Origin of the sequence: Paucibacter sp. B51 (assembly GCF_027863535.1) — a bacterium.
GTDB lineage: Bacteria > Pseudomonadota > Gammaproteobacteria > Burkholderiales > Burkholderiaceae_C > Paucibacter_A > Paucibacter_A aquatilis.
In genome coordinates this window covers 171,649-286,375 of the sequence record NZ_JAPIVN010000002.1, presented here as the reverse complement: position 1 = coordinate 286,375, position 114,727 = coordinate 171,649, and the positions used below count along the sequence as shown (strand labels likewise).

Sequence of the window (114,727 nt, the reverse complement as noted above, 5' to 3'; positions counted from 1 at the left end):
AGGAGCTGGTGGAGAGCAAGCTGGCCATCAACGCCGGCCTGTTTGGCCTGGGGCAGGCGGCGCCCGGCGGCATCTCGGCCATGGCCATACCGGCCGCGCAGGCCGACAGCGAGAAGGTGGAGAAGCTGCTGCTCGATCTGGTCGAAGGCCGGGCCGGCAAGCCCTTTGAGGAGAGCGAGTTGCAGCGCGTGCGCGAGGTGGCGCTGAACTCCTACCGCCAGCAGATGAAGAAGCCTGAGGCCTTGATCCAGCAGATCTCCGGCCTGCTGGGTGCCGGCGATTGGCGCCTGCTGTTCCAGCTGATGGAAGACCTGCCGCGTGTGACCCTGGCCGATGTGGAGCGAGTGCGTAAGGCCTATCTGCTGCCGGCCAACCGCACTCTGGGCCGCTTTGTGCCGTCCAAGGAGGTCACCCGGGTGGAGATCCCGGCGGCCCCGCCGCTCGATCAACGTCTGGCCGAGCTCAAGGGCCCGCCCAAGCTGGAGGATGGCGAGCGCTTCGATCCCACGCCCGAGCATCTGGCCGAGCGCACGCGGCGCACCGTGCTGCCCAGCGGCATCGAGCTGCAGACCCTGGCCAAGCGCACCCGTGGCAACACCGTCCATCTGCAGCTGCAGCTGCGCTGGGGCGAGCGCGAGCCGACCTTTGCCCGGCGCGGCACCGGCTGGGTCGGTGAGCTGATGTTCGAAGGCAGCCAGGGCCTGGACAAGCAGGCGCTGCAGGACCGACTGATCCGCCTCAAGGCCGGCCTGTCCATCGGAGGTGCCGACCAGGGCGCCACCATCAACCTCACGGCTGAGAAGGACAGCCTGCTCGAAGCCCTGGCCATCGTGGCCGATCTGCTGCAGCGGCCGCTGCTGCCGGCCGATGCCTTCGAACGCGTGGTCAAGCGCCATATCGCTGCGTTGGAGGGCTCACGCCTGGAGCTGGAAACCCTGCGTCAGGAAGCCACCCGCGAGCACTACAACTTTGCCCTTGGCGTGGTGCAGGGCCATCCGGACTACCAGCTCAGCGTCAACCAGCGCCTGGCCGAGGTGAAGGCGATTCGCCTCGAGGATGTGCGCAGCTTCCACACCGACTACTGGTCGGCCAACGAGGCGCGCGTCACCGCCGTCGGTGCCCTGCCCGAGGGCCTGGATGCGGCGGTCGAGCGGCTTTTCGGCAGCTGGAAGAAGCCGTCAGCCGCGCGCTTTGTGCGTTATGAAGGGAAGCATGTGGACATCCCCGCGGCCCGCTTTGACGTCAAGGCCAAGGACAAGGCCAATGCGATTTTGCGCATGCGACTGGAGTTTCCGCTCAATGAGCTGGACCCTGACTACTTCCCTCTGATGCTGGCCACCCAGGTCTTCGGCGCCGGTGGCATGGAAAGCCGGCTGGCGGCGCGCGTTCGCCAGCAGGAAGGTCTGAGCTACGGCATCGGCGCCTCGCTGGGCGTGCCGCGCTGGGGCAATGACGCCACCCTGTCCATCGGCGGCAGCTTCGCACCGCAGAACCGCGACAAGGTGCTGGCCCTGGTGGACGAAGAGCTGGCCCGCATGGCGAGCGAAGGCATCAGCGAGGCCGAGCTGGCACGCGCCAAGCAGAATGTGCTGGAGGCGCGCCTGCAGGGCCGCAGCGACGACGGCCAGCTGACCGCCTCACTGGGCCATCTGGCCGAGCGTGGCGAGGGCTGGGCCGCCGTGGCCCAACGCGAGGCGCAGATCCGCGCCGTCACGCTGGAGCAGGCCAATGCCGCCTGGGCGCGCCACATCCGCCGCGAGCGCTTTGTGGTGTCCACGGCCGGAGACTTTTGACGGGCTCAGAACCAGGGCACCATTCGTTCGGGATAGTCGCGCGGCAGGATGTGGCCGCCGGGGAAACGCAGGTGCTGTTTGGCGGCGCCGGGCATCGCGTCGAACAGGGCCTGGTTCTGCGCGGCGCTGGCGTACTCGTCATCCTCGGCGCTGAGCAGCCAGAGCTTCTTCTTGCCCGCGAGCCCCGGGAGAAAGCGCTGCGGTGACACGGCGGCCACCTTGTCGTCCAGATGCGGCGGCACGATGGCGGCCACTGCGGTAACGCGTGGCTCCAGGCTGCTCAGGATCAGCGCCATCTGCCCGCCCATGCTGTAGCCGGTGAGTTGCACCCGGCTGGCGTCGATCTGCGGCTGCGGCAGCAGCCAGTCCAGCAGCAGGCGGTAGTCCTTGATGCTGTCGATGATCATCTGCTCATAGGGCTCGCGCTTGCCCCACAGGTCCATATCGCGCATCAGGTCGAGCACGCTGTAGTCGAGGTTCTTGCGCTCGCCATGGCGGCGTGCGTCCAGGGCCAGCACGGCATAGCCTTGTTTCAAGGCCAGCTCGGTGACGAGGTGGGTGTGCTCCAGGGTTTCGCCGCCCTTGTAGCTTGCTTGCCACCAGCGCATATGGCTGCGCCCCAGCCCATGCATGGCGACCAGCAGGGGAAACGGCGCCTTGGCCTGGGCCGGATCGCTGGGGTACTGGATACGGCCGTTGACCGCCGCGCCGTCGAAGCTGATGAAGCGAATCTCCTGCGCGAGCGGGCCCAGGGCGCGCAGCTGCGGCGTGATCGGCACGGCGCCGGCATGGGCGTAGCGCGCGGCCAGGTCCTGGGCGCTGGGCTGGTAGGGGCGCAGGGCAAACAGCTGCCACCACAGCAGTCCGAGCAAGAGGGTCAGCCCCAGCAGGGCCAGACCGCCTCTTGCGAGACGGCGTGGCCATTGGCGGCCGGGCCGTGGATGTGGAGTTGGGAGGCCGGGCAAACCCGGGCGCATGGGGTGGCTGTGGCTGTTCATGGGCGCAGATTAGCCAGCCGCTTGTGAGTTGGATGTGAAGTGCCCGCCTGCTGCAGCACGTCACTGTGCCCGCTGCCGCCGCCCGGCGCGCTGCCGGGCGGGGGATTGCACACGAGTTCACAAGGACTTCAGATACTCCAGCAGCGCTCGCTTCTGTGCCTCGTCCAGCGTGGTGCCGAAGAGGTGGCCGCTGTTGCTGTTGCCGGGCAGGCGGGTGTCGAAGCGCGACGGGCCTCGGGCGGTGTCGAAGCCCACGCGTTGCGGATCGAACTCGCGGCTGCCGACCTGGAACTGGCGTGGCCGCTGCTCCACCGGCTGTAGCAGATCCCAGAGCGTCGGCACCGAGCCGTTGTGCAGATAGGGCGCGGTGGCCCAGATGCCGTTGAGCGGCCGGGCCTTGTAGATGGCATTCGGGGTCGGCGTCGGGCTGGCTTCCGCGGCGGCCGCCTGGGCTGCAGCTGGCTGGGCCTTGGGGTTGAGGACCTGTTGCAGCAGCTCGGCGCTGGGGCGCGGGGTGGCCGGGCGGGCGTTGCGCTGGGCGGCGCTGCCGCGCAACTCGTCCTGCAGCTGGGCCTCGTACTGGCTGATCAGCGCGGCCAGGGTCGCATCCAGATCGCCGAACAGCACCCCGGTCGCCGCCTGCACTGTCAGCGCGCCACCGCCGGCCTCGGCGCCGTAGCGCTGAAAGCTCGGAAAGGCCAGCGTGCCCTGCAGCGGCCCGGTCTTGGCCATGCGCATGGCAGCGGCCGTGGCCATGGCCGGATCGGTGCCGACATCGCGCATCTGTGCCGTGATGCGGCGGAAGGGGTCTTTGCGATCGATCACCGCATGGCAGCTGATGCATTGGTTCTGGTAGATCTGCTGGCCGCGCTGTACCAGGCTGGCGTCCAGCGGACCCAGCGCTTTCTCGTACCACTGTGGGGACCAGAGGCTGCGCACCCAGCCTTCGAGCTGGCCCAGCTGGCGGATGTCCACATGGTTGGGGTAGCGGCAGCCGTCCTTGCCGCAGTCGTTCACGCCGAGGCCGCCGAACACGCCCAGCACCTCGCCCACATTGCGGGTCAGCTCACCCAGGCCGAAGGGGCCGTTGGGGGCGGAGCCGTTCCACTGCACCTTGTCATGCTGGGGTGTGTCCCAGATGAAGGGGTAGGACACGGGGGCATCGGGCGCCTGGGCATTGCCGGGCTGCTGCAGGGCCACGACCAGCACCTCGTTGAAGATATTGCCGAAGGCGTCCAGCCGCGCGTGGCCTGCCGGGAAGCTGGGGGTGTTCAGTGTCAGGCGCTGGCGGCTGTCCTTGGCTTGTTGGCCCAGCGCAAGGCGCAGGGCCTGTTTCTGGGTCTCACTGGCGCCGGGGCCCAGCACGGCTTTGGCAAAGCGCTCGAACTTGGCCGTATCGGCCCAGGTGGCCTCCAGGGCGGCGACCAGCTCACGGAAGAAGAGGTTGAAATCGGCCATGGACGGGCCGCCGTCGATGCGCAGGCCGACGCCGCGCAGATTGACCTGGCTGGTGTGGCAGGCGGCACAAGTCAGGCCCAGCCAGGCCTGGGTTTGCGGCCCTTGGGTCTGGGCAAAGCCTACGGGCAGGCCGTCGTGGTTCCAGCGGCCCGGCCCGGGCTTGGCGGGCAGATAGCCCAGGCGCTCGATATTGGCGTTGCTGCGAAAGGGCTGGCTGTTGCCGGCTTGCTCCAGGGCCAGAAACCAGGTGTAGGGCACGATGCGCGAACCCTGGGTGCTGAACCAGAAGGCCATTTGCGTGGCCTCGTCCCAGCCCTGATCCAGATTGAGCACCTGCTCCGGGCCGACGGCATCGGGCACCGGCGTGCCGTCGGACATCGGCGTGATGGGGGCGCACGCGATCAGCGCAAGCATCAGGGACAGGGTCAGCGGGAGCGCCAGAGGCCGGACCCGGCGTGCTTTCGTGGAGACTTTCATGTGTCGTGCTTTCCTCATGCCCCAATCGCTGCAGCAGGGGCCGGAGCGCAAACCTGGGGCATGGACAGGTGTGCGGCGGCCGTGCGGAATCAGTCGAACATGGACGTCAGCATTTGCGCATTGCTGAGGCCGCCCGGGTTGCCCAGGGTCGAGTCCGAGGCCAGGCACCAGCAGCTCAGATGCGCGAGCGCATTGACCAGGGTGGCCGAGAGCTCCAGTTGGGTGAAGGTGTTGTAGCGCGGGAAGTTGCCGCCGCTTTCCAGCTCCAGCGCGGCACGCACGTCGAAGGGCAGGGCCTTCCACCAGCTGCTGACGAAATCGTTGTAGACCCAGAGCAGCTCGACGCTGTCCTGCGCCGGCACGTCGAACCAGTCATTGGCCAGCACCGGCAGGCGCTGGCGGAACAGGATGGCGCCGCCGGCCTGGCGCGCCGCAAACAGGCCCGCCTGCAACTGGGCAAAGGCCTGGCGCGCAAAGACCTGGTTGTGGCGGTACAGCCGTGCCGCCCCTTGCCCCGGCTGCTGCGCGCTGTAGGGCAGATAGCCCAGGCCGGGCTGGAAGGGCTGCAGGCCGAACAGCGGCGGCAGGTCGTCCGACAGCACGATGTCACCGCTCGCGGGGTCACGGCTGATGGCCTGGTCGGTGTTGACGCAGACGATCAGCCGCCGCAGCCCGCGCGCCAGCAAGGCATTCAGGCCCAGGTTCTCCAGGCTGCCGCCATCGGCGAAACGGTAGTGCAGGGTGTCTTGCTCGGCCCGCTCTGCCACCGGCCAGTAGGGGTAGCGAGGCACCAGGCCGGAGAGCACGGGGTACTGCTCCTCCAGCATCTGGGCAAAGGCGGCACTGCTGCAGCCGGCGATGTCGTTGAGCGCAAAAGGCCGCGCGGGCCTGCCACTGCTGACCCAGCCGCCTCCGTTCGCCTCGCCCAGGTAGCGGCCGCCCATGGCAAAGGCGTCCAGCAGGCCGCCGCCGATGGCGCCCTGCTGGCTGGGTTGGGCCGGGAAGTTGTGGCGCACGCCGAGCTGGAAGTTGCACTCGAAGGGGATGAGGTCGGCATCCGGCCCGTCATTGCTGAAGAGGGCCGTGTTGAAGATGGCAAAGGGCCGCGCCCGCTCCACGCACAGAAAACTGCCGGGCTTGAGACCGGGGTTGTGCGCCAGGATGCCGTTCTGGCCCTGCAGATAGCGCCGGGTCCACGTGAAGTAACGTGGGTCATGGCCGCTGGCATCGGGCTGCCACAGGCCGTAGGGCTTGAACACCTGCTCGCCGATCAGGCCCTGCCAGAGCTCGTCGTTGGCATAGCCATGGCGCTCCTTCAGCGTCAGGATGGCGTCGAGGTCGCGCCACAAGCCCAGCCGGGTCGGTACCTCGCCGAGGTTGTGGGGTGGCAGGTGGTCCAGCCGGTGGGGGCCGATCAGCAAGCTCAGCTGGCTGGGGTCCAGCACGGGCTGGCCGAGAAAATCATCGTCGCTGATGTGCTCGGGCAGGTAGGTGAACAGGCTGTTGGCCCAGCTGCCGCCCGAGACCGAGGAGATCACGAAGAGCTCATCGAGCTTGCCCAGCCAGCGCAGCGCCCGCAGCTGGCCCATGGCGCAACTCAGGGCCCGGCTGCCACCACCCGAGAGGCACAGCCCGACGGCGCCCGGTCCGGCTTGAGGCAGGCCTTCAAGCTCGTCACCGGGATGCTGTCTGTCCGCAGGATTGGGGATGGGCGCCGTGCCCAGCGTTTGCGAGCCACGCGCCAAGACGGTGATACCCGCCACCAAGCGATTGCTGTCCATGGTCTGCACTCCCTGTGCGGCAAGGGGGCGGTATGGGCTCTCGCCTTGCCTGACCGTGAACTTAGGCGGCGCGCCAGCGTTTGTCCATCTGGCAGAACTTACAGCCAGACAGCCCGGGGTGACTGCGTGTAAGCGTGGCGCTGTCGTCCCGCAAACCCCTGCGCTGCTGCCCTCCTGGGCTTGCCTTCAAGGCCGCTGCGTGGCGCGCCGCCGCAGCCATCTTGCGATCAGCGTTCCCAGGCCGGCCAGGGCCAGGCCCAGCAGGCTGCTGGTGATCAGGGCCACGCTGAGCATGGAGTCGCCGCTGCCCGGAGCGCGCGGCAGCAGCTCGAGGATCAGCACGCTGGTCGGCCACATGCCGGCCGCCAGCAGCCATGCCGCCAGCGGGTGCAGGCCGCGGCGCAGCAGCCAGCTGGGGGCCATCAAGCAGGCCAGGGCCAGGACGGTCAGGATGAGAACGACCATGGAGTTGGCTGCAGGTGCGGAACGCTCAGTTCATCGGGCGCGCGGCGGTCACCGACCGTTCCGACTTACAAAGCGGTCCCGCGCTTGGCTGTACTGTGGCTCCAGCACAGCGACATTGATCGCGCGTGCGAGCTGAGCTTCGGCCTTGTCACGTTCCACTTCGGGCAGCAGCGCGAGATAGCGGAACCAGGCCCAGAGAAAGAGCCGCGCACCGAGCAGAATCAGCGGCAGGATCAGCATCACACAGGCAATGATCACTGCAAGCAGTGTCAGGAGATTGTCGTCCCGGCGGGCCGGCAGCCAGCTATCTAGCCTGCGCGCCACCAGGACCAAGGGGCTGATGGCGAGCAGCAGCGCCGACGGAAACAAGAGCCAGGCCACCAGCCGATGACGAATCCGGCACCAGCCCCGGCTTTGCGAGCACTGCAGGCGTGCGTGCTCCAAGGCGTCAAGCAATTCCCGGTTGTCCGGCTCGGCGCTCAGTGCCGCCTCCAGGCAGGCGACCGCACGGTTGAAGCGGCCGTACTGCAAAAGAATGCCGGCGCGCCGGACGGCTGGGTGTGACTTCATCCGAGGTTGGTGGTCTTTGCAATGTCAAGGCCTAAGGATAGATCAGCCGACCCGCTCAAGACATGGTGTGCTCAGTTCGTGTGCAAGTGTCGAGGGCTGATGGTTCGCTCGGCGCGCCCATCAGGCTGACGGTGGTCCAGCCCGAGGCGTGCTGCAGCTCCAGCCTCAGGCCATGGCGCTCGGCCAGGCGGCGCACGATGGACAGGCCCAAGCCCAGGCCGGCGCTGCCTTCGCCCTTGAGGCCGGGCTGGCGGCCGGCCGCGTCGGCACCCAGCAAGGCCTCGGGCGGCGCGGCGCTGGCATTGGCAATGCTCAGGTGCTGCGCATCAGCGCTGATGCGGATCTGCGGCGTTTGCCGGTGGGCCAGGGCGTTGCCGAGCAGATTGGCCAGCAGCAGCTGGGTCAGGGCCGGCGGCCAGCGGCGGGTGAGGGCGGGCGGCACCTCAAGCTCCAACTCGATGCCTTGCTGATCCAGCAAGGGGGCGTGGGCCAGCACCAGCTGTTCGATCTGGGGCAGCAGGGCCAGCGGCTCGGCCTGACCCAAGACCTGGCTCGGGCTCGGGCTCGGGCTGGCTTCGCGGGACAGGGCCAGCAGCAACTCCACCGTTTGCTGCAGCTGCCAGAGCGCGGCGCGCATGGAGTTGAGCGTGGCGCTCTGCGCAGGCGGCAAGCCCTGGCCGGCCAGGCGCTCGCAGGCCAGGCTCAGCACGGCCAGCGGTGTGCGCAGTTCGTGGCTGGCATCGCGGCTGAAGGCCTGTTCGCGGGCGATGAACTCGCGCGTGCGCTGGTTCAGCTGGGCCAGATGGGCTGCCAGCAGGCCGACCTCATCGTCGCCATAACGCGCCGCCAGATCGGTGGGCAGCTGTTCTGGCTGGCTCTGCGCCACGGTCTGCGCCAACCGGGCCAGGGGCGCACTGGTGCGCCGCGCCAGCCACCAGCCCAGGCCCAGGGCTAGCAGGGCCAGGCCGCCGCCCCAGGCGCCCAGCCAGACCAGCAGCTGCCGGCGCATGGGCCGCACGATCAGCTGGCCGCTGACCTCGGCGACCAAGAGGGCGCCCTGCTCGGGCAAGGGCCAGAGGTGGTAGTGGCGGCCTTGCTCGCCGCTGAGCTCGCGGGACCGGGGCTCGCGCAGGCGCGCCCGCGCCAGGTCTTCGGGCAGGGCCTGGCCAGGCCGGTACAGGCGGATGAAGTCCTGCGCCGGCTCGCGCCAGCCCTGGCCGGCACGAAGACTGATGTCTTGGGCTTGGGCTTCCTGGCGCAGGGCGCTGTCGAAGAACTGGTCTTCGACGGTGTAGACAAAGGCCATGGCAAAGAGGCCGAACAGCGCGCTGACCAGCACGGTGTAGCCGGTAAAGGCCAGCATCAGGCGCTGCCGCAGGCGGGCGCGGTAGCCGCTGGTGTGGAGGCTCAGGCTCATGCGGGAAGGTCCAGGCGCAGGCCGACGCTGTGCACGGTCTTGACCAGGCCCTGCGCCGGCCCCAGGGCCTGGCGCAGGGTGTAGAGGTGGCTGCGCAGGGCGTCGGATTCGGGCGGCTCGTCGGCCCAGAGGGTGTGCTGCAGCTCGCTGCGGCTGAGCGTGCGCGGGTGAGCCTCGGCCAGGGCCAGCAGCAGGCGGTAGGCCTGGCGGGGCAGGGTCGGCAAGACCTGACCCTCGATGCGCACTTCGGCGCTGCGCCGGTCGATCTGCAGCGGCCCGCGTTCCAGCAGCGGGCTGCGGCCCAGCTCGCCGCGCCGGGACAGGGCCTGGCAGCGCCAGAGCAGTTCCTCGCCGGCAAAAGGCTTGAGCAGGTAATCGTCGGCGCCGGCGGCGAAACCCTGGCCCTTGTCAGCCAGGCTGTCGCGCGCGGTCAGCATCAGCACCGGGATGTGGCGATCGGCCTGCTCGCGCAGGCGCTGGCAGACCTGCAGCCCGTCGAGGCCGGGCAGGCCCAGGTCCAGCAGCAGCACATCGGGCGGTTGCTCCAGAGCCAGCTGCAGGCCCAGGCGGCCGTCGCTGGCTTCCTCGACCCGCCAGCCGGCCGCTTGCAGCAGCAAGGCGATCTGGGCGCGCAGCGGCGCGTGGTCTTCGACCACGAGGATGCGCAGAGGCTGGCTGGGCGTCGTCGTCATGGGGCCTTGCTGCTCGATCAGGGTTGGTGGTGAATGACGGTGGCCAGTGATTGCTTCGCTTCCTGGATGCTCAGGCCCAGGCGCTCATGCTTGAAGTGCGGCTCGGCCAGGCGCATCAGCGAGAGCGCCTGTCGGCGCGTTGCATCATCGCCGGCATTCTTGAACTGGTAGACGCCCAGCATGGCGATCAGCTCCATTTTGTAGGCCTTGGCATCGGCGGCCAACTGCGCTTGCACGGCGGCCTGCTCGCCCTCCAGCCAGCGCTGGGCCAGGCTCATGGTGGCTTCGTCGCGGAAGGGCTGGCGAGCCTTGGGCTCCTGGCCCAGGGCGCGCAGCACGGCCTCGGTCATGGCGGTGGTGGAGAAGGGGTTCTGGCCGGTGATCAGGCGGCCGTCCACCACCACCTTGGGCATCATCAGCGAGGCTTCGTCCCAGCGCGCGCCCTGGGCCTTGAGCTTGTCTTCCAGCAGCCAGGGGAACTGGGCCGCCCATTTCTTGCCGAAGGCGGCTTCTTCCTCATTGCTGAAACCGGTCAGGCGGCGGCCGGCGATCAGGGGCTGGCCATCGGCGCGCCGCACTTCGGCCAGGGCGGCCGGGCCGTGGCAGACGGCGGCGATGACACCGCCCTGGGCATCCATCTCGCGCAGCAGCGTCTGCAGGCCGGGGTCTTTGGGCAGGTCAAACATGGCGCCCTTGCCACCCATGACCATCACGGCGCGGTAGTCGCTGGCCTTCAGTTCGGCCGTGCTGCGGGTGTGCTTCAAGGCGGCCAGGGCTTGCGGGTCGGCGGCCAGGCGGCTGTTGTAGTCGTCGGCCGGGTCGTAGCGGTCGGCCTCGACGGCGCCGCCCTTGGGGCTGGCGACCTCGACGTTCAAGCCGTTGGCACGCAGCAGCAGCCAGGCTTGGGCGAACTCGTCCATCTCAAAGCCGGGCCGGGTCTTGCCTTGGTCGCGGCCTTCACCGCTGATGACGATCAGGATCTTGCTGCTCGCGGGCGTGGCCAGGGCCGGGCTCCAGCTGGCGGCTGCCAGCAGGGCTGTGAGGGCGGTGAGTGCCGTGCTGAGACGGCGCAGGAAACGGGGTGCTTTCATTCGGGGATCTCCAGAGCTTCAGGGTGAACCCAGTCTAGAAATCCCCGTGTGAAGCCGATGTCAAGCCATGCCCTGATGCCTCAGCAAGGCATCGATCTGCGGCTCGCGGCCGCGGAAGGCCTTGAAGCTGTCCATGGCCGGCCGTGAGCCGCCGACTTCCAGGATGTTCTTCAGATAGCGGCGGCCGGTGTCGGCGTTGAACACGCCTTCCACCTCGAAGGCGCTCCAGGCATCGGCGCTGAGCAGTTCCGCCCATTTGTAGCTGTAGTAGCCGGCCGAGTAGCCGCCCGCGAAGATGTGCGAGAAGCTGTGCTGGCTGCGGTTGAAGTCGGGCGACTTCATCACCGCCACTTCGCTGCGCACCTCGTTGAGTACGGACTGGATCTGCGCCGCGCTGCCGGTCTCGGCATGCAGGCGCATGTCGAACAGGGCGAACTCGATCTGGCGGAGGGTCTGCATGCCGCTCTGGAAGTTCTTGGCCTCCAGCATCTTGTCGAAGAGCTCGCGCGGCAGGGGCTCGCCGCTGTCCACATGGGCGGTCAGCTGCTGCAGCACCTCCCATTCCCAGCAGAAGTTCTCCATGAACTGACTGGGCAACTCGACGGCATCCCACTCGACACCGGAGATGCCGGAGACGCCCAGCTCGTCCACCTGGGTCAGCAGGTGGTGCAGGCCGTGGCCGAACTCGTGGAACAGGGTGGTGACGTCGTCATGCGTCAGCAAGGCCGGCTTGTCACCGACGGGCTGGGTGAAGTTGCAGACCAGCTGGGCCACCGGTGTTTGCTGCGTGCCCTCGGGTCGGGCCCAGCGGCTGCGCACCTCGTCCATCCAGGCGCCGGGGCGCTTGCCTGGGCGGGCGTAGAGGTCGAGGTAGAACTGGCCGACCAGGGCGCCATTCCGCTCCAAACGGTAGAACTTGACGGACTCGTGCCAGACCTCGGCGGCCTGCTCATGGATCGTCACCTGGAACAGGCGCTCGATGATGCTGAACAGGCCGGCCAGCACGCGCGGCACCGGGAAGTACTGGCGCACGGCTTCGTCGCTGAAGGCGTAGCGGGCTTCCTTGAGCTTTTCGGAGGCGTAGGCCGTGTCCCAGGCCTGCAGCTCGGCCAGGCCCAGCTCGCGGGCGGCGAACTCGCGCAGCTCGGCCAGGTCTTTTTCGGCAAAGGGGCGGGCGCGGCGGGCCAGGTCACGCAGGAAATCGAGCACCTGTTGCGGCGAATCGGCCATCTTGGCGGCCAGCGAAGCTTCCGCGAAATTGGCAAAACCCAGCAGCGCGGCTTCTTCCTGGCGCAGCTGCAAGAGCTCTTGCATGACGGCGCTGTTGTCCTGCTCGGGCTTGTCGCCCAGCTCGCTGGCGCGCGTGACGTAGGCGGTGTAGAGCCGTTGGCGCAGGCCGCGGTGGCTGTCGTACTGCATGACCGGCAGGTAACTGGGGAAATGCAGGGTGAGCTTGAAACCTTCCTTGCCTTCGGCCTCGGCGGCGGCCCGGGCGGCTTGCACAGCGTCGGCCGGCACGCCGCCCATCTCGTCGGCGCTGGCGTAGTAGGCATAGCCGTCGGTGGCGTCCAGCACATGCTCGGAGAAGGTCTGAGCCAGCTCGGCGCTGCGTTCCTGGATGGCGGCGAAGCGGGTCTTGGCCTCGCCCTGCAGCTCGGCGCCGGAGAGCACGAAATCACGCAGCCAGAGCTTGAGCGCCTGCTGGCGCGCCGGCTTCAGCGTGGCTGCGGCCGGGCTGGCGGCGATGGCCTTGTACTTGGCGTAGAGGCGCTCGTCCGATCCTTGGCGGGTGAAGAACTCGGTGACGGCCGGCAGAGCGGCGTTGTAGGCCTCGCGCAGCTCGGGCGTGTTGGCCACGGCATTGAGGTGGCCGACGGCGCCCCAGGCGGCGCCCAGACGCTCGGTGGCCACGCCGAGGCTGGCGGACAAGGCCTCGTAGTCGGCCGGCGTGGCTTCCGATGTGGCCAGGGTCAGGGCTGCATCGGCTTCTTTCAGCAACTGCTCGACCGCCGGGGCGATGTGCTCGGGGCGGATGCTGGCAAAGGCCGGCAGGGCGGCGGTGGACAGCAGCGGATTGCTCATACGGCGCCTGCGGCTTGGGCGGCAGCGGCGGCGCGCTCGGCCGACTCGAGGGTGTTGACCAGCAGCATGGTGATGGTCATGGGGCCGACGCCACCGGGCACCGGGGTGATCCAGCCGGCCACGTCCTTGACGCCCGCGAAATCGACGTCGCCGCAGAGCTTGCCTTCGTCGTTGCGGTTCATGCCCACATCGATGACCACGGCGCCGGGCTTGACCATGTCGGCGGTCAGCACATTGCGCTTGCCCACGGCGGCCACGACGATGTCGGCCTGGCGGGTGTGCTGGGCAAGATCGGCGGTGCCGCTGTGGCAGACCGTCACGGTGGCATTGGCCTGCAGCAGCATCATGGCCATGGGCTTGCCGACGATGTTGGAGCGGCCGATCACCACGGCATGCTTGCCGCGCAGGTCCTTCATGCCGATGCTTTCAAGCATCTTCATGCAGCCGTAGGGCGTGCAGGCCTTGAAGCCGGTCTCGCCCACCATCAGCGCACCGGCGCTCTCGATCGCGAAGCCGTCCACGTCCTTGGCGGGCGAGATGGCCTCGATGACCTTGTGATCGTCGATGTGCTTGGGCAGGGGCAGCTGCACCAGGATGCCGTGGATGGCGGGGTCCTTGTTCAGGGCCTCGACGCGGGCCAGCAGTTCGGCCTCGCTCATGCTTGCGTCGTACTTTTCCAGCACCGAGTGCAGGCCGGCGTCGGCGCAGGCCTTGACCTTGTTGCGCACATAGACCTGGGAAGCCGGGTTGTCGCCCACCAGCACCACGGCCAGGCCCGGCTTCAAGCCCTGGGCCGTCAGCGCCGCGGCGCGTTGCGCCACTTCGGCGCGGACTTGTTGGGACAGGGCGTTGCCGTCGATCAGTTGGGCGGTCATGTTTGTGCTTCCAGAAATGCAACGAGGCCGCATTCAGCGGCCTCGTCAGGGTGAGTCGATATCAGGCCTTGGCCGGTGCGCCCAGGGCGATCTTGAGCAGATCGGCCACGGTGTTGGCGTTCAGCTTTTCCATGATGTTGGCGCGGTGCGCTTCCACCGTCTTGATGCTGATGCCCAGGTCATCGGCGATCTGCTTGTTCAGGCGGCCGGCAACGATGCGCTCCAGCACTTGCGACTCGCGCGTGGTCAGGCGCGAGAGCAGGGCGTCGCGGCTGGCGGCTTCCTGGTGGGTGGAGAAGGCGTTGCGGGCTTGGTCCAGCATGCGCTCGACCAGGGCGACCAGTTCGTCTTCCTTGAAGGGCTTTTCGATGAAGTCCATCGCGCCCTTCTTCATGGTCTGCACCGCCATCGGCACATCGCCGTGGCCGGTGATGAAGACCACGGGCAGGGGGCTGTGGCGCTCGATCAGGCGATCTTGCAGCTCCAGGCCGCTCATGCCTTCCATGCGGATGTCAGCGATCAGACAAGCGACTTCGCGCGGGTCGTAGCGGCTGAGGAAGGACTCGGCGGAGTCGAAGCACTTGACCCGGTAGTCCTTGCCTTCGAGCAGCCATTGCAGCGAGTCGCGTACGGCCTCGTCATCATCGACGACGTAGACATTGCCCTTCTTCGGAATCAGACTCATGGTGTCGCTTGTTTGTTGTTCACTGCGGACCCCTCGGGGGATCCTGTCGTCGGCCCGAGCGATCCTGTGGGTACAGGCGGGTCCACTCGGGAGATGTCTACCGGGATGCTGAAGGCGAACCTGCAGCCCACAACAGTCTCCCCATTGTATAAGTTCTCAGCACGAATCCGGCCCTGGTGGGACTCCACGATAGACCGGCATAACCCTAGGCCGATGCCCAATCCGTCGGCCTTGGTGGAGAAGAAAGCCTCGTACATCCGGGAGATCACCTCCTCGGGCATGCCCGGGCCCATGTCGGTGACGCTGAAGTCGATATGGCCCCCGAGTTCGGGGGTGTGCTTGGGCACCACGCGCAGTTCGATGTGGCGGCGCGACACCGGCAGGCCGGCGTTGTCGATGGCCTCGGCCGCGTTCTTGAGCAGGTTCATCAAGACCTGCTCGATCAGGATGGGGTCCACCATCAGGGTCGGCAGGCGCTGCGCGATGTAGGTGTGGATGGCCACATTGCGGCGGCGCAGCTCGATGCCAGCCAGCTCGACCGCGTCCTCGACGATGTCAAAGGCCTGGGCCGGTTCGCGCTTGGGCTCGCTGCGTTTCACGAAGTTGCGGATGCGGTGGATGATCTGCCCGGCGCGCTGCGCCTGCTTGGCGGTCTTTTCCAGCGCGGCCAGCAGGTCTTCTTTCTGGATGCTGTCGTTGCGCACCCGCGAGACCATGCCGTTGCAGTAGTTGGTGATGGCAGTCAGCGGCTGGTTCAGCTCATGGGCCACGCTGGAGGCCATTTCGCCCATGGTCATCAGGCGGCTGGTCATCTGCGCTTTTTCGGCCTGGCTGGCGGCCTGGGCTTCGGCATGGCGGCGGGTGGTGATGTCGGTGGCGATCAGCATCTGCGCCAGGCGGCCGTCGGTCCACTGTAGATAGCGCGAGCGCACGTCGAACCACATTTCCAGCGACTCTACAAACACCTCGCGCGGATCCGAGCCCATTTCGGTCAGGGCCTGGGCGGGCAGGCCGCTGTAGTCGTCCACCTCTTCGTCGGCATCCGGGCCGCTGCTGCGGCCGAGCTGGCTGCCCGAGAGCAGGGCGTGGCCGGCCGGGTCGGCACCGAACCAGAGCCGGTAGCTGCGGTTGGCGAACAAGAGCTCGCCTTGCTGCACCGAGAGCACGGACACCGCGGCGTCCAGCCCCTCCAGCACGGTGGTGAAGCGCTCGTGCGAGGCGGAGAGCTGGTCGCGCACGCGCTTGGCTTCGGTGATGTTGGTCATCGAGGTCATCCAGCCGGTCTGCTTGCCCTTGCTGTCCACCAGGGGCGAGATGTAGACGCGGCCGTCGAAGGTGGTGCCGTCCTTGCGCAGGATCTTCACTTCCACGCCGCCGGCCGGGCTGCGGCCCTGCAGCTCCTGCTGCAGCAGGCGGGCGTTTTCTTCCAGGCGGTCGGGCGGCCAGAAGGGGAAGGGTGGCTTGCGGCCGATCATTTCGGCTTCCGAGAAGCCGGTCATGGCGCAGAAGGCCGGGTTGACGTAGGAGATGCGCGACTCCATGTCCATGGCCCGCATGCCGGTCAGCATGGAGTTCTCCATGGCGCGGCGGAAATTGGTTTCGCTGGACAGGGCATTCTGGATCTGCAGGCGCCGGCGCATGTGCTTCCAGGTGCCCAGCAGCATCCAGACGGTCAGCACCGAGAGCGCCACCACCATCCAGAACAAGGTGTTGCTGATCAGGCCGATGGAGGTGCGGTAGCCCTCGCCGCGCAGCACCAGGCCGTTCATGGCCGGGGCCAGGGGCACTTCGTGCTGGATCAGGGCGCGCTTGGGGCGCTTGCCCGGCATCTGCGTGACGGTGCTGGCCACGACTTGCTCGCCGGCGTCGAGGATGGCCACCACATGGCGGGTTGCCACCTCGCTGGGCACGTAGTAGCGCAGCAGGGCTTCGATCGAGTACTCGGCGATCACCACGCCGGCAAAGCCCGTGCGGTCGATCAGGGGCACATGGATCTGGAATACGCGGGTGCCGATGTTGTCGGCAAAGGGCGGCGAGTAGCTGGGCTGGCGGCGCTCGCGCGCGGCCTGGAAGGCCAGCTCGGCCGGGTTGCTCTGGTTGGCCAGGGGCATGGAGGGGTCGTTGCCCTCGGTCGTCATCAGCGACTCGTCCTGGAAGCCGGCGCCGCTGACGCTGGCGCGCGCCTCGCGGTGCTTGCTCAGCCAGGTGATGTGGGTGATCTCGGGCCGGTCGCGGGCAAAGGCCTTGGCCTGGGCGCTGAACTCCTGCGTGTCCACCGCGCGGGTGACGATCTCGCGGGCGATGCGCAGCAGCTGTTCCTGGTTGTCATTCAGGCGCACGCGGATCTGCTGCTGGGCGATCTCGCTGTCGCGCTTGACGGCCTCGGACTCGCGCTCGATTTCCTCGTTCCGCAGGTACCAGAAGGCCAGGATGATGGCGGTCAGGAAGAGCAGGACCGAGATCAGCGGGCCCAGGGTGGCGAAGCGGTCCTGCCGCGAGGGCGACTGGCTGAGCCACCAGCGCACCATCACCCGGCGCAGCGGTTGAACCATCTGGCGCGCGGCGCCTTGGAGATCGGTAAGAAAAGACATAGCGGGCGATTATCCGGGTGCGGACAAGCGCCTGAGTTTGACAACTTCATGTAACTGATTTCGCAATATAAAATGCTTTCGCACCATTTGAGAGTGGCGGAATCTTGTGCGACACTCGCCGCAAACGCACACGACGTTCAAGCCGTTGCCATGTCCGGAATTCACGCCGGGCAAGGTTTTTTAGCCTGAGGATGCGCGGGTGTCGCCAGCCAGTGGCCGGCCGCTGCCATCCCCAAGAGTCAAATCTTCGGAGACAAGCCATGTCCGCGCAGCCCCAGTCCCTTCCAGGCGCCGCCGCCACTGACACCGACACGCAGGAAACCAAGGAATGGCTGGACGCGCTGTCCGCCGTCATCGGTGAAGAAGGCGGTGAACGTGCGCATTTCCTGCTCAACACCCTGATCGAGCATGCGCGCCAGTCCGGCATCGACGTGCCGTTCTCGGCCACCACGGCCTACGTGAACACCATCCCGGCCGATCAGGAAGCGCGCTGCCCCGGCAATATCGAGATCGAAAAGCGCCTGCGCGCCTATATGCGCTGGAACGCCATGGCCATGGTCGTGCGCGCCAACCGCCTGAACCCGGCGGACGGCGGTGATCTGGGCGGCCACATCGGTTCCTTCGCTTCGTTGGCCTCGATGCTGGGCGCCGGCTTCAATCATTTCTGGCATGCCGAGAGTGAAAACCACGGCGGCGATCTGCTCTACATCCAGGGCCACAGTGCCCCCGGCATCTACGCCCGCGCCTTCCTGGAGGGCCGCCTGAATGAGGCGCAGCTGGACAACTTCCGCCAGGAAGTCGACGGCAAGGGCCTGTCCAGCTACCCGCACCCGAAGCTGATGCCCGAGTTCTGGCAGTTCCCGACCGTGTCCATGGGTCTGGGCCCCTTGATGGCCATCTACCAGGCCCGCTTCCTGAAGTACCTGCATGCCCGCGGCATCGCCAACACCGAGAACCGCAAGGTCTGGGCCTTCATGGGCGACGGCGAGATGGATGAGCCGGAAAGCCTGGGCGCCATCGGCCTGGCCGCGCGCGAAGGCCTGGACAACCTGGTCTTCGTCATCAACTGCAATCTGCAGCGCCTGGACGGCCCGGTGCGCGGCAACGGCAAGATCATCCAGGAGCTGGAAGGCGAGTTCCGCGGCAGCGGCTGGAACGTCATCAAGCTGATCTGGGGCAAGGGCTGGGACGAGCTGCTGGCGCGCGACAAGAGCGGCAAGCTCAAGCAGTTGATGATGGAAACCGTGGACGGCGACTACCAGGCCATGAAGGCCAACGACGGCGCCTACGTCCGCAAGCACTTCTTCGGCAAATACCCCGAGACCGCCAAGCTCGTGGAGCACATGAGCGACGAAGAGATCTTCGAGCTGCGCCGCGGTGGCCACCAGCCCGAGAAGGTCTTCGCCGCCTTCCACAAGGCCCACCACAACACCACGGGCCAACCGACCCTGCTGCTGGTCAAGACCGTCAAGGGCTATGGCATGGGCAAGGCCGGTGAAGGCAAGAACACCGTCCACCAGACCAAGAAGCTCAGCGACGAGGACATCAAGTACATCCGCGACCGCTTCGGCATCCCCATCCCCGACAGCGAGCTGCCCAAGCTGCCGTATTACAAGCCGGCCGACGACACGCCCGAAATGCGCTATCTGCACGAGCGCCGCAAGGCCCTGGGTGGTTACCTGCCGCAGCGCCGCGTCAAGGCCGAAGAGACCTTCAGCGTGCCCGCGCTGGATGTCTTCAAGGCCGTGCTCGAGCCCACCGCCGAAGGCCGTGAGATCTCGACCACGCAAGCCTATGTGCGCTTCCTGACCCAGCTGCTGCGCGACAAGGATCTGGGCCCGCGCGTCGTGCCCATCCTGGTCGACGAGGCGCGCACCTTCGGCATGGAAGGCCTGTTCCGCCAGATCGGCATCTACAACCCCAAGGGTCAGAACTACACCCCGGTCGACAAGGACCAGGTGATGTACTACCGCGAGGCCAAGGACGGCCAGATCCTGCAGGAAGGCATCAACGAAGCCGGCGGCATGGCCAGCTGGATTGCGGCGGCCACGAGCTACTCGACGAACAACCGGGTCATGATCCCGTTCTACGTCTACTACTCGATGTTCGGCTTCCAGCGCATCGGTGACCTGGCCTGGGCGGCCGGCGATATGCAAGCGCGCGGCTTCCTGCTGGGCGGCACCTCGGGCCGCACCACCCTGAACGGCGAAGGCCTGCAGCACGAAGACGGCCACAGCCACATCCTGGCCGGCACCATCCCCAACTGCGTCAGCTACGACCCGACCTTCGCGCACGAAGTGGCGGTGATCATGCAGCACGGCCTCAAGCGCATGGTCGAAGACCAGGAGAACGTGTTCTTCTACCTGACCCTGCTGAACGAGAACTACGCCATGCCGGGCCTCAAGGTCGGCACCGAGGCGCAGATCCTCAAGGGCATGTACCTGCTGGAAGAAGCCCAGGCCGGCACCGCGCTGACGGTCAATTTGCTCGGCTCCGGCAGCATCCTGCGCGAAAGCCAGGCGGCCAAGGTCTTGCTGGAACAGGAGTGGGGCGTGGGTGCCCATGTATGGAGCTGCCCGAGCTTCAACGAGCTGGCCCGCGACGGCCAGAACGCCGAGCGCTGGAACCTGCTGCACCCGACCGAGCTGTCCTGCGTGCCCTTCGTGACCCAGCAGCTGAGCCGCACCAGCGGCCCGGTCGTCGCCTCGACCGACTACATGAAGAACTACGCGGAACAGATCCGCGCCTTCATCCCGGCCGGCCGCAGCTTCAAGGTGCTGGGTACCGATGGTTTCGGCCGTTCGGACTTCCGCTCCAAGCTGCGTGAGCACTTCGAAATCAACCGCCACTACATCGTCGTCGCTGCGCTCAAGAGCCTGGCCGATGAAGGCAAGATCCCGGCCGCCAAGGTGGCCGAGGCGATTGCCAAGTACGGCCTCAACGTCAACAAGATCAACCCCCTGTACGCTTGATCGCACTCGCGGAGACAGACATGGCATTGGTAGAAGTGAAAGTTCCCGACATCGGGGACGTCAAGGACGTGGCGGTGATCGAGCTGCTGGTCAAGGTGGGCGACACGGTGGCCGTGGAGCAAAGCCTGATCACTGTGGAGAGCGACAAGGCCTCGATGGAGATCCCCAGCACCCACGCCGGTGTGGTGCGCGAGATCAAGGTGGCCCTGGGCGACAAGGTCAATGAAGGCAGCGTCGTGCTGCTGGTCGAGGCGGCGGGTTCGGCGGCTGTGGCTGCGCCGGCTGCTGCGCCCGTGGCAGCGCCGGCTCCGGTGGCCGCAGCGCCTGTTGCCGCGCCGGTTGCTGCTCCAGTCGCCGCCCCGGCGGCGGCCAGCCTGGTCGAGGTTTTTGTGCCCGACATCGGCGATTTCGAGTCGGTGGCGGTGATCGAGGTCTTCGTCAAGGCCGGTGACAGCATCAAGGTCGAGCAAAGCCTGATCACGGTCGAGAGCGACAAGGCCTCGATGGAGATCCCGTCCTCGCACGCCGGCGTGATCAAGGAGCTCAAGGTCAAGCTTGGCGACAAGGTGGCCAAGGGCTCGCTGCTGGCGCTGGTGGAAGTGCAGGGCGCTGCGGCTGCTCCTGCTGCTGCGCCGGCACCTGTCGCTGCGGCACCCGTGGCCGCGCCGGCCGCGGCTGCAGTGGCCCTTGCTCCTGTTGCCGCGCCGGTCGCCGCTGCAGTTCCCGCCCACGACCCGACCGCCCTCAAGGGCAAACTTCCGCACGCCTCGCCCAGCATCCGCCGCATGGCGCGTGAGCTGGGTGTGCCGCTGGACGAAGTCAAGGGCACGGGCCCGAACGGCCGCATCCAGGAGCAGGACCTGCAGGCCTTCGTCAAGGCCGTGATGGCCGGCGCAGTGCAGACCGCGGCGCAAAAGGCGGTGGCACCTGCCGCTGCCCCGGCTGCGGCAGGCGGCGCGGGCCTGGCGGGCCTGCTGCCCTGGCCCAAGGTGGACTTCGAGAAGTTCGGCGCCATCGAGCGCAAGGACCTCAGCCGCATCAAGAAAATCAGCGGCGCCAATCTGCACCGCAACTGGGTGGTCATCCCGCATGTGACCAACCACGACGATGCCGACATCACCGAGCTCGAAGCCTTCCGTGTTCAAACGAACAAGGAAAACGAGAAGAACCCGGCGGCGGTCAAGGTCACCATGCTGGCCTTCATGATCAAGGCAGCCGTGGCGGCGCTGAAGAAGTTCCCCGAGTTCAATGCCTCGCTGGAAGGCGAGGGCGACGCTCAGAAGTTGGTGCTGAAGAAGTACTTCCACATCGGCTTTGCGGCAGACACGCCCAACGGCCTGGTCGTGCCGGTGATCAAGGATGCCGACAAAAAGGGCATCTTCGAGATCAGTGCCGAGATGGGCGAGCTGGCCAAGAAGGCGCGCGACGGCAAGCTGGGCCCGGCCGAGATGAGCGGCGGCTGCTTCACCATCTCGTCCCTGGGCGGCATCGGTGGCCGTTACTTCACCCCCATCATCAATGCGCCGGAAGTGGCCATCATGGGCGTGTGCAAGAGCCAGATCGAGCCCAAGTGGGATGGCAAGGCCTTCCAGCCGCGCCTGATGCTGCCGCTGAGCTTGAGCTGGGACCACCGCGTCATCGACGGCGCGGCCGCGGCCCGCTTCAATGTCTACTTCGCTTCGCTGCTGGCGGACTTCCGCCGCATCGTGCTCTGACCGGAGAACCCTGACATGGCATTGGTTCAAGTACAAGTTCCCGACATCGGCGACTTCAAGGATGTGGCCGTCATCGAGCTGCTGGTCAAGGTCGGTGACACGGTCAAGGTCGAGCAAAGCCTGGTGACCGTGGAGTCCGACAAGGCTTCGATGGAGATCCCGTCCTCGCATGCCGGCGTGGTCAAGGAAGTGAAAGTCGCGCTGGGTGACAAGATCAACCAGGGCACGCTCTTGCTGGTGCTGGAGTCGGAAGCCGCTTCTTCGTCGGCGCCTGCTCCGGTCGCGGCTGCACCCGCAGCACCTGTGGCGGCCCCCGTGGCTGCACCCGCTCCCGCCTTCGTCCCCGCCGCCGGCAGCTACAGCGGACCGGTCGATCTGGAAGCCGATGTCTTGGTGCTGGGCGCCGGCCCCGGCGGCTACTCAGCCGCCTTCCGCGCGGCCGATCTCGGCCTGAAGGTCGTGCTGGTGGAGCGTTATGCCACCCTGGGCGGTGTCTGCTTGAATGTGGGCTGCATCCCGTCCAAGGCCTTGCTCCATGTGGCGGCGGTGATGGACGAAGTCTCGCACCTCGGCGATCTCGGCGTGGACTTCGGCGCGCCCACCGTCAACATCGACAAGCTGCGCGGCCACAAGGAAAAAGTGATCGGCAAGCTGACCGGTGGCTTGGCCCAGATGGCCAAGATGCGCAAGGTCACCACCGTGCGCGGCTACGGCAACTTCATCGACGCCTTCCATGTGGAAGTCGAAGAAACCGCCGGCGAGGCCCAGGCCAAGACCGGCGCCAAGAAGGTGGTTCGCTTCAAGCAAGCCATCATCGCGGCCGGCTCGCAGGCGGTGCGCCTGCCCTTCTTGCCGCAAGATCCGCGCATCGTCGATTCGACCGGCGCGCTGGAACTCAAGGGTACGCCCAAGAAGATGCTGATCATCGGCGGCGGCATCATCGGCCTGGAGATGGGCACGGTCTACTCGACCCTGGGCGCGCGCCTCGATGTGGTCGAGATGCTGGACGGCCTGATGCAAGGCGCCGACCGCGACCTCGTCAAGGTCTGGCAGAAGATGAATGCCAAGCGCTTCGACAACATCATGCTCAAGACCAAGACCGTCGGTGCCGAGGCCACGCCGGACGGCATCAAGGTGCAGTTTGAGGGCCTGGACGGAGTCAAGAGCGAAGGCGTTTACGACTTCGTGCTGCAGGCTGTGGGCCGCACGCCCAATGGCAAGAAGATCGCCGCTGACAAGGCCGGCGTCGCGGTGACCGACCGTGGCTTCATCAACGTCGATGTGCAGATGCGCACCAATGTGCCGCACATCTTCGCCATCGGCGATGTGGTCGGCCAGCCCATGCTGGCGCACAAGGCGGTGCACGAGGCCCATGTGGCGGCCGAAGTGGCGGCCGGTGCCATCCTCGGCGACGCGCATTTGTCCAAGAGCCAGTTCGACGCCCGCGTGATCCCGAGCGTGGCCTACACCGACCCGGAAGTGGCGTGGGTGGGTCTCACCGAAGACCAGGCCAAGGCCCAAGGCATCAAGGTCAAGAAGGGCTTGTTCCCCTGGACCGCTTCGGGCCGCGCGATCGCCAACGGCCGCGACGAAGGCTTCACCAAGCTGCTCTTCGATGAAGAGACCCACCGCATCGTCGGCGGCGGCATCGTCGGCACCCACGCCGGCGACATGATCGGCGAGATCGCCTTGGCCATCGAGATGGGCGCCGACGCGGTGGACATCGGCAAGACGATTCACCCGCACCCGACGCTGGGCGAAAGCATCGGCATGGCGGCGGAAGTGGCGCATGGTTCGTGCACGGATTTGCCGCCGGCGCGGAAGTAATCTGCGGCTGCGCTGAACTGCATATCAAAGCCCCGGACGGGAAACTGTTCGGGGCTTTTTGCTCTTTGCGCCGGGCTTTCATGCCTGCGCAGGTGTCCAGACAGCCCGTGCGCGCTTGGGATGAAACCCTGGGGACGGCACCAGAGGCCGGCACCCGAGACCTGCACCTGGCAGGCGCAAGACCGCTCCTGCTGCGCTTGGACTTGCGGCTCGATGCGGTCAGCGGCCGAAGCGCCGCCGTTCACCCGACGAGAAGAAACGAGAAGTAGTTTTCCTGTCGATGTCGAAATCTGCAACGTCGGCGGCGTCTTAGGTTTGGGGGCGGGGGCCTTGCTGCGACTCACCGCTTTGGGTGGCATGCTTCTCGGTCCGCAAGGCTTGTGACGCACTGTCAGCCCTCAGCCCTCAGTCCTGTCGTTTCTCGAAACATTTTGGAGAGTTCACCATGCAATACATGTTTTTGCTCTACAGCGCGCCCGAAGCTGAGCCCGTCTACGGCACGCCCGAGTTCCAGGCCATGATGGCCGACTTCGCCGCCTTCAGCGCAAAGGCCCAGGCCGATGGCGTTCTGCGCGGCGGCGAAGGCCTGCAAGGCATTGAAACCGCCACCTCCATCAAGCTGCGCGGTGGCAAGGTCGAAACCATGGACGGCCCTTTTGCCGAAACCCGCGAGCATCTGGGCGGTTACTACGTGCTCGATGTGCCCGACCTCGACACCGCCCTGCGCTACGCGGCGCAGATGCCGGTGGCCGCATTCGGCACCGTCGAGGTGCGGCCCTTGCTGAACTACGACCCGACCGACGCCTGATCGGTGGCTTGCGAATGAGCGCCCCCGCCCAGGCCATCGCACTCGTCCAGGCGCTGGAGCATGTGCTGCGCCACGACCGGGGGCGGCTGATGGCGGCGCTCACGCACCGGCTGGGTTCTTTCCAGCGCGCGGAAGATGCCTTGCAAGAGGCCTGCGTGTCCGCGCTGAGCCACTGGGCGCGCGACGGTCTGCCCCGGTCGCCCCAGGGCTGGCTGATCCAGGTGGCCTATCGCAAGGCGCTCGACCAGCTGCGCGCCGAGGGCCGCGACGGCGAGCGCGAGGCGGCGGTCCAACTGGTCCAGGACTTGCTCGGGCCAGACGAGCCTGAGCCCATTCCTGACGAGCGCCTGCGCCTGGTCTTCACCTGCTGCCACCCGGCGCTGGAGCTCAAGTCGCGGGTGGCGCTGACGCTGCGGACCGTGTGCGGCCTGTCCACGGGCGAGATCGCCCGCTTGTTCCTTGATCAGGAGGCCACCACCGGCCAGCGCCTGAGCCGGGCCAAGGCCAAGATCGCCCGCTCGGGCATCGCCTACGCCGTGCCCCCGCCCGAGCAGTGGGACGAGCGGTTGCAGGCCGTTCTCACCACCGTCTACCTGATCTTCACCACCGGCTACACCGCCGCGCCCGACGAGGCGCGGGATCTGTGCGCCGAGGCGCTGTTTCTGGCCCGCTTGCTCGATGCGCTGTGCCCTGAGCAGCCCGAGATCGAAGGTGCACTTGCCCTGATGCTGCTGACCGAAGCACGCCGGGCGGCGCGGGTCAACGCCAGCGGCGAAACCGTGCCGCCTGCGGAACAGGACCGTCGGCTGTGGCGACGCGAGCTCGAGGCCGAAGGTCGGCACAAGCTGGAGACGGCCTTGCGCCGCAAACGGGCGGGGCCGTTCCAGATCAAGGCGGCGATCAGTGCCTGCCAGATGCCCGAACCCGCGCCGGACTGGCCTCAGATACTGCAGCTGTACACGGCCTTGCTGCTTCTGGAGCCGACACCGGTGGTGCGCGTCAATCACGCCGTCGCGATGGCCGAGAACGGGCTGCTGGCCGCCGCGGTGGCCACACTGAACGAACTGCAGGAGCCCCTGGCAGACTTCCAGCCCTTTCATGCCGCGCGCGCCGCCGTGCTCGCCATGGCGGGCCAGTCCGAAGCCGCCCGGCGGGCGTACGACCGGGCCATCGAACTGGCGACCCTCGACAGCGACCGGCGGTTTCTGGCGGCACGGGCGGCTCGGCTGTGAACGACTCAGATAGACGCTCAGCCGGCGCGCAAGCAAATCCTTGGGTGGACGGCAAATAGTCGCCCCGGACGGGAGACTGTCCGAGGCGATCCGTTTGAACAAGATCAGGTGCGTGAACGCCTGAAGCGGGCTGTGCCAGCCAGTAAGCAGCGTCGGGCCCCCTTGTTGTGGGTGCAGGACGCCGTCAGCTGGGAAGCAGAAATCGCGCCAGCGAGTCGATGTCGCTCGCGCAGTGGCCGCCGTAAATCGGGTGCCATTCGGTCTGCCAACCCTGAGCACGCGCGCGTTCGATCAGGCGCTGGCTGCCCTCGAAATTGCCATAGCGGTCGTACAGGCCGTTGGAGACGTAGAGCTGCGGACGTGGGCTTGAAGCGGGGAGTTCTTGTTCGATCAAGGCCAGCGGCGAAACGCGCTGCCATTCCGCATCGTCCGTCACATACTGGCGCGCCAGACGGACGACGCCGAAGCCGATCTTGGGGTCGGCGCCCGTGCGCTCCAGCGCAGCCTTCAGCTGGCTCAGGGGTGCGAACGGCGAGTCCACATAGACACCGGGGCACAGCGCGGCCACCTTGGCAAAGTGCTCAGGCCGGCTCAGGCCCAGGATCAAGGCATTGAGTCCGCCCATGGATTCCCCCAGCAGCAAGCGACGCGCCGGGCGACCGTGGCGCGCTTCGATGGCGGCCATGTCGCTGTGGACCTGCTCCAGCAAGCCGCTGGCCTCGGCCTTGCCTTTGGGGGTGAGCAACCACACGGGTCCGTAGGACAGCGTCACCACGGTGGGCGGGCGTTGGCCCATCTGCTGCCAAGCGCCTTGGATCATGGCAGTCATATAGGACGGGTCGTTCCAGATGGTCTCGTCGAGCTTGCGGCCATGCAGGTGGTAGAGCCAGTCGCCATTCACGCCGCCCACATCCCGGTTGATGCAGTAGCGAAGCTGCCCTTCTTGCCCGCATTCCTGCTGTGCCGGCGTAAAGCTCACGGCCTGATCCCTCCAGGGCTGGCTCCAGCGTTGCCAGAGTAGCGCGCTGATGCTGATGAGGGCCAGCAGCAAGACGGCGGCGACAGAGAGACAGGTGCGACGAGAGCGCTTCATGGTGGTTTGGTGTTTCATGTGGGTGGTACCTGCCTGGCTGTACAGGCGGAGTGGCTGAGCGGCCGCGGATGAGACGAGAAGTACAAGCTGCCATGCGGCAGCCTCAACCGAGCTCGGGAGAGCTCCGTCAGAGACGCGGGGCCGCAGGTGAATTAGAGTCGGCTGGGCTTGGGGTGAGGCGAGGTTCTGCCGTGTCTAGCGAGGCTTGAGCCGTCGCCATGGGGCTTTGTGCGACTCTCGCCGGTGTCGGGGCGTATGCGCTGCCTTGCTGGGCGCCTGTGGGCCGGGTTCGGGCCCCGAGACGGCCGCAAGGCTGAGCACATAGCCCAGGATGGCGCTGCCGCCCATGCCCAACAGCGGCGTGGGCAGGAAGCCCGGCAGGCTCATCAACAGAAGGCCGGCCCAGAGCAGGCTGTGTTCGCGTGCGTGCCGGTGGCGCCATCCTGGCAAGACCAAGAGCAGCAGGGCGGCGAGCATCAGCCCCGTCAGCAAAGGCTGAGGGCTGTGCGACCAGGCTTGCAGCAGGACCTGATCGACGAAGGCCTGGCTGCTTGGCATCTGCCAGTGCTGGCTGCTCAAGCCCGCCGCCAGCAAGGCCAGGCAGGCCAGCAAAGCTTCAGCCTGATGAGCCGCTTGAGGCTCGCTTCTTCGCGCGCTGCGCAGCAGCAGCATGAGACCCATCAGCAACAGCCACATCGGCTCCGTTTGCGCCCAGAGCGCGGCGATGGCCAGGAGCAAGCCCAGGCTGCTGCACAGGGGGCGGCTGGCCTGTGCCTGTCCGGCCGGACGATTCGACAGCAAGAGCAGGCTGGGCACGAGCAGCCATACCAGCTGCACGCTCACAGGGCCCAATTGCAGCCAACGCCCGTTCAAGCCCTCGCGGGATTCCAATGCGCAACTCGCCAGCAAGAGGCTGCCCAGCAGGAGGCAGAGCCGCTCGCGCAGGCGCTGTTCTGTTTGTAGCCCTTGTTTGGGCAGCAGGGCCAGGCTGGCCAGGGCAAAGGCCAAGGACAGGCCGTTCATCCAGGGCCAGGACTTGGGTGCGCCCGTCGTGGCCATGAACACGCCACCCACAAGCACCGCCAGGCAGGCGCTTGCGGCGCCGAGGCGGGCCGCGCTTGCTTCATGCACTTGCTTTAGCAAGGTTCCGCCCAGGCCCCGGTGCGCAAGCGCTCCGGTCATGCGCTTGGCGCTCGCTGCAGCCGATTGCCAGTTCGACAAGAGGCGCAGCTTCAGCGCCAGTGCCAAGCAACCAAAGGCGAAACTGCAGGCCGCTCCGGCAGCGCGGATCTCGTCGAGCTCGGCCGCCATGGCTTGCGCCCAGGGCGCCAGTGCCTTGGGCATCAGGGCCAGGCATGCGCGCATCAGCCATCGCGCGAGGACGAGTCGCAACGCGCTTGGTGCGGGATTGCTCATGATGGCTTGGTCGATGAACGCGGCGCGACCGCCCAGCCGGTTTGCAGCTCAGCGGCCCGGCGCCGAGCCCGCGCTTGGTCGAGTGCTTCGCCCATGCCGGCCAGCCAAGCGCGGCCCGCTTCCGTCAAGCGGTAGGCGTGGCGTGGCGGCCGGCCCGGTGTGGGCGACTCCTGCCACACCGCCTCGAGTTGGCCTTGCGCTTCAAGCCGCATGAGCAGGGGGTACAAGGTGCCGGATTTGATGTCTGCCTGCGTCGCGATGTCGTAGCCATGACGCCATTCTTCGCCGGCGTCGGCCAAAACCAGCAGCACGGCCAGGGCCTGCTGTGAGGGTGCTCGTGTTCGTGTCATTCGATAACTCTACATATGTAGAGTTAGTGGGTCAAGCGTCGACTGCAGCGAGATCGCCCTGGCCCTAGCGGTCGAGGCGGACGTGGTGGAGGCGGTGGATATGGGCAAGACCACTCACCCGCGGCCAGCGCTGAAAGAAGACGTCGGGCTGGCAGCGGAAGCGGCGAGATCCATGGCGAGACCCGAGCCCTGAAAGGGAGGTTGTCGGGGCTCGTGTTGCCGGATCTGGCCCGGCGTGTGCGCTTGAAAGGAGGCCGGCATAGACTCCCGGCAAGCATTGCCACCGGAGACCGCCGCCATGACCACTCGACCCTCGATTTGCACCCTGGCTTGCATTGCCGTCTCGTTCTTGGTTGCTTGTGGTGGAGGGGGAAGTTCCGTCGCGGCGGAACCCAGCCCAACGCCTGCACCGACGCCCGCCCCAACGCCCGCCCCAACGCCCGCACCCACCCCGGCCGCGCCGCAGCTGAGCACCTTGCGCAGCGATTTGCAAAGCCCCTGGGGCATGGTGCAACTGCCCGACGGCCCGTGGCTGGTGACGCAAAAGAGCGGCAGCCTGCTGAGGCTGCCGGCCAGTGGCCAGGGGGCTTCGGTCGCGATCAGCGGCGTGCCTGCGGTGGCGTCGGCGGGGCAGGGCGGTTTGCTCGATGTGGCCATCGACCCGGACTTTGCGAGCACGCCCTGGGTCTACCTCAGCTATGCCGAGCCGGGGCAGGGTGCGGAAGCCGGCAAGTCCGGCACGGCCGTGGCCCGCGGGCGTCTGGTCGGCAATGCGCTGCTGGAGCTGACGGTTATTTTTCGGCAAGCGCCCAAGGTCAGCGGCAGCGGCCATTTCGGCTCGCGCCTGGTGTTCGCACGGGACAAGAGCCTGTTTGTGGCTCTGGGCGAACGTCAGCTGGGCTCGCCGGCGCAAGACCTGACGCAAACCCTGGGCAAGGTGGTGCGCATCCAGCGCGATGGCAGCATCCCCAGCGACAACCCCAGCTTCGGCTCAGGCGCCCGTGCCGGCCTTTGGAGCATTGGTCACCGCAACCCTCAGGGCGCGGCCTTGCATCCGGCCACGGGCGAGTTGTGGGTCAGCGAGCATGGCCCGCAGGGCGGTGATGAGATCAACATCGCCCGGGCCGGCGCCAACTACGGCTGGCCGGTCAGGAGCTATGGTTGCAATTACGGGGATCCGGTGGGTGAGGCCTGCCGCATCGGCGGGGGCGTGCATGCGCCGAGTTATGTGGAGCCTCTGAGCTACTGGGTGCCGGTGTCGGTGGCGCCGGCCGGCTTGGTCTTCTACACCGGCAGCATGTTCCCGGAGTGGCAGGGGCAGCTCTTTTCGGGCTCGCTGGCGGGACAGGCCTTGTGGCGCCTGCAATTGAACGGCAACACCGTGCAATCGCGCACCGAGATGTTCAAGGACCAGGGCGAACGCATTCGCGATGTGCGCCAGGCCGCCGATGGCGCCTTGATGCTCTTGACCGACAGCGGCAAGCTGATGCGCTTGGCGCGGTGACTGAGGCGGCGACATGATTTGCTGGGGCTACGCCCTTGATGGCGCGCCCCGGCTTGGCGTTGCCGCGTCACTCAAGGCCCGAGTTGCAGTTCGCAGCGGCTTGCCGATCCTTGGGATTGATCCAGCCCTTGCGACCCAATAGCCATCGCCCCACCACGCCATGCCGAATCAAGGCCTCGAAGCTTCCCAGCGCCAGCGCCAGAGTGAGCGCCAGCACCAGGGGCAGTTTGACCCACCAGGGCCAGGGCTGGTCCATCAGCGCCAGTTGGAGCGCCAGCGCAATGGGCAGGTGCACGAGGTAGACCCAGTACGATGCATCTGCCAGATGCGTGAGCCAGGCTCGGCGGACCGAGCCGCCCAGCCGCTGTGCCCAGCCGAGCAGAGCCAGGCAGCCCCAGACGGAGCCCAGTGCCCCCGCGGCCGCCACCGGCCATGAAGCCGAAGCGCCAGGGGCAGGCAACAGCAGCAGGTAGGCGCAGGCAGCCAGTCCAAAGCCTGCAGCCAAGCTCCCGGCCCATCGGGCCTGGGCCAGGCGTTCCCACCAGGCCGCGCTGCTCGCCCCCATTGCATAGAACGCACCGTAGAAGCACAGGGCCCAGAACTGCGGCAGCAAGGCCTCCGGTGCAGGGTGCGGGGCTGGCACTGCGTGCAAGAGTGGCAGCAGGATCAGGGGAAGCGCGCTCACCCAATACTTCAGCGGCAATTCACGCAGCCGCGCGGCCCAGGCGGGAGGGGCCAAAGTGCGCGCCACCCAGGCCAGCAAGGTGAACCACAGCAGATACAGCAGAAACCAGAGGTGGCCTGTGCCCGGTGGCGGCAAAGTCCAGCCCTGGTCCATGGCGCGCCTGATCAGCTGCAGCAGGGGTGAGGGGTGCGCGACGTGGTCCAAGGCCCACCTGAGCAAGGCGCCCATCGCCAAGTGCAGCAACGGCACTCCGATGAGCAGCGGCACGGCCAGGCGACGCAGGCGAGAACTCAAGAACCCGGCCGAGCCCCGTTGCGCCCAATGCCTGGCGGCGAAGAAGCCAGCCAGCCAGAAGAACACCGGCATGCGCACCAAGTGCAGCGGCCACAAGAGCAGGTCCAAGGCGGGGGCTTGGGATCGATCGGCGGTGGGCCACAGCGCAGCCACCAAAGGGCTGTGCGCCAAGGCGACGTGAAACACCACGCCGGCCAACATGGCCCCGGCACGCAGGGCATCCAAGGCGTGCAAGCGTGGCGGCATGGAGCGCCGCTCAGTAGAACGCGGGCTTGCGGAGGTGGTGCCAACCGGTGTTCAGCATCAACGCCAGACTCAAGAGCAGTTGCGCGCCGAGGATGAGCAGCACTTGCCAGCTCCACACGACCACAGGGCCTGACCAATGTCGAGCGATGTCAGGCACCTGGCTCAAGCCGGCCATCAGCGGATTGATGAGCGCCGAGCCGGTGATCATCACGAAGATGTTCCAGCCCTCTGATTCCACGCGCATGGCCACGGCGAGAGAGAAGCAAAAGGCCAGCAGGAGGTGGCCGGCCAGCAGCAGCACCAGGGTCAGCAGGCCGTCGGGCAAGGGGGTCCACAGCGTGATGGCCACGGCTCCAGCTGTGAGCAGCACGAAGGGAACGCCAAAGGTCACGAGGTTGCCCAGCAGTTTGCCCAGGTAGAAGTCCAGCGGAGTGACGGGCAGGCTCATCACGAAAGCCAAGGTTTTCTCCTTGCGTTCGTTGATGAGGGCGGTGCTGACGGCGAAGCAGGACGCCGCCACCATCACGATGATGAGCAAGAGCGATCCCAGGTAGAAACTCCAGCTCTGCGCATGGCCCATCAAGGCCAGGGCCAGGACACCGGCGCCCACATAGGCGGCCAACTGCTTCTCGAACAATTGCCAGTCCTTCTGGACGAGTGCTCGGATGACAGGCCATTGGGGGGTGAAGGGTGAGGGGTTCATGCTGTCGCTCCGCTGTGCTCGCGTACGGTGCTTACGAAGATGTCTTCCAGGGTCAGGGGGGTGATTTGATGGATCTGCATGCCCCGAGCCTGCAATCGCTCTTGCAAGCCCGGACTGAAGGCGCGCACGCGCAACTCCACCAGAGAGCCATTGCGACGGCACTGCGCCACTTCGGGCCAGTCGCCCAAATCGTCCGGCGCGTACCCGTGGCCGACGATGCGGCGCCAGCGCTCCAGGTAGCTGTCCTTGGCCTCGTCGGTGAGCAGTCGCCCTTGATGCAAGAACGCGATGCGATCCGCCAAGCGCTCCACTTCGCCCGTCTGGTGCGAGGAGAACAGCACACTGCGGCGCTCGTCCATCAGCACCTCGGCCAAGGCGTCCAGCACCTCGGCGCGCGCCACCGGATCGAGTCCCGTGGTCGGCTCATCGAGCAAGAGCAGGCGAGTGCGACGGGCCAGCACCAGCAGCAAGAGCGCTTTGACGCGCTGACCATGCGAGAAGCCCGCCACGCGCTGGTCGGCCGGCAGGTCAAAGCGACGCCGCAGGTGCTCAGCGTAGGCGCCGTCCCATTGCGGCACCATGCGGCGCACAAAGTCGAAATGCCATGACAGAGTCTGCGAGCCATACATGCGCATGTCTTCCGAGGCCAAGGCCGTGTGCTGCTTGGCTTGCACCTGCTGCTCCGGCAAGCGGTGGCCCAGCACCTCCAGCTGCCCGCCATCGGCCAGGCTCAGGCCTGCAAGCAGGCGCAGCAGCGTGCTCTTGCCGGCGCCGTTCACGCCCACCAGGCCCATGATCTGGCCTTCGGCCAGCTCGAGATCCAAGGGATGCAGGGTGAATGCCTCATAGCGTTTGCTGACGCCCCGCAGGGCAAAGGCGGGAACCGGGGAGGGGCTCATGAGGAGGCTCCATCAGTGGCGCGTTGGGCGCGCCGGGTTTGGATGAGATCGTGGAACTCGGCGTCGCTCAGACCCAGGCGCTCCGCACTGGCCAAGGCTTGATCGAGGTGAAGAATCAGTTCGGCCTGTTGCTGCGCGCGTGGTGCGTCGGTGGAGTCGGCGACGAACGAGCCCTTGCCATGCCGAGTGATGATCACGCCGGCATGCTCCAGCTCAAGGTAGGCGCGTTTGACGGTGATGACGCTGACGCCGTTGGCTGCTGCCATCTCGCGGATGGACGGCAGTGCGGTGCCGGCTGGCCAATCACCGGATAGCACCTTGATGGTGACCTGCTCGACGATTTGCCGGTACATCGGCTGGGCGTCGGAGGCCGACAGAAACAGTTCAGCGCTCACTCGATCAATCACTGGGTATATTGTCTATACACAGTATATACAGTGAAGCCTGTTGATTCCAAGCCGCACCGTGATCCCTCAAGAACCGGTCGGTGGCCTTTTACCCGGCCCAGCCGCGCGCTTCTTGCGAAACCGAGTACGGGCCTGAGACTCGGCAGGGTGCGTGATGCGCTTGGGGTGGAGCGCTGTTCAAGGCATGGAGGACCGGGCGTCGCCCAGCTCCAGCACGAAGCAAGTGCCCTGACCGGGTGTGCTTTGAACGCTGAGGCTGCCACCCAGCCGGGCCAGGGCCAGGTTGTGGCAGACATGCAGGCCCAGGCCGCTGCGGCCCTGGCCGAAGCGGGTGCTGAAGAAGGGCTCGAAGATGCGGCCCAGGTCGGCCTCGGCGATGCCGCAGCCGTTGTCGCTCAGGCTCAGGCGAAAGCCGGCTCTGCCGGGCCGTGGTTCGAGCTGCAGGCGCAGCCGGCCTTCGCTGCGACCCACGAACGCATGCAACCGGGCATTGCGGCACAGCTCGGCCAGCAGCTGTTGCAAGGCCACCGGGTCGCTGTCGAGTTCCAGCCCGGCATCGATTTGGAGCTCCAGTTCGAGCTTGAGCCCTTGCTCCTGCAAGGCCTCGTGCTGGCAGGTTTGCAGGGCCGCTTCACACAGCGGGCGCAGGCTGAAGCGGCGCCGAGCCTCGGTGGTGGAGTCCACCGCGATCTGCTTGAACTGCTCGACCAAAGCGGCGGCTCGGCTCAGATTGCGGGCCAAGAGCTCAGCCGACTGGCGGGCGTGCAGCAGGTAGTCGTCCAGGGCACTGCGGCGCAGGGCCTGCGCCTGAACGGCCTGACTCAGCGCTTCATTGCGCGCCTGCCAGTGGCTGGCGGCCATCATGCTGTTGCCGATCGGGGTGTTGAGCTCATGGGCAACACCGGCCACCAACTGCCCCAGGGCCTGCAACTTGCCTTGTTGCACCCGCTGTGCCATTTCGCGCATCAGGGCATCAGCGCGGCGAGCTTGCTCGGCCGCTTCGGCGCGGGCCTTGTCGGTTTGGTGCAGGGCTTGCATGGCCAGCACACGTTGGTTGGCCAGCTCGGTCTGGCTGCGCTGTCGGGCGGCGTTGGCGGCGCGTGAAAGCTGGTAGGCCTGGGCCATGTCGCCGGCTGCAGCCCAGGCGTCGGCGAGTGCTTCGGCCAGCTCGCTCGGGATTTCAAAACCAGGCAGGGTCTCGGCCAGGGCTTGAGCTTGCAACAGGTGGTGCAGGGCGGCGTTGGGCGCCGTGCTGCCGGGTGGGCATGGCAGCGCAGGGTGGCGTGTGTGGAGGCTGGCCAGTGCGCGCAAGGCCTCAATCTGGCGGAAGGCATGGCCGCTGGCGGTGGCGCGCTCCAGGGCCCGCAGGGCGCAGGCCAGGGCCTGCTCGGACCGATCCAGCAGGGACAGGGCTTGCGCCTGGCCGCGCAGCGCAAAGATGGCCAGATCGGGCTGCGTCTGCGCTTGCGGGTGCTGCCCCAGCTGTTCGAAGGCCTCCAGTGCCGCCGCGGCTTCGGCGCGGTCCAGCGCAAGATCGCCCTCGCATTTCAAGGCAATCGCGAACGGGCGCGAGGTCGGTGCTTTGGACAAGAGCGCCAGCGCTTCCTGTACCGCCTCCTGGGCGGCGTCCAGCCGTCCGAGGCGGCGCAAGGTATCCCCCAGCTGCGCCAGGCTGTAGCCCATCAGCTGCGGCCAGGCGCGCTCACGCACCAGGGCCAGGGCACGTTCCATCCAGTGCAACGACTGCTCGTAGGCGCCGAGATTGTTCAAGGCATCGGCCGCGTTGTGGATGGCCACCACGGCGCGCTGCACCTGGCCAGAGGCCAGGGCGAACTCGCAGGCCAGCAGCCGTTCGGCGGCGGCCCGCCCGTAGTCGCTGCGCTGGGCTGCCAGGGTGCCGCGCAGCTCATGGGCCCAGGCTTTGGCCCCGAGTGGCCATGCATCAATTGCTTCCTGGCCGGGGGCGCCGCGTGCCCGCCCTGCTGCAGGGTCGGCAAAGGTACGCAGCAAATCCCCCCACAAGCCTGCCGCCAGTCCGCGCAGCGAATCTTTGCCGGCCCGCTCACGGACCTCATCCAGAAACGGCAGGGCCTGGGGCTGGCGGCCCTCGAGCACGGCTTGCAGGGCTTGCAACCAGGCGCAGTCCGCCAAGCCTTCAGGGTCGGCCGTCTGACTGAACCCCGCGCGGGCTTCATGCAAGGCTGCGCGCGCGGCGTCGGGCTGGATTGCCAGCAGGGCTTGTTCGGCGCGCACCAGCGCCAGGCGAGCGCGATCCCCCGCGCTCAGCGCGATCGGCTGGGCCAGCAGGGCGCTGGCCAATTGCTGGGCCGCCGCCGGCTCACGCTGGCGCTGATGCCAGCACAGTGCCACCCGTTCGTCCAGCGACGCGGCCCCCTGCCCAAGCTTGCTCAGCAGGGCTTGATAGCGCGCCTCGTCGATGAACAAGTCCATGGTGCCTGGAAGCATAAGCCAGACGCTGTGTCGGTGGGCGCGCGGAGGTGAGGGCGAGATGCTGAGGACAAGAGAGGTCGGCACCACTCAAACGAGGGGGGGGCAGCCTGCAAGTGCGGACTTTCACCACGGGTTCCCCCTGACTAAGGGGGCGTTCAAGAAATGGTGGATGACGTACGCTTCCAAAGTTGCCCGGCGTGCCGGGCTTTGCCCTTTTTCAAAGCTTCATGGGACAGCATATGTACAACGACAAGCGAACCAGATCCGTGATCACGCTTCTGGCGCTCGGACTTGCCGCAGGCGGCAGTTGGGCCGGCAATCTGGTGGCCACCTGGACCAAAAAAGCGCCGTTGGAGCCCTTCCGTTCGGCCACCAGCCCGGGCCCGCGCGCCTGGACCTCCATGGACTTTGACTCCCTGAATGGCAAGCTGATGCTGTTCGGAGGCAGTGCTTCGGGCTTTGTGGCCGACATCTGGCAGTACGACACCGTCGCCGACCAGTGGACCGCCATCGAGAACCCCGCGGATCACTGCCCGGGTACCTTCGGTTTCTCCGGCCCGGACGGTCGAGACACCCAGGTCACGATTTACGACGACTACAACCACCTGTACTGGTCGCTCTCCGGCGGTGGCTACAAGTGCACCGGCACCCGTGCCACGATGCGCACCGCTCAGGCCGGGACCAACACGACTACCGTGGTGGACTCCTCGCTGCCCAGCGATGTGACCTCGGACCACTTCAAGGACTGGACCGTCGCCACCGGCTACGGCAAGGCCTATGTCCAGTCCTACGACTCGATCACCAAGACCCTGACCTTGGCCAGCCCGGTCTACGGCCTGGCTCCGGGCTCGACCTACCAGATCAAGGTGTGGACCGATGGCGGTTCGTGGTACTACTCGCCCGTCACCCGCCAATGGGCGGCGCTGCAGCTGGCCCACTACGGATACACCGGCCCGACGCCCCATGTGGGCTATGGCTCGAACACGCCGGCGGCGGCCTACTCGACGGCCGACAAGGCCATCGTCATGTTCGGCGGCTCCATCAACGGCGTGTCGCTGAATGAAACCTGGGTGCTGGATGCCCGCACCAAGACCTGGGCGCTGAAGAAGCCGAATGCAGAAGTCGGCCCGTACAAGCGCAATGAAATCAGTTCGGGCATGGTCTACGACTCGGTCAACGATGTCTTCATTCTGTACGGCGGCCGTTGCGACGGTTCCGACACCCGCTGCCCGGGTGGCAAGGGCCCCTTGGGCGACACCTGGGCCTACAAGCTGTCGACCAACACCTGGACGCAGATGATCACCCCCGTGAGCCCGCCGGCTCGCATGGGCCACCAGATGTCCTTCGACAAGGAGCATGGGGTGGTGGTGATGCACGGCGGTACCTCGGTGCGCGACTTCTACGCGACCGTGCCGACGACGGCAGAGCTGTTGGCTGACACCTGGATTTACGACTTTGCCAAGAACACCTGGACCGAAGTGACCCCAGCTGTGTCGCCGCCGGCGCGTTATCTCGCCATGATGGCCTTTGACCCGATCGCCAAGGTGTCCGTGCTCTACGGTGGCCGCGAGCCGGGCCAGAGCATTCAAGGCAGCGTCTGGCATCTGAGCCTGGCGGATTCGGACAGCACGGTCAATCAGGCGCCCCAGGCTGCATTCAGCGTGTCGCCGGCCACGGGTTCGCTGAACACCACCTTCGCATTCGACGCCTCGACCAGCCGCGACATCGACGGCTCCATCGTGTCCTACGCCTGGAACTTCGGTGATGGCAGCGGCGCCGAAGGCGCCACTGCCAGCCACCGCTATGCCGCAGCCGGCACTTACACCGTGCTGCTGACCGTGACCGATGACCGCGGCGAAAGCGCGCAGAAGTCCATCAATGTCGTGGTGACGGACAAGGACGTCACCCCCGACGCATTCAGCTTTGCCAGCGCCACCAATGTGGCCCTGAACAGCTGGGTGGTGTCGGCTCCGGCGACCATCGCCGGCATCGATGCTGCAGCCCCGATCCAGGTCACCGGCGGTGAGTACAGCTTGGACGGCGGCGCCTTCACCAGCGCCCCCGGCACCGTGCTGGCCGGTCAGGTGCTGCGCGTGCGTGTGATGAGCGCCAACACCAACTCGACCACCCGTGGTGTCACCGTGGTGGTGGGTGGCTTCTCGGCCAGCTTCAACACCACCACCGTGGCCGCCAGCGGCGATGTCAAGCCTTTCGTCTTCAACCCCGAGTCGAACGCAGCCCTGAACACCCTCGTGTCTTCGGGCACGGCCACCATCACCGTCACCGGCCCGACGCCGATCTCGGTGGTGGGCGGTGAGTACAGCATCAGCGGCGGCGCCTTCACCAGCGCAGCCGGCACCGTGACCAACGGTCAGGGTGTGCGTGTGCGTCTGCTCAGCAGCACCAGCTTCGGCAGCACCAAGACGGCAGTCGTGACGGTGGGCTCGCTCAGCGTGCCTTTCAACGTGACGACCATGGCGGAAGACATCACCCCTGATGCCTTCGCCTTCGTTCCGGTGCCAAGCGCTGCGCTGAACACGCAGATCATCTCGAACAGCATTGGCATTTGGGGTGTGAACACCGCCACGCCGATCAGCATCGTGGGCGGTGAGTACAGCATTGCCGGTGCCCCGTACACCTCCGCGCCAGGCACCGTGGTCAAGGGTCAGACCTTGCGCGTGCGAGTCAACAGCGCTGCTGCGTATGGAGAGACGACCCGTGCCACCTTGACCGTCGGTACGGTCAACGCCGTGTTCAATGTCACGACGGCCAATCTGGACACCACGCCCGACGCTTTTGCCTTCCCCGCAGTCACGGGCGCGGCCCTGTCGACCCAGACGGCCTCGGCCGGTGTCATGATTCGCGGCATCAACGGCCCGACGCCGATCAGCGTGACCGGCGGTGAATACAACATCAATGGCGGCGCCTTCACCAGCGCGGCTGGGACGGTCTTGTCGGGTCAGACCGTGCGTGTGCGTCAGCTGAGCAGTTCCAGCTACGGCGCGACCAACACCACGGTGCTGAACATCGGCGGCGTTACCGCAGGTTTTGCAGTGACCACCTCGGGTGTCGACACCACCCCGGCGGCCTTCAGCTTCGCTGGCCTCAGCAATGTCGACCTGGGCGTCTGGATCACCTCGCCGGTGGTCGTCGTCACGGGCATCAACGCGCCCACGCCGATCAGCGTGACGGGCGGTGAGTACAGCATCAATGGCGCAGCTTTCACCAGCGCGCCCGGTATGGTCAACAACGCTCAATCGGTGCGTGTGCGCGTCACCAGCAGCAGCCAGCATTCCACCGCCAGCACGGTGAGCCTGAATGTGGGTGGTGTGAATGGCAGCTTCACGGCCGTGACAGCGGCTCCCGACACCGAGCCACTGGCTTTCACTTTCCTGGCCAATGTGTCCGCATTGCCCAACACGGTGGTGGTGTCAGAAAGCAAGGTTGTGGCGGGCATCAACACGGCAACGCCGATCAGCGTTGTCGGCGGTGAGTACAGCATTGCGGGCGGTGCCTTCACCTCGGTGGCCGGCAGCATCACCAAGGGGCAGTCGGTTCGGGTTCGCCTGACCACCGGTCCTGAGTATCAGACCAGCCAGAGCGTGACCTTGACCGTGGGCTCTTACAGCACCCGCTTCGATGTCACCACGGCCGTGGCCGATCGCGTCCCGACGCCGTTCTCCTTCGACCCGATCTCGGGTGTGCTGGTCAACACGGCCGTGACCTCGTCGACCCGCACGGTCAACGGCATCAATGCGCCCACTCCGATCTCCATCGAAGGCGGTGAGTACAGCATCAGCGGTGCTGCCTTCACCAGCGCACCGGGTACCGTGTTGAATGGTCAGGGCATCCGTGTCCGCGTCATCAGCAGCAGTGCCTTCGTGTCCACCAAGCGGGCTGTGGTCACCATCGGTGGTGTCAGCGGCAACTTTGACGTCACCACCGTGGCGGAAGACCCGGTTCCTGATGCCTTTGCCTTCACCGAGGCGACCAACGTCACCCTGGACACCTGGGTGTCTTCGTCGTCGGCCGGCATCTGGGGCATCAACACGGCAGCCCCGGTCAGTGTGGAGAACGGTGAGTACAGCATTGCAGGCGCGGCATTCACCAGCGTGCCTGGCACCATCACCAAGGGTCAATCGATCCGCGTCCGTGTGCGCAGCAGCAATCAGCCGCTGACCACCGCGACCGCCACGCTCAATATCGGCGGCTTCCAGGTCCCCTTCAAGGCGACCACCCGCGCCCAGTGAGGATGGCGCCCCGGGGTTTGCACCCTGGGGTCCGCGAGCGACGCATCCGCTCTGGCGGCGAACTCGTGAGTGAGATAGCTTGAAAGAAAAGGCCCGGCTCCTTCAGGAGTCGGGCCTATTTTCTTGATGCAGCAAGGGGTAGCGTTTGAGGGAGGGCAAGACTTGCCTGGCCTTGCCCCTGGGCTCACTTGAGATCCAGCGTCAGCCCCGAGAAGCTGCTGTAGGCGCGCAGGCCAATGTGGATGGTTTCACCGGCGTTGACGGTCAGCGTGCAGGTTTCCTTGTTGGTGCTGCCGTTCGAGCGACATTGGTAGTTGCTGGTGTCCGGGGCTTCGGCGCGGCGCAGGTAGAGGTCGGCATCGCCGCTGCCGCCACTGGTGCTGAAGGTGACACTGCTGCGGCCGGCCGGCACCGTGTAGACATAGCGCAGCCAGTTGCCCTTGGTGGCGGCCAGGCCGGTCTTGGGATAGCCGCTGTTGCCGACCTGCAGGCTGGCCAGCAGGTTCACGCCGGTGAAGGCAGTGCTGGCCACCAGCTTGATGTAGGCCGTGCCCGGGGCGGCCAGCAGCAGCGTGCAGTTCTCGGTGTTGCCGCTCAGGGCCGGGCGGCAGTCGTACTGCGTGCTGGTCGGTTCGGCGCCGGCGCGCACATAGAGGTCGGCATTGCCGCTGTTGCCCGCGCCGCCGCTGATGCCGACCAGAACCTGGGTGCCGGGTTGTGTGGTCTTGATGAAGTAGCTCAGGGTTTGATCCTTGGCCGCGCCCAGGTTGTTGACGGGCACTCCAGACTGCAACTCCAGCGGCGTGTTGTTGGACAGTACCAAGTCCTGGCTCTTGCTGCCGCTGGCGCCGCGATCGTCGGTGACGCTCAGGGTGGCGCTGTAACGCCCCGCCTGCAGATAGCTGTTGCTGACCTGGGCGCCGCTGGCGGTGCGGCCGTCACCGAACTGCCAGTCGTAGCGGGTGATGCGGCCATCGCTGTCGCTGGAGGCGCTGCCGTTGAAACTGCAAACCAGGCCGTTGCAGCTGCTGCTGAACTCGGCCACGGGTGGCCGATTGCTGCCATTGCCGCCATCGTCTCCACCTGGCACCTGGTTGTTGAAGTGGCTGGCCACCTGGGGCCAGATCTTGCTGATCTGCACGCCTTGGTTGGTGCAACCGCCGAAGTGGTGCAGGGCCAGCACCTTGCGGCTGCCGGCTGCAATTACCGGTGAGCCCGAGGAGCCGCCCTCGGTGTCGCAGTAGTACGCGACGTCGGTGCCCGAGGCGTTGCCCGCCACCGAGGCACTGTCGATCTGGCAGGCTGCGCCGCCGTTTTGGTCGCTGGTGACGGCGAGCTGCTTGGGCTTGCCGCCGCCATGCTGTGCGATGAAGATCGGCTCACCTTTGACCGCGGACCGTGGGTCCAGGCCGAGGTAGCCAAAGCTGGCCACCTTGGCGAAGTCATTGATGGTGAAGAGCGAGTAGTCCAGCGTGGCATCGGTCTTCAGCAAGGTCTGGCCGGTGACCTTGGTGACCGTCGCCATGGCGCTGCCGCCGCAGCCGCTGCGCTGATAGTTGAACCAGATCTCGGTGTTGGCCAAGGTGGTCTGGGTCGACAGGCAGTGGTTGTTGGTGAACATGCGGTTGTCGGCGCCGACCCGCCAGCCGGTGCACAGGCCGCTGCCGGCCATCAGGAGCCGTGCCACCGGGCGGCTGCGATCCACGGCACCGGCGTGGCTGGCAGCCAGGCAGACCGGATCGCGGCGTTCGTCGCCGCCACACACGGACAGTGGGGCCGGGCCCGAGCCAGGGCCGCGTCCAGCGGCCTCGTCAGCGTCGATCTGCCCGGCATGGAAATGGTCGATGTGCAAGGCATGGTCGGGCCCCCAGCGCACGCCGGCCGGCAGCACCAGGGTCAGGCGGGCGCGCTCGCCGAACACCGACATTGCGGCAAACTGCCGCAATCCGTCTTCACCGAGGCTGCGATCGAAGGTGCGGTTGTCGGCGCGCGCAGGTTCGGCCTCATAACGATGAAGTTCCTGGCCATCGGCCGAACTCACCAGCACATAGGCGCCCTTGGGCAGGCGGAAATCGGCGAAGTGCAGCTTGATGAAATCGGCGCCAGCCTTGTGGAACTGCCGCTCGATGCGGCGCTCGCGGGCTGTCTGAGCGGCTGAGGCTGAGGCCTCGCTTGCCTCGGCGTCCAGGCGCTGCTCGCTGGGCCAGCTGCGCGCCACGGTCAGTGGCCGGGCAGCGAAGGTGCCCGGAAGGGCCGCAGGGTTCGTCCTGGCCGCGTCGGTCCGGCCTGTCTCGGCCTGCACCGTCACGGGCAGAAGGCTGCTCAGACTGGCAGCAAGGGCGAGCCCGGAAAGGCTCAAGCTGGATAGGTGTCGCATGGAGAAGGCTCTTTCTCGACAAACATGTCGCGTGAGGTGAAGCCGCAGGACGGACGGATGGGTGGATGGATCGCGCCTGCAGCGGCGCCGGGACCGCTCGACACCGGCCCGCGCATGATGGACACAAGCCCGTGCGGCGACATGTGTAAGTTCTGACAGGGCTGGGCCCGCTGCACTGTCCCCAGCCTCTGTGGACAAGTGCGTGGGCAAGCTGCGGGCGGTGGCTGCAAGTGTCTGATCCGATTGAGTTTTTCTTGCCCTGCTGCGAAATCGAGCAATGTGGATGCAGCCCCCGCAAACGGCCGGCCCCAGCCCTCGGCGGAGCTTGTCCCCGAGCGCTGTGGACAAGTCCGTGGGCAAGCTGCGGGCGAGCCCGGCAAGTGCTTGATGCCAAAGGGAGAAACTTGTCCTGCCGCGAAATGAGGCAGGTGCTGGGCTGGGGTGTCCGGCTTCAGCGGCCGCGCGCCGGCAGCCTCAGGGGCGGCAGGCTGGCGCAGTTGGCCACGCCGTAACGATCCACCCGAACGCGGTAGCGGGCTTTCTCGGGTCGAGTCTGCCAGTCTTCCAGGCTTTGCCGGCAGCTCCACTGCCGCCCGTCACTGGCACGCAGCTGCAGCTCGTAAAAGCTTTGCCGCTTGCCCAAGCGTTCTTCGCCCAGACCCTGGCGTTCGGGGTCGCCGGGGCGCAGATCGGGCCGGGGCCATTGCGGTGCCTCGGGCGCCTGGCCTTGGCGCAGCGCCAGGTACGAGGTGCGCCATTGCAGGGCGCGATAGTGGCAATGCTCCAGGGCACCGCTGCGTTGGCCGCTGGGGTCGCTGTCGAGCAGGCGGCGGCTCAGCAACTGGGCGCCCTCGGGCATCTCGTCACACCAGCCGCTGCCGGTTTCCAGGGTGCGGCGCTCCACCTCGATCTCCAGCCGCCAGGTCTTGGCCACCTGCTCCACCTTCAGCCCCTCGGGGCCGAACACCCAGCTCGACAGAGCCAAGAGCCCGCCCCCGGCCAGCATCAGCGCCAGGCCGCGCCACAGGCGCGTGGGCGCAGGTCGGGTGGCTGCGTGGGGGGCTTCAAGAAGGTGGGCATCGTGGCGCTTGCGCATGGTGCGATTGTCGGTGAGCGTGTCGCGCGGGCTGCACCGCCGCCATGACGGCGGTCTGTCGCCCCGCTTTGCGTCTATATTTGCGCGCAATCCAATCAGCGAGGGAGACCTGTGGCTGCGATCTCGAAGAGCAAGCGCGCATTGATCACGGTGGCGGTGGCTGCGGCCTTTGGTGGCAGCCTGTTCCTGGCGCTGCGGGGGCAGAAGCAGGAGGCTCAGGCGCAGCTGGAAGCGGCCGAGCAGGCTGCCGTGCTGCCGCTCAAGGGCTTGATCGCCTTGGATGTGGAGACCTTCTTCAAAGACCCGCGCGTGGTCCAACGTTTGGCTGCCGCGCGCCTGCCAGTCAGCGTGTCCCGGGTTGGCAGCCGCGACATGGCGGCCAAGCTCGACGGCGCCAGCCGTGACACCGCAGCCGATTTCTTCTTCCCCTCCGGTGTGGTGGCCGCCAACCAGGTGGTCGATGCCGCCCGTAAGGCCCAGCTGCCCGTGGCCCAGCTCGCGCCCTTCCACACGCCCATGGTGGTGGCCTCCTGGGAGCCGGTGGCGCGCATCCTGGTGGCCAACGGCCTGGCCAAGCCGCTCTCGCCCAAGGTCTATGGCCTGGACATGGCGGCCCTGACCCAGCTGATGCTGGCCAAGAAGAAGTGGAAAGAGCTCAAGGACGCGGGCGCCTACGAGGTCAGCCGCAGCGTGCTGGTCTCCACCACGGATCTTCGCCGCAGCAACTCGGGCGCCATGTACCTGGCCCTGACCAGCCAGGCCTTGAACGGCGATGTCGTGACCGACCGGCCGACCGCCCGCGCCACCGCCCTCAAGCTGGCCGAGCTGTTCAAGCGCCAGGGCTACCAGGAAAACTACGTCAACGGCAACTTCGACGACTACGTGGCCATCGGCATGGGCAAGACGCCGCTGGCCTTCATCTACGAGAACCAGCTGGTCAGCCATGCCCTGGCCAAAAAAGGCGTCAGCGCGGACATGGTGCTGCTCTACCCGCAGCCCACCATCGTCAACAAGGTGGTGTTCGTCTCGCTGAACGAGCGGGCCAAGGCCCTGGGCGAGCTGCTGGCCAACGATGCAGAGCTGCAGGGCATTGCGGTCGAGTACGGTTTCCGCATCGCCGACACGGCCCGCTTCGTCAAGACCGTGCAGGCCACGGGCCTGGGCGTCGAGCCGCGGCTGACCCAGGTGGTGGACCCGCCGTCTTTTGAATTGATGGCCGAGATGATCGAGGTGGTGGCCCAGGAGATGGCGCAATGATCCGCGTGAACACAATGCCTTGGATTCGAGGGCTGGGCCTGGCGTCCCTGAGCGCGCTCTTGCTGGCCACGGCCGGCTGCGGACGCAAGGCCGAGCAAGCGCCGGCGGCCGACATGCCCAAGCTGGAGTCCGCCCAGGAGGACTTCACCGTGCTGGCCACCAGCGACCTCAAGGATGTGGAGCCGCTGCAGGAGATGGTGCGCAAGGCCACCGGCGTGCGCCTGAAGCTCAAGTTCGGCGGCACCATGGAGAGCACCGAGGCCGTGCTCAGCGGCGAAGCCAAGAGCGACGCCGCCTGGTTCGCCAATGCCAAATACCTGCTGTCCAGCCCGCAGGGCCAGGGCCGGGTCAAGCTGCAGGAAAAAATCATGCTCTCGCCGATCGCCATCGGCGTCAGCGAGTCCGATGCACGCAAGGAGGGCTGGGACCGGCCCGATCTCAAGCTGACCTGGAAGGACATCGCCAACGCCGCCAAGGCCGGCCAGCTGCGCTATGCCCTGTCCAACCCCGCCACCTCCAACCAGGGCTTCATGGCCTTGATGGGGGTCGTGGCTGCGGCCAGCCAGAAGTCCGAAGCCCTCAGCGCCGCCGACGTCGACCGCGGCGCCATCGCCGATTTTCTCAAGGGCTACAAGCTGCCCGGTGACAACTCGAGTTATCTCTCCGAGCAGTTCATCCAGCAGCAAGGCCCCAAGGTCAATGCCTTCATCAATTACGAGAGCTGGCTGCTCAGCCTCAATGCCTCGGGCAAGCTGCGCGAAAAGCTGACCCTGATCTACCCGCATGAGGGCGTCAGCACGGCCGACTACCCCTTCATGCTGCTCAACGAGGCCAAGCGGGCCGACTACCTCAAGGTGGCCGAATACCTCAAGAGCGAGCCGGCCCAGCTCTGGCTGGCGCGCCAGACCCTGCGCCGCCCGATCAAACCCGAGCTGAACGAGCGCGTGGCCGATGTGCTGCCGCGCCAGGGCCTGCAGGTCGAGCTGCCTTTCTCGCCCGACCGGGCGCTGGCCGATGGCCTGATCGCCGCCTACCTCAACGAGTTCCGCACTCCGATTGCCTCGACCTTCGTGCTCGACACTAGCGGCAGCATGGCCGGTGGCGGCCGGCGCCAGCAGCTGGTCGAGGCCCTGCATTACATCGCCGGTGCCGATGCCTCGCTGACCGGCCGCATCGCCCGCCTCAGCAACCGCGAGCGGCTCTGGTTGCTGCCCTTCTCGGACCGGCCCGGTGAGCTGCAGCCTTTCGAGCTGCCGGCCGCCGGCAAGGCCGGCCGCGGCGTGGCCGAGCAGGCCGACAGCGAGGCCAAGCAGCAGGTCCTGGCCCAGGTGCGCCAGACCGCCGACGAGCTGCGCATGAAAGGCGGCACCGCGCTCTACGACGCGGTCTACCTGGCCCTGGCTCAGATGCTGGAGCAGCGCAACCAGCACCCCGGCTACCAGTACTCGGTCGTGGCTTTCACCGATGGTGAGGTCAACAAGGGCCGCTCGCTGGCGCAGTTCGAGCGCGACTACCAGGCCCTGCCCGAGGACGTGCGCGCGATTCCGGTGTTTGTCGTCGTCTTTGGCGAGGCCAACGAGGCCGAGTTGAAAGCGCTGGTCAAGACCACCGGCGGTCGCGTCTTCGATGCCCGCCGCACGCCGCTGTACAGCGTGTTCAAGGACATCCGGGCGTATCAGTGATGGGGCTGGCGGCGGCAGTGTTTCGGCTCGTGGCCTCGCCGGCCAACTGGTGCGGCCTGGGCCTGGCCAGCGGGGTGCTGCTGCTCAAGGCCGTGGGCCTGCTGGGGGCTGGCTGGGGCCTCGGTGTGGCGGCTCTGGGCTACGGCGCCGGCTTTGTCATCGGCGGGCTTTGGTGGGGCTTTCCGTCCCGCCGCGAGCCGGCCTGGGAGGCCTTGCAGTTCAGCGACGAAGGCGATGCCCGCGAGGCCATGGAGCGCGCGCTCGACGGCGTGCGCCGTCTGACCGAGTACAACCCCGAGCAGCGCATTCCGCCGGCCCTGCAGGGCCGCGTGCTGGCCCTGTGCACGGCGCTCGATGGCCTGCTGCAGCAGTGGGAGCGCAGCAAGGGCAATCTCTCCCTGCAGGACAGTTTTCACGCGCGCCACATCGCCATCCGCTACCTGCCCGAGGCACTCAACACCTACCTGTCGATTCCGGCGGCATTTGCCAGCCGCAAGGTCCTGGACAACGGCAAGACCGCCGAAGCCACCTTCGCCGACACCCTGGCCGAGCTGGAAGCCAAGGTGCTGCAGCTGGGCGACGATCTGGCGGCGCAGGATGCCCACGCCTTTCTCGTCCATTCCAAATTCCTGAGCCAGAAGTTCGGCCCGCAAGGTCTGGACGCCCCGGCACTCAACACCGCCCCCGAGGAGCGCAAGCCATGAACTCTCCGTCCGCCCCGACCCGCACGGCCACGCCCGCCTTCCAGTTGCAGCCGCCCGAGGTGATCCACCCGGTGGCCGCCGAGGCCACGCGCGAGGCCGTGCCGCTCAAGCCCGAGCTGGCCCAGCAGGTCGATGCCCAAGTGCTGCAGTTCATCGACGCCCTGGCCCGCGAAGACCTGCACAGCGAAGCCTTCAAACAGCGCCTGGACAGCGCCTTCGCCCTGGGCAAGGAAGAGATCTCCAATGCGTCCTCGCTGATGCAGGGCCGCTTCATGAACCGCAATTTCGCCGGCATCGAGGACACGCCGGCCTACAAGGCGATTGCCGAGATCCGCGCCCAGCTCGACGAGCTCAACCCCGGCGCTGATGGCGACCTGCTGCAGCCGCGCAAGCTGCTGGGCATCATCCCCTTCGGCAACAAGCTGGAGGCTTACTTCCGCAAGTACCAGAGCGCGGCCGAGCAGCTCAAGACCTCGATGGGCCAGCTCTACGCCGCCCGCGATGACATGCAAAAAGATGTGATCGACATCGAGGCCACCCGCGCCAAGCTCTGGGACGCGATGCAAAAGCTCGCCGCCGCCGCGCGCTTTGCCGGCGCCCTGGACAGCCAGCTGGCCGACAAGGTGCAGGCCCTGGAGCTCAGCGACCCGCAGCGGGCCCAGGCCCTGCGTCAGGAGGTGTTGTTCTACGCCCGCCAGAACCTGCAGGACATCCAGACCCAGCAAGCCGTCTGCGTGAACGGTTATCTGGCCCTCGATGTGCTGAAGAAGACCGGCCGCGAAATGATCAACGGCTGCACCCGTGTGGCCACCACCGGCATGAGCGCCCTGGCCGTGGCCCAGACCGTGGCGCGCGCCACCGGCAACCAGATCCAGGTGATGGAGATGCTGCAGGGCGTGAACGCGACCATCGGCAATCTGATCAGCGAGACCGGCCGCGCGCTCAACCAGCACGTCGAGCAGACCACCCAGTTCGCGCAGAACCCCATGCTGGGCATTGACAAGATGAAAGAGATGTTCAACCAGACCTTCCAGGCCATGGATGCGATGGACAACTTCCGCGCCAAGGCCATCGATGTGATGGGTCAGAACAATGCCATCCTGAAGACCGAGCTGGCCCGCGCCGAAACCTATGTCGACCGGGTGCGCCAGCAGCGCGCGCGGGAGGCGGCGGGCGGTCAATGACGAGGGCTTGCCTGGCCCGCTGACCTCGTGCGAGGGGCCAGGCGCCGGCGCAACCCCCGTTCGAGAGTTTTTTCAATCGATCGCCAGGACCTTCCCAGTCCCAAGGAGCCGACCATGTCCCAGATCTCCACCTGCCTGTGGTTCGACGGCCGCGCCGAGGAGGCCATGGCCTTCTACCTCGATCTGATTCCCGGCAGCCGCGTCGTCGATGTGATGCACTGGGGCGAGACCGGCCCCGGCACGCCCGGCAGCCTCTTGATGGCGCGCCTGGAGCTCGGCGGCATGAGCTTGCAACTGCTCAATGGCGGGCCTCAGTACACGCTGAGCCCGGCCGTTTCGCTGTCGGTCGATTGCGAGGACCAGGCCGAGCTCGATCGCATCTGGGGCCGCCTGCTGGACGCCGGTGGCAAGACCCTGCAGTGCGGCTGGATCACCGACCCCTGGGGCTTGAGTTGGCAGATCGTGCCCCGACCCTTGCCCGCCTGGCTGCGTGACCCGGATCCCGTCGTGGCCGCCCGCGTGATGCACGCCATGTTTGGCATGGTCAAGCTGGAGTTCGAGGGGCTGCGGCGCGCCTACCTCGGCATTTGATCGGCATCGCTTTGGGCCGTCTTGGCCCGCAACCCTCAGGGTTTCCCAGAAGCTGCTTCACGTGACGTGGCGCGTCGGCGCTGCGGGCATCCGCCCTCCCAGCCCCTGGTCTTCCGGGCATAGCATGAAATCGCAAGTTCAGCTGGGACGGCGCTTTCGACGCCATGCCGTCTGGGCTTGAGATGTGTTCATTCCGGCGCGCCCGATCTGGTTTGCCTTCATGGCGCGACCGACCACAACAGCAAGACTGCAAGGGACCGTATCACCATGTTCACCCGCACCTGCTCCGACTCACGCCGCGCCGCAGCTCCGCTCCATCGCCTGGCCGTAGCTGCCGCCCTGATCTGTGCCGCCGCCGGCGCACAGGCCGAAGTGTTCACCGGCGACACCAGCAATGGCGCCATCTGGAACCGGCCTTTCGCCAGCTTCTCGGGCCTGTCCTCGGCCGGCACCGGCGTCAAGTACGAGGTGCTGCCCTTCACGGTCTCGGTGACCGGTGCCTACGACTTTTTGAGCACGGCGACGGCCAGCTGGGACAACTTCACCTTCATCTACAAGGACGCCTTCAACCCGGCCACTCCCTTGGTCAACGGGGTGGTCGGCAATGACGACCGGCCCAGCATTGGTTTGTCGGGCTTCAACGTCAATCTGACGGCCGGCACCAACTATTTCTTCATCACCACCGGTTTCGACCCCAGTGAGTTCGGCGCCTACAGCCTGAATGTCAGCGGCCCCGGCAGCGTCATCACCACCCCGGTACCTGAGCCCGCCACCTACGGCCTGATGGCCCTGGGCCTGTTTGCTGTGGCAGCGGCTGCGCGACGCGGCCGCCGTGCCGACTGAGTCCGACCCGTCCTGCCTCGCAGGTCAAGCAGCCTTCGGGCTGCTTTTTTCATGGGCTTTCGGTCTCAGCTCAGCCCTTGGGCAGATCCTGAAAGCTGGGTTCGATGGCCTGGGCATGCTGCATCAGCAGCCATGGGTCATGCCGGCTCTTGAGCGCGCGCAGTCGCGGCAGATCAGCGCCGTAGTAGGCCTGGGCCCATTGCGGCAGTTCGAGATCGGCGTAGCCCTGGTAGACCCGGCCATTGCCGGCGGCGGCCACGGTGGCACGTGAGGCCTGGGCCCAGCGCCGCGCGTGGGCGCGCAGTTCGGCGTTGGAGCGCGCGCCCACCACCGCGGTGTGACGGATCATGAACTGGGCCTCGCGGTGACTGAACGCGCAGTCGGCGTGCGGCCGCTGGTCTGACGTGGCGGTGTAGGCGCCGCCCCAGGGGATGAGTTCCAGCTCCCGGTACTGGGCATAACGACGGTCAGCGGCGAAATGGGCCAGCAGGTCCTGGATGGCGCCAGCCGGCAGGCGCTGCGCGAAGAAGCCGGATTTAGTGAACTGGTAGCCATGTTCTCGGTAGGGCTGGCTGGGTTGCCACGCCGGCTCGCAACGCCGGTCCAGGCGACCGCACAAATAGCTGGCGGCGGCGGCGGCCGGCAGGCGCCATTCACACAAGGCCTCGGCCAGGCTGCCCAGGGCGCGGCGCCACGGGGCCAGCAGGGCCGGCACCTCCTCGGCCTCGGCCAGGACCACGCCGAACAGCTCAATCAGTGGCGGGCCCTCGTCGGCATCCTCGGGGTCATCGCTGGCGCTCAGGGACAGTTCCAGGTTCACGCGCGGGTCCGCCGCCGGCGCCAAGGTCTGCCAGGCCTCGATCACGTCCGCTGCGCAGTCCCAGGACCAGCGCCCATGGACCACATTGAGGGCCTGGGCTGGCTGGGTGTCGAAGAGCAGCTCGGTGACCACGCCGAACTGCCCGGCGCCCGCCCCCCGCAGGGCCCAGAACAGATCGGCATGGTGATGCGCACTGGCTTCGACCAGATCGCCGCCGGGCAGGGCCACGCGCAGGGCCTGAACCTGCTCACAGACCAGACCGTGGCTCCGGCCCAGCAGGCCGAAGCCGCCGACCAGGGCCAGGCCACCCAGGGCCACGCCAGGGCAGCCGCCGGTGGGCAGCAGGCGGCCTCGCGAGGTCAGGAAGGCACTGGCTTCACCGGCGCTGACGCCGGGCCCGGCGCGCAGGCCTTGCAGGTTCAGCTCCATGCGGCGCAGCTCACTCAGGTCCAGCACCACCTCGGCATGGCTGGACAGGTCGGCAAAGCAGTGGCCGCCGCTGCGCACGGCAAAGCCCTGCTCGTGGCGGGCGAGAAAGTCGAGCGCACGCCGCACATCGCACTCGCTGCGCGCACGCAGCCACAGCGCGGATGTGGGCAGGGGGCGGCCCGCGGCGGCCAGCTGCTTGCCCACGCCGATTTCGGCGCGCTCACCCGGGCGAAAGACCTGACCCTGCCAGCGCTGCAGCAGCGGCGACCAGTCCAGCGCGGTCACCGGGTGGGGCGCCTCAGTCATGGGTGGCACCCATGTCGGTGTCGGGCAGGGCATGCAAGCGGTTCTGCAAGCGCACCAGCTCGGCATAGCGGCCGTTCAGGGCCATCAGCTCCTCGTGCCGGCCTTGCTCGACCAGGCAGCCGCGCTCCATGAAGAAGATGCGGTCGGCCGCGCGCACGCTGGCCAGGCGGTGGGTGATCAGCACCACGGTCCGGCCCGCGGCCAGCTGGCGCAGCGAGTCGTAGACGGCCGCCTCGGCGCGCGCGTCGAGTGGGGCGGTGGGCTCGTCCCAGATCACCAGGGGCGCATCGCGGAACAGGCCGCGCGCCACCGCCAGGCGTTGCCACTGTCCGCCCGACAAATCCTGGCCGCCGCGGAAGTAACGCGACAGCACCGTGTCCCAGCCCTGCGGCAGGCCGGCGACCACCTCGTCGGCGCGAGCGCTGCGGGCGGCGGCCCGCAGGGCGCGGTCCTCGGGGTCCGGGCGGGTGTGGCGGCCGATGCGCACATTGTCGCGGGCGCTGCGCGGCCAGCGCACCGGGTCCTGCAGCACCATGGCGATGCGCTCGGCACGGCTCTCGGCTTCGAAGTCGGCCATGTCCTGGCCGTCCCAGCAGATGCGCCCTCGGTCGGGCTGGTAGAGCCCGGCCAGCAGCTTGGCCAAGGTGGTCTTACCGCTGCCGTTCTCTCCCACCAGGGCCACAGTCTGGCCGGCCTGGATTTCCAGATTGATGGCCTGCAGCACCGGCCGCCCCGGCTGGTAGGCAAAGCTCAGGTCCTCCACCCGTATCGTGCCGGGCTGGGCCGGTGCGGGCAGGGCGCCTTGCGGGCAGGCCGGCCGGCGCTGTTCGGCCTGGCGCAGAAAGTCCTGGTAGTCGGCGATGTAGAGGCTTTTCTCGAACAGCTCGTGGGCTGCGCGGGTCAGGCGCTCCAGGGCGGCGCTGGCGCTGCGCAGGGCCAGCACGGCCGTGCCGGCCGCCGCCAGGGGCAGGGCGCCGGCCTGCAGCAGCAGGCCCAGTCCGGCCAGTGTGAGCGCCAGGCCGGCGCCGGCCAGCCAGCGCCCTTGGCTCTGGCGCCGCGCCTCGGCCAGGCCCAGGCTGACGAGATGGTCGCGCAAGGCATCGGCGCTGCGGGCATAGGCCTCGATCACAAAGTCGGGCGCCTGCTGGGCGCGGATCTCGGCCGCCGCCTCGCGCTGGGTGGCCAGCTCGGCCATCATCTCGGTCTCGCGGCTGAGGCGGACCGTGGTGGCCATGCTGGCGTACTGCAAACGGGCCGCGCTCCAGACCGCCCAGGCCTGGGGCATCAGAACCAAGAGCAGCAAGGGTGGCAGCAGGGCGTGCAGCCAGGCCAGGGCCAGCAGGGCCGCCAGCACTGCGATGGCGCCGGCCAGCAGCTCCAGCGCACACTCGAGCGCGCCTTCCAGGTGCAGCACACCGCGGTCGCGGGCGCGGTGCAGCTGGTCGTAGAAACCGGCGTCGTCAAATGCCGCCAGGTCCACCTGCAGGCTGGCGCGGAACAGGCGCTCCTCGGCCAGCCGGCGCAGCTGGGGCACCAGATGGGCGCGCGCCCGCGCGCTGGCGCTTTCCAGGGCCAGGCCCAGGGCCAGCAGGCCGGCCAGGCCCAGCAGATCGGGCCAGGCCGCCTGCAGGCGCTCGGCCGCGTTGCCGCCGGCCAGCAGGGGCTCCAGCACCCGGGTGCTCAGCAGCAGGGCGGCGGCGCTGACTGCGCCGACCAGCAGCTGGCTCAGCAGCAGGCCCGCACCGGCCCGGGGTGCGGCTGCGCGCAAGAGCTGCCACAGTGGCACCGCGGCCTGGGCCAGGCGCCCCAGCAGGCGGGTTGCGCTCAATCCGCCGCCGCCGGGGCGGGCGGCATCGGCCTCGTCCTGCAAGCGCCAGTAGGGGCGCTCCAGTTCCGGGCTGAGGGCGTCTCCGCTCATGCCGTGGCCGGGATCAGGATGGAGGGCAGTCGGCTGTCCGGGTGGGCGCGCAGCAGCTGGTAGGCCACGCCGCCCAGGCCTGGCATCAGGCCCGGCACAAAGACATCGCGGGCGATGCCGCAGATCGGGCCATGGGTCTCCAGGCTGCCGAGCAGGGTGGCGAGCAGCTGCTCGTGGCTCAGGCCTGCCGGGGCCAGCCCCAGATCCAGGGCGCGCGACATCAGCTCCCAAACGCCCAGATCCCCGTGACAGGCGCAGTGGTTCCAGCCCAGACCCAGGCGCCAGCTGGCAGCCGCGGCGCGGCGCACGCGTTCGGCCTGTTGTGGCTGCTGGGCTTGCGGGTCCAGATCCAGCGTCGCCAGGCCGATGCCCACGGCGCCGTGGCACCAGGCTGCGGCCGTCTTGGCGCCTTCCAAGCCGCGCAGGTCCAGCCAGTTGCCGTCTTCCTCGCTCCAGAGCTGGTCTTCAAAGGACTGGGCGGCTGCGGCGGTCTCGGCAAAGCGGGCCTCTCCGCTGGCCCGTGCCAGCTGTTGCAGGGCCCAGGCCATGCCGCTGGCACCGTGGGCAAAGCCGCCCATGCCCTCGGGCCACTGGCTGTGCGTCCAGCAGGCCAGTGTCTGGCCGCCGCGTTGCTCCAGCCTTGCCTGTGCGCAGAGCTGATCGCCGATCTCCACGGCCATCTGCAGGTAGCGCGCCTGGCCGCTGCGCCGGGCCAGCAGCAGCAGGGGCGGGATGGCGCCGGCCTTGCCGCTGAGCACATCGTGGATGTCATCGGCCGCGCAAGCCTCGGGCAGCAGCTCGGCCAGGGCGCAGGCCCGCTCCAGGCATTCCTGCGGCCGCAAGCCGCCGGGCTCGAGCAGGCGCGGGGCCAGCTCGGCCAGCATCAACCAGGCCCAGATCTGCGAGCCCAGGCCCAGGTAGGCGCCGGCAGCAGGAGGGCGGGTCTTGCCGCGCTGCCGGAAGCGCTCGGCATGGCGCTGGTCCTCGGCCCGGTGCAGGCTGTGCACCAGGGCGGGCAGCAGGGCGGCGAGGCCCGGCACCGGATCGGCGCGCCCGGCCGCTTGCTCGGCCAGATAGGCCGCCACCAGCAGGGCGATGCCGGAGAGGCCGCCGTAGAGATCCGGGTCCAGCGGCTGCACCGCCCAGCCGGTGGGGCTGAGCACCGGGGCGATCCAGGCCACGGTGGGGCCGGGGTCCTCGGTGTGGCCGCGCTCGCCCGGTGCCAGGATGGCGGTGGCGACCAACTGGCGCATGATGGCCGCGGCCTGCTGCCGCCGCCGCGTGTCCAGCCCGTGCAGATCGAGCTGCTGTGGTGTCAGCGAGCATTCGGCCGGCATCCAGCCCTCGTTGATGAAGGCGCTGACCAGGGCGGCGCGGATGCAGTGGCGCTCCAGGTCGAAGTCGGCCGCGCGCCAGTCCTGCAGCGCTTCCTCCACCCAGTTGCCAGCGGGCAGCCAATGCGTGCCGCCGGGGCCTTGCAGCCGGCCTTGGCCGGCCAGGGCGCTGAAGCAGGGCACATCGCCCTGGCACAGGTCTTCGACTTCGGCCGCAATCACGTCCGGGTCATTGGGAGCCATGGCCAGATGGGCCGCGGCGCGGGCCAGCAAGTCGGTGGCCCGCTCGATGGCCGGCGCGGGCCGGTGCAGAGAGACCGGGTGCCAGAGCATGCGGGCCAGCTCGGCATAGACCTCGGTGGCGCGCGGCACCACGCGGATGCGGCAGGGCTCGAAACGGCGCAGGCGTGGCGCCAGCAAGCCGTCCTGGTCCAGCGCTTGCAGCAGGCGGCTCAGGCCCTCGAAGCCCTGCAGCACCTGCGGCCAGTACTCGGCCAGATCGGGCTCGGCGCTGGGGTGGTTCTGGGCCAGCGGCGCCTCCATCAGGCGGTGGCCGATGTGGGCCTGGTCGGAGCCGCTCTGCAGGATGTCGGGCTGGGGCAGCAGGGGTTGCTGGCCCGGCAGGGCGCCGAGGGCGGAGTTGTCCACGCCGCGCCAGCCCAGGCCCATGCCGCGGCCGGGCAGCAGGCCGACGTTGAGCACGGTGCCGCCGACCAGGCGCGCGGCCCGGTCGGCCGCCGCGCCCAGGCCCGAGGGAATCGGCGTGAGCTTGGGTGTGAACAGGGTCTCGCAATCGACCACCACCGGATTCGGGCCGTGGGCGATCAGGTTCTCGGCATGCAGATCGCTGCCGGACAGCAGGCGCATCAAGGCCAGCCAGTGGCCGATGCCGCGGTAGAAGGCCTGCAGCTCGGCCCGACCCTGGACATGGCGGTGGGGGATGAACTCGCTCCAGCCGCAGTCGTCATCGGCACCGCGCAGCACCCGGGGCACGCGCATGCTGCTGGGTGCTTCGGCGCGGGCTTGCAGATCGGCCTGCAGCTCGGTGATGAAATCGGCCAGGGCCTGATCCACAGCCACCGAGCGCGGTTTGTAGACCAGGCGGCCGCCTTGGCAGCTCAGCAGGGCCACGGTCTCGCCGCCGCTGTGGCTGTCGCCGGCGCCGAACTCCAGCGCCTGCAGCGCGCCGCAGTCCTGGCCCAGCAGCTCGCTCAAGCCCGCCCGGTCGCGGGCAAAGCGCCGGGCAAAGCGGGCGGCACTGGCGCAGCGGGCCTCGATCAAGCCTTGCACGCGCTGGCGCAGATCGGGGTAGGGGCAGGAGGCGGGCGACTGCTCGCTGCCCCACAGGCCGACCCAGAACTCGGGCGTGGCCGCGTACTGAAGAAATTCTTGCCAGCGGCTTTCGCTGTCCTCGGCGCGCAGCTGGCCGGTGACGCGCGCTGCATTGAGCTCCAGCACCAGCAGGCGGCTGAGTTTGCTGTGCAGCTGGGCCAGCAATAGCTCGCGCGTGGCGGCGAGCAGCACCTGCGCTTCGGCAGGCTGGAATCCGGTGATCTCGCGCAGCTGGCTTGCCAGCCCGTCCAGCGCGGACGGGATCAGGCAAGCCAGAACGGTGTCGAATTCACCGGCGTCTGCAGGAACAGACGCCATGGTGAATCAGCAGCACATGCGGGTGCGCGAGCCCGAGCAGGCGGTGCCGCACTTGCCCGAGATGGTGCTGGTGTCGCCGACGATGTCGGCTTCGGCGTACTCGCCGCCGATGAACAGCGGGCCGGCCGGGTTGCTGCCGTCGGCCTGGCTGCGCCATTGGGCAACCAGGGCTGCGGCTTCGCTGTCGATGTGCTGGGTAACAGTGGTGCTCATATCAAACTCCTTGTGGGGTTCAAAGTCGATGGGCTTGTGACCGAGTCCGGTGTGAACCGGCCCCAACTGGGGGCAGAAGCGGCGAGAGGCTTGTGAGCCCTCGTCTCGGCACGGGCGCATTGTTCTCAGCGAGTGAAGACACTCCCAGCTGTAAGAGTTGACAGCGGGTTAGCCCCGATGGTCGGCGGCGCAGCACCGGAGCTGCCGTGGCATCGGCGTGGTGGCCCCAGGGGCGGCCAATGGGCGGGCAGGCAAGACCTGACCCCAAGTGAAACAGTGGTGCGCATAGCGCGCGAAACCCGGGTTCAGTTTGTGGTCTTGCGTGTCGAGGGGCGGGCGCTTGCCGAAGACAGCGCCGTCCACAGATGCTGTGCTGCGTAGGCCCGCCACGGCCGCCAGACTTGGGCCCGTTCGGCCAGCTGCCTGGCGCTGGGGCGGCTGCCTTCGAGCTTCTCGATCGCCTGTATCAGACCGACATCGGCGGCCGGGAAGGCATCGGGCTCGCGCAGCTGGCGGATGGCGATGTACTGGGCCGTCCAGTCGCCGATGCCCGGCAGCGCGCGCCACTGCGCCAGGGCGTGCTCCAGGCTGTCCTGGCGTTCCAGCAAGGCCGGTGTGGCGAGGCAGGCCTGGGCCACCGCCGACAAGGTGGCGGCGCGGCTGCGCGGCATGCCCAGGGGGCCGAGATCCACCGCGGCCAGCGCGGCGGGGCTCGGAAACAGATGGCTCAGCCCGGGAAACTTCGGGTCGGGCGCTTGGAGGGGCACTCCGTGTTGCTGCACCAGCTTGCCACCGAGCTGGATGGCAGCGCCCACCGTGATCTGCTGGCCCAGCACGGCGCGGATGGCCAGCTCGAAACCATCCCAACAGCCGGGCACGCGCAAACCGGGCCGCTCCTGCAGCAGGCGGGCCATCAGGGCATCTCGCTCGCCCAGCTGGCTGGCGATGGTTTCGGGGTCGGCTCCCAGGTCGAACATGCGGCGCAGGCGCGCAATCACCTGGGGCAGCAGCGATAGGTGGCTGGCGCGCAGCTGCACACGCAAGGCCTGTTGCGCGGGCGCATGGCTGACGCAGACCCGGCCCTGCTGACCGCCGATCTCCAGCACTCGCACATAGCGCCCGCCCTCAATGGCGTCGTCCACCTGCTCCAGCCTGGGAATGGCGCGGGCGCGCAGAAAGCCCAGCATGGCCGGCCAGTCGTAGGGTGGCCGGTAGCGCAGCAGCAGGCTGACCTCGCCGGCCCGCGGCGCCGGCATGCGCGCGCCGGGCCCGTGGCGCAGCGCGCTGGGCGGCCGCTGGAACAGGGCTTGAAAGACCTCGTTGAAACGCCGGATGCTGCCGAAGCCGGCGGCAAAAGCGATCTCGGTCAAGGGCAGGGCGGTTTCGCGCAGCAGTTGCTGGGCCAGCAGCACGCGCCGGGTTTGCGCCACGCTCAGCGGCGAGGCGCCGACATGCTCGGCAAACAAGCGGCGCAGCTGCCGCTCGCCCAGGCCCAAGCGATCGGCCAGTTCGGCCACGCCTGCCTCGTCCAGTGCGCCCAGCTCGATCAGCTCCAGCGCGCGCGTGACCGCATGGGAGTGGCCGCTGTTGGCCACGCCGCGCCAGGCGCTGGATTCGGGCGCAGCCTCGGGCCGGCAGCGCAGGCAGGGGCGGTAGCCGGTTTCCTGGGCCGCCGCGGCATTGGGATAGAAGCTGACGTTCTCGCGCTTGGCCGTGGGCGCCGGACAGATGGGGCGGCAATAGATGCCGGTGCTGTGCACGGCGATGAAAAAGCGCCCGTCGAAACGGGCGTCGCGGCTGGCCAGGGCGCGGTAGCAGCTGTCGGGGTCCAGGGGCAGGTCCATGGGCGAATTCTCGTGGCTTGAGGTGCTGCGCACTGGCGCTTTTCGGACATCAAGGTCGCGAACGATATTGCTGTCCGAAAGGCGCGAGCCAAGCGGCGACGCATTCGCGACCATGGCGGCCCTTTCCCCTTTCCATCACCCAATGCAAGGCCTCCGCAAGGCCTTTCAATTCCATGTTGCACACCCAAGAACCTCAGGAACAGCATCAACATCAGCAATCCGACAAGAGCGACGAGCGTGAGGCCCAGCGCCACCGGGCGCTGGAGTTCGCCGCGCTCAACCGGCGTGGCGGCTTGCTCCTGGCCAATGTCTGGGATCTTGGCAGCGCCCGGCTGTTCGAGCAGCAGGGCTTCGCTGCCCTCGGTACCAGCAGCGCGGCCATCGCCTACTCCCATGGACTCGGTGATGCCGAGCGCCTGGGCCGCGACGCCATGATGGCCCAGATCGCCGCCTTGGCCTCTGCCTTGCGTCTGCCCTTGAATGCCGACATCGAATCGGGCTATGGCCCCTCGCCCGAGGCGGTGGCGTTGAGCACGGCCGCGGCCATTCGGGCCGGCGCTGTCGGCGTCAACCTGGAGGACCGGCGGCATGGCGAGGCAGGGCAGGGCCAGTACACAATCGCCGAGCAATGCCGACGACTGGAGGCCGCGCGTGCGGCTGCCGAGCGCAGTGGCCTGCCGCTGTGGATCAACGCCCGCATCGACAGCGTGCTGCTGGCAGAAGGTCAGGATTCAGACGAGCGTCTGGCCTTGACCCTGGCGCGGGGCCGAGCCTATCTCGCAGCGGGGGCGGACATGGTGTTCGTGCCGGGCCTGCTTGATCTCGGGCAGATCCGGGCGCTGGCGACTCAGCTGGGCGGTCCCTTGAACCTGATGGCCATGCCCGGCGCGCCAAGCGCCGGCGAGCTGTTTGAGGCTGGCGCCCAACGTGTCAGCCTGGGCCTGTGCCCCATGCTCAGCGTCATGGGCCTGCTGCGCGACCTGGGGCGTGAAGTGTTGCAGACGGGACGCTGGCAGGTGATGGGCGAGCGCTTCTACGGCTTTGGCGAAGCCGAGGCCTTGTTTGACGCGCCGTGATGAAGCCCGGCAGCCCGCGCTCAGCGCTCTGCCTGGAAACGACGGTGAGGGCGAAGACGCTGGGTTTGTCATCGAGCGCTGGCTAGACTGCGGGGCCAACAAGCTCACCACTCCCTCACGCGCGAGTCCGCCATGACCGTCCTGCACACCGCCCGCCTGCGCCTCGAACCCTGCCGCCCGGAGCACCTCTCGGGGCTGCACGAGATGAACCGCGACCCGGCGGTGATGCGCTACATCACGGGTCGGGCCGAGACCCTGGAAGAGACCCAGGCCATGATCGAGCGGGTGCAGGCGCGCTGGGCCGAGCTGGGCTATTCCTGGTGGAGCTTCATCGATGCGGCCAGCGGCCAGGTGGTCGGCGCCGGCTGCATCCAGCATCTGGGGCGGGACCGGGCCCAGCCGCTGGAGATCGGCTGGCGCTTGCGCCAGGACCGCTGGGGTCAGGGCCTGGCCTCGGAGGCCGCGCAGGTCATGGCAGCCTTTGCCTTCGAGACCTTGCAAGCGCCGCTGCTCTGCGCGGTCTGTCACCCCGACAACCAGGCCTCTGCCCATGTGATGAAGAAGCTGGGCATGGTCTACCGCGGCCAAGAGCGCTGGTATGAGATGGACACGGCGGTGTACGAGATGGACCGGGCGGCCTGGCGAGCGCGAGCTGCGGCATGAGTGCTGCCGAGCCGACGGCGCCGTCGCTGCCGCCGCAGGCGCCCAGCTTCTGGGCTGCCTTCAAATTCTGGCTCTGGCTGGGCTGCCTGAGCTTCGGCGGGCCGGCCGGGCAGATCGCGCTCATGCACCAGGAGCTGGTCGAGCGGCGGCGCTGGATCAGCGAGCGGCGTTTTTTGCATGCCCTCAACTACTGCATGTTGCTGCCCGGCCCCGAGGCCCAGCAACTGGCCACCTACATCGGCTGGCTGCTGCACCGCGGCTGGGGCGGGCTGATGGCCGGGGCGCTGTTCGTGCTGCCTTCTTTGCTGCTGCTGATTGGTCTGTCCTGGTTGTACCTGGTGCATGGTCAGCAGCCGCTGGTGGCGGGTCTGTTCTTCGGCATCAAGCCGGCCGTGACCGCTCTGGTGCTGCAAGCGGCCCACCGCCTGGGCGGGCGGGTGCTGCGCAATCGCTGGCTCTGGGCGATTGCTGTGGCGGCCTTTGTCGCCATCTTTGCGCTCAAGCTGCCCTTCCCGCTGATCATCGGCGCGGCGGCCCTGGCTGGCTGGCTGGGCGGGCGCTGGCGGCCGGACGCTTTTGCCACGGGCGGCGGCCACGGCGGCGCGAAGGCGGTCTCGGCAGGGCCGGCGCTGATCGACGACCACACGCCCACGCCGGCCCATGCGCACTTCACGCGCCGCGGCCTGGCCCGCGTTCTGGGCCTGGGCCTGGGCCTGTGGTTGCTGAGCATGACGGCGCTCTGGCTCTGGGGCGGTCGTGAGGGCGTGCTGACGCAGATGGGCTGGTTCTTCAGCAAGGCGGCGATGCTGACCTTTGGCGGCGCCTATGCCGTGCTGCCCTATGTGTTCCAGGGCGCGGTGGAGCAGCAGCAATGGCTGACGGCCGCGCAGATGATGGACGGCCTGGCCCTGGGCGAAAGCACGCCGGGGCCGCTGATCATGGTGGTGGCCTTTGTCGGCTTTGTCGGCGGCTGGGGCGCGCAGCTGCTGGGACCGGATGCGCTGTGGGCCGGTGGGGCGCTGGCGGCGGTGGTGGTGACCTGGTTCACCTTCCTGCCGTCTTTTGTCTTCATCCTGGCTGGTGGGCCCCTGGTCGAGGCGACGCATGGCCGCCTGGGTTTCACCGCGCCGCTGACGGCGATCTCGGCCGCGGTGGTGGGCGTCATCCTCAATCTGGCCCTGTTTTTCGCCCTGCACCTGCTCTGGCCGGAGGGTTGGGGTGGGCGCTTTGATGGGGTGTCCGCTGCGCTGATGCTGGCCGCGGCCTGGGCCTTGCTGCGCTGGAAATGGGGCGTGCCCCGCGTGCTGGTGGCCAGCGCCCTGCTGGGCCTGGCCGCACAGCATGCCGCAGTACTGATCAGTTAGCGACCAGGGCTTTCTTGATGGCGCCGACCACCAGGCTCGGGTCGTCCCACATCAGGAAGTGGTAGCCCTTGTCGCTCATCTGCAGGCTCAGGCCCTTCAGATCGGCGTACTGGCGCTCGAAGATGGCGCGGGTGCTGGCTTGCGTGCTGCCCATGCGCTCGTAAGCGGCCCAGGCGCCCAGCACCGTGGTCGGCACCTGGATCTGGCTCAGCTGGGGGCGCAGATCGGTGGTCCAGAGTTCGTACATGGCCTGGGCCGTGGTGTTGCGGTCGCTGTTCAGACCCCACTGCACCAGGTCCTCGATGCGCTCGCTCTGACGGGTCATGCCGGCCATCATCGGTGTCAGCTGGGCGCGCAGGCCCTCGGCCGGGGCATTGCGCATGCCCTGACGCATGCCCTCGGCCATGGGCTTGACCTGCTCGACCGTGGCGGCCGGGTTCTGGATGCCGGGCAGAAAGGGCAGGGAGTCCACCACCACCAGCTGCTTCACCGTCTTGCCCTGCTTGTCTGCCGCCAGCATCAGGCCCAGCACGCCGCCCAGGCTGTGGCCAACCACGGTGGCACCCTGGGGCGCTTCCTGCTGCAGCAGGGCCTGCAACTGCCCCTTCATCTGCTGCAGAAACTCTTCCGGCTTGCTCAGGGCCGGGCTGCCGGCAAAGCCGGGCAGCTGCACCATCAGGCAGCGCACGCCCGGTTGCAGCTGGGCGCAGGTCTCGGTCCAGACGCTGGCGGGGCTGTTCAGGCCGGGAATCATGAGCACAGGCCGGCCTTCGCCACTGCGGCTGATCTGCAGGTCCTGGAACTTCTCCGGCGCTGCCTGGGCCGTGTGGCTGATCAGGCTCAGGCCGGCCAGGGCCAGGCTGGCGCCGATCCGGCACAGGGTGGCGCTCAGTCCGGGTGCTTGCTGCTTGTTCATTGCGGTCTCCTCTTCGTTGACTGGGAATGGAGCGCATTGTTGGCGGCCGCCAAGCGGCGCCGCGGCCCCGAGCGATGAACAGCGGATGCGGGCGACGAGTGGCTAGCCGCAGCGCTGAATGGCTCCCAGCTGTAAGAGCTGACAGTGTGAAGCCGGGCCATGCTTGCCTAGAGTGGCGGCACGCCCTGGCGTTCGGCCTGGTCTGGCGAATGACGGATCGATCGAGGGCGCTGGGTGTGCTGGATCTGCCCCTTGTTCCTCTGGTGGCGTGTTGACCTGTCTGTTGTGTTGACCCCATTTGTATTCACCGTTACTTGGAGTGCCTGACTCATGTTTCGTACCTCTGCTGCCGCGACCGCTTCTGCCACGTCCCACAGCCCGCTGCTGCCCTGGGGCGTGGCTGCCCTGGTGTGTTTTGTGGCGGGGGGCGCTCATGCCGCGGCGGCGGTCAGTGGTCTGGAGGTGCGCCTGTCGGTGGCTCAGCCGGTGCTCAAGGGCGATGTCGATGTGCATGTCAGCGTCAGCATCACCAACACCAGCCGCCAGCCGCGCCAAATCCTGCGCTCTCAGCTGCCAGGTTCGGCGCCGATGGCGGCGCTGTTTCGCATCAGCCGTGATGGCCAGCTTGTCGACTACACCGGCCCACTGGTCAAACGCGGCCCCTTGACCGAGGCCGACTACCTGAGCCTGGCGCCTGGGGAATCCCAGACCTTCGAGGCCGAGCTGACCGGCACCTACGATCTGAGCCAGAACGGCCGCTATGCCGTCGAATACATCGGTCTGGCCAAGCAGGCCGAGGCGGCCAGCGCGATCAGCGAACTGGCCCCGACCTATATCTGGCTGGAAGGGCGCAGCCCGCAGCCCGTATCGGCCCGCCCCGAGCCGTCACCGTCCTTGGCCGGAAGTGTCAGCTACACGGGCAACTGCACGGCATCGCAAAAGACCACGCTGGCCAGCGCCTTCAGTGCCGCATCCAACTACGCCCAGGCTGCCCAGACCTATTTGAATGGCACCGGCTCGGGCACCCAGCGTTACAAGACCTGGTTTGGCGCTTACACCAGCGCGCGCTGGAACACGGCCAAGGCCCACTTCGTCGCCACCAATGATGCCTTCAAGAACAAGGCGGTCACGCTCGACTGCAGCTGCAAGCAGAGCTACTACGCCTACGTCTACCCGACCCAGCCGTACAAGATCTACCTCTGCAATGCCTTCTGGAGCGCACCGATGACCGGCACCGACTCCAAGGCCGGCACCTTGATCCATGAGATGACCCATTTCAATGTGGTGGCGGGCACGGATGACTGGGCCTACGGCCAGAGTGCTGCCAAGTCCCTGGCCTTGTCCAACCCGACCAAGGCGCTGGACAACGCCGACAGCCATGAGTATTTCGTCGAGAACACCCCTCCGCTGCCTTGATCGCCGCAGCGCTGGCTGCACCCGCACCCGAACCCGCACCGAATCCGCATGCGGCCGAGCCCGGCTTGCGGATTGCGCCCTGATCGACCCCTGAAACTTGCCCTCTCCCCTCGTTGGCCCCGTTGGCTGCCCAGCCGCGGGGCCTTTTTTTTTGGGCGCGAGAGCGCTTCAGAAAGAATCGACAAAGCAAAGCCCCGGACGGCGCGATGCGCGTCTCGGGGCCTTGGGCTGTTGCCCCCAGCCAGGGGGCTCTTGCGCGCCGGTCTGCGCCGGGCTGCTGCGAAGAGCGAGACATGCCGGTCTTGCGCCGGCTTGGCGACAGGGCCGCGATGGGCCTGCTTTCCTCCGTTGTTTTCGTGCGTGCGGGCTCAGCGCCTTGGGTTGGGCCTCACTCCACGTAGCTCAGGACCACCGAACGCACCTGGTCGACGCCGATGCCGGCATCGCGCTTGAGCGCACTCAAGGCGTAGGCGCTGAGCAGCTCGTGGCCCAGCTCCGCGGCGGCGGCGGGCGTGCGCACGCGCAGGCTGCCGTCTTCACCAAAGCTGAGGCGCAAGCTGCTGGTGTGATCGCCAGGCAGCACCAACAAGGCTTCACCGCTGTAGCGCAGGGCGCGCTGCGGCTCCGGCAGGGGCGAGGGCTGGCTAGAGCCGCGCACCACGGCCAGGCTGTCGCCCAGATCGGTCAGCTTGAACTGGCCCAGCGGCTCCAGCGCTTCGCTGGCGCGTTGGCTGAACAGGGGCACATCGGCCGCCAGCGCCTGCTCCAGCGGGCCCTGCGCCACGGCGATGCTGACGCGGCCGTGGGCCGACAGCGCCTGCTCGGTGTCGAAGCGGGCGACGCTGCCGCCACCCTTGAGCTCCGAGGCGCCGTTGCGGCCCAAGGCCTGGCTGCCGCCTGAGGCATCGGAGCTCGGCGTCGCAGCGCCGGGGCCGGCATTGAACGCCACCAGCGGGCTGCCGGCTGCGTTCGGGGCATCGCCGCCGAGCAGCGGGCTGGCCGCGCCCGCTGCCGCACCGGCCTGGCCGCCCGAGCGTGTGCTGTTGCCGCCCGGCGGGGTGATGGAGGTGGCGGCCGTGGCATCGCTGGCCGGCGGGGCGCTGATGCTGCCGGTGGCCTGGATACTGGCGGCGGACAGGCTGTAGTTCTGCGCGTCGGCACCACCCAGCTGCACGCGGCTGATCTGCACCGGCTTGTCGCGGCCCACCGCTGCATCCAGGAACTGCCCCAGCACCTGGCCTTGCACCTGATCGCCGGCCAACACGCCCTGGAGCTGCAGGGCGCCCAGGCTGGCCTGGGTGCTGCCGTCGTAGCGTTTGTCCTCGGCTTGCAGGGCCGCAGCGCCGAGTTGGCGCTGGGCGATGTCCGCCTTGGCGGCTTGCGTGCTGCTGGACAGCTGGTAGTTGCCCGCATCGGCGCCGTTCAGGGCCAGGCTCACGGTCGCGGCCTTGTCCTTGCCGGCGTTCTTGTCGGCGAACTGGGCGCTGGCTTGCAGGCCGACCTGGTCACCTCCGATCACGCCTTGCAGGGCGCCGGACGTGACGCTGGCGGCGTTGCTGCCGTCGTAGACCTTGCCGGCCACGCTGGACGCGCCGGCGGAGATCACCTTGGCCGCGATGTCGGCTTTGGCGCTCTGCGTGCTGCTGGTCAGCTGGTAGTTGCCCGCATCGGCGCCGTTCAAGGCCAGGCTCACCGTGGCGGCCTTGTCCTTGCCGGCGTTCTTGTCGGCGAACTGGGCGCTGGCTTGCAGGCCGACGCGGTCACCTCCGATCACGCCTTGCAGGGCGCCGGCCGTGACGCTGGCGGCGTTGCTGCCGTCGTAGACCTTGCCGGCCACCGTCGATGCACCAGCGGAGATCACCTTGGCGGTGATGTCGGCGGTGGCGGCTTGCGTGCTGCTGGCCAGCTGGTAGTTGCCTGCATCGGCACCGTTCAGGGCCAGAGCGATGGTGGCCGCCTTGTCCTTGCCGGCGTTCTTGTCAGCGAACTGGGCGCTGGCTTGCAAGCCAACCTGGTCATCGGCGATCAGGCCTTGCAGGGCTCCGGCCGAGACAGACGCGGCGGTGCTGCCGTCGTAGACCTTGCCGGCGACGGTGGATACGCCAGCGGCGATCACCTTGGCCGCGATGTCGGCGGTAGCGGCTTGCGTGGTGCTGGCCAGCAGGTAGTTGCCTGCATCGGCACCGTTCAGGGCCAGAGCGATGGTGGCAGCCTTGTCCTTGCCGGCGTTCTTGTCAGCGAACTGGGCGCTGGCTTGCAGGCCGACCTGGTCGTCACCGATCAGGCCTTGCAGGGCGCCGGCCCTGACGCTGGCGGCAGTGCTGCCGTCGTAGACCTTGCCGGCCACGCTGGAGGCGCCGGCGGTGATCGTTTTGGCCGTGATCGTCGCCTGGGCGCTGGCCTGGTCGCTGCTCAGCAGATAGTTGCCGGCATCGGCGCCGCCGAGTGCCAGGCCGCTGATGGCCACGTGCTTGTTGCGGCCCGCGTTCTTGTCGGCAAAAGCGGCGCTGCCACTGAGGCTCAGGGCATCGCCTTCCACCATGCCGCTGAGGCTGGCGGCCAGCAGCTCGGCGCGGCTGTTGCCGTCGTAGACCTTGTCGGCGACTTGCAGGCCGCTGGCGTCGAGGCTGCGCGGGGTGATCACGCCGATGTCGGCGCTCACCGCCTGGCTGCGGTAGCCGTAGACCGCCACGCTGCCGGCTTGAGCGCTGGCCCTGATGTTCATATGGCTGACCGAAACGGTTTTGCCATTGCCCACGTTCTTGCTGTCGTACACGGCTTGTGCGCTGCCCAGGCTCACGCTGTCGCCGTCGATGGCGCCGGTGGTGATCTGCAGCTGGTCGGCGCTCAGCGTGGCGGTGGTGTTGCCGTCGTAGACCTTGCTGACCGTACCGTTGAGTTGGGCTTGCAGCACGGGTGCTACACGGTAGAGCATGCCGTTGCCCTGGCCCAGCACGGTGCTGGCACTGCTGGCGTCGTACTGCTTGAAGGCTTGCGTCAGGCCGCCGCGCACGTCTTGGCGCGGGTCGGTCGAGTAGATGCGCCAGGCGCCGTCGCTGGCCTGGACCGCGCTGCTGCCTGCGTTGTTGATGAAATGGCGGCCGGCTTCCAGCAGCAAGGGCAAGGCAACCTTCGCGCTGTTGCTGGCGACCACCGCCTGGTTCAGCACCAGATCGCTGCTGGCGCCGCTGCTGCGCAGGTCCACGCTGCCGCTGGCGCGCACGCCGCTCAGGCCGTCGGCACTGCCCACGGTCAAGCGGCGGCTGTTCTTGAAGGCCAGGTCCCCCACCTCGGCGGCGATTTCGTCCACTTGATGGGCGCTGCTGCCCGGCTTGAGCTGCACGCTGCCGCTGCTGCGCACAGCGAGCTTGGGGGCCGTCAACACGCCGCGGCCTGAGATGCCCACACCGGCCTGATCGTTCAGCGACAAGGTGTTGGCGGCCGTGACGGCTGTGTCCAGCTGCAGGCCGCCCTGGGCCGCATTCAGGTGCAGGCTGCCGCTGCTGGTGCTGAGGGCGCCGTCCACCGTCAGGCGCTGGGCCTGGATGTCGACCTTGTTCTGCACCGCGGCGCTGAAGGCATGGGCCAGCACGGTGTCGTCGCTGGCCAGCAGGCGCAGGGTGTCCACGCCGGCCAGCTTGGCAATCGAGGCCGCGCTCAGTTGGCCGCCCGTGCCGCCGATGTGCACCGCGCTTTGCGCGCCGCTGACGCTGAATTCCAGCGTGCTGCGGCTCTGGCCGCTGAGCGTGGCGCTCTCGGCATCGAAGCCGCTGGCCGACTGCAGCTGCAGGGTGGCGCTGCTGTTGTTGAGCGCCAGCGGGGCGTTCAGGCCCAGGCGGCCCTGGGCCTGCAGCTGCACGGTCGGGCTGCTGCCGGACTTGATCGTCAGGCCGTTCAAGCCGTCAACCGAACCGAGGCTCCAGCCTGCATGGCCCAGCTGCTGCACCTCGGTGTTGCCGCCGACGTCCAGCGCCAGGGTGCTGAAGTCGAAGCGGCTGTCGGTCAGGGTGGCGCCGGCGCCCGCCGTCACGGCCACGCGAGCCGCCGAGACACCGCCGTTGACGCCGATCACGCGCTGCCCGCTCTTCAGGTGCACGGTGCTGGCCAGGGTGCTGATGTCGCTGTCGAAGACCAGATTGCCGCCATCGCTGCGCCCCACCTCCAGTGTGGCCGCGCTGATCTGGCCCAGGGTGGCGTTGTTCAGGCCGGTGCCAAGATGCAGTTCGTTGGCAGCCGTCATCTGGCGCAGGGTGACCTTGCCGGCGCCTGCGTTGGCGGTGACGGTCTGGCTGATGTTGATGGTGTCGCCGGTCAGCGTGATGCCGCCGCTGGTGTTGCTCAGGGTGCCGGCGCTGATGTCCACGGTCTTGTTGACCATCTCGAAGGAGCCGCTGGCGCTGAAGCTGAAGTTGCCCGGCACGCTGATGGTGCCGGTGCCGTCTTCGCGGCCGATGGTCAGGTTCTTGACCCCCGGCAGCTTGTTCAGCGTGGCTGGCGAGGCGAAGCCATTGGCATCGCCCAAGACCATATTGGTGGCCTTGTCGTAGGGCTCCAGGCGCAGCGAGGCAGTGCTCAGGTTGTTGAGGGTGGCGGTGCCCCAGTCGACCTTGTCGGCACGCAGGGTCAGGACGCCGCTGCCGGTGTCCAGATTGACGCCGACGCTGCCGAAACGGATGGTGCCGTCGGTGAAGATGCTCGCGCCGCCCTTGAAAGTGAAGGCGGTGTTGACGTCGATGTCACCGGTGGCATGGATCTGGCCGGCCAGAATCTTGGGGCCGTCCGGGCCGACGCCGCCGGGGTAGGACCCGGTCTCGCGGTCAAAGAACAGCCGCCCCGCGCCGACATCGATGCGGCCATTCATGGTGATGCCGCCACGACCCGAAGCCAGGTAGACGTTGCCACCTGCAGTGCTGATCGGAGCGTTCAGGGTGAAGGCGCCCCCGGTGCCCGAATCGGCGTCGGCCCACAGGCGAACATAGCCGCCCTGGCTGTTGACGCTGCCGCCAATCGTGATGCCGTTGGCGCCGAAGACGGTGATGGTGCCGGGATCGACGGCACCGGGCGTTGCTGAGCGAAGGTCATAGTTGCGCAGCGGCCCGGAGGGGTTGCCACCTGCACCCGTTGCCACCAGGTGCGGGACATTGATCACCGAGGCCCTGCCTCCGTTGACTGCGTCCGTTTCGCCCGAGTTCCAGTTGGAGGCGATCAGCAAGATGCCGGCGGCGCCGTTGACGCGCAGGGTGTCCGCTTTCTGTTCAAAGCGAATCACACCGATCTTGTCGCCCGGATCGCTGCCCATTTGCCCGCCGCGGCCGGCCACGGCGGTGAAGCTCACACCGTCGGCCAGGTCCAGCACACCGTCCGTGCTGCCGGTGGCGCGCAGGTCCTTGAAGGTGATGTTGTTGGTGGCCTCGAGCACGATGTTGGCGGACTGGGCCTCCAAGTCTTTCTCATAGACCACCGATCCGCTGAGACTGCCGCTGCCGGAGCCGCCTCCGCGAATCTCGAGCGTGCTGGGGTCCAGCAACAGATCCCCCGTCCGCCCCTTCGCCGCCCGCGCATCGGTGCGGCCGCTGTAGGTCAGCTCCTGCTTGCCCGAAACTTCCGCGCGGCCGCCGTTGCCGCCCTCGGCGCCACCGCGCACTTCGATGCGACCGGCGAATTCGGTGCGGCCATCGGACCAGAACACCACCTCGCCGCCGTCACCGGTCTTGCTGGCGTTGGCCAGGGCTTGCACGCTTGCGTCGGCCTTCAGGCTTTGGGCGTTCGGATGCTGGGCGTCCTGGCCTTGCCAGCCGCCGCCGACATGGATCTGGCCGCCGCCGGCGGCGCCGCTGGCATCCAGCCGGGCGCCGTCGCGCAGGCTCAGCTGCGCGCCCTTCACGTCAATGCGGCCGCCGCGGTTGGCCTCGCTGTGGGCGTCGAGCGTGCCGCTCAGGCTCACCTCGCCATTCGCGCCGCCGTCCAGCAGGATGCGGCCGCCTTGCTGGCTCAGGCTGCTGGCTTCGATCAGGCCGCTGCTGTTGACCACGCTGGCGCGCAGGGCGCCCGCGGCTTGGGCGCTCAGCTGCACCAGGCCGCCGGCGGCGTGGATCTCGCCGCTGTGGCCGATCTGGGCTTGCAGCGCCGCGCGTTCCACCGAGAGGCTGAGGAGGCCGTCGCCGTTCAGGTCCAGGCTGACTTGTTCAGCGGCGCCGAGCAGGCTGCTGCCGCCGGGCGTGTGGATCTGGCCGCTGTTGTCCACCTGCGGCGCGATCAGTGCGACCACGCCGCCTGCGGCCTTGCTGCTCAGACGGCCGCTGTTCTCGACCTGGCCGGCCGTGCTGCTGCCCTTGAAGTGGGCGCGGCCGGCCAGAAAGTCAGTGTCCGAAATGTTCAGCGAGCTGGCCACCAGGCCGCCCACATCAACCTGCGCCGTGCGGCCGAAGACCACGCCGTTCGGGTTGAGCAGCCAGACCTGGCCGTTCGATTGCAGGCTGCCGAAGATGGCGCTGGCCTCGCCGCCGGTGACGCGGTTGAGCGCGATGCTCTGGCTGCCCGGTTGCTCGAAGCGCACCTGCGCATCACGGCCGATGTTGAACTGGCTCCAGTTCATGATCAGCTTGTCGCTGGCTTGCTGCACGTGCAGCTGACCCGGCTGCTTCTGCAGCAGCTGGGCCTGGCCCGCGACCACGCTGGCGCCGCTGGGCAGGGCCAGGGCCGGTGGCGCCTGGGCCGCCGGGGCTTGCGCCTGCGCGCCGCTGGCCAGGGCGGTCGAGAGCAGCAGGGCGCCGGAGGCGCGCTTGCCGCGGCCGGCCGTGTGTTCGGCCACGGCGACAAAGGCCTGGCTCAGCTCACTCCAGACCAGGCGGTAGCTGTGGTTCAGGGACGAGGATTTCTTGGTTTTCATGGCGTGTGTGAATTCAGGGTTCGGACCGCCAGGCGGCGGCGCACAAGGTGAGAGACGGAAAGACGGCGCGGCTCAGAAGTTCAGGCTGGCCTGCAGCCACAGGCGCGAGCGGGCGCTGCGGCCCTCAGAATCGCGGCCGTTTTGCAGGCCCTCGTTGCTGCCGATGGCGCGTGACCAGGCGGCACGCAGCTGCCATTCGCCGCCGTAGAGGTTCAGGCCCAGGCCGGCGCCGGCCAGCTTGTAGCCATTGCTCTGGCCGGCGGGCAGGGCGCCGGCCCAGGGCTGGGCATGCCGCTGGATGCGGCCGCCGTCGACAAAGGCCAGGCCCTGGGCACGCAGGCGCTCGCCGATGCGGAAGTCGTGGCGCAGTTCGGCGCTGCCCAGCCAGCCGGCGTCGCCGCTGGCCTCGCCGATGGCATAGGCGCGCACGCCGCTGGGACCGCCCAGCATGAATTTCTCCGAGGAATCGAGGTTGCGGCCGGCCAGCTGGGCACTCAGGCTGGCATAGACCGACCAACTGCCGGCGGCATCCAGGGTCTGCAGCCGCGCCAGCCGGGCTGTGGCCTTGCTGAAGCTGCCCTGGGTACGGGCGCTCAGGGCGTCCACGCCCTGGTCGGCGGCATTGCCGCTCAGGTCCACGCGGCCGACGCTGGCATTGATCTGCCACTCGGTCGCGCCGCCCTGGCCCAGCTCGTCCCAGCGCGAGCCGTTGATCTGGGCTTGCAGGCGATCGACCCGGCGCTGGCGCAGATTGCCGTTGGCGCTGTCGTCCTGCAGGCGCTTGCTTTCCGCATCGAGCTGGGCCCAGGCGCTGCTCATGCGGCTGCGCTGCAACGGGAAGCTCAGGCCGGCGCCCAGGCTGCGTGCCGTGCCGCGCAGGTCCAGGGCCTTCATCTCTTCGCCGACGCGGTAGCGCAGGGCCGAGGCCCCCAGGTTCAGGCGCAGGCCTTGCGGCGTCAGCGGCAGGGCGTAGCTCAGGGCGGCCGAGCGGTTGCCCTCGGTGGCGCTCAGCGACAGGCCCAGCAGATCGCCGCGCTGGGCCGGGTTGGCCCAGGCCAGCTGCGCGGCGGCGCGGGCCTGGCCGGTGTAGCGGTTGCTGAAGTTGTCGAGGCTGGCCTGGCCGCGCAGGGCCGGCTGGCCCTCGGCGCGCACCACCAGGCGGCTGCTGCCGAGCTGCTCGCCTTTTTCAAGGCTGGAGCGGGCCACCACGCCGGCCAGGTCGTTCATCAGCAGCAGGGCGCGTTCCAGGTCATCGCCGCGCACCGGGCCTTCGGGCAGGGCGGCATCGGCCACGGCGCGCAGCTGCGCGTCGGGCAGGGCGCTGCGGTTGTGCAGCTGGATGCGGCCGGCGCCGCGCTCCAGCTGGCCGGCCAGCACGGCGATCTCCAGCTCGCCTTCGCTCAGGTCCTGGCGCGGCAGGTAGGCGCGAGCCAGGCTGTAGCCCTTGGCCTGCAGTTGGGCGCTGACGCGCGCGGCCAGGGCTTGCAGCTGGGCATGGTTGAGGCGCTGGCCGCGGGCATCGGCCACCCAGGACTGCAGCTCTTCGGGCGTGGCCAGGCCTTCGGCGGCGCTGAAGCGGATGCGCTGGATCAGCACCTTGAAGCCCTCGCCGGCGCTGTCGGTCGCGGCGCGCGCGGCCTCGTCATTGCGCGGCTGCAGCGGGCGGGTCTGGCGGGCTTTGTTGAGCTGCTGCTGCTCGTTGAGCAACTGCCCGGCGTCAGGCGGGTTGTTGGCGGCCAGGGCGGCTTGGGTCAGCAGCAGGCCGCTCAGGGCCAGGCTGAGCGTGCTCGGTGAAAACTTGAACGGGGTCGGGTGAGTGAAAGAAGAAAAAGGCTGCATGCGCTGCTTTGCTGTGCGTGTGGGTTGCGGATGCACGCTTTATCGGAGCGCTGAAGGCGCACGGGTTTTGCCAAAAAGCCGCGCGCTTTTGCAGAAGCGGATCAAGACCCCTGGTGCCCGTTTTATGCCGGCATTGCCTGTGCGCTCTGCGATACAAACGTGGCGTGGAGCCCCGCACTGCAGGGGCGCAAGCGCGGGGGGCAGACCGCACAATGCGCGCCTATGTTTTCTGCGCCTGCTGTGTCAACGTCACTTTTCACCAAGCCGGCCAGCCCGCGCCAGCCGGCGCAGGCCCCCGCCGCTGATGCCGCTCATGTGCTGCTGATCGACGATGTGCCCGAGGAGCTGCGCTGGCTGACCCAGCTGCTGCGCCCGCTCTACCGCCTGAGCCTGGCAGACAGCGCCCAGCAAGGCCTGCAGCGCGCGCAGATGCTGCGGCCCGATGTGATCCTGCTCGATGTGGGCCTGCCCGATCTCGATGGCCACGCCCTGTGCCGCCTGCTCAAGGCCGACCCGCTGACAGCTGCCATTCCGGTGCTGTTTCTGAGCGCTCACAACGCCCCCGAGCAGCGCGTGCGCGGCCTGCAGTCCGGCGCGGTCGATTTCATCAGCAAGCCTTTTTATCCCGAGGAGGTGCTGGCCCGGCTGCAGGTGCATTTGCAGCTGGCGCTGCAACGCCAGCCTGCGCCGGCCGCCCCGCCCGCTGCTGCCGCGCGCCACCCCGAGCAGCCGCTGCTGGAGGTGGCCATGCGCTACATCCGCGAGCACCTGGCCGGTTTGCAAGGCGTGGGCGATGTGGCCCAGCAGGTGGGCTTGAGCGAGAAGCGCCTGCTGGCCTTGTTCCGCGAGCATCTGGGCCTGACGGTGTCAGGCTTCATCGCCGAAGAGCGCGTGCGCACCGGCCAACGCCTGCTGGCCGAGACCTTGATGAGCGTGCAGGACATTGCCTTTGCCGTGGGTTTCAACAACCCGGGCAATTTCGCCACCGCCTTCCGCGAGCGCCATGGCCTGAGCCCGCAGGCCTACCGCCAGGGCTTGCGCGAGGCGCCCGCACTGGCACATGCGACTGATTCACCGACCGCCGCGCCGCAGCCGGGTCACGCGCTTTGATGCGCCTGCTGAGGCGGCTGTGCTGGCTCGCGCCGGCCTTGACCCTTGCCTTGGCCTTGGCCTTTGCTCTGCTCGGCAGTGCGCGAGCGCAGGCCCTGCCGGGCTGTGTAGCGGCCGACGGCCGGCGGCTGGACGCCGCCGCGCTGACGCCCCATCTGCGCGTGCTCGAAGACCGCAGCGCGCAGCAGAGCTGGGCGCAGGTCCAAGGGCAACCCGAGGCCGCCTGGCGGCCGGCCACGCCGGCCACCCTGACGCCCGCCTACAGCGCCTCGGCCTTTTGGCTGCGCTGGTGTGTGCAAGGGACGGCCACCCCGCAGACGCTGTGGCTGCAGCTGCGCCCAGCACGGCTGGAGCAGGTGCAGCTCTTCGCCCGGCAGCGCCGGGCCGATGGCCGTTGGGTGGATCTGCCGCCCCAGCGCGCCGGCACCGACCAGGCCTTTGATCAGCGCACGCTGCCGCTGCGAGACAGTGCCTTTGCCCTGACCCTGGGCGCCCAGCCGCAGGAGCTGTGGCTGCGTGTGGCCAGCCGCAGCGCCCTGGCGATGGCGCTGAGCCTGCACCCCCCGGCCGAACTGCTGCGCGAGGAGCAGGCCCGGCTCTGGGCCGACGGGCTGATCGCCGGCCTGAGCCTTTTGCTGATGCTGGTCAGCGCCATGCTGGCCCTGGCCTGGCGCGAGCGCACCTACGGCTACATCGCCCTCTACCTGATGGCCGTGTTCTTTTACGAGAGCGGCATGCGCGGCAGCGCCTTCATGCTGTTCTGGCCGCAGGCGACGGATTGGGCCGTGCGGGCGCTGGCCAGCTTTGGCGTGCTTGCGCATCTCAGCGAGGTGGCCGCCTTGATGCGCTTGCTGGACACGGCGCGCCGCCAGCCGCGCTGGCATCGCCTGATGCTGGGTGTCGCGGCCCTGGATGCCCTGGCCCTGCTGGTCTGCGTGTTCGGCGACTACCGCCTGGGCACCCAGCTGGCGGGGCTGTGCAATCTGAGCCAGGGCCTGTTGATGATGGGCGCCTGCCTGCGCGCCGTGGCCCAGGGCCTGCCCCTGGCACGCGCCTGGACCCTGGCCCTGGCCTGCCAGTTCCTGGGCATGATGCCGCGCATTCTGAGCTTGCTGGGTTGGCAGCCGCATTCCGCGCTCGCCGATTACGGCCCGCCTTTGGTGGGCCTGCTCGGCGTCTTGATCGTCCTGCTGGCCATGGTGGCGCGCATGCGCCAGCAGCGCCTGCAGCATGAGCAGGCGCTGGAGACGGCGGTGCAGCAGCGCACCGCCGAGCTGGCGGCGGCCAGTGCGCTGGCCCAGGCCAGCGATGCGGCCAAGGGGCGTTTGCTCGGCTACCTCGGCCATGATCTGCGCGCGCCCCTGGCTTCGGTGGTGCAGCTCACCCGGCAATTGCAGCCCGACCGTGGTTTCGAGGCCGACCGCCGCGCCATCGAGCACAGCAGCCAGCTGCTGCTGGAGATGATCGATGAGCTGCAGCGCTTTGCCCGCGCCCCCGAGGCCAGTGCCGCGCCCGAGCTGCTGCCGGCCCCGGTCTACATCCACGGCCTGCTGCGCGAGCTGGACCAGCAGGCCCAGGCCCTGGTGCGCAGCGGCGGCAACCGCCTGCGTTTGCAGATCGATGCCAGCCTGCCGCCCGTGCTGGCCGTCGATGCACGGCGTTTGCGCCAGGCCTTGTTCAATCTGCTGTCCAACGCCGCCAAGTTCACGCGCGAGGGCTGCATCGATCTGCGTGCCGCCTACCGTGAGGGCCAGTTGCTGCTCAGCGTGGTCGACCAAGGCCCTGGCATTGCCGAAGCCGACCAGGCCCTGGTCTTCGAGCCTTTTGTGCGCGCCCAGGGCAGCCAGGGCCTGCCAGGTTTGGGCCTGGGTTTGAGCATCGTGCGCCAGACCGTGCAGGCCATGGGCGGGCGCATCGAGCTGCACAGCCGCCTGGGTGCGGGCTGCTGTTTCGAGCTGGCGATTCCGCTGGCCCCGGCCCAAGAGTCCGAGGTCGCCTGGCCGCCGTTGCGAGAGCTGGGCATGTTGGGCTTGATGGGCGAGGAGGCCGGCGGGCCGGCGCGCTGGGCCCTGGTGCTGGACGCCTGCGCTGCAGCGCGCGAAGCCCTGGTCGAGCGCCTGGGCCTGGCCGGTTATGACTGCGTGCAGGCGGCCGATCTGATGCAGGCGCAGCGCGTGTTGATGGGCCTGCCGGCCGGCGCCGTGCTGGAGCTGCTGCTGGTGGAGCCGCTGAGCTTGGGCTCGGCCGGCCGTTCGGGTCTGGCAGCCGCGCAGGCCCTGGCGCCGCAGGCCCGGCTGCTCTGCTGCAGCGCCCGGCCTGAGGCCGGCGATGCGCTCTACAAGCCGGCGCCCGAAGCCCTGTGGTGGGCCGCCATGCGCCCGGCCGGCGGCTGAAGCCTGGCCCGCGGGCGGCGCTGTTTCAGGGCGCCTTGGCTTGGATCTTGTCGTGGATCTCGCGCACCGCCATCAGGGCGGCCGAGCCGTAGAACTTGTGGAACTCGGCCACCATCTCGCCCTGGATCAGCACCGGGTCGCTGGCGGCCAGGGCGCGCGCTTCATCCAGATCGCCGGTGGCAAAGACGAACAGCCCGCGCCAGCCGTCAACCCCGTCCAGCGGCCCGGCCACCGCCAGCTTGCCCTCGGCCGCCAGCCGGCTCATATTGGCGAAATGGCCTTTGAACATGGCATCCCGCTCCGGGCCCGCCGCCATCTTCTTGGGCCCGGTCTTGAGGATCACCAGCACATAGGGCCGCATGCCGCGCTCGTCGGCGCCGAGGCTGCGGGCCAGGGCGGGGTCGTAGGCTTCGGGTTTGCTGTCGCCATTCTGGGCCCGAGCGGGCATGCCGTTCAAGAGGCAGATGGACAGGCCGAGCATGAGCATCGGGCGGCTGAGTTTGCGGATGGCAGCTGCCAACATGGCGGGGCACTCCTTGGCGTGGGGAATGGGCCTCTGATCGAGGGCCTGCGCCCATCATGCCAAAGCTCACGTCCGCCGGGCAGCCTGGCTTGACACAATCCGGCGCAACCCAACAGAAAGAGCGCCGTGGATCACCTCTCACCTCTCGCCGTCGTCCAAGCCCAGCTGGACGCCTACAACGCCCGCGATATGGAGCGGCTCTTGGCCACCTACGCGCCCGATGCCGAGCAGTTTCAGCTGCATGGCGAGCGCCTGGCCCAGGGACATGCCGAGCTGCGCGCCCGTTTTCAGCTGCGCTTTGCCGAGCCCGATCTGCATGCGCAGCTGGTCTCTCGCACGGTGATGGGGGCCATGGTGGTGGACAGCGAGCTGATCACCCGCAACCTGCCGGAAGGGCTGGCCCAGGTGGAGCTGCTTTGTATCTACGAGGTGCGCGCGGGCCTGATCTGCAAGGCCTCGTTCCACACCGGCGCGACGCGGCGGCTGCTGCCGCCGTCGGCTTGAGCCGACGCGCCCTCAAGCGGCGTCGAGGATGGGGCGCAGCAGATCGTCCCAATGCTCGAGGTCGTCGAGGCTGATTTGCAGCCAGTCGAGCGCGGCGGCGTGGTGGGCGCTCCAGTCGGCGTCTTCGCTCAGGCCTTCATGCTGGCGCATCAGATGCTCGGCCACCAGGCCGGCGGCGACCAGGGTGTGGACTTCGGGCTCGATGCCGCCATGACCCAGGGACTGCAGGTCGTGGTGCAGTCGGATACCCGCCATCAGCTCGGGCGCCATATTCCAGGCGCGCGCCAGCAGGGCGCCGGCCACGGCGTGGTCGGTGCGGTGGTTGGCGTTCTCGGTAGCGATGAAGCTGCGGTCGATGCGGGCCGCAGCTTCAACCATGGTGCTGCCGTAGCCCCGCAGGCTTTGCAGCAGCACGGGGATGCCGATGTGGCAGAACAGGCCGTAGGTGTGGGCCAGGTCGGGCGAGAGCCCGGGCAGCTGGCGGGCAATGAAAGCGCAGGCCAGGGCACGCTTGGTCGAGCGTTCCCAGAAACGTGCCAGATGCGGGCTGTTGACCGGGATCGCGTTCCTCAGCAGAAAGGCCGTCATCACGGCGGCTGTTTCTTCCAGGCCGATGCGCGTCATGGCCTGGCCGACCGTGGTGCAGGGCAAGCCGTCGGACAGGTGCAAGGGGCTGTTGGCGATGCGCAGCAAGGTGGCCGACATGGCCACATCGCTGGCGGCGATGCGGGCGATCTCGTTGAGATCGGGTTCGGCGTGGGCCATGGCCTGTTGCAGGCGGGCCAGTTGCTCGGGGCAGGGCGGGATGATGATTTGTTTGAGCACACCGCTGGCGCGGGACTTGTCAATTTCTTGGCGGATTGAAGCAGTGCTCATGAACTGGGGGGGGATTTGGCGCCTGTGGCGGCGCTGGGAGGCGTGTGCAAGCGGTACAGTGGTTTGAATTATCGCCACAGGCCGGCCCGCCCGAACCCTTCTTCGCCCTCTCGAGGCGCCCTGACGCATGCAATTTTGCGTATGCAGCCCCACTGTCGATCGGTCTGGCATCTTGCCCGCCCCAGATGCGGCCCCCAGGCCTGGGGCGGGGCTGCCTGCCGGCCTGGGTCGCAGGGGCTGGAGCTGGCTGGCGGGAGGGTTGCTGGGTCTGGCCTTGATCGGTGCCCAGGCGCTCTGGCCCGACTTGGCCCAGGCGTTGGATCGCAACAAGATCATGGAGAGCGCGGCCCGCTTCGGCCCGCGCACGGCCGGCGAGGCCGAGCAGCTCTTGCAGATGATCGACCGCGCCACCGCGACGGAGGAATTGCCGCGCTTGAGCCTGGTCAACAGCTTCGTCAACAAGCACCTGAACTTTCGCGACGACAGCGAGGTCTGGGGCAAGATCGATTACTGGGCCACGCCGCTGGAGAGTCTGGACAAGGGCCGCGGCGATTGTGAGGACTATGCGATCGCCAAGTATTTCAGCCTGCTCCATGCCGGCACGCCGGTGGCCAAGCTGCGCATGGTCTATGTGCGCGCCCAGCTGGGCGGGCGCTCGCTGGCCCATATGGTGCTGGCCTACTATGCCGAGCCGGGCGCCGAGCCGCTGATCCTGGACAACCTCTTGCCTGAGGTGCGGCCCGCATCTCAGCGCCCCGATCTGCAACCGGTCTTCAGCTTCAATGGCGAAGGCCTGTGGCAGGGTGTGGGGGCCACCTCGGCCGGTGATCCGCTGGCGCGCTTGTCGCAGTGGCGCGATTTGCTTAGCAAGGCGCGGGCCGAAGGCTTTTGAGATGAAGACGACGATGATGTTGACCCCGCCCATTCATGGCCCATTCGCCCGACCGTCTCGGAGGAGCCTCTCATGTCATTGATGCGTCAAGTCTGGCTGCTGGTGCTGGGCGTGGTGCTGGCCTCGTTGCTGGGCGCGGTGGCGGTCAGCACCATGTCAACCCGCCAGCTCTTGCAGACCCAGTTGCAGATCAAGAACAGCGACAACGCCGCAGCCCTGGCCCTGGCCCTGTCGCAGCAGCGTGGTGATGCCGAGCTGATGCAGTTGCTGATCTCGGCCCAGTTCGACACCGGTTATTACGAGAGCGTGGTCTGGCGCCAGCCCGATGGCAACCTGGCTTTTGAGCGCCGCGCGCCGGCCCGCGCCAGCCAGGCTCCGGCCTGGTTTGTGGCCCTGACCCCGATCACGGTGCAGCCCGGCGTGGCCCAGCTGTCCAGTGGCTGGAACGCCATCGGCTCGGTCGAGGTGATGAGTCACAGCGCTTATGCCTATGACGAACTCTGGCGCAGCGTCACCCGCATGGGCGCCTTGCTGCTGGGCCTGGGCGCGCTGGCCAGCCTGGGCGCCTACCTGGCCCTGCACCGCATCCGCCGGCCGCTGGATAACGCCGTGGCTCAGGCGCGTGGTTTGATGGAAGGCCAGTTTGCGCAGATGGAGCTGCCCCATGTGCCCGAGCTGCAGCGCCTGACCGAGGCGATGAACGCCATGGTGGCGCGGGTCAAGCTGATGTTCGAGGCCCAGGGCGAGCAGCTCCAGGCCTTGCGCCTGCAGGCCCATTGCGATGGCCTGACCGGCATGAGCACGCGCAAGCATTTCCTGGCCGAGCTGGAATCGGCCCTGACACGCGACGAAGGCCCGGCCCGCGGCGGCCTGGTGCTGCTGCGCCTGCGTGATCTGGCCCTGCTCAACCAGCGCCTGGGTCGGCCCGCGGTCGACCAGGCCCTGCTGACCCTGTCGCGCGCGGTCAAGGCCTACCCCGACCGGGTGCGCGGCTGCCTGGCAGGCCGCCTCAACGGCTCCGACTTTGCGCTCTGGCTGCCGGCGCCCGATGTGGCGGCCGAGACGGCACAGGCCCTGGCCGACGCGCTGCGTCTCAGCCTGCCGGCCTTCGGGCCGGGCATCCAGGTCTCGCTCGGTGCGGTGGACCTGCCGCGTGAGTCGGCCTTGGGTCAGTGGTTTGCTGAAGCAGACAAGGTCTTGGCGCGCGCCGAGACCCAAGCGGGTTTTGTGGTCGAGTTCCACCGCGGCGCGGCGTCCGGCGAGGCCGGCAAGTCCAGCAGCAGCGCCGGTGCGCAGGGCGAGCAGGCCTGGCGTGCCCAGATTCTTGACGCGCTGAAAGAGCGCCGCGCTCGCCTGAGCCAGTTCCCGCTGCTGGACCGCGAGGGCCGACTGCTGCATCTGGAATGCCCGTTGCAGCTGCAGATGGAGGCCGATGGTCCATTTGAACCGGCGACGCGCTGGCTGCCGCTGGCGGTGCGCAGCCGCCTGACGGCCGAGGTGGACCTGCTGGCGGTCAGCCTGGCCCTGGAGGCCATCAACCGCGATGGCCAGGCACGCTGCGTCAATATCGCGCCGGCCAGCCTGCTCGATGGCAGCTTTGTCGCCCGGGTGCGCGAGCAGGTCTTCCAGGCGCCCCAGGCGGCGCGCAAGCTGGGCTTGGAACTGGCCGAGACGGCCGCCGTTCAGCACTTCGATCTCCTGCTGGAAATGGGTCGGCAGCTGAGGCCGCTGGGCGTCAAGCTGGGCCTGGAACATGCAGGCGCCGGCCTGGCCCAGGTCGACCGGCTGTACCAGGCCGGGCTCGATTACGTGAAGCTGGACGCCTCGGTCGTCAGCGGGGTGTCGGGCGATGCGGCGCGCGCCGCGTTTGTGCGCGGCATGCTGGTGATGCTGCGCAGCCTGGCCCTCAAGGTCTATGCCGAAGGCCTGCGGGACGGCATGGACGTGCAGGCACTCTGGGACTGCGAGGTGGACGGCGTCACCGGACCCTGGGCCACGGCGCAGGGCGGCAAATCCTGAGCGGCTGCCGCAGGGGCGGCGCAGTCGCGGCTCAGTAGCTGATGTCGCCGCAGTGCAGGGGAAAGCCCTGGCCGGCCCGCCAGTCGGCAAAGAAGTGTCGCAAGGTGTCGCGCACGGTGTGGAAGGCGATCTCGTCCCAGGGCAGCTCGTGCTCGTGGAAGAGCCGGGCTTCCAGCGTCTCCGGGCCGGGGTTGAAGGTGGTGGAGAGCAGGCGGGCGCGGTAGAACAGGTGGATCTGCCCGGCCTTGACCACATTCATCAGGCCGTAGAGGGGGCCCAGCTCGATGTGCGCGCCGGCCTCTTCATCGGTTTCGCGCAGGGCGCCCTGTTCGGTGGTTTCACCCAGCTCCAGAAAACCCGCCGGCAGCGTCCATTTGCCCAGGCGCGGCTCGATCGCGCGGCGGCACAGCAGCACTTGCACGCCGCCCCCGGCGCCCTCCCAGATCGGCAGGGTACCGACCACATTGATCGGGTTTTCGTAGTGGATGCTGGCGCAGCTCGGGCAGGTGGCGCGCTCCCGGTTGTCGTCGGCGGGCACCTGGTAGCGCACTTCGGCACCGCAGCTGGGGCAAAACTTGAAACGTCGGGAGAGCCACATGCGGATCAGTTTATCTGTTTGCCCATGGCATCATCGGCGCCATGGAACTCTTCAACTACTTCCGCTCCTCGGCCTCGTATCGCGTGCGCATCGCGCTGGCGCTCAAAGGCCTGGATTACGACTACCGCGCCGTGCACCTGGCCAAGAACGAGCAGTTCGACCCGGCCTATGCCAGCGCCTCCATGTCCAAGCTGGTGCCCTTGCTGCGTGACGGAGATGCGCTGGTCAGCCAGTCCATGGCCATCATCGAGTACCTCGATGAAACCCACCCCGAGCCGCCGCTGCTGCCGGCCGATGCCCTGGGCCGCGCCCAGGTGCGCGCGCTGGCGCAGGACATCGCCTGCGAGATCCACCCGCTGAACAATCTGCGCGTGCTGCGCTACCTGGGCAAGGACCTGGGCCTGGACGAAGACACCAAGAACCGCTGGTACCGCCACTGGGTCGAGGGCGGTCTGGAGGTGGTGGAGCAGCGGCTCAAGGCGCATGCCGGCCAGTTCTGCCATGGCGACACGCCGGGCCTTGCCGATTGCGTGCTGGTGCCGCAGATCTTCAATGCCAAGCGCTTCGACTGCCGCCTCGACCATGTGCCCGAGGTGATGCGTGTGTTCGGCAATTGCATGGCCCTGGACGCCTTCGCCAAGACCCAACCCTCGGCCTGTCCCGATGCCGAGTGACTTGAAGCCGGTGGGGCTGCACCCGGACTGGCTGCAGCCGGATTGGCAGCTGCCGCCCTCCTGGCCCCCGGTTCGCGCTTTCATGACCACGCGCGCCGGTGGCCTCAGCCAGGGCAGCCATGCCAGCATGAATGTGGGCAGCGCGGTCGGCGATGAGCCCGCCGTGGTTCAGGCCAATCGGGCCCTGGTGGCCCAGGCCCTGGGTGCCCGGCCGGTGTTCCTGAAACAGGTGCATGGCGCCGATGTGCTGCGCCTGAATGCTGGTCATGTCGAGGGCGTGGAGCCGCCGGTGTCCGATGCCAGTGTTTCCCGCACGCCCGGGCTGGCCTGCGCCATCCAGGTGGCCGATTGCCTGCCGGTGCTGTTTGCGGCGCCGGGTGCGGTGGGTGGCGCCCATGCCGGCTGGCGTGGCCTGGCCGCCGGGGTGCTGGAGCACACCGTGGCTGAAGTCTGCGCCGCCGCCGGCTGCGCGCCGGCCGAGCTGCACGCCTGGCTGGGCCCTTGCATCGGGCCGCAGCAGTTCGAGGTGGGGGCCGAGGTGCTGGCGGCGTTTGGCGCCAGCCCGCAAGCGCCCGGCGAGGCCTTCGTCTACCGGCCGAATGCGGCCGGCGAGGCGCGCTGGCTGGCCGATCTGCCGGCGCTGGCGCGGCAGCGCTTGCGTGCAGCCGGAGTGCGGGCCCTCAGCGGCGGGCGCTGGTGCACGCTCAGCGAGCCCTCAAGGTTCTTTTCCTACCGGCATGACGCCCGGGCTGGCCGCATGGTGGCGGTCGTCAGCCTGCTCTGAGGCCGGGGCGGCGGTGCGTGCCAGCGGGTCCAGCGGCATGGCTTCGGTGGGCTCTTGCGGGAAATCGATCTGGGCCTGCATTTGCTCCTGCTTTTTTCGCGCGGCCTTGCGGGCAGGCGATCCCAGCACGTACAGCACAATCGAGATCGGCAGCAGGCCGTACAGAACAAAGGTGATGACAGCACCCAGGATGCTGCCCTGGCTGCTGGTGGCTTCGGCCAAGGCCATCATCAAAGCGACATAGCCCCAGGCAATTGCGATCAGATACATGAAATGTCATGGCAAGGTAAGCGGGCGAGCGTACAACATCGTGTGCGCTTTCTCACGCCTCGCGCCCATGTGTCTTTGCACGTTGTGGGTTTGGGGCGGCCTGTGAACCCTGTTCCGATACCTGTTCCCCGTGTTCCGCTTGCGAGCGTCAGAGGAGATTCATGACAAGGAAGAACCCGGCCACACCGGCCAGCCCCACCCCAAAATCCGCAGTGAAGAGGGCTGCAGTGAAGCGTGCTGCCGTGAAGAAGGCCGCCCAGCCCGCCGCGGCCGTGAAAGCGGTCGCCGCCAAGAAAAAGGCCGCTGCCGCTGCACGACCGGCGCCGACCTCTGCGCCTGCTTCCGCTCCAGCTTCTTCGCCAGCATCCGCTCCTGCCGCTTCCGCTGCCCCGGCCGCCGACTTTGGCGCCGGCCTGGGCGAGATGTGGTCCACGCTGGCCGGCCTGCAGATCCCGCCGCAGGCCTTGAGCGAGCTGCAGAGCAATTACCTCAAGCAGGCGACCGAGCTGTGGAACTCTTCCCTGCCGGCCCTGGGTGCCGGCATGGGTGCCATGTTTGGCGCCGCCGGCGGTGAAGCTGCCCCAGCGGCGCCGGCCAAGCCCAAGTCCCTGGGCGATCGGCGCTTTGCCAGCGAGGCCTGGACGGCCAACCCGGCCTCCAGCTTTTTGGCCCAGCTTTACCTGCTCAATGCCCGCACCCTGCAGCAAATGGCGGACAAGCTCGAAGGCGAGGCCAAGACGCGCGAGCGCATCCGCTTTGCCGTGCAGCAGTTTGTCGACGCCGCGGCACCCAGCAACTACCTGGCCCTGAACCCCGAGGCGCAGAAGCTGGCGCTGGAGACCCAGGGCGAGAGCATTGCCAAGGGCATGCAGCTGCTCTGGGCCGACATCCAGCGCGGCCATCTCTCGCAAACCGATGAGAGCGCCTTCGAGGTGGGCCGCAATGTCGCCACCAGCGAAGGCGCGGTGGTGTTCGAGAACGATTTCTTCCAGCTGATCGAGTACAAGCCGCTGACCGCCACCGTGCACGAGCGGCCTTTCCTGCTGGTGCCGCCCTGCATCAACAAGTACTACATCCTCGATCTGCAGCCCGAGAACTCCCTGATCCGCTACGCGGTGGAGCAGGGCCACCGGGTCTTTGTGCTGAGCTGGCGCAACCCCGATGCCTCCTGCGCCGCCTGGACCTGGGACGAAGTGATCGAAAACGCGCCGATCAAGGCCATCGAGGTGGTGCAGGACATCACCGGCGCCGATCAGATCGACACCCTGGGCTTCTGTGTCGGCGGCACCATCCTGGCCACGGCGCTGGCCGTTCTGGCGGCACGCGGCCAACAGCCGGCCTCCAGCCTGACCCTGCTGACCACGCTGATCGATTTCTCCAGCAATGGCGTGCTCGATATCTTCATCGACGAGGCCATGGTCAAGATGCGCGAGATGAGCCTGGGTGACAAGAGCATGGGCAACCCCAAGGGCCCAGCCTTGCTCAAGGGCCAGGAACTGGCCGCTACCTTCAGCTTCCTGCGCCCCAATGACCTGGTCTGGAACTATGTGGTGGGCAACTACCTCAAGGGTGAAGCGCCGCCGGCCTTTGACCTGCTGTACTGGAACGGCGACTCCACCAATATGGCCGGCCCCATGTACTGCTGGTACCTGCGCCACACCTATTTGCAGAACGAGCTGAAGGTCCCGGGCCGATTGACCGTCTGTGGCGAGAAGCTGGACCTGGGCCTGATCGAGGCGCCGGTCTACATCTACGGCTCGCGCGAGGACCACATCGTGCCCTGGGATGCCGCTTACCGCAGCACCCAGGTGTTCAAGGGGCCCAAGCGCTTTGTGCTGGGCGCTTCGGGCCATATTGCCGGGGTCATCAACCCGCCGGCCAAGGGCAAGCGCAGCCATTGGCTGGGCAAGACGGCGGCCTTGCCGACCGAGTCGGCCCAGTGGTTCGAGACTGCGGTGGAGCACCCGGGCAGCTGGTGGACCGATTGGGCGGCCTGGCTGGCTGGGCATGCCGGCCGCCAGGTGGTCGCACCCAAGGGCCCGGGCAACCGGCGCCACCCGGTGATCGAGCCGGCGCCCGGGCGTTACGTCAAACAGAAAGCCTGAACTCAAACAGGATCGTGTGCCTCTGGCGCCGGTCCTGTTTTTTTTCCCGGATGCGGAGTGAGCGATTGCCTGCATCTTGAAACCTAGTTGAAACCCTGATCTGCTAACCTGTTATCTGTTGGTGCTTGATTCGCGGGCGCTGGCCAGAGGCAGTCTCACCCTGGAGTTGGAAAATGACCGATATCGTGATCGTGGCGGCGGCCCGTACCGCCATTGGCAAGTTTGGCGGCAGCCTGTCCAAGACCGCAGCGCCGGAGCTGGGCGCGGTGGTGGTGAAGGAACTGCTGCGCCGCAGCGGCCTGGAGGGTGGCCAGATCGGTGAGGTGATTCTGGGCCAGGTGCTGACCGCCGGCTCGGGCCAGAACCCGGCCCGCCAGACCGTCATCAAGGCCGGCCTGCCGAACACCGTGCCGGCCATGACCATCAACAAGGTCTGCGGCTCTGGCCTCAAGGCCGTGATGCTGGCGGCCCAGGCCATCCGTGACGGCGACAGCGAGATCGTCATCGCCGGCGGTCAGGAGAATATGAGCCTGTCCCCGCATGTGCTGCCCGGTTCGCGCGACGGCCAGCGCATGGGCGACTGGAAGATGGTGGACACCATGATCGTGGACGGCCTCTGGGACGTCTACAACCAGTACCACATGGGCATCACCGCCGAGAACGTGGCCAAGCAGTACGGCATCAACCGCGAAGCGCAGGACGCGCTGGCCCTGGCCTCGCAGCAGAAAGCCGCGGCCGCCCAGGACGCGGGCCGCTTTAGGGATGAGATCGCCGCCGTCACCATTCCGCAGAAGAAGGGCGACGCCATCGTCTTCGAGGCTGACGAGTTCATCAACCGCAAGAGCAATGCCGAAGCCCTGGCCGGCCTGCGCCCCGCCTTCGACAAGGCCGGCAGCGTGACCGCTGGCAATGCCTCCGGCCTGAACGATGGCGCCGCCGGCCTGGTGCTGATGAGCGCAGCCAAGGCTGCTGCCCTGGGCCTGACGCCGCTGGCCCGCATTGCGTCCTACGCCAGCGCTGGCCTCGACCCCTCCATCATGGGCATGGGCCCGGTGCCCGCCGCCCGCAAGGCCCTGGAGCGCGCCGGCTGGAAGGCGGCCGACCTGGACCTGCTGGAGATCAACGAAGCCTTTGCCGCCCAAGCCTGCGCCGTGCATCAGGAAATGGGCTGGGACTTGAGCCGTGTCAACGTCAACGGCGGCGCCATCGCCCTGGGGCACCCGATCGGCGCCTCGGGCGCGCGCATCCTGGTCACCCTGCTGCACGAGATGCAGCGCCGGGATGCCAAGAAAGGCATCGCCTCGCTGTGCATCGGCGGCGGCATGGGCGTGGCGCTGACCGTCGAGCGTTGATCGTTCCCCCGGCAAACCCCACTAGGGCCAACCCCGCTTGACCCCGCCCGGGGCTTGCGGGACGCTTTGATCGCGTCTTTGGCAACACACAACAGCAGAGGTCCGGTCGCCGTGAAGGACGCGACGGCGGTGCGGACTCACACGTTCAAAGCCATGGAGGCAAGGAGTTAGATATGAGCCAGAAGATTGCATACGTCACCGGCGGCATGGGTGGCATCGGTACCGCCATGTGCCAGCGCCTGCACAAGGAAGGCTTCAAGGTCATCGCCGGCTGCGGCCCCAGCCGTGATTTCACCAAGTGGATCAACGAGCAGGCCGCCCTGGGCTACACCTTCCACGTGTCGGTCGGCAATGTGGCCGACTGGGATTCCACCGTCGAGGCCTTTGCCAAGGTCAAGGCCGAGCACGGCCCCATCGATGTGCTGGTCAACAACGCCGGCATCACCCGCGACGGCATGTTCCGCAAGATGACCCGTGCCGATTGGGACGCGGTGATCGACACCAACCTGAATTCCATGTTCAACGTCACCAAGCAGGTGATCGAGGACATGCTGGACCGGGGCTGGGGCCGCATCATCAACATCTCCTCGGTCAATGGCGAGAAGGGCCAGTTCGGTCAGACCAATTACTCGGCCGCCAAGGCCGGCATGCACGGCTTCACCATGGCCTTGGCCCAGGAAGTGGCCAGCAAGGGCGTGACGGTGAACACGGTCAGCCCCGGCTACATCGGTACCGACATGGTCAAGGCCATCCGCCCCGACGTGCTGGAAAAAATCGTCGCCACCATCCCCATCAAGCGACTGGGCACGCCCGAGGAAATCGCCGCCATCGTCGCCTGGCTGGCCGGTGAAGACTCCGGCTTCACCACCGGCGCCGATTTCTCCTGCAACGGTGGATTGCACATGGGGTGAGTCACGAGCGAGGACAGTCCTGAGGACTGTCCGACCCGTGACGAACGACAGCCCACGTCTTGCGTGGGCTGGCTGGGGAGAGAAAGGGACAGGCTGCAGCCCTGCGGCTGCAGCCTCGCCCTGATCACGCCAGGCCGCGTCTCGCGCGGCCTGGCCGGGGTGGTGGAGTCCAGGCGTCCACCATCCGCTTGAGTCAGGGACCCTGGTGACTCGCGGATCGAGTCAAAGAAGAAAAGCGCCCGAACTCGAACCCCGGGCGCTTTTCTGTTTCTCGCTAAGCCTCGCGGCGCGGCGCCCGCAGCGCCCGCATCAACTCCCCCGGCGAGCGCCACACATAGCGCCACTCCGCCGCTTCGCTGCCATCTTGCAAGGTGATCACCACCCGCTCGGCCGGCCGTGCGCCCAAGTGCTCGTAGACCGCGCGGGCGGCCGTGTTGGCCTCGAACACCCAGAGGTACAGGCCCAACTCGCTCACATCACCGAGTTTCTGCAGGAAGTGTTCGCTCAAGGCCGCCAACAGTCTCCGGCCGATGCCCCGGCCTTTCTGATCGGGCCGCACATGGAGGTTGTCCAGCAGGCTGCCCCACTGCGCATCGAAGGCGGGAAAGGCAAAGGTGAAGCCTAGCGCCTCGCCCGAGGCCTCGCGTGCGATGAAGCCAAAGCTGCCCGGCGATGGCTCGCTGATCAGGCGCCGGGTCCACAGGGCCTGGCGGGTTTCGACCACCCGCTCGCTGTCCAGAAAGGCATCGCTGAAGATGCCGCGGTAGGCGCTGCGCCAGCTCTCGCGGTGCAGACGGGCCACATCGGCCAGGTCCTCGGGGCGGATGGGGTGGATGGAGATCATGGCGTGGCGGTGGGTGCGGTGTTGGCGCCGGCGTCAGTGTCAGCGCGCAGCCGCTGGACCAGAAAAGCCAGCACCTGCTGGCGGTAGGCCTCAGGCGCAAAGGCCTGCAGGTCGGTGTGATGGGCCCCGTCCAGCAGCCACAGCGTGTGCAATTGCGGCGCGGCCGCGGCCATGCGTCGGGTTTCGGCAGGCGGTGTTTGCGTGTCCAGCTGCCCGCCCGCCACCAGCACCGGCGTCTCGCCGAGCTGACGCAAGGCTTGCTCGGGCCGCAGCTGCGAAGGTTCCACGCCGAGGCGCAGCGGCAGCTGGCTCAACAGCATGGGCGTCAGGCCTTGGCTCAAGGCTTCACCGATGCGCACGCGCAGGCGGTTGTGCACCGCCTCCTCGATGGTCGGGTAGACCGATTCCAGCGCCACCGCTTGCAGCGGCCCGCGCTCTTGAGGTGACAGGAGCAGCAGGGAGGCGCCGCCCAGGGACACACCGATCACGCCCAGCTTCTCTTGCGGCAGCTCGCGGCGCAGGAAGCTCAGCGCCGCCGCCACGCCTTGCGACTCGCGCCAGCCAAAGCTGATCCGCTCGCCACTGCTTTCGCCATGCGCCGGCAGGTCGATCAGCAGCACGCTCATGCCCGTCTGATGCAGCAGGCGCGCCCGCGCCAGCATCTGGCCGCGATGGCTGCGCACGCCGTGCAGCAGCAGCACCGCGCCGCGCCCCGGTTGGCCGGGGGAGAACCAGGCGCTGACCTGGCCGGGCGCTTGCTCACCCACCGCATCGGGGATGGGCCGGGGGACGGGGATGCGAACCGCGCGCGCTTGCAAATCGGCCGGCGGCGGACCCAGGCTGGCACGGGCGGGGCGGCTGAGTTGCTCGCCGGCGATCCAGAGTCCCGCCCCAGTCAAGACGCTCAGCATCACGAGTGCCAGCGCGCCGCGGCGCCACCGAGGCCCAGACCTGGTCGCTCCGCTCATTGCGGCTCCAGCACGATCTGCTCCTGCGCCGCGCCCAGGCTGAGCCGGCGGATGCGCAGCCTGGCCTGAGCTTTGGGCAGGCCGCTGCGGGCATGTTCATCACTCAGCTCCAAACGGCCATGGGCCAGGGCATGCAGCTCGACATGGGTCAGCTGATCCCCGAGGGCGAAGACCAGGGCCTGATGGTCGGCCGGTACGGCCGGGTAGCGGATGATGCGGCCACAGATGTTGCGGCCCGCCTGGATGAACTCGCAGATCGCGTCCCGCGTGCTGCCGGGTTCGAAGCGGTAGACCCGGTCCCAGCCAAAGCTGGTCAGCCGGGCCAGTTCGACATGCTGGGCGGAAGGGTCACGGGTGATCTCGCCGATGCGCTGGCTGATCTGCCCCGTGCCGGCACCGAGCTCGCTGCAGGCGATCAGTAGCAGGGAACTCAGCAGCAGGCCGCTCAGACCGGTGATCCAGGATGTCAGTCGCCGTGCGCTCAGGCGTGGCGGGGTGAAATGAAAGACTCTGAGCATGGCAGGCGAGAGGGGTGCTTGAAGATGAGAATGCCGCAGACCTGCAGCATTCTCGCCCGCTCTCCGGCCAGGCTCGCAAACCTTCAGATTCAGCGGCCTTGGTAGTCCACCGCAAACACCGGCTTGCCGCCGCACCAGACGCGCTCCACCGCCGCCTGACCGCCGGGCCGGGCCACGCTGATCAGGTCGGCGCGCAGGCCGACCGCGATCTCGCCGCGGTCGTTCAAGCCGGCGGCGCGGGCCGGGCCCAGGCTGACCAGGCGGGTGGCTTGGGGCAGGCCCAGGCCTTCGCGATGGACCAGGGCGTCGACGGCGGCCAGCATGGTGGCGGGCGCGTAGTCGGCGCAGAGGCAGTCGGCCACGCCGGCGTGGATGGCGTCCAGCGCGCGCATATTGCCGCTCTGGCTGCCGCCGCGCATGACATTGGGCGCGCCCAAGATGGTGGCCAGTCCAGCGGCATGGGCGGCGCGGGCGGTGTCCAGATTGATGGGGAACTCGCTCATGCGGGCGCCCAGGCTCTTCATGGTCAACACGCGCTGCGGGTCGTCGTCGTCATGGCTGGCGGTGGGCACGCCGCGCTGCTTGGCCCGCTCCATCACAGCCAGCACGCGCTCGTCGGCGCTTTGGCGGGCCTGCATCTTTTCCTCGGCCATTTGCAGGGCGGCTTGCTGGCTGCTGCCGTGGTTGCCCATCATGTAGGCGACATAACTGTCCAGATGCTTGAACTGGCCCTGGCCCGGGGTGTGGTCCATGATGGACAGCAAGTCCACGCCGCCCTCGTCCAACAGCCCCAGCACATGGGGCAGGGCGCTGAGGTCGGTGATCTCATAGCGCACATGGACGCGGTTGTCGATCAGCTCATGGGCCTTCAGGCGGCGCAGGGCGCGCACCAGTTCGGTGGCCGTCTCGTTGTTGCGCACGCCCCATTCGGCATGAGCAAATGACAGCGCATGGTAAGGCGTGGTGATGCCGGCCGCGGCATTGCGGCGGTCGATATTGATGCAGGCGAAGTCCAGGGGGAAAAGCACGCGGGCGCGCGGCTCCACTTCCTTTTCCACGGCGTCGCAGTGCAGGTCCACCATGCCGGGCAGCAGCCATTGGCCGCTCAGGCTCAGCTCGGGCGCGCCGCCGCCGGACTCGGGGTTGATGGCGGCGATGCGGCCGTCGGCACCGATCAGCAACGAGGCGTCGTGCAGCTCCTGCTCGGCCAGGACGATGTGGGCATGGGTGAGGTAGAGCGGGGTGGTGGTGTTCATCGTGTGCACTTCTTTCGCGGGCTTTGCTCAGGCGGCCATCGCCATCTCGGCGTGGCTTGCGGCTGAGCTCAGGGCTTGCAGGGGAAGGCGCTGCGTGGCCACGGCCTCGCGCACCTCGGCGTCATGAAAAATGCCGACCACCGCCTGGCCGGCGGCGCAGGCTTCGCGGATCAGGGCAATGACGACGGCGCGGTTGGCCGCGTCGAGCGAGGCGGTCGGTTCGTCCAGCAGCAAGAGGGGCTTGGGGGCGATGAAGCCGCGCGCGATATTGACGCGCTGCTGCTCGCCGCCCGAGAAGGTGGCCGGCGGCAGGCCCCAGAGCCGCTCGGGCAGATTCAGCCGCGCCAGCAGCTCGGCCGCGCGCTGCATGGCCTCCTCGCGCCCGGCGCCCAGGGCTTGCAGAGGCTCGGCCACGAGGGCTTGGCTGCTGACCCGTGGAATCACGCGCAGGAACTGGCTGACATAGCCGACCGTGTCGCGGCGCAGGGCCGTGAGCCGCTGTGGGCTGATGCGGCAGAGGTCCAGGATCTCATCGCTGCCCGCGGAGCGCAGCAGGATCTCGCCGCTGCTGGCAAGGTAGTTGCCGTAGAGGCAGCGCAGCAGGCTGCTTTTTCCCGCGCCCGAGGGGCCGTCCAGCACCAGGCAATTCCCGGCGTGAACCTCAAAGGACACCGCGTTCAGAACCGGCAGCTCCAGGCCGCCTTGCTGGTGCAGGGTGAAGGTCTTGCTCAGGTCGCGGACTTCGAGGACGGGATGATTCTTGTTGATGGCCATGTCTTGATCCTTCATTTCATGCGGCCAAAACCGAGGACACCAGCAGCTGGGTGTAAGGGTGCTGCGGGTCGTCCAGCACCTGGTCGGTCAGGCCGGTCTCGACGATGCGGCCATGGCGCATGACGATCAGGCGCTGGGCCAGCAAGCGGGCCACGGCCAGGTCGTGGGTCACCAGGATCACGGCCAGGTCCAGCTCGGCGGCCAGGCCGCGCAGCAGGTCCAGAAAGCGCGCCTGCACAGAGACATCGAGGCCGGCCGTGGGTTCATCCATGAAGACCAGGCGTGGGCGGCTGACCAGGTTGCGGGCGATCTGCAGGCGCTGCTGCATGCCGCCGGAGAAGCTCTTGGGCGCGTCGTCCAGGCGTTCTGCCGGGATCTCCACCCGCGCCAGCCAGTCGGCCGCCGCGCCGCGGATGTCGCCGTAATGCCGTGCGCCCACGGCCATCAGCCGCTCGCCGATATTGGCGCCGGCCGAGACCTGCATGCGCAGGCCGTCACGCGGGTTCTGGCGCACAAAGCCCCAGTCGGTGCGCCAGAGCTCGCGCAGCTGGGCTTGGGTCAGCGTGCCGAGGTCGGTGAGGCCGCGGTCCTTCAGGTCGTATTGGATCTGGCCCTCGTCGGGCTGCAGCTGGAAGGCCAGGGTGTTGAGCAGGGTCGATTTGCCCGAGCCCGATTCACCCACGATGCACAGCACCTCGCCGGGGTAGAGGTCGAGGTCGATGCCTTCGCAGCCGATGCGGGCGCCGTAGCGCTTGGCCAGGCCGCGGACTTGCAGCAGGGGGCGGCTCATGCCTGCGCTCCTGCAAAGCCAGCAGCGCTGGTGGGGCTGTTCTGCGTGCCGCGGTGGCCCTCGGCCTGGCGCGTGTTGCAGTACTCGGTGTCGGAACAGACGAACATGCGCTGGCCCTGGTCGTCGAGGATGATCTCGTCCAGATAGGACTCGGTGGCGCCGCACAGGGCGCAGGGCTCGCTCCAGCGTTCGATGGCAAAGGGGTGGTCCTCGAAATCGAGCGAGCGCACATCGGTATAGGGCGGTACGGCGTAGACCCGCTTCTCGCGGCCGGCGCCGAAGAGCTGCAGGGCCGGGCTTTGGTGCAGCTTGGGGTTGTCGAACTTGGGAATGGGCGAGGGCCGCATCAGGTAGTGGCCGTTGACGATGACGGGGTAGTCGTAGGTGGTGGCGATGCGGCCGTGGCGCACGATGTCCTCGAACAGCTTGACATGCATGACGCCGTATTCGCTCAGCGCGTGCATGGTGCGGGTTTCGGTCTCGCGCGGCTCCAGCCAGCGCAGCGGCTCGGGGATGGGCACCTGGAAGACCAGGATCTGCCCGTCCTGCAGCGGCGTCTCGGGGATGCGGTGGCGGGTCTGGATCAGCGTGGCCTCGCGTGTGGCCTCGGTGGTGCGCACGCCGGTCACCTTCTGGAAGAAGCTGCGGATGTTGACCGCATTGGTGGTGTCGTCCGCGCCCTGGTCGATGACCTTGAGGCAGTCGCTCTGGCCGATCACCGCGGCCGTGACCTGGATGCCGCCCGTGCCCCAGCCATAGGGCAGGGGCATCTCGCGGCCGCCGAAGGGCACCTGGTAGCCGGGCAGGGCCACGGCCTTGAGCAGGGCGCGGCGGATCATGCGCTTGGTGTGCTCGTCCAAGTAGGCAAAGTTGTACCCACTGCTCATTTCGCTTGCTCCTTGTCCCATTCCGCCCGCAAGCGCCGCAGCAGCTCAAGATTGGTTTGAAAGTCCACGTAGTGCGGCAGCTTCAGGTGCTGCAGAAAGCCCGAGGCCTCGACGTTGTCGCTGTGCGAGAGCACAAACTCCACGTTGTTGGCCGGCAGCTCGCTGTCTTCGCCAAACTCCTCGGCGCGCAGCGAGCGGTCGACCAGGGCCATGGCCAGGGCCTTGCGCTCGGCGTGGCCGAAGGCCAGGCCGTAGCCGCGGGTGAACTGCGGTGCGGTGTCGGCGCTGCCGTGGAACTCGTTGATCAGCTGGCACTCGGTCAGCTCGACCTCGCCGATCTCGACCGCGAAGCCCAGCTCCTCGATGTGCATCTCCACCGGCACGGCGCCGTAGCGCAGCTCGGCCGCAAACGGGTGGGTGGTGGCATAGCCGCGCTGGGTGCTGTAGGCCAGGGCGAGCAAAAAGCCCTCGTCGCCGCGTGCCAGGTTCTGCATGCGGGTGGCGCGGTCGGCCGGGAAGAGCAGGGGCTCGCGGGTCAGGTCGGGCGGCGGCGGGGCGCCGGGCGCCTCGGGCTCGGCCGCTTCCAGCAGGCCTTCGCGGCTGAGCAGGTCGGTCACGCGTGGCGCGTGCAGGGGCTCGGCGCGGGCGGCGCTGTGAGAGGACTGCGCCTCGCTGCTGCCGGAGGACTCGCGCATCAGGCCAAAGTCCAGCAGGCGCTGGGTGTAGTCGAAGCTGGGGCCCAGCAGCTGGCCACCGGGCAGGTCCTTGAAGGCCGAGGAGATGCGGCGTTCCAGACGCATGCGGCCGGTGTCCAGAGGTTCGCTGTCGCTCAGGCGCGGCAGGGTGGTGCGGTAGGCGCGTAGCAGAAAGATCGCTTCGATCAGGTCGCCACGCGCCTGCTTGATGGCCAGGGCGGCCAGGTCCTCGTCGTAGAGCGCGCCTTCGCACATCACGCGGTCCACGGTCAGGCGCAGCTGCTGCTTGATCTGCTCGATGCTGAGCTCGGGCTGGGCGCTGTCGCCCCGGCGCGCCTGGGCCAGCAGTTCGCGCGAGGCCTCGATGGCGCGCTCGCCTCCTTTGACGGCAACGTACATCTCAGAGCTCCCAATCGATGAGGGTGGTGCGCGGAAGGGCCAGCAACTGCCGACCTGCGCACAGCACCAGGTCGACGCCGAGCGGGAAGCGCCGGCGGTTGTCTTGCACAAAAGCCTGGCTGATCTCGGACCAGCCGGCCACCTCGATTCGTGTCTCGCCTTGGATGCCCGGGCCGCGCAGGCGCAGCGATCCACTGCCCGTTTCCAGCGCTGGCACCTCGATGAACAAGGTGGCCGAACGGTCGGGGTAGGCGGCATCGCCGAGGCGCAGGGCGTCCAGCGTCGGCAGCGCGTTCAGGTTCTGCACCATCAGGAACTGTGCCTCGCCCATCTCCGCGACCAGGGGGCAGCCGGCATGGAAGCGCAGGTGCTCCCCCGCGGCGCCGCTGCGCAGCTCGGGCGGCAGCCACAGCGGCGTGTCGCGGTCGGCCAGGGCCAGCAGCAGGGCGGTCAAGGCCGGCTGCAGGCCGGCGGGTGCGTTCAATTCAAAAGGCAGGCTTTGCAGGCTGCCGGGCCGGGACATGGCGTCCAGCAGGCAGCGGAAGGCCTGCTGCGCGTCATGCACCGGGTCGGCAAAGCCGGGCAGCAGCTGCTCGAGGCGCAGGCCGGCGGCGGGGGCGCTCGCGTTCATTGCATCACTCATGCTCATGGCTCAGTCCTCACCCCGCACCAGGGTGTAGAAATCCACCTTGCTGCGTGCCACTTCGGCGGCGCGGCGGGCGTGGCGGTCTTGTTCGGCCTCGGCCAGGGGGCGCAAGAGCCGGGCTTGCAGCTGCGGTGCCCAGTCGGGCGTTTGCAGCAAGGCGTCGGCCAGGGCGACCAGCTCGGCATGGCGCGGGTCGCTGCCGCGCACGGTGCCCACGCCGACGCTGGCCGGCAGGCCCGGTGCCTGCAGGCGCAGGGTGCAGCGGGTGACCGTGGCCTCGCCCAGATTGAAGACCTGGCCGCCACCGCCGAGGCGGCCCCGCAACATCAGCATGCCGGTTTCGGGCCGGCGCAGCCATTCAAATTGGGGCAGGGGCTGCAGCTCGGCCAGCTGCTGCTCCAGATCCTGAGGCCGGGCGCGGGCCAGCAGGCCCAGGGCATGGCGGCGTGCGTCCTGCGCTGCCGCGAGAGGGATGTGTGATGACACGTCGGATCCCGTCAAAGCATCTAATCGTCTAGACGACTTGCGGCGGCCATGTGCCGGCAAGCCCTGGCGATGCGGCGCATTCTTCAGGGCCGACATGAATCTTTCGTGAATCGTCTCTAAGCTGTTTGGCAACCGTGATCCAGGGAATAGAGACTCAGCATGCAAGAGCAGCGTGGCCAGTTGGTGGAACGAGGCACCGGCGTGGCGGTGTGGCGCCAGATCGAGGCGGCGCTGCTGCGCGACATCCGCGAGCGGCATTACGCCGCGGGTGAGCGCATCCCGAACGAGACCGAGCTGGCCGAGCGCTTCGGCTGCAACCGCCACACCGTGCGGCGCGCCCTCGGGGTGCTGGAGCGTGAGGGCCTGCTGCGCGTGGAGCAGGGCCGCGGCACTTTTGTGCAGGAGCATGCGATTGCCTACAGCGTGGGCAAGCGCACGCGCTTCTCGCAAAACCTCAGCGGCCAGGGCCGCAGTGGCCGCATCGAGCTGCTGCGCGCCAGCGAACTGCCTGCCACGCCCGAGCTGGCTCAGGCCCTGGAGCTGGCGCCGGGCACGCCGCTGCTGCAACTGCTGACCCTGGGTCATGCCGGCGCGGGCAGCGGCGGGCAGGATGCGGCAGCGCCGCGCGCCATCAATCTGGCCCGGCACAGCTTCGAGGCGGCCCGCTTCGCCGGCCTGGACGCGCTGCTGCGCGAGACCGGCTCCATCACCCAGGCCCTGCAGCATTTCGGGGTGAAGGACTACACCCGCGGCCAGACCCGGGTGATGGCCGCCATGCCCGACGCCGAAGCCGCGCGCCTGCTGGCCCAGCCGCGCTCGCGCCCGGTGCTGCTGGTCGACTCGGTCAATCGCTGCAGCGAGCAGGGGCGGGTGTTCCAGCACACGCTGGCGCAGTTCAGTGGCGACTGGGTGCAGCTGGTGTTCGAGCCCTGATGGCGAGGCCAGCCCAGTCGCGTCATGCCCCTGTCAAAGCCTCGCGCTAGGCTGGCGATCGCGACAGAACCTGTTGATGAATGATCGAACGATCGATTGAAGTGAAGCCGAAGACGAGAGAAGTGAGCCTTGCCATGCTGAGCCCCCAACGCGTTGCCGCCCTGTCCACCATCCGCGGGGGCCAGGTCTTGCGCCCTGGCCAGCAATGGCAGGAGAACGAGCTGGTGCTGGGCATCCAGAACGGCCGCCTGGTCGACAGCGCCTTGCCCGGCCCGGGCCTGGACGCCAGCGGCTGCCTGGTGCTGCCGGGCATCGTCGATTTCCACGGCGATGCCTTCGAGCGCCAGATCATGCCGCGCCCCGGCGTGCATTTCCCGCTCGATCTGGCCTTGCTGGAGACCGACCGCCAGCTCGCCAGCAATGGCATCACCACCGCCCTGCATGGCCTGACCTACTCCTGGGAAGGCGGCTTGCGAGGCGGCGACACGGCGCGCGAGCTGCTGGCTGCGCTCGATTCGCTGGACGGTCGCTTGCAGGTGGACCACCGCCTGCATCTGCGCTTTGAATGCCACAACGTCGAGGGTGAAGATCAGGCGCTCGAGTGGCTGCGCAGCGGCCGCATCGGTCTGCTGGCTTTCAACGAGCATCTGCCCATGATGCGCAAGAAGCTGGACAAGAAGCTGCAGGACTATGCCGACCGCGCCGGCACCGACGGCGCCGGCTTCATCGCCCTGCTGGAGAAGGCCGCGGCGCGCGGCGCCGAGGTGCCGGCCCTGATCGAACGCCTGGCGGCCGAATGCCGGCGGCTGGGCATCCCCATGGCCTCGCACGACGACGACAGCCTGGCCACGCGGGCGCGTTTCCAGGCCCTGGGCTGCGGCATCTCCGAGTTCCCCTTGAGCACCGAGGTGGCGGCCATGGCCAGCGCCGAGCGCTCGCCCGTGGTCTGCGGTGCGCCCAATGTGCTGCGCGGCGGCAGCCATGTCGGCGCCCCGCGCGCGGCCGATCTGGCCGGCGCCGGCCTGTGCAAGATCCTCGCGTCCGACTACTACTACCCCGCGCCCCTGCATGCCACCTTCAAGCTGGCGCAGGACGAGGTGATGCCGTTTGCCGCAGCCTGGGAACTGGTCTCGGCCAACCCGGCCCAGGCCCTGGGCCTGCACGACCGCGGCCAACTCAGCGCCGGCCGCCGCGCCGATGTGCTGGTGGTCGATGCCCAGGACCCCAGCCGCCCGCGTCTGGTGGCCACGCTTTGCGCCGGCCGCATCGTCTACCTGGCTGAAGGCGAGCGTCTGCTGTGAGCGCCTTGCACCCGCTGCCCGCCACGGTGCACCGTTATGCCGTCTACTTTGCGCCGGCTGCGGACAGCGCGCACGCCGAGCTGGGTGCGCGCTGGCTGGGGCGCGATGCCCTGCAGCCTGGCCGGGTCTTGCCTCCCGAGTCTCTCGGCGGACTGGAGGCCGAGGCCCGCGCCGCCCTGTGCCGCAGCGCGCGGCGCTATGGCCTGCATGCCACGCTCAAGCCGCCCTTCGAGCTGGCCGAGGGCGGTAGTTTCGAGGAATTGGACGCGGCGCTGCACACCCTGGCCGCGCGCCATGCGGTCTTCGAGCTGCCGGTGCGCCCGGCACGCCTGCACAACTTCCTGGCCTGGCGCCCGCATCTGAATGATGCGACCGCGCATGCGGAGCACCCGGTGAGCCAGCGCCTGATGGATCTGGCCAGTGACTGCGTGCAATCCCTCGACCCTTTTCGCCGCTCGCCCAGCGTGGCCGAGCTGCAGCGCCGCCGCAGCGCCGGGCTCAGCAGCGAGCAGGAGGCTTTGCTGCAGCGCTGGGGCTACCCCTTTGTGATGGAAGCGTTCCGCTTCCACCTGACCCTCAGCGACGCGCTCGATGCCGAGCAACTGGCCGGGGTCGAGGCGGCCCTGCAGCGCGCTTGCGCGCCCGTGGCTGATCAGCCTTTGTGCATCGATGCGCTCAGCCTGTTTGTGGAGGCGGAGGCGGGCGCGGATTTCGTTTGCGTGCGGCGTTACTTGCTTACCGCCTGACTCAGGCTGAGTGGAGGGGGCATGCTGCGACGCGAAGGCCTGGCCGCCGGTGACGTCACGGCCTCAATGGCCAAGACGGCGGCGCAATTTGCTGACGAAGCGTTGCGCTCGATTCGGCCCGGCTGGATGAGGCCCCTTGCCGAAGATGCGCCGCACCTCCAGATAGGCCTTCCAGATCTCGATGCCCGGGATGGCGCTGGGTGTTCGAAAGTCCTTGGGGAATCCGGTTTCCAGCTGGGGCTTGAGTGCGACGAAGCGATCCCATGGGTCGCACAGATTGCCTTCGAGTTCGAAACTCAGCGCAGATCGATATTCCCGGTTCGGGATTTCATACAGGCATCCCACCACCCGTTTGCGCACCTGGGATGAGATGTTCAGGTCCAGGCTGCAGCCTTCGCGGATGAAATCGCGATAGAGGATGTTGAACTCATCCGACACATCCCGCCCGGCAGTGGCCCGGCAGTCGATGTACTGAAGCAGCAGGTAGGCCAAGAGGTTCTCGCCTGAATCTTCGGTGGCGCAGTGGCAGGCGAACTCAGACAGAACCTGAGGGTTGGCTGCCAGCAGCTCAAACCGAGAAAAGCCGCCGGCGTCGGCAGGACGATAGGCAGTGGGCATGGTGTGTCGGGCGGGATGGTCGAAGAAGCTGCCAAGGTTCAGGTGCCAGCGTTGAATCAGCGTTGAATTCCCCAGGTAAACACGCCAAGGGACGCGGCGCCGTGAATAATCCCGCCCATGGCTGCGATGGCGCGCGCATGTGGAGACCGCAGCACTTGGGAGGCCCCTCATGTTCGACCACGTCAAATTCGGCGTCAGCGACTACGCCGCCAGCAAACGCTTTTTCCTTCAGGCCCTGGCGCCGCTCGGCGTCAGCCTGGGCGGCGAGGGCGAGCCCAGCTATGGGGTAGAGCTCTGTGGCAGCGGGGACGCCTCGCTGTGCTTGTTCGAGACACAGGAGCGGCCGGCGCCTTTGCATCTGGCCTTCAAGGCCGAGACGCGGGCGCAGGTGGATGCCTTTTACGCGGCGGCGCTGGCAGCAGGCGGCCGTGACCACGGCCCACCGGGCCTGCGACCGCAGTACCACGTCCACTACTACGCGGCTTTTGTCATCGGCCCCGATGGCCACAATATCGAGGCGGTCTGCCACGCGCCGGAGGGGGTATGAGCAGCATGGACACGTCCAGCACCGCGGCGCCGCAACCGCGCTTTCATCACGCCGCCTGCAGCTGCGGGCAGTTGCAGGCCCAGGCCCGAGGTGAGCCCTTGCGGGTGTCGGTCTGCCATTGCCTGGCCTGCCAACGGCGCACCGGCAGTGTCTTTGGCGCCCAGGCCCGCTTTCCTCGTGCGGCCGTGACCTTGCAGGGCGAGAGCCACAGCTGGGATCGCACAGGAGATTCCGGCTCGACCTGCCGTTTCCATTTCTGCCCGATCTGTGGCGCCACGGTCTACTACGAGCTGCTGGCCATGCCGGAGATGCTGGGCATCCCGCTGGGAGCCTTTGCCGATCCGCAGTTCCCGGCGCCCAGCTTCTCGGTCTACGAGGAGCGCATGCACGCTTGGGTGCAGCTGCGCGGCGAGATTGAGCACATGGATTGAGGCCCGACCAGCAGGCCGCCTGTGCCGATGAGGCCCGTCTTGAAGCCGCGCCCGCCAATCACACCTACTGGGCGCTGAGCGACAAGCCTTCGTTCACCGAGTCCGGATAGCGCTCCTTCGCGTTGCCGGTCAAGGCTGTCATACCCAGGGCGCCGGAGATCAAGACCCGTGGCCTCAGGCTCGTCAAGTTCGGGTGCAACCCTCCGACCAGCTGTTCCGCGACGCTTGGGTGCGCGGCGCGACGCTTGTGAGTTGAGCCGACCTTCCCACGGAGTCGCCACGGAACTCGGATTCGCGGCACCAGGCCTGGTGTGCAGCCAATGCGGGAGCGAGGCGCTGCCGAGCAAGCGCCATCGAATCGGCGCCTGGCCCGAAAGACCAAGCCGTACCATTGCTGCTTTCTTGCATTGCCCATGCTCAGTGAACCGCACGCGCGTGAGGTGCCGATACACTGGGGATCTCCGTTGGCTGAAGTCGTTAGAGCTCTCCTCATCCCATGCCCTGGACGTTTGCACACCCCGCCGCTGTGTTGCCGCTGCGACCTTGGATGGGTCCGCAGCGATGGTCATTTGGGGCCTTGACGATTGGCTGCTTGAGCCCGGATTTGGTTTACCACCTAGGCTTGTTTGGTCTGGCTGCCTTGACTCATTCGCTGGCCGGGATATTTCTGATCTGTGTCCCGGCGGGCTTGTTCCTACTCACGCTGGCACGGTGCTTGAAAGAACCTGTGGCCCAACTTTTGCCCCAACCCCATCGACAGGCACTGATGGCGCTTGAGCCCGTACGTCATGCTTTTGGCTTCCGCGCCTTGGCGTTCTCTGCCACCGGTCTGGCTTTCGGCGCGTTGACTCACATCGTCTGGGACGCCTTCACCCACGAGGGGCGATTCTTTGTGCAGCATGTCGAGCTGCTGCGCGTGCCGCTTTTCCAGGCTTTCGGGCGTGAGTTCCATGTGTTCAAGGTACTGCAGCATCTGAGCACTGTCGTGGGTTGTGCGCTTTTGGTTCATGCCTACTGCCTGTATCTTCGTCGTCTTCCGTTTTCTGGTGGTCTTCTGGGCGGCGCTGTTGAAGAGCGGGCTCGATACCAGGTGCTGGCGGGAATTGCCTTGGCCTCGACAGTCTGCGCGCTTCCGTTCGCGTTGATGGATGCTGCGCGTGCTGACGCGCGACTGTGGTTGTCCACCTTGCTGGTGCGTGAACTGATTTATTCGACAACGGCCTTCTTTGCACTCCTGGCCATCGTCGCTGTGTGGCGACGTAAGAATGTGTTGGCTTGATCAGCTGTGGCGTTGATGGCTAATCGATCGGCGCCGCGGACTGTTGCCGCCTTGTGTGCGCTGCCAGCATCTTGCGCACATCCTTGAGTTCATCCTGTCGCGCCTGCAGCTCCTCGTGCGACCAGTCCCACCAGGCCACGGCTTCGATGGCGCGGGCGATGGCGGGGGTGAAGCGGGGGCGGATGGGGCGGCAGGGGTTGCCGGCGGCAATGGTCCAGGCGGGCACATCGCGGGTGACGATGCTGCCGCTGCCGATCACGGCGCCATGGCCGATCTTGACGCCGGGCATGATGACCACGCCGTGGCCCAGCCAGACGTCGTGGCCGATGCTGACGCGCTGCAGGCGGCGCCAGTGGAAGAGCTCGGCGTCGTCCTCGCCAAAGCCCTCGCCATACATGCTGCCGCGGTAGAGGATGTGGTGCAGGCAGGGGCGCTCGACCGGATGGAAGCCCGGGTTGATGCGCACCAGATTGGCGATATTGACGAACTTGCCGATGTCGGCGGCCATGATGTCTGCGTGGTGGCCGACATAGCTGTAGTCACCGAATGCGCTGTGCTCGATGCGGGTGCTGGCCCCGACTTCGCACCAGCGGCCGAAGCGGCTGTCGCGCACGATGGCATCACGGGCCAGGGTCGGAGCCTCGCCCAGGCGCACCGGCTCGGGCAGATTGTGGGCGGCGATGTGATAACTCGTCATCAGATCAGCACCTTGCGAATGCGCGCCGAGATCAGATCGATGCCGGTGACGAAGGCGATGATGATGAGCATCACCGCGGCGGTGTGCGCGTACTGGAAGCTGCGGATCACCTCGTAGAGGATGACGCCGATGCCGCCCGCACCCACCATGCCCACGACCGAGGCCGAGCGCACATTCGACTCGAAGCGGTAGAGGGTGTAGGACACCCAGAGTGGCATCACCTGCGGGATCACGCCGTAGACGATCTCTTCCAGCGCATTGGCGCCAGTGGCGCGTATGCCCTCGACCGGGCGCGGGTCGATGGACTCCACCGCCTCCGAGAAGAGCTTGGCCAGAATGCCCGTGGTGTGCACCCACAGGGCCAGCACGCCGGCAAACGGTCCCAGACCCACCGCCACGATGAAGAGCATGGCGAACACCATCTCGTTGATCGCGCGGGCCGAATCCATCAGCCGGCGCACCGGCTGGTGCAGCCAGGCCGGCGCGATATTGGCTGAGCTGAGCAGGCCGAAGGGCACGGCACAGATGACGGCCAGCACCGTGCCCCAGACGGCCACCTGCACCGTGACGATCATCTCGGTCACATACGTCCGCCATTCGCTGAAGTCGGGCGGGAAGAACTCCTTGGCGAAGCTGGCCATATTGGCCGAATCTGCCCAGAGCGCAGCAGGGCGCATATCGGCCCCGCGCCAGGACCAGGCCAGCAAGGCCAGGCCCAGGCCCCAGAGCATCAGGCTGCCCAGGTGGGCACGCGGCGGCTGGGGCAGGCCGGGCGTGGGCGCGGTGTGGGGGGCTTCGGTGCGTGAGCTCATGGCCGTGATGTCAGTCGAATGGGGCTGCAGCGGGCCGCGGTTTACTTGGCCGAGGCGAGCTGGGCGTTCAGCTCGGCCAGCTTCTTCTGGATCTCGGCCAACTTGCCTTGCTTGGTGGCGGCGTCCATCTTGTCGTCGGCTTCCAGCTTGGCCTTGTCCTTGAACAGCTCCAGCTGACGGAAGGGCACCAACTGCTTGTTGCTGGATTCATTGAAGACCCCGAAGGTCAGCTTGGCCAGATGGGCCAGCTCGCGCTTGGCCTGCTCGGACTCACCGCGGCCGTAGCTCAGGAAGAAGCCCTTGAGCTTGGCCTTCATATCGGCCGACAGGTCGGCGCGCCAGACCATGGGATCGGCGGCGATCAGGGGCGACTTCCACAGGATGTGGATGCTCTTGGCCTTGTCGGCCTCGCGCTTCTGGAACTTCTCGAACACCTCGGTGTTGGTGATGGCCACATCGACCTGCTTGGCGGCCGTGGCCATCAGGTTGGACTCGTGGTTGCCGGCGCGGCTGGACTTGTAGTGGGTCTTGGGGTCGATGCCGTTGAGGGCGTAGAGGTAGTAGCCCGGCACCAGGGTGCCCGAGGTCGATTGCGGGTCGCCGGCGCCGTAGTTGTACTCGCGTGGGTTCTTGAGCACCTGGTCGACATTCTTGATGCCGCTTTCCTTGTGCGTGATCAGCAGCGAGTGGTAGCCCAGGGCGCCGTCGGCATAGCTGGTTTGGGCGAAGACCTCGCCGCCGGCACGATCCACGGCTTCCATGCCGGATTTGTTGCCCATCCAGGCCATCTGCACCTTGTTGAAGCGCATCGCTTCGATGATGCCGGCGTAGTCATTGGCGAAGAAGGCTTTGACCTTGTAGCCGGTCTTGGCTTCCATATCGGCCAGGATGGGGGCCCAGTCGGCTTTCAGGTGGGCGGCCGATTCGGTCGAGATGATGCCGAAGTTGATGTCCTGGGCGTGGCTCAGGGTGCTGGCCAGCAGGGTGCAGGACGCGAGCAGGAGTTTGCGGAACATGGGGGTTCTCCGATGAACTGAAGGTGGGAGGAAACGAAAGCAGAAGGGAGCCAGGGAAGGCGGATCAGGGCCGCCCGCTGTGGCAAATGGGGCAAATGGGGCGAGTGGGGTGAGTGGAGCAGCGGGTGCCGGGGCCGCGTCAGGCCGCCACCGGTTCGGGCTTGTGCAGCGGCGGCAAGGGCATGGGCTGGCTGTCCAGAGACTCCGGAGCGGTGGGCCCGACTGGCAGCGCGGGAGCCTCGGCATCGCTGGCGTACAACTCGTTCAGAAAGCTGGGGTTGAGTGCGTTGCTCGGGCCGTCAAAGACCACCCGGCCGTCGCGCATGGCGATCACGCGGCTGCAGTAGCGCAGCGCCACATCGACCTGGTGCAGAGACACCAGCACCGTGCAGCCATGCTCGCGGTTGACCCGGGCCAGCATGTCCATGACCTTGCGCAACGATTCTGGGTCCAGCGAGGCAATCGGCTCGTCGGCCAGCACCACCTTGGCGCCTTGCACGAGGGCTCGCGCGATGGCAGCGCGCTGCTGCTGGCCGCCCGAGAGGGTGGAGGCGCGCTGAAAGGCATAGTCGTCTATACCAACTTCGGCCAGCGCTTTCAGGCCGGCGGCGCGTTCCTCGCGGGTGAACCACTGCAGCAGGCTGCGGTGCAGCGGGATGCGGTGCAGTTGGCCGGTCAGCACATTGTTCAGCAGCGTCATGCGGCCGACCAGGTTGAACTGCTGGAAGACAAAACCGATCTGGGCGCGCACGCTGCGGATGTTGGCGGCGATGCGGCCTTGCGACTGCACCAGCTGACCCATCACGCGCAGCTCGCCCGAGCTGGCATCGCCCGCCACAAAGCCGGACAGGTGGCGCAACAGGGTCGATTTGCCCGAGCCCGAGGCGCCAATCAGCGCCACCATCTCACCGGGCCGCAGCTGCAGGCTGACCTGGTCCAGGGCCTGACGCGCGCCAAAGCGCTTGCTCAGCGCATTCACTTCGATTGCATGCTGCATGCCGCACCTCGTTTGCTTGCTTTTCGTCCGTCGGGAACTTCGATTCAGCCGCCCTTGCACGGCCGTCAATGGCGGCTGTGATGAGCTGCGGCGATGCTAGGCAGCTTGTGTGAAAGATTCGTGGCGGGGCTGAGTCGGCGCGGTGACGGGGCTGATCTGATTGGGTGCGGCACGAAGTAGTCTTTGGTTTTGCTCGTGAGGCCCTGCAGCCCGCGCCGCTGCCGGGCTCATGGTTCCGGGGTCGGCCCTGGCGGGCCGACTTCCCTGCGCTGCTCGCGCCTCGGGGCTGGCGCATAACTCACTCCGCTCCCTGCGTTCGCTTCATTCAGACAGAAGCGCCAAGTCAGAACTTGAAGCGCACGAGTACGTGCGCGCCCCGAGGCGCTGTGCTGCTCGACCCTTCACAAATCGCCCGGCAGCGGCACGGGCTGCAGGGCGCTTGCATCGCGGTCGACGTGCCCCTTCCACGGTGGAGCCCGCCGAATCCGGAGGTGGCTCGGCCCGCCGCCGGGCGATTTGTGCGCGGCCGAGGGCACAGCGGAGCGGCTCAGGCGCGTGTACTCACGCGCTTCAAGCTCTGACTCGGCGCCACCTGTTTGACCACAGTGAGCGCAGCGAACGGAGGGAGTTTGGCGCCGCTGAGCCGCGGAGTGAGCACCGAGGGGAGTCGGCTCGAAGAGCCGACCCGCGAACCATGAGCCCGGCGGCGGGGCGAGCCACCGCAGCGAGAACGACGAGCACAACGAAGGTCCGCAATGCGCCGGCCCCCGGCCCGGTTCAAGCCTTGATCTGCAGCAGACGCGAAATCTGGCCGGCGGCGTCGAGCAGGCGTGGCAGGGTATGGGCCAGCAGCTGGTCGGGGGAGCGGCGGTTCACTTGGGAGCCGACATTGAGCGCGGCGATCACGTGGCCGTTGCGGTCGGTGATGGGCGCTGCAAGCGACACCAGGCCGTCCTCGAGCTCCTGGTTGACCAGGCACCAGCCCTGGCGGCCGGCTTGCTGGATGCGCTCGCGCAGATCGGGCAGGTTGGCCACGGTGCGGCCGGCCAGCGGGGCGATTTGGATCTGACTCAGCTGAGATTCGAGTGCCGGGGGCGGCAGGCTGGCCAGCAGGACGCGGCCCATGGAGGTGCACCAGGCCGGCAGGCGGCTGCCCACGCCGAGGTTGATGCTCATGATCTTGCGCGCTGGCACGCGCAGCACGTAGACGATGTCCTGGCCTTCCAGCACCGCGGCCGAGACGCTCTCGCCCAGTTCGGCGGCCAGTTGCTGCATCACCGGCTCGGCGAACTGCCACAGCGGCTGCGAGGACAGGTAGGCAAAACCGAGGTCCAGGATCTTGGGGGTCAGGGCGAACAGGCGGCCATCGCTCTTCACATAACCCAGGGTTTCCAGGGTCAGCAGGATGCGGCGGGCGCCGGCCCGCGTCATGCCGCAGCGGCGCGCCACCTCGGTCAGGGTCTGGCGCGGTGCGCTGGCGTCGAAGGCGCGGATCACCGACAGACCGCGGGCAAAGGACTGCACATAGCTGTCCCCGGGCTTGGGTGCGGTGGCGTCGGGCGCGCTGGCGTCATCGTTCATGGGCGGCAGTATAGGGATGGGCCAGGGCTTCACCGCCCTGCCGCTGTGACCGACGGCAGCGGCCCGAAAAACTGGCTAACATCGCGCCCGCAGTCTTTCCCCCAGTGAGTGAGGAGTTTTTTGTCATGGCCATGGATGTTGTCGATTTTGAGATCAAGGGCGCCGAGATGCAGTTCGTCGAGGTCGAGCTCGACCCGGGCGAAGCCGCCATCGGCGAGGCTGGCAGCATGATGTTCATGGATGCCGGTATTTCCATGGACACCGTCTTCGGCGATGGCGCAGCCAGCCAGGGCGGCTTCTTCGGCAAGCTGCTGGGCGCGGGCAAGCGCCTGATCACCGGCGAATCGCTGTTCACCACCATCTACACCAACCAAGGCTCGGGCAAGCAGCGCGTGGCCTTTGCCGCCCCCTACCCGGGCAAGATCCTGCCCATGGATCTGCGCCAGCTCGGCGGCACCCTGATCTGCCAGAAGGATGCCTTCCTGTGCGCGGCCCGCGGCGTGTCCCTGGGCATCGCCATCCAGCAAAAGCTGGGCACCGGCTTCTTCGGCGGTGAAGGCTTCATCATGCAAAAGCTCGAAGGCGATGGTCTGGCTTTTGTCCACGCCGGCGGCACCGTGGTGCGTCGCACCCTGGCGCCCGGCCAGACCTTGCTGGTGGACACCGGCTGCGTGGTGGCCTACACCCCGAGCGTGGATTTCGAGATCCAGTACGTTGGCAAGATCAAGACCGCGCTGTTCGGCGGCGAGGGCCTGTTCCTGGCCAAGCTGACCGGCCCCGGCGAGGTCTGGCTGCAGAGCCTGCCCTTCTCGCGCCTGGCTTCGCGCATCTTTGCTGCTGCCCCGCAGAACGGCGGACGCCGGGAAGAAGGCTCGGTGCTCGGCGGCTTCGCGGCCGGCGCGGCAGGCGCGGGCATCCTGGGTGGCCTGCTCGGCGGCGACGACGAGTGAGCGAGGGCCGCGCGCCGATCCCCTGCACTGCGAGCGGCCCCGGGCCGCTCTTTTTTTGTTCGGTTTTTTGAGCCGCTTCGCGGTTTCGCCTTCACCATCCCGACATGCCTGTTCAATCCATGAGCCGTGTGGCCGACGCCTTCTGGCGCGCGGCCGCCTACTGCCTGCATCCGCGGGTGATCGCCCTGTCCCTGCTGCCCCTGCTGATCGCGGCCGGCCTGGCCTTCGGCCTGGGCTACTTTTTCTGGGAGCAGGCCGTGGACGGCATGCGCGCGCAGCTGGAGTCCTGGCGCCTGATCGAGTCCTTGCTGGGCTGGCTGGACCATGTCGGTCTGGGCGGTTTCCGCTCGGCCCTGGCGCCCTTGCTGGTGCTGGCCCTGGCCCTGCCGGTGCTGGTGGTGCTGAGCCTCTTGCTGGTGGCCTTGCTGCTGACGCCCACCGCCGTCAATCTGGTGGCGCAGCGACGCTTTCCGCTGCTGGAGCGCAAACGGGGTGCGTCCTTTGTGCATTCGCTGCTGTGGTCGCTCGCCCATGGGGTGGCAGCGTTGCTGGCTTTTGTGATCAGCCTGCCTTTCCTGCTGATTCCGCCCCTGGTGCTGATCGTGCCGCCGCTGATCTGGGGCTGGCTGGGTTACCGGGTGTTTGCCTACGACGCCTTGTCCGAGCACGCCTCGGTGGCCGAGCGGCGCCAACTGCTGCGCCTGCACCGCCTGCCCCTGCTGGGCCTGGGCCTGCTGACCGGCTACCTCGGCGCCGCGCCGGCAGCGATCTGGGCGTTTGGCGTGATGGCTGTGGCCTTGGCGCCGTTTCTGATCCTGGCCTCGATCTGGCTCTACACCCTGGTTTTTGCTTTTTCTTCCCTGTGGTTCACGCATTACTGCCTGGCTGCGCTGCAGGAGCTGCGCCTGAGTCGCTCGACCGCGGCGCCCGGGCCCTCGGGCCTGGTTCTCGATGCTGAAGCTCCCACCCCTACACCCCCATTGCTGCCCAAGGCTGACGCATGAGCACCCCCTCGGTTTCGACCCCTCGGCCCAAGATCGGCCTGATCATCATTGGCGACGAGATTTTGTCCGGCAAGCGCCAGGACAAGCACCTCAGCAAGTTCATCGAGATCCTGGCCGCGCGCGGCATGAGCCTGGACTGGGCCCAGTACCTGGGCGATGACCGTTCTCACATCAGCGTCCGGCTGCGCGAGGCCTTCGCCAGCGGTGACCTGGTGATCAGCTGCGGCGGCATTGGCGCCACGCCGGACGACCACACCCGCCAGGCCGCGGCTGCCGCGCTCGACCGGGAGCTGGTCTTGCACTCCGAGGCGCGCGCCCTGATCTGGCAGCGCATCCAGGACATGGCGGCAGAGAAGGGCGAGTCGGTCGACCCCGAACACCCCGACACCTTGCGCCGCCTGGAGATGGGCGTGTTCCCGGCCGGCGCCGAGATCATCCCCAACCCCTTCAACAAGATCCCGGGCTTTTCGGTCGGCACGGTCTACTTCGTGCCCGGCTTCCCGGTGATGGCGCACCCGATGATGGAGTGGGTGCTGGACCAGCGCCACGCCGATCTGCAGCGCCCGGTGCAGCGCCAGGAGCTGTCGCTGATCGTTCAGGGCGCCATGGAGGCCAGCCTGACCCCGCTGATGGAGCGCGTGGAGGCAGATTTCCCGGGCATCAAGGTCTTCAGCCTGCCCAGCGTGGACCACCCGCAGTGGGGTCGCCATATCGAGCTGGGCGTCAAGGGCCCGGCGGAGCAGATGGACGCGGCCTACCAGGCACTGAAAAGCGGCGTGATCCAGTTTGGTGCCTCGGTGAGCACTGAATTGGTGCGTTGAGTCACCTGGTCTTGCACTATTTTGGTGATTGCCTCGTGATTTCTTGACAGGCCGCCCTGTTCCGGGGCCGGGCCTCGGCCCATAATCCCGGGGCTTTGGGGCCGGATGCACCGGTGCAGCGCAGGGCTGGCGGGGCTGGGCCCCGAGGGCTGACGCAAAGCGCACGAGCAGCCCAAAGTTGGCACACAAACTGCTTATTCAAAGGCTGCGCGGCCTGAGTCTGTTCGAGCAGTGCAAGCCAAACAAATACCTACGCATCCGCAAGCTTTCTCCCGCTACTTACCCGTTTAGGAGTTTCTGATGGCCAAGACCGTCGCCGACGTGATGAAGATCGTCAAGGAAAACGAAGTCAAGTTTGTTGACTTCCGTTTCACCGACACCCGTGGCAAGGAACAGCACGTGACCGTGCCGGTTTCGCACTTCGACGAAGACAAGTTTGTCTCCGGCCATGCTTTCGACGGCTCGTCCATCGCAGGCTGGAAGGGCATCGAAGCCTCGGACATGCTGCTCATGCCCGATCCGAACACGGCCAATATCGACCCCTTCTTCGAAGAGCCGACCCTGATCCTGTCCTGCGACGTGGTCGACCCGGCCGACGGCAAGGCCTACGAGCGCGATCCCCGCTCCCTGGCCAAGCGCGCTGAAGCCTACCTGAAGGCCTCGGGCCTGGGCGACACCGCCTACTTCGGTCCTGAGCCCGAATTCTTCATCTTCGACTCGGTGCGTTGGGCCAACGACATGTCGGGTTCCTTCTTCAAGATCGAATCCGAAGAAGGCGCCTGGAACACCGGCAAGGAATACGAGCACGGCAACACCGGCTACCGTCCAACCGTCAAGGGTGGCTACTTCCCTGTGCCCCCGGTCGACAGCGGCCAGGACATGCGCTCGGAAATGTGCTTGATCCTGGAACAACTGGGCATCCCGGTTGAAGTGCACCACCACGAAGTGGCGAACGCGGGCCAGATGGAAATCGGCACCAAGTTCAGCTCTCTGGTCGAGCGCGCCGACTGGACCCAGCTGCAGAAGTACGTGATCCAGAACGTGGCCCATGCCTACGGCAAGACCGCCACCTTCATGCCCAAGCCCCTGGTCGGCGACAACGGCAGCGGCATGCACGTGCACCAGTCCGTGTGGAAGGACGGCAAGAACCTGTTCGCCGGTGACGGCTATGCCGGTCTGAGCGACTTCGCCCTGTACTACATCGGCGGCATCATCAAGCACGCCCGTGCCCTGAACGCCATCACCAACCCCGGCACGAACTCATACAAGCGCCTGGTGCCTGGCTTCGAAGCCCCAGTGAAGCTGGCCTACTCGGCCAAGAACCGCTCGGCTTCGATCCGCATCCCCTACGTGGCTAACCCCAAGGGCCGCCGCGTCGAGGCGCGCTTCCCTGATCCTTCGGCCAACCCCTATCTGTGCTTCGCAGCGCTGCTGATGGCGGGTCTGGACGGCGTGGAAAACAAGATCCACCCGGGCGAAGCCGCCACCAAGGACCTGTACCACCTGCCGCCGGAAGAAGACGCCCTGGTGCCCACCGTCTGCCACAGCCTGGACCAGGCCCTGGAAGCGCTGGACAAGGACCGTGCCTTCCTGACCAAGGGTGGCGTGTTCACCGATGCTTACATTGACGCCTACATCGACCTGAAGATGCAGGAAGTGACCCGCCTGCGCATGGCGACCCACCCGGTCGAGTTCGACATGTACTACGCACTGTGATGGCCGCCGGCCCTCAGCGTGCCGTGATGTGCGCTGCAGGCCGGGCTTTCACGAGCCGCAAGGCTCACCGCAAAGGACGGCCTCGGCCGTCCTTTTTCATGCCCGGCCCGGGTTCCTCGCTTGTGGGTTGCGCAGGACAAGGCGGGATTCAGCGGGTTTGTGCGTTGACTGCAGGCACAGCACATGGGCCACAATCGCGCCATGTTGATCCGATCCGCTTCGCCGATGACTTCGATCCGCAAGAGTGCCCGAGCCGGTCTGCCGAAATGGGCCGTTTGGAGTGCGGGCGCGCTCATCTCGGCCCTGGCCTCGGGCGCCCAGGCCCAAGGCACGGTCTACCGCTGCCCCGGCCCGCCGGTGCTCTACACCGATGCCTTGTCGGCCAAGGAAGCGTTGGAGAAGGGTTGCCGCACCATCGAGGGCTCGCCCATCACCGTGGTGCAGTCGCCCAAGCCCAAGGCGGGCACGGCAGGCACGGCCGGGGGCTCGCATGGTGAAGCCAGCGGCACGCCCGCGGCGCGCAGCAGCAGCGATGGCGGCCGGGTCGACCCGAGCCAGCAGCGCAGCCGCGACAACGAACGCCGCCGCGTGCTGGAAACCGAGCTGCGCGAGGCCGAGGAACGCCTGGCCACCACGCAGCGTGAATACGCCGGCGGCAACGCCGAGCGACGCGCCGACGAGCGCAACTACCAGCGCTACCTGGACCGCATGGCCGAGCTCAAGGCCAGCATCGCGCGCCAGGAGAGCGATGTCGCGGCGCTCAAACGCGAAATCAGCAAGCTGCCGTCCTGAGGCCCGGCGATCGTCGCCGGTCTGGGGCGCGCGCAGCGGCACCCAGGAGTTGTTCTCATGAGCCCCAGTGCTCCCACCCATTCCGTGCCTCTGACCGAGGCCGAGCGGACACCGCCGGTGTTCGATGCCCTGGACATGCTGGCCACCATGGTGGCCGTGGTCCGCCCGGACGGCGAATGCCTGTTCGCCAACACCGCGTTTGAAAACGTCATGGGCCTGTCGCGCCGCGCCGTGCAGCGCAGCAGCCTCTACGACTGGTTTGCCGAAGCCGGCCGCCTGCGCGACACGGTCGAGGGCGTGGCCCGCAACGCCTATTCCAGCAGCCGCTTCGATGCCTTGCTGCGCCGTGGCGTGCGCCCGCACGAGGTGCTGGTGCCGGTGCACGTGATCGTCTCGCAGCTGGAGGCCGGTTCGGCCGCGCCGCGCGGCGGCGATCTGGTCTTGATCGAACTGATCGAGAACGCCCAGCAGACCCGCCAGGACCGCGAAGAGCGCACGCTTGACCAGGTGCAGGCCACCAAGGAGCTGACGCGCAATCTGGCGCACGAAATCAAGAACCCGCTGGGCGGCATCCGCGGCGCCGCGCAGCTGCTGGCCATGGAGCTGGCACCCACCGAGATGGGGGCCGAGCTCAGCGAGTACACCCAAGTCATCATCCATGAGGTCGATCGCCTGCAGAGCCTGGTCGACCGCCTGCTGGCCCCGCACCGCCATGCGCCGGTGGTGGCCGATGTCAACATCCACGAGGTTTGCGAGCGGGTGCGCGCCCTGGTGCTGGTCGAGCATCCGCGCGGCCTGTCGATCAAGCGCGATTACGACACCTCGCTGCCCGATTTCCGCGGTGACCGCGAGCAACTGATCCAGGCCGTGCTCAATATCGTGCAGAACGCGGCCCAGGCCTTGCAATCCCGCATGGCGGCGGGTGATGCCTGCATCACCTTGCGCACGCGGGTGGCCCGGCAGGTGACGATTGGTAAGCAGCGCTGGCGCTTGGCATTGGAATTGCATGTCGAGGACAACGGCCCCGGAATTCCGGCCGAGATTCGTGATCGCATCTTCTTCCCCCTGGTCTCGGGGCGAGAGGGCGGTTCCGGCCTTGGCCTGACGCTGGCGCAGACGATCGCCCAACAGCACCAAGGCATGATCGACTGTGAAAGCGAGCCGGGCCGGACCGACTTTCGCATCACCTTGCCCCTGCCCTAGAGGGAACCAGCCGCATGAAATCCATCTGGGTTGTCGACGACGATCATTCCATCCGCTTCGTGCTGGAAAAAGCCTTGAGCCGCGAGGGCCTGCCCGTGCGCAGCTTCAGCAACGCCCGCGATCTGCTGGCCGCGCTGGAAGAGGACAGCCCGCAGGTGCTGGTGTCCGACATCCGCATGCCCGGAGGCTCAGGTCTTGACCTGCTGGCCAAGGTCAAGGCCCGCCTGCCGCATCTGCCCGTCATCATCATGACGGCCTACTCCGATCTCGACAGCGCCGTCGCCGCCTTCCAGGGCGGTGCGTTTGAATACCTGCCCAAGCCTTTTGACCTGCCGCGTGCGGTCGAGCTGATCCGCCGCGCCCAGGAAGAAAGCCAGCGCGAGGCCGTGGCCGACGAGGCCGCCGCGCAAGTGCCCGAGATGCTGGGCCAGGCGCCCGCCATGCAGGATGTCTTCCGTGCCATCGGCCGCCTGAGCCAGAGCCATGTGACGGTGTTGATCACCGGCGAATCGGGCTCGGGCAAGGAGCTGGTTGCGCGTGCCCTGCACAAGCACAGCCCGCGCGCCGAGGGCCCCTTTGTCGCCATCAACACGGCCGCCATCCCCAAGGACTTGCTGGAGAGCGAGCTCTTCGGCCACGAGCGCGGTGCCTTCACCGGCGCACAGGCCACGCGGCGCGGGCGCTTCGAGCAGGCCGACGGCGGCACGCTCTTTCTCGATGAAATCGGCGACATGCCGCTGGAGCTGCAGACCCGCCTGCTGCGCGTGCTGTCCGACGGCCAGTTCTACCGCGTCGGCGGCCACAGCCCGCTGCGCGCCAATGTGCGCGTGATCGCCGCCACCCACCAGAACCTGGAATCGCGCGTGCGCCAGGGCGCCTTTCGCGAAGACCTGTTCCACCGCCTCAATGTGATCCGCCTGCGCCTGCCGCCGCTGCGCGAGCGGCGCGAGGACATCGGCGTGCTTGCGCGCTTTTTCCTGCAGCGCAGCGCCACCGAGCTGGGCGTGGAAACCAAGCGCCTCAGCGAGGCCGCCCTGGCCCAGCTGCTGGCCTTTGATTTCCCTGGCAATGTGCGCCAGCTGGAGAACATCTGCCATTGGCTCAGCGTCATGGCGCCCAGCCAGGTGGTCGAGGCCAAGGACCTGCCGCAGGAGCTGCTGCAAGCGCCCGGCAGCGCTGCTGAGCTCTCGCTGGAGCGGGGCGAGGAGGGCAGCGCCCTGGCCGAGGGGCCGGGTCAGGGTCAAGTCTTGCCCCAAACTGGGGCGAGTGCTGGCGCGCCGCTTGCCGCCGTTGCGCCCTTGTCTGGTGCATCGGCCGCGCACGAGGCCTGGGTCATGGAAATGGCCCGCGAAGCGCGCCGCCTGCTGGCTGCCGGTGAGCCCGAGGTCTGGGAGCTGCTGAGCCGCCGCTTCGAAGCCAGCCTGATCACCGCCGCACTGGAGCTGACCCATGGCCGCCGCATCGAGGCGGCCCAGAAGCTGGGCATCGGCCGCAACACCATCACGCGCAAGATCCAAGAGTTGGGTCTGGACGTCTGAGGCCCCTCAGAGCTGCGTGCAAGCCCTGGGTCGGAGCCGGGCCGGCCTCACTACACTGCGCGACATCATTCACAAACAACAAGATGGAGCGCACGCAGCATGAGCGGACTTTTCAATTGGCGTGAGGTGCCTGCCCGGGACGGGCAGGCGGTGCAGACCGACGAGCGCCTGCCCTGGCCGCAGACCCTGGCCATGGGCTTGCAGCATGTGATCGCCATGTTCGGCGCCACCGT

92 protein-coding genes (2 of these 92 running past the window's edge) are annotated in these 114,727 nt (G+C 67.7%); 42 read left to right on the top strand and 50 right to left on the bottom strand.

All coding sequences use genetic code 11. The features are described 5' to 3' along the window. On the top strand, positions 1-1,793 hold the 3' portion of the coding sequence (locus tag OOB33_RS22165; RefSeq protein WP_271010251.1) for a M16 family metallopeptidase. The gene continues 1,045 nt to the left of window position 1, outside the view; the window shows 1,793 of its 2,838 coding nt (coding positions 1,046-2,838); its start codon lies beyond the left edge, outside the window; the stop codon is at positions 1,791-1,793. A 5-nt stretch (positions 1,794-1,798) separates the two neighbouring features. Here the strand turns inward: OOB33_RS22165 and OOB33_RS22160 are convergent, their stop codons facing one another. From OOB33_RS22160 to OOB33_RS22105, 12 genes are all read right to left on the bottom strand, one after another. Beyond that, a complete protein-coding gene (locus OOB33_RS22160; RefSeq protein ID WP_271010250.1) occupies positions 1,799-2,791 on the bottom strand; it encodes an alpha/beta hydrolase family protein in 993 nt (330 codons plus the stop codon). A gap of 117 nt (positions 2,792-2,908) precedes the next feature. Further along, positions 2,909-4,726, bottom strand: coding sequence for a di-heme-cytochrome C peroxidase (locus OOB33_RS22155; RefSeq protein WP_271010249.1), 1,818 nt, complete (start codon positions 4,724-4,726; stop codon positions 2,909-2,911). Between the two features lie 89 nt (positions 4,727-4,815). Continuing rightward, on the bottom strand, positions 4,816-6,507 hold the full coding sequence (locus OOB33_RS22150) for a hypothetical protein (protein ID WP_271010248.1): 1,692 nt from the start codon (positions 6,505-6,507) through the stop codon (positions 4,816-4,818). Positions 6,508-6,693: 186 nt separating this feature from the next. Next, positions 6,694-6,972 carry a hypothetical protein gene (locus tag OOB33_RS22145; protein WP_102766359.1) on the bottom strand — a complete coding sequence of 93 codons (279 nt, stop codon included), beginning with the start codon at positions 6,970-6,972 and terminating at the stop codon, positions 6,694-6,696. 48 nt (positions 6,973-7,020) lie between these two features. After that, on the bottom strand, positions 7,021-7,542 hold the full coding sequence (locus OOB33_RS22140; protein ID WP_102766360.1) for a hypothetical protein: 522 nt from the start codon (positions 7,540-7,542) through the stop codon (positions 7,021-7,023). Between the two features lie 55 nt (positions 7,543-7,597). Then, positions 7,598-8,959: a sensor histidine kinase gene (locus OOB33_RS22135; RefSeq protein WP_271010247.1), complete on the bottom strand. Its 1,362-nt coding sequence runs from the start codon at positions 8,957-8,959 to the stop codon at positions 7,598-7,600. Then, a complete protein-coding gene (locus OOB33_RS22130) occupies positions 8,956-9,651 on the bottom strand; it encodes a response regulator transcription factor (RefSeq protein WP_271010246.1) in 696 nt (231 codons plus the stop codon). Before OOB33_RS22130 ends, OOB33_RS22135 begins: the two co-directional genes overlap by 4 nt. 17 nt (positions 9,652-9,668) lie before the next feature. Beyond that, positions 9,669-10,742 (bottom strand): type 1 glutamine amidotransferase domain-containing protein, encoded by a 1,074-nt coding sequence (locus OOB33_RS22125; RefSeq protein WP_271010245.1) that lies wholly within the window; start codon positions 10,740-10,742, stop codon positions 9,669-9,671. A gap of 60 nt (positions 10,743-10,802) precedes the next feature. Next, a complete protein-coding gene (locus OOB33_RS22120; protein ID WP_271010244.1) occupies positions 10,803-12,824 on the bottom strand; it encodes a M3 family metallopeptidase in 2,022 nt (673 codons plus the stop codon). Continuing rightward, a complete protein-coding gene (folD, locus tag OOB33_RS22115) occupies positions 12,821-13,699 on the bottom strand; it encodes a bifunctional methylenetetrahydrofolate dehydrogenase/methenyltetrahydrofolate cyclohydrolase FolD (protein ID WP_271010243.1) in 879 nt (292 codons plus the stop codon). Before folD ends, OOB33_RS22120 begins: the two co-directional genes overlap by 4 nt. Positions 13,700-13,760: 61 nt before the next feature. Next, positions 13,761-14,384: a response regulator transcription factor gene (locus OOB33_RS22110; protein WP_102766366.1), complete on the bottom strand. Its 624-nt coding sequence runs from the start codon at positions 14,382-14,384 to the stop codon at positions 13,761-13,763. Further along, on the bottom strand, positions 14,381-16,975 hold the full coding sequence (locus OOB33_RS22105; RefSeq protein WP_271010242.1) for a PAS domain S-box protein: 2,595 nt from the start codon (positions 16,973-16,975) through the stop codon (positions 14,381-14,383). The genes OOB33_RS22110 and OOB33_RS22105 overlap by 4 nt, the downstream gene beginning before the upstream one ends. Before the next feature lie 260 nt (positions 16,976-17,235). Between OOB33_RS22105 and aceE the strand changes: the two genes are divergently transcribed. From aceE to OOB33_RS22080, 5 genes are all read left to right on the top strand, one after another. Next, complete coding sequence (gene aceE / locus OOB33_RS22100; RefSeq protein ID WP_171826891.1) at positions 17,236-19,947, top strand: pyruvate dehydrogenase (acetyl-transferring), homodimeric type; 2,712 nt, start codon at positions 17,236-17,238, stop codon at positions 19,945-19,947. 20 nt (positions 19,948-19,967) lie between these two features. Then, complete coding sequence (gene aceF / locus OOB33_RS22095) at positions 19,968-21,662, top strand: dihydrolipoyllysine-residue acetyltransferase (RefSeq protein ID WP_271010241.1); 1,695 nt, start codon at positions 19,968-19,970, stop codon at positions 21,660-21,662. Positions 21,663-21,677: 15 nt separating this feature from the next. Continuing rightward, entirely contained in the window at positions 21,678-23,489 is a 1,812-nt protein-coding gene (gene lpdA, locus OOB33_RS22090) for a dihydrolipoyl dehydrogenase (RefSeq protein ID WP_271010240.1), read from the top strand. Positions 23,490-23,934: 445 nt separating this feature from the next. Further along, on the top strand, positions 23,935-24,297 hold the full coding sequence (locus tag OOB33_RS22085; RefSeq protein WP_271010239.1) for a YciI family protein: 363 nt from the start codon (positions 23,935-23,937) through the stop codon (positions 24,295-24,297). A gap of 14 nt (positions 24,298-24,311) precedes the next feature. Further along, positions 24,312-25,529, top strand: a complete 1,218-nt coding sequence (locus tag OOB33_RS22080; protein ID WP_102766375.1) for an RNA polymerase sigma factor — start codon at positions 24,312-24,314, stop codon at positions 25,527-25,529. 184 nt (positions 25,530-25,713) lie between these two features. Here OOB33_RS22080 and OOB33_RS22075 read toward each other — a convergent pair whose 3' ends face one another. The 3 genes from OOB33_RS22075 to OOB33_RS22065 form a co-directional block, all read right to left on the bottom strand. Beyond that, complete coding sequence (locus OOB33_RS22075) at positions 25,714-26,622, bottom strand: alpha/beta hydrolase-fold protein (protein WP_271010238.1); 909 nt, start codon at positions 26,620-26,622, stop codon at positions 25,714-25,716. Positions 26,623-26,817: 195 nt separating this feature from the next. Then, entirely contained in the window at positions 26,818-27,987 is a 1,170-nt protein-coding gene (locus tag OOB33_RS22070) for a hypothetical protein (RefSeq protein WP_271010237.1), read from the bottom strand. A gap of 47 nt (positions 27,988-28,034) precedes the next feature. Continuing rightward, complete coding sequence (locus OOB33_RS22065; protein ID WP_271010236.1) at positions 28,035-28,388, bottom strand: PadR family transcriptional regulator; 354 nt, start codon at positions 28,386-28,388, stop codon at positions 28,035-28,037. Between the two features lie 298 nt (positions 28,389-28,686). Between OOB33_RS22065 and OOB33_RS22060 the strand changes: the two genes are divergently transcribed. After that, entirely contained in the window at positions 28,687-29,892 is a 1,206-nt protein-coding gene (locus OOB33_RS22060) for a PQQ-dependent sugar dehydrogenase (RefSeq protein ID WP_271010235.1), read from the top strand. A 67-nt stretch (positions 29,893-29,959) separates the two neighbouring features. On the opposite strand, the gene OOB33_RS22055 is transcribed toward OOB33_RS22060, so the two are convergent. From OOB33_RS22055 to OOB33_RS22035, 5 genes are all read right to left on the bottom strand, one after another. Continuing rightward, positions 29,960-31,117, bottom strand: a complete 1,158-nt coding sequence (locus OOB33_RS22055) for an acyltransferase family protein (RefSeq protein WP_271010234.1) — start codon at positions 31,115-31,117, stop codon at positions 29,960-29,962. A 10-nt stretch (positions 31,118-31,127) separates the two neighbouring features. Next, a complete protein-coding gene (locus tag OOB33_RS22050; RefSeq protein ID WP_271010233.1) occupies positions 31,128-31,820 on the bottom strand; it encodes an ABC transporter permease in 693 nt (230 codons plus the stop codon). Next, positions 31,817-32,719: an ATP-binding cassette domain-containing protein gene (locus tag OOB33_RS22045; protein ID WP_102766381.1), complete on the bottom strand. Its 903-nt coding sequence runs from the start codon at positions 32,717-32,719 to the stop codon at positions 31,817-31,819. The genes OOB33_RS22050 and OOB33_RS22045 overlap by 4 nt, the downstream gene beginning before the upstream one ends. Beyond that, complete coding sequence (locus OOB33_RS22040; RefSeq protein WP_223696650.1) at positions 32,716-33,114, bottom strand: GntR family transcriptional regulator; 399 nt, start codon at positions 33,112-33,114, stop codon at positions 32,716-32,718. Before OOB33_RS22040 ends, OOB33_RS22045 begins: the two co-directional genes overlap by 4 nt. A gap of 189 nt (positions 33,115-33,303) precedes the next feature. Then, a complete protein-coding gene (locus OOB33_RS22035; protein WP_271010232.1) occupies positions 33,304-35,577 on the bottom strand; it encodes a tetratricopeptide repeat-containing sensor histidine kinase in 2,274 nt (757 codons plus the stop codon). Between the two features lie 266 nt (positions 35,578-35,843). On the opposite strand from OOB33_RS22035, the gene OOB33_RS22030 reads away from it, so the two are divergent. Beyond that, positions 35,844-39,827, top strand: coding sequence for a Kelch repeat-containing protein (locus OOB33_RS22030; RefSeq protein ID WP_271010231.1), 3,984 nt, complete (start codon positions 35,844-35,846; stop codon positions 39,825-39,827). Positions 39,828-40,011: 184 nt separating this feature from the next. On the opposite strand, the gene OOB33_RS22025 is transcribed toward OOB33_RS22030, so the two are convergent. Both OOB33_RS22025 and OOB33_RS22020 read right to left on the bottom strand, forming a co-directional pair. Beyond that, positions 40,012-42,045 (bottom strand): pre-peptidase C-terminal domain-containing protein, encoded by a 2,034-nt coding sequence (locus OOB33_RS22025; protein ID WP_271010230.1) that lies wholly within the window; start codon positions 42,043-42,045, stop codon positions 40,012-40,014. Positions 42,046-42,655: 610 nt separating this feature from the next. Then, the gene (locus tag OOB33_RS22020; RefSeq protein ID WP_271010229.1) at positions 42,656-43,300 is read right to left on the bottom strand and encodes a hypothetical protein; all 645 of its coding nucleotides are present in this window, start codon (positions 43,298-43,300) and stop codon (positions 42,656-42,658) included. A gap of 111 nt (positions 43,301-43,411) precedes the next feature. On the opposite strand from OOB33_RS22020, the gene OOB33_RS22015 reads away from it, so the two are divergent. The 6 genes from OOB33_RS22015 to OOB33_RS21990 all read left to right on the top strand — a co-directional run bounded on the left by OOB33_RS22015 (position 43,412) and on the right by OOB33_RS21990 (position 49,561). After that, positions 43,412-44,557 (top strand): hypothetical protein, encoded by a 1,146-nt coding sequence (locus OOB33_RS22015; protein ID WP_102766386.1) that lies wholly within the window; start codon positions 43,412-43,414, stop codon positions 44,555-44,557. Positions 44,558-44,571: 14 nt separating this feature from the next. Continuing rightward, positions 44,572-46,239, top strand: a complete 1,668-nt coding sequence (locus OOB33_RS22010) for a vWA domain-containing protein (protein WP_271010518.1) — start codon at positions 44,572-44,574, stop codon at positions 46,237-46,239. 17 nt (positions 46,240-46,256) lie between these two features. Continuing rightward, a complete protein-coding gene (locus OOB33_RS22005; protein WP_271010228.1) occupies positions 46,257-46,943 on the top strand; it encodes a hypothetical protein in 687 nt (228 codons plus the stop codon). Further along, complete coding sequence (locus tag OOB33_RS22000; protein ID WP_271010227.1) at positions 46,940-48,127, top strand: toxic anion resistance protein; 1,188 nt, start codon at positions 46,940-46,942, stop codon at positions 48,125-48,127. Before OOB33_RS22005 ends, OOB33_RS22000 begins: the two co-directional genes overlap by 4 nt. A gap of 114 nt (positions 48,128-48,241) precedes the next feature. Continuing rightward, positions 48,242-48,718, top strand: coding sequence for a VOC family protein (locus OOB33_RS21995; protein ID WP_271010226.1), 477 nt, complete (start codon positions 48,242-48,244; stop codon positions 48,716-48,718). 267 nt (positions 48,719-48,985) lie between these two features. Then, a complete protein-coding gene (locus OOB33_RS21990) occupies positions 48,986-49,561 on the top strand; it encodes a PEP-CTERM sorting domain-containing protein (protein ID WP_102766391.1) in 576 nt (191 codons plus the stop codon). A gap of 70 nt (positions 49,562-49,631) precedes the next feature. Here OOB33_RS21990 and OOB33_RS21985 read toward each other — a convergent pair whose 3' ends face one another. The 5 genes from OOB33_RS21985 to OOB33_RS21965 form a co-directional block, all read right to left on the bottom strand. Then, complete coding sequence (locus OOB33_RS21985) at positions 49,632-51,116, bottom strand: FAD-binding oxidoreductase (RefSeq protein WP_271010225.1); 1,485 nt, start codon at positions 51,114-51,116, stop codon at positions 49,632-49,634. Next, positions 51,109-53,034: an ABC transporter ATP-binding protein gene (locus OOB33_RS21980; RefSeq protein WP_271010224.1), complete on the bottom strand. Its 1,926-nt coding sequence runs from the start codon at positions 53,032-53,034 to the stop codon at positions 51,109-51,111. Before OOB33_RS21980 ends, OOB33_RS21985 begins: the two co-directional genes overlap by 8 nt. Further along, on the bottom strand, positions 53,031-56,018 hold the full coding sequence (locus OOB33_RS21975; protein ID WP_271010223.1) for a type 2 lanthipeptide synthetase LanM family protein: 2,988 nt from the start codon (positions 56,016-56,018) through the stop codon (positions 53,031-53,033). Before OOB33_RS21975 ends, OOB33_RS21980 begins: the two co-directional genes overlap by 4 nt. 6 nt (positions 56,019-56,024) lie before the next feature. Continuing rightward, the gene (locus OOB33_RS21970; RefSeq protein ID WP_102766394.1) at positions 56,025-56,231 is read right to left on the bottom strand and encodes a DUF6229 family protein; all 207 of its coding nucleotides are present in this window, start codon (positions 56,229-56,231) and stop codon (positions 56,025-56,027) included. A gap of 305 nt (positions 56,232-56,536) precedes the next feature. Continuing rightward, positions 56,537-58,075 carry an AlkA N-terminal domain-containing protein gene (locus OOB33_RS21965; RefSeq protein WP_271010222.1) on the bottom strand — a complete coding sequence of 513 codons (1,539 nt, stop codon included), beginning with the start codon at positions 58,073-58,075 and terminating at the stop codon, positions 56,537-56,539. A 173-nt stretch (positions 58,076-58,248) separates the two neighbouring features. Here OOB33_RS21965 and OOB33_RS21960 point away from each other — a divergent pair, with 173 nt between their 5' ends. The 3 genes from OOB33_RS21960 (at position 58,249) to chrA (ending at position 61,178) form a co-directional block, all read left to right on the top strand. Continuing rightward, positions 58,249-59,151 (top strand): isocitrate lyase/PEP mutase family protein, encoded by a 903-nt coding sequence (locus OOB33_RS21960; RefSeq protein WP_271010221.1) that lies wholly within the window; start codon positions 58,249-58,251, stop codon positions 59,149-59,151. A gap of 132 nt (positions 59,152-59,283) precedes the next feature. Continuing rightward, positions 59,284-59,814: a GNAT family N-acetyltransferase gene (locus tag OOB33_RS21955; RefSeq protein ID WP_271010220.1), complete on the top strand. Its 531-nt coding sequence runs from the start codon at positions 59,284-59,286 to the stop codon at positions 59,812-59,814. Beyond that, entirely contained in the window at positions 59,811-61,178 is a 1,368-nt protein-coding gene (gene chrA, locus OOB33_RS21950; protein ID WP_271010219.1) for a chromate efflux transporter, read from the top strand. Before OOB33_RS21955 ends, chrA begins: the two co-directional genes overlap by 4 nt. On the opposite strand, the gene OOB33_RS21945 is transcribed toward chrA, so the two are convergent. Next, the gene (locus OOB33_RS21945; RefSeq protein ID WP_271010218.1) at positions 61,171-62,094 is read right to left on the bottom strand and encodes an alpha/beta fold hydrolase; all 924 of its coding nucleotides are present in this window, start codon (positions 62,092-62,094) and stop codon (positions 61,171-61,173) included. The genes chrA and OOB33_RS21945 overlap by 8 nt on opposite strands. A gap of 330 nt (positions 62,095-62,424) precedes the next feature. Between OOB33_RS21945 and OOB33_RS21940 the strand changes: the two genes are divergently transcribed. Next, on the top strand, positions 62,425-63,510 hold the full coding sequence (locus OOB33_RS21940) for a M35 family metallo-endopeptidase (RefSeq protein ID WP_271010217.1): 1,086 nt from the start codon (positions 62,425-62,427) through the stop codon (positions 63,508-63,510). 388 nt (positions 63,511-63,898) lie between these two features. On the opposite strand, the gene OOB33_RS21935 is transcribed toward OOB33_RS21940, so the two are convergent. Then, on the bottom strand, positions 63,899-70,399 hold the full coding sequence (locus tag OOB33_RS21935) for a YDG domain-containing protein (protein WP_271010216.1): 6,501 nt from the start codon (positions 70,397-70,399) through the stop codon (positions 63,899-63,901). Between the two features lie 72 nt (positions 70,400-70,471). Continuing rightward, positions 70,472-72,238 (bottom strand): ShlB/FhaC/HecB family hemolysin secretion/activation protein, encoded by a 1,767-nt coding sequence (locus OOB33_RS21930; protein ID WP_271010215.1) that lies wholly within the window; start codon positions 72,236-72,238, stop codon positions 70,472-70,474. Between the two features lie 240 nt (positions 72,239-72,478). Here OOB33_RS21930 and OOB33_RS21925 point away from each other — a divergent pair, with 240 nt between their 5' ends. After that, positions 72,479-73,348, top strand: coding sequence for a response regulator transcription factor (locus tag OOB33_RS21925; protein WP_271010214.1), 870 nt, complete (start codon positions 72,479-72,481; stop codon positions 73,346-73,348). Positions 73,349-73,386: 38 nt separating this feature from the next. Further along, positions 73,387-75,741, top strand: coding sequence for a sensor histidine kinase (locus tag OOB33_RS21920; RefSeq protein WP_271010213.1), 2,355 nt, complete (start codon positions 73,387-73,389; stop codon positions 75,739-75,741). A gap of 25 nt (positions 75,742-75,766) precedes the next feature. Here OOB33_RS21920 and OOB33_RS21915 read toward each other — a convergent pair whose 3' ends face one another. Then, positions 75,767-76,264, bottom strand: a complete 498-nt coding sequence (locus OOB33_RS21915) for a YciI family protein (protein ID WP_271010212.1) — start codon at positions 76,262-76,264, stop codon at positions 75,767-75,769. A 126-nt stretch (positions 76,265-76,390) separates the two neighbouring features. Here OOB33_RS21915 and OOB33_RS21910 point away from each other — a divergent pair, with 126 nt between their 5' ends. After that, positions 76,391-76,768: a nuclear transport factor 2 family protein gene (locus tag OOB33_RS21910; protein WP_271010211.1), complete on the top strand. Its 378-nt coding sequence runs from the start codon at positions 76,391-76,393 to the stop codon at positions 76,766-76,768. A 12-nt stretch (positions 76,769-76,780) separates the two neighbouring features. Here the strand turns inward: OOB33_RS21910 and OOB33_RS21905 are convergent, their stop codons facing one another. Next, on the bottom strand, positions 76,781-77,644 hold the full coding sequence (locus OOB33_RS21905; RefSeq protein ID WP_102766406.1) for an HDOD domain-containing protein: 864 nt from the start codon (positions 77,642-77,644) through the stop codon (positions 76,781-76,783). 172 nt (positions 77,645-77,816) lie between these two features. On the opposite strand from OOB33_RS21905, the gene OOB33_RS21900 reads away from it, so the two are divergent. Further along, entirely contained in the window at positions 77,817-78,536 is a 720-nt protein-coding gene (locus tag OOB33_RS21900; RefSeq protein ID WP_243392671.1) for a transglutaminase-like cysteine peptidase, read from the top strand. 72 nt (positions 78,537-78,608) lie between these two features. Further along, the gene (locus tag OOB33_RS21895) at positions 78,609-80,555 is read left to right on the top strand and encodes a bifunctional diguanylate cyclase/phosphodiesterase (protein WP_271010210.1); all 1,947 of its coding nucleotides are present in this window, start codon (positions 78,609-78,611) and stop codon (positions 80,553-80,555) included. 31 nt (positions 80,556-80,586) lie between these two features. Here the strand turns inward: OOB33_RS21895 and OOB33_RS21890 are convergent, their stop codons facing one another. Next, positions 80,587-81,153, bottom strand: a complete 567-nt coding sequence (locus OOB33_RS21890; RefSeq protein WP_271010209.1) for an NUDIX hydrolase — start codon at positions 81,151-81,153, stop codon at positions 80,587-80,589. A gap of 41 nt (positions 81,154-81,194) precedes the next feature. Here OOB33_RS21890 and maiA point away from each other — a divergent pair, with 41 nt between their 5' ends. Then, positions 81,195-81,827, top strand: a complete 633-nt coding sequence (gene maiA / locus OOB33_RS21885; protein WP_102766409.1) for a maleylacetoacetate isomerase — start codon at positions 81,195-81,197, stop codon at positions 81,825-81,827. Then, the gene (pgeF, locus tag OOB33_RS21880; RefSeq protein ID WP_243392672.1) at positions 81,817-82,611 is read left to right on the top strand and encodes a peptidoglycan editing factor PgeF; all 795 of its coding nucleotides are present in this window, start codon (positions 81,817-81,819) and stop codon (positions 82,609-82,611) included. The genes maiA and pgeF overlap by 11 nt, the downstream gene beginning before the upstream one ends. Here pgeF and OOB33_RS21875 read toward each other — a convergent pair. Then, the gene (locus OOB33_RS21875) at positions 82,543-82,881 is read right to left on the bottom strand and encodes a hypothetical protein (protein ID WP_102766410.1); all 339 of its coding nucleotides are present in this window, start codon (positions 82,879-82,881) and stop codon (positions 82,543-82,545) included. The genes pgeF and OOB33_RS21875 overlap by 69 nt on opposite strands. Before the next feature lie 422 nt (positions 82,882-83,303). Here OOB33_RS21875 and phaC point away from each other — a divergent pair, with 422 nt between their 5' ends. The 3 genes from phaC to phbB all read left to right on the top strand — a co-directional run bounded on the left by phaC (position 83,304) and on the right by phbB (position 87,249). Then, entirely contained in the window at positions 83,304-84,986 is a 1,683-nt protein-coding gene (phaC, locus tag OOB33_RS21870; RefSeq protein WP_271010517.1) for a class I poly(R)-hydroxyalkanoic acid synthase, read from the top strand. 173 nt (positions 84,987-85,159) lie between these two features. Next, positions 85,160-86,338: an acetyl-CoA C-acetyltransferase gene (locus tag OOB33_RS21865; protein ID WP_271010208.1), complete on the top strand. Its 1,179-nt coding sequence runs from the start codon at positions 85,160-85,162 to the stop codon at positions 86,336-86,338. Positions 86,339-86,511: 173 nt separating this feature from the next. Further along, on the top strand, positions 86,512-87,249 hold the full coding sequence (phbB, locus tag OOB33_RS21860; RefSeq protein WP_171826929.1) for an acetoacetyl-CoA reductase: 738 nt from the start codon (positions 86,512-86,514) through the stop codon (positions 87,247-87,249). A 274-nt stretch (positions 87,250-87,523) separates the two neighbouring features. Here the strand turns inward: phbB and OOB33_RS21855 are convergent, their stop codons facing one another. The 10 genes from OOB33_RS21855 to phnG all read right to left on the bottom strand — a co-directional run bounded on the left by OOB33_RS21855 (position 87,524) and on the right by phnG (position 95,512). Further along, the gene (locus tag OOB33_RS21855; protein ID WP_271010207.1) at positions 87,524-88,093 is read right to left on the bottom strand and encodes a GNAT family N-acetyltransferase; all 570 of its coding nucleotides are present in this window, start codon (positions 88,091-88,093) and stop codon (positions 87,524-87,526) included. After that, the gene (locus OOB33_RS21850; protein WP_271010206.1) at positions 88,090-89,004 is read right to left on the bottom strand and encodes an alpha/beta hydrolase; all 915 of its coding nucleotides are present in this window, start codon (positions 89,002-89,004) and stop codon (positions 88,090-88,092) included. Before OOB33_RS21850 ends, OOB33_RS21855 begins: the two co-directional genes overlap by 4 nt. A 53-nt stretch (positions 89,005-89,057) precedes the next feature. Continuing rightward, entirely contained in the window at positions 89,058-89,579 is a 522-nt protein-coding gene (locus tag OOB33_RS21845) for a hypothetical protein (protein WP_271010205.1), read from the bottom strand. An 89-nt stretch (positions 89,580-89,668) separates the two neighbouring features. Next, positions 89,669-90,835: an alpha-D-ribose 1-methylphosphonate 5-triphosphate diphosphatase gene (locus OOB33_RS21840; protein ID WP_271010204.1), complete on the bottom strand. Its 1,167-nt coding sequence runs from the start codon at positions 90,833-90,835 to the stop codon at positions 89,669-89,671. A gap of 27 nt (positions 90,836-90,862) precedes the next feature. Further along, on the bottom strand, positions 90,863-91,603 hold the full coding sequence (phnL, locus tag OOB33_RS21835; protein WP_271010516.1) for a phosphonate C-P lyase system protein PhnL: 741 nt from the start codon (positions 91,601-91,603) through the stop codon (positions 90,863-90,865). A gap of 22 nt (positions 91,604-91,625) precedes the next feature. Beyond that, on the bottom strand, positions 91,626-92,399 hold the full coding sequence (phnK, locus tag OOB33_RS21830; protein WP_271010203.1) for a phosphonate C-P lyase system protein PhnK: 774 nt from the start codon (positions 92,397-92,399) through the stop codon (positions 91,626-91,628). Continuing rightward, on the bottom strand, positions 92,396-93,286 hold the full coding sequence (locus tag OOB33_RS21825) for an alpha-D-ribose 1-methylphosphonate 5-phosphate C-P-lyase PhnJ (protein WP_102766419.1): 891 nt from the start codon (positions 93,284-93,286) through the stop codon (positions 92,396-92,398). Before OOB33_RS21825 ends, phnK begins: the two co-directional genes overlap by 4 nt. Beyond that, positions 93,283-94,380 carry a carbon-phosphorus lyase complex subunit PhnI gene (locus OOB33_RS21820; RefSeq protein ID WP_271010202.1) on the bottom strand — a complete coding sequence of 366 codons (1,098 nt, stop codon included), beginning with the start codon at positions 94,378-94,380 and terminating at the stop codon, positions 93,283-93,285. The genes OOB33_RS21825 and OOB33_RS21820 overlap by 4 nt, the downstream gene beginning before the upstream one ends. Before the next feature lies 1 nt (position 94,381). Next, entirely contained in the window at positions 94,382-95,011 is a 630-nt protein-coding gene (phnH, locus tag OOB33_RS21815; RefSeq protein WP_271010201.1) for a phosphonate C-P lyase system protein PhnH, read from the bottom strand. A 21-nt stretch (positions 95,012-95,032) separates the two neighbouring features. Next, positions 95,033-95,512, bottom strand: a complete 480-nt coding sequence (gene phnG, locus OOB33_RS21810; RefSeq protein ID WP_271010200.1) for a phosphonate C-P lyase system protein PhnG — start codon at positions 95,510-95,512, stop codon at positions 95,033-95,035. Positions 95,513-95,671: 159 nt separating this feature from the next. On the opposite strand from phnG, the gene phnF reads away from it, so the two are divergent. The 3 genes from phnF (at position 95,672) to OOB33_RS21795 (ending at position 98,492) form a co-directional block, all read left to right on the top strand. Next, positions 95,672-96,445, top strand: coding sequence for a phosphonate metabolism transcriptional regulator PhnF (phnF, locus tag OOB33_RS21805; protein WP_271010199.1), 774 nt, complete (start codon positions 95,672-95,674; stop codon positions 96,443-96,445). A gap of 134 nt (positions 96,446-96,579) precedes the next feature. Further along, positions 96,580-97,746: an alpha-D-ribose 1-methylphosphonate 5-triphosphate diphosphatase gene (locus tag OOB33_RS21800; protein ID WP_271010198.1), complete on the top strand. Its 1,167-nt coding sequence runs from the start codon at positions 96,580-96,582 to the stop codon at positions 97,744-97,746. After that, positions 97,743-98,492: a DUF1045 domain-containing protein gene (locus tag OOB33_RS21795; RefSeq protein ID WP_271010197.1), complete on the top strand. Its 750-nt coding sequence runs from the start codon at positions 97,743-97,745 to the stop codon at positions 98,490-98,492. The genes OOB33_RS21800 and OOB33_RS21795 overlap by 4 nt, the downstream gene beginning before the upstream one ends. Before the next feature lie 63 nt (positions 98,493-98,555). Here the strand turns inward: OOB33_RS21795 and OOB33_RS21790 are convergent, their stop codons facing one another. Next, positions 98,556-99,281 carry a hypothetical protein gene (locus OOB33_RS21790; RefSeq protein ID WP_271010196.1) on the bottom strand — a complete coding sequence of 242 codons (726 nt, stop codon included), beginning with the start codon at positions 99,279-99,281 and terminating at the stop codon, positions 98,556-98,558. Here OOB33_RS21790 and OOB33_RS21785 point away from each other — a divergent pair. From OOB33_RS21785 to OOB33_RS21775, 3 genes are all read left to right on the top strand, one after another. Further along, entirely contained in the window at positions 99,280-99,657 is a 378-nt protein-coding gene (locus tag OOB33_RS21785) for a VOC family protein (RefSeq protein WP_271010195.1), read from the top strand. The genes OOB33_RS21790 and OOB33_RS21785 overlap by 2 nt on opposite strands. Next, complete coding sequence (locus OOB33_RS21780) at positions 99,654-100,088, top strand: GFA family protein (RefSeq protein ID WP_271010194.1); 435 nt, start codon at positions 99,654-99,656, stop codon at positions 100,086-100,088. The genes OOB33_RS21785 and OOB33_RS21780 overlap by 4 nt, the downstream gene beginning before the upstream one ends. Positions 100,089-100,584: 496 nt before the next feature. Then, positions 100,585-101,367, top strand: a complete 783-nt coding sequence (locus tag OOB33_RS21775) for a DUF4184 family protein (RefSeq protein ID WP_271010193.1) — start codon at positions 100,585-100,587, stop codon at positions 101,365-101,367. A gap of 19 nt (positions 101,368-101,386) precedes the next feature. Here the strand turns inward: OOB33_RS21775 and OOB33_RS21770 are convergent, their stop codons facing one another. The 5 genes from OOB33_RS21770 to OOB33_RS21750 form a co-directional block, all read right to left on the bottom strand. Next, positions 101,387-102,064, bottom strand: coding sequence for a DapH/DapD/GlmU-related protein (locus tag OOB33_RS21770; protein WP_271010192.1), 678 nt, complete (start codon positions 102,062-102,064; stop codon positions 101,387-101,389). Beyond that, positions 102,064-102,876: a phosphonate ABC transporter, permease protein PhnE gene (gene phnE / locus OOB33_RS21765; RefSeq protein ID WP_102766428.1), complete on the bottom strand. Its 813-nt coding sequence runs from the start codon at positions 102,874-102,876 to the stop codon at positions 102,064-102,066. The genes OOB33_RS21770 and phnE overlap by 1 nt, the downstream gene beginning before the upstream one ends. Positions 102,877-102,917: 41 nt before the next feature. Next, a complete protein-coding gene (gene phnD, locus OOB33_RS21760; RefSeq protein WP_102766429.1) occupies positions 102,918-103,892 on the bottom strand; it encodes a phosphonate ABC transporter substrate-binding protein in 975 nt (324 codons plus the stop codon). Positions 103,893-104,031: 139 nt separating this feature from the next. Next, positions 104,032-104,889 (bottom strand): phosphonate ABC transporter ATP-binding protein, encoded by an 858-nt coding sequence (phnC, locus tag OOB33_RS21755; RefSeq protein ID WP_271010191.1) that lies wholly within the window; start codon positions 104,887-104,889, stop codon positions 104,032-104,034. 777 nt (positions 104,890-105,666) lie between these two features. After that, positions 105,667-106,470 carry an IclR family transcriptional regulator domain-containing protein gene (locus OOB33_RS21750; RefSeq protein ID WP_102766431.1) on the bottom strand — a complete coding sequence of 268 codons (804 nt, stop codon included), beginning with the start codon at positions 106,468-106,470 and terminating at the stop codon, positions 105,667-105,669. Positions 106,471-106,595: 125 nt separating this feature from the next. Here OOB33_RS21750 and OOB33_RS21745 point away from each other — a divergent pair, with 125 nt between their 5' ends. From OOB33_RS21745 to OOB33_RS21710, 8 genes are all read left to right on the top strand, one after another. Continuing rightward, positions 106,596-107,420, top strand: a complete 825-nt coding sequence (locus OOB33_RS21745) for a TIGR00266 family protein (RefSeq protein ID WP_102766623.1) — start codon at positions 106,596-106,598, stop codon at positions 107,418-107,420. Between the two features lie 104 nt (positions 107,421-107,524). Next, positions 107,525-108,424, top strand: coding sequence for an EI24 domain-containing protein (locus OOB33_RS21740; protein ID WP_271010190.1), 900 nt, complete (start codon positions 107,525-107,527; stop codon positions 108,422-108,424). After that, a complete protein-coding gene (locus OOB33_RS21735; protein WP_271010189.1) occupies positions 108,421-109,245 on the top strand; it encodes a competence/damage-inducible protein A in 825 nt (274 codons plus the stop codon). Before OOB33_RS21740 ends, OOB33_RS21735 begins: the two co-directional genes overlap by 4 nt. A gap of 300 nt (positions 109,246-109,545) precedes the next feature. After that, positions 109,546-110,961, top strand: coding sequence for a type I glutamate--ammonia ligase (gene glnA, locus OOB33_RS21730; RefSeq protein WP_102766434.1), 1,416 nt, complete (start codon positions 109,546-109,548; stop codon positions 110,959-110,961). Between the two features lie 201 nt (positions 110,962-111,162). Then, positions 111,163-111,753, top strand: a complete 591-nt coding sequence (locus OOB33_RS21725; protein ID WP_243392677.1) for a hypothetical protein — start codon at positions 111,163-111,165, stop codon at positions 111,751-111,753. Between the two features lie 57 nt (positions 111,754-111,810). Beyond that, positions 111,811-112,956, top strand: a complete 1,146-nt coding sequence (gene glnL / locus OOB33_RS21720) for a nitrogen regulation protein NR(II) (protein ID WP_442953056.1) — start codon at positions 111,811-111,813, stop codon at positions 112,954-112,956. A gap of 14 nt (positions 112,957-112,970) precedes the next feature. Further along, complete coding sequence (ntrC, locus tag OOB33_RS21715; protein WP_271010188.1) at positions 112,971-114,494, top strand: nitrogen regulation protein NR(I); 1,524 nt, start codon at positions 112,971-112,973, stop codon at positions 114,492-114,494. A 99-nt stretch (positions 114,495-114,593) separates the two neighbouring features. Beyond that, a protein-coding gene (locus tag OOB33_RS21710) for a solute carrier family 23 protein (RefSeq protein ID WP_271010187.1) crosses the window boundary here: on the top strand, positions 114,594-114,727 show its 5' end (the start). Its footprint extends 1,153 nt past the window's final position; only the first 134 of its 1,287 coding nucleotides appear in the window; the start codon lies at positions 114,594-114,596; the stop codon falls past the right edge of the window.

Excerpts from the sequence above, each read along its gene's own strand:
- phaC (WP_271010517.1), top strand. The coding sequence starts at position 83,304 with ATGTGGTCCACGCTGGCCGGCCTGCAGATCCCGCCGCAGGCCTTGAGC.
- maiA (WP_102766409.1), top strand. The coding sequence starts at position 81,195 with ATGGAACTCTTCAACTACTTCCGCTCCTCGGCCTCGTATCGCGTGCGC.
- OOB33_RS21960 (WP_271010221.1), top strand. The coding sequence starts at position 58,249 with ATGTTGCACACCCAAGAACCTCAGGAACAGCATCAACATCAGCAATCC.
- OOB33_RS21955 (WP_271010220.1), top strand. The coding sequence starts at position 59,284 with ATGACCGTCCTGCACACCGCCCGCCTGCGCCTCGAACCCTGCCGCCCG.
- OOB33_RS21820 (WP_271010202.1), bottom strand. The coding sequence starts at position 94,380 with ATGTACGTTGCCGTCAAAGGAGGCGAGCGCGCCATCGAGGCCTCGCGC.
- OOB33_RS21735 (WP_271010189.1), top strand. The coding sequence starts at position 108,421 with ATGAGCACCCCCTCGGTTTCGACCCCTCGGCCCAAGATCGGCCTGATC.
- OOB33_RS22055 (WP_271010234.1), bottom strand. The coding sequence starts at position 31,117 with ATGCCGCCACGCTTGCACGCCTTGGATGCCCTGCGTGCCGGGGCCATG.
- OOB33_RS21965 (WP_271010222.1), bottom strand. The coding sequence starts at position 58,075 with ATGGACCTGCCCCTGGACCCCGACAGCTGCTACCGCGCCCTGGCCAGC.
- OOB33_RS21725 (WP_243392677.1), top strand. The coding sequence starts at position 111,163 with ATGTTGATCCGATCCGCTTCGCCGATGACTTCGATCCGCAAGAGTGCC.
- OOB33_RS21825 (WP_102766419.1), bottom strand. The coding sequence starts at position 93,286 with ATGAGCAGTGGGTACAACTTTGCCTACTTGGACGAGCACACCAAGCGC.
- OOB33_RS22060 (WP_271010235.1), top strand. The coding sequence starts at position 28,687 with ATGACCACTCGACCCTCGATTTGCACCCTGGCTTGCATTGCCGTCTCG.
- OOB33_RS22080 (WP_102766375.1), top strand. The coding sequence starts at position 24,312 with ATGAGCGCCCCCGCCCAGGCCATCGCACTCGTCCAGGCGCTGGAGCAT.
- OOB33_RS22160 (WP_271010250.1), bottom strand. The coding sequence starts at position 2,791 with ATGAACAGCCACAGCCACCCCATGCGCCCGGGTTTGCCCGGCCTCCCA.
- OOB33_RS21855 (WP_271010207.1), bottom strand. The coding sequence starts at position 88,093 with ATGATCTCCATCCACCCCATCCGCCCCGAGGACCTGGCCGATGTGGCC.
- phnH (WP_271010201.1), bottom strand. The coding sequence starts at position 95,011 with ATGAACGCGAGCGCCCCCGCCGCCGGCCTGCGCCTCGAGCAGCTGCTG.
- aceE (WP_171826891.1), top strand. The coding sequence starts at position 17,236 with ATGTCCGCGCAGCCCCAGTCCCTTCCAGGCGCCGCCGCCACTGACACC.
- OOB33_RS21940 (WP_271010217.1), top strand. The coding sequence starts at position 62,425 with ATGTTTCGTACCTCTGCTGCCGCGACCGCTTCTGCCACGTCCCACAGC.
- OOB33_RS21775 (WP_271010193.1), top strand. The coding sequence starts at position 100,585 with ATGCCCTGGACGTTTGCACACCCCGCCGCTGTGTTGCCGCTGCGACCT.
- OOB33_RS21740 (WP_271010190.1), top strand. The coding sequence starts at position 107,525 with ATGCCTGTTCAATCCATGAGCCGTGTGGCCGACGCCTTCTGGCGCGCG.
- OOB33_RS22155 (WP_271010249.1), bottom strand. The coding sequence starts at position 4,726 with ATGAAAGTCTCCACGAAAGCACGCCGGGTCCGGCCTCTGGCGCTCCCG.
- phnE (WP_102766428.1), bottom strand. The coding sequence starts at position 102,876 with ATGAGCTCACGCACCGAAGCCCCCCACACCGCGCCCACGCCCGGCCTG.
- OOB33_RS22125 (WP_271010245.1), bottom strand. The coding sequence starts at position 10,742 with ATGAAAGCACCCCGTTTCCTGCGCCGTCTCAGCACGGCACTCACCGCC.
- OOB33_RS22075 (WP_271010238.1), bottom strand. The coding sequence starts at position 26,622 with ATGAAGCGCTCTCGTCGCACCTGTCTCTCTGTCGCCGCCGTCTTGCTG.
- OOB33_RS22140 (WP_102766360.1), bottom strand. The coding sequence starts at position 7,542 with ATGAAGTCACACCCAGCCGTCCGGCGCGCCGGCATTCTTTTGCAGTAC.
- OOB33_RS21850 (WP_271010206.1), bottom strand. The coding sequence starts at position 89,004 with ATGCTGAGCGTCTTGACTGGGGCGGGACTCTGGATCGCCGGCGAGCAA.
- OOB33_RS22150 (WP_271010248.1), bottom strand. The coding sequence starts at position 6,507 with ATGGACAGCAATCGCTTGGTGGCGGGTATCACCGTCTTGGCGCGTGGC.
- OOB33_RS21990 (WP_102766391.1), top strand. The coding sequence starts at position 48,986 with ATGTTCACCCGCACCTGCTCCGACTCACGCCGCGCCGCAGCTCCGCTC.
- OOB33_RS21800 (WP_271010198.1), top strand. The coding sequence starts at position 96,580 with ATGCTGAGCCCCCAACGCGTTGCCGCCCTGTCCACCATCCGCGGGGGC.
- OOB33_RS22145 (WP_102766359.1), bottom strand. The coding sequence starts at position 6,972 with ATGGTCGTTCTCATCCTGACCGTCCTGGCCCTGGCCTGCTTGATGGCC.
- OOB33_RS21930 (WP_271010215.1), bottom strand. The coding sequence starts at position 72,238 with ATGCAGCCTTTTTCTTCTTTCACTCACCCGACCCCGTTCAAGTTTTCA.
- OOB33_RS22135 (WP_271010247.1), bottom strand. The coding sequence starts at position 8,959 with ATGAGCCTGAGCCTCCACACCAGCGGCTACCGCGCCCGCCTGCGGCAG.
- phnD (WP_102766429.1), bottom strand. The coding sequence starts at position 103,892 with ATGTTCCGCAAACTCCTGCTCGCGTCCTGCACCCTGCTGGCCAGCACC.
- OOB33_RS21745 (WP_102766623.1), top strand. The coding sequence starts at position 106,596 with ATGGCCATGGATGTTGTCGATTTTGAGATCAAGGGCGCCGAGATGCAG.
- OOB33_RS21865 (WP_271010208.1), top strand. The coding sequence starts at position 85,160 with ATGACCGATATCGTGATCGTGGCGGCGGCCCGTACCGCCATTGGCAAG.
- OOB33_RS21985 (WP_271010225.1), bottom strand. The coding sequence starts at position 51,116 with ATGACTGAGGCGCCCCACCCGGTGACCGCGCTGGACTGGTCGCCGCTG.
- ntrC (WP_271010188.1), top strand. The coding sequence starts at position 112,971 with ATGAAATCCATCTGGGTTGTCGACGACGATCATTCCATCCGCTTCGTG.
- OOB33_RS21785 (WP_271010195.1), top strand. The coding sequence starts at position 99,280 with ATGTTCGACCACGTCAAATTCGGCGTCAGCGACTACGCCGCCAGCAAA.
- OOB33_RS22110 (WP_102766366.1), bottom strand. The coding sequence starts at position 14,384 with ATGAGTCTGATTCCGAAGAAGGGCAATGTCTACGTCGTCGATGATGAC.
- OOB33_RS22045 (WP_102766381.1), bottom strand. The coding sequence starts at position 32,719 with ATGAGCCCCTCCCCGGTTCCCGCCTTTGCCCTGCGGGGCGTCAGCAAA.
- OOB33_RS22035 (WP_271010232.1), bottom strand. The coding sequence starts at position 35,577 with ATGGACTTGTTCATCGACGAGGCGCGCTATCAAGCCCTGCTGAGCAAG.
- OOB33_RS22020 (WP_271010229.1), bottom strand. The coding sequence starts at position 43,300 with ATGCGCAAGCGCCACGATGCCCACCTTCTTGAAGCCCCCCACGCAGCC.
- phnF (WP_271010199.1), top strand. The coding sequence starts at position 95,672 with ATGCAAGAGCAGCGTGGCCAGTTGGTGGAACGAGGCACCGGCGTGGCG.
- OOB33_RS22065 (WP_271010236.1), bottom strand. The coding sequence starts at position 28,388 with ATGACACGAACACGAGCACCCTCACAGCAGGCCCTGGCCGTGCTGCTG.
- chrA (WP_271010219.1), top strand. The coding sequence starts at position 59,811 with ATGAGTGCTGCCGAGCCGACGGCGCCGTCGCTGCCGCCGCAGGCGCCC.
- OOB33_RS21895 (WP_271010210.1), top strand. The coding sequence starts at position 78,609 with ATGTCATTGATGCGTCAAGTCTGGCTGCTGGTGCTGGGCGTGGTGCTG.
- phnK (WP_271010203.1), bottom strand. The coding sequence starts at position 92,399 with ATGAGCCGCCCCCTGCTGCAAGTCCGCGGCCTGGCCAAGCGCTACGGC.
- OOB33_RS22130 (WP_271010246.1), bottom strand. The coding sequence starts at position 9,651 with ATGACGACGACGCCCAGCCAGCCTCTGCGCATCCTCGTGGTCGAAGAC.
- OOB33_RS22120 (WP_271010244.1), bottom strand. The coding sequence starts at position 12,824 with ATGAGCAATCCGCTGCTGTCCACCGCCGCCCTGCCGGCCTTTGCCAGC.
- aceF (WP_271010241.1), top strand. The coding sequence starts at position 19,968 with ATGGCATTGGTAGAAGTGAAAGTTCCCGACATCGGGGACGTCAAGGAC.
- OOB33_RS22050 (WP_271010233.1), bottom strand. The coding sequence starts at position 31,820 with ATGAACCCCTCACCCTTCACCCCCCAATGGCCTGTCATCCGAGCACTC.
- pgeF (WP_243392672.1), top strand. The coding sequence starts at position 81,817 with ATGCCGAGTGACTTGAAGCCGGTGGGGCTGCACCCGGACTGGCTGCAG.
- glnL (WP_442953056.1), top strand. The coding sequence starts at position 111,811 with ATGAGCCCCAGTGCTCCCACCCATTCCGTGCCTCTGACCGAGGCCGAG.
- OOB33_RS22010 (WP_271010518.1), top strand. The coding sequence starts at position 44,572 with ATGCCTTGGATTCGAGGGCTGGGCCTGGCGTCCCTGAGCGCGCTCTTG.
- folD (WP_271010243.1), bottom strand. The coding sequence starts at position 13,699 with ATGACCGCCCAACTGATCGACGGCAACGCCCTGTCCCAACAAGTCCGC.
- OOB33_RS22085 (WP_271010239.1), top strand. The coding sequence starts at position 23,935 with ATGCAATACATGTTTTTGCTCTACAGCGCGCCCGAAGCTGAGCCCGTC.
- OOB33_RS21770 (WP_271010192.1), bottom strand. The coding sequence starts at position 102,064 with ATGACGAGTTATCACATCGCCGCCCACAATCTGCCCGAGCCGGTGCGC.
- OOB33_RS21840 (WP_271010204.1), bottom strand. The coding sequence starts at position 90,835 with ATGAACACCACCACCCCGCTCTACCTCACCCATGCCCACATCGTCCTG.
- OOB33_RS21975 (WP_271010223.1), bottom strand. The coding sequence starts at position 56,018 with ATGGCGTCTGTTCCTGCAGACGCCGGTGAATTCGACACCGTTCTGGCT.
- OOB33_RS21970 (WP_102766394.1), bottom strand. The coding sequence starts at position 56,231 with ATGAGCACCACTGTTACCCAGCACATCGACAGCGAAGCCGCAGCCCTG.
- phnC (WP_271010191.1), bottom strand. The coding sequence starts at position 104,889 with ATGCAGCATGCAATCGAAGTGAATGCGCTGAGCAAGCGCTTTGGCGCG.
- OOB33_RS22105 (WP_271010242.1), bottom strand. The coding sequence starts at position 16,975 with ATGTCTTTTCTTACCGATCTCCAAGGCGCCGCGCGCCAGATGGTTCAA.
- OOB33_RS21935 (WP_271010216.1), bottom strand. The coding sequence starts at position 70,399 with ATGAAAACCAAGAAATCCTCGTCCCTGAACCACAGCTACCGCCTGGTC.
- OOB33_RS21875 (WP_102766410.1), bottom strand. The coding sequence starts at position 82,881 with ATGTATCTGATCGCAATTGCCTGGGGCTATGTCGCTTTGATGATGGCC.
- OOB33_RS21790 (WP_271010196.1), bottom strand. The coding sequence starts at position 99,281 with ATGAGGGGCCTCCCAAGTGCTGCGGTCTCCACATGCGCGCGCCATCGC.
- OOB33_RS21750 (WP_102766431.1), bottom strand. The coding sequence starts at position 106,470 with ATGAACGATGACGCCAGCGCGCCCGACGCCACCGCACCCAAGCCCGGG.
- lpdA (WP_271010240.1), top strand. The coding sequence starts at position 21,678 with ATGGCATTGGTTCAAGTACAAGTTCCCGACATCGGCGACTTCAAGGAT.
- OOB33_RS21905 (WP_102766406.1), bottom strand. The coding sequence starts at position 77,644 with ATGAGCACTGCTTCAATCCGCCAAGAAATTGACAAGTCCCGCGCCAGC.
- OOB33_RS21945 (WP_271010218.1), bottom strand. The coding sequence starts at position 62,094 with ATGAACAAGCAGCAAGCACCCGGACTGAGCGCCACCCTGTGCCGGATC.
- glnA (WP_102766434.1), top strand. The coding sequence starts at position 109,546 with ATGGCCAAGACCGTCGCCGACGTGATGAAGATCGTCAAGGAAAACGAA.
- OOB33_RS22000 (WP_271010227.1), top strand. The coding sequence starts at position 46,940 with ATGAACTCTCCGTCCGCCCCGACCCGCACGGCCACGCCCGCCTTCCAG.
- OOB33_RS21995 (WP_271010226.1), top strand. The coding sequence starts at position 48,242 with ATGTCCCAGATCTCCACCTGCCTGTGGTTCGACGGCCGCGCCGAGGAG.
- phbB (WP_171826929.1), top strand. The coding sequence starts at position 86,512 with ATGAGCCAGAAGATTGCATACGTCACCGGCGGCATGGGTGGCATCGGT.
- OOB33_RS21780 (WP_271010194.1), top strand. The coding sequence starts at position 99,654 with ATGAGCAGCATGGACACGTCCAGCACCGCGGCGCCGCAACCGCGCTTT.
- OOB33_RS21980 (WP_271010224.1), bottom strand. The coding sequence starts at position 53,034 with ATGAGCGGAGACGCCCTCAGCCCGGAACTGGAGCGCCCCTACTGGCGC.
- OOB33_RS21845 (WP_271010205.1), bottom strand. The coding sequence starts at position 89,579 with ATGCTCAGAGTCTTTCATTTCACCCCGCCACGCCTGAGCGCACGGCGA.
- OOB33_RS21890 (WP_271010209.1), bottom strand. The coding sequence starts at position 81,153 with ATGTGGCTCTCCCGACGTTTCAAGTTTTGCCCCAGCTGCGGTGCCGAA.
- OOB33_RS21915 (WP_271010212.1), bottom strand. The coding sequence starts at position 76,264 with ATGTTGGCAGCTGCCATCCGCAAACTCAGCCGCCCGATGCTCATGCTC.
- OOB33_RS22070 (WP_271010237.1), bottom strand. The coding sequence starts at position 27,987 with ATGCGCGCATGCCTGGCCCTGATGCCCAAGGCACTGGCGCCCTGGGCG.